Origin of the sequence: Enterococcus sp. DIV1767, from assembly GCF_050542585.1 — a bacterium.
Taxonomy (GTDB): domain Bacteria; phylum Bacillota; class Bacilli; order Lactobacillales; family Enterococcaceae; genus Enterococcus_D; species Enterococcus_D innesii.
The window spans coordinates 576,715-692,057 of record NZ_CP172936.1; the positions used below are offsets into that span (position 1 = coordinate 576,715).

The window sequence follows — 115,343 nt, forward strand, 5'->3', positions numbered from 1 at the left end:
CGCGGATCTCAAAGAATATCGATCAAGAAAGACAGCAGAGATAAAAAAAGGTGAGTACACTGATATGTACATCCTTAGATATATGGTATTAAAACCAACACTCTTTCTGCTTGCTTGGTTATTGACGCCATTCATTGGATTAATTGCTATTCCACGATTGAAAAAAATTGGATTAGAGAGTATTTTAGATGAACAATTGGAAAATGAGCGTTTGACCAACTAAAAGGAGAGAATTTATAAATGAGAAGAAGATTGAAACACTTAGTTTATATGTTCCCAATAACCATATTGATTTTAATATCGGTTACCGGATGTAAAAGTAATAGCAAGAATGAACAAAATCAAGGATCTCCAGTAGAGCCCATGGTTCAAGAGAACGTATCCTATACGTTTGCTGACTATATGAATGATAAAGGTAAAGAGACAAAACTATGGTATGTTACAAAAGATGATTTTGGAAAAAATACAGCAATTGAGTCTATTTTAGTATTTGATAAGGATAATAAAATTAGCAGATATAAGAATACTAAGTTAACTATCGGCGAAGTCTCTAAGATGACAGATGAAGAGATAGTAGAAAAAGTTAAGCAAGATGAATTTGATTATCAATCAGCTAGAATTCAAGGTGTACGAGAAGATATTGCAATGGCGGAGGAGCTGTTAGAGAAAAGCGACAGTTCCATAGTAAAATCAGGAAAAGAATTCCTATCCAAGATGAAATCAGATAATAATTTGAACCCAATTGATATCGAATCATCAGATTTTTATTTCAATATTATCACTGATTCATCAGGAAATCAGACAGAGAAGGAAGAGTTTTCATTTATTATTCATGAAGTGAGTTACCCTGATTCTAGTTATACAGGTTTATATAATGTGGAAGGAGATTTGTATGCGATTGGGGACAATTATGTAAATGATGAGACAATCAATGAGGCAATCTCCAACAAAGAATATCAAATGCGTACAGTGCAAAATGAGGTAACTTATGAAATTACGGCTCCGACTGTAGTACGAGCGCCCCAAGTTTATGAAAGTACGTATAATTATTTTCCTATTGAGCCTCTGGGATGGTCTATAGCCTTCAGAACAAAAGATTTAGTTTCACTTCAATTTGATCAACCAGATACGGATATTGAGAATATTACCATTGATGAATAGTCTTTTGCTCCTTATTTTTTATGAATGAGGAGCTTTTTTACTTTTTCTACAAGAAAACGTATTTTTAAAATTATAGAATATATTTCCGCGATTTTTAGTCGAAAAGCTGGAAAATGGACAGTGTGACTAAAAAAGTATGGTATCATAAGTGAAAACGCTCACTAAGGAGGTTGTATTATGCTTTATTTAACTGTTCCATTTGAACAAAAAGAGTTGGCTAAACAATTAGGTGCGAAGTGGGATCCAAAAGAAAAAAAGTGGTATGTTGAAAATCAAAATGACTATGTAAAGTTCAAAGAGTGGGTTGATGGATGTATTATCGTCAAAGACAACTTTTTAATTGTTGAAGGTCAACAGTCGTGTTGGAAGTGTCATAAAAATACGAAGGTTTATGCTGTAGGAGCTTTATCAGATAATATTATTGATTTAGACAGACCAACAGTCTCAGTTCAAAAAGATACTGGTTATGATCTCCAGTTATGGGCATTAAATGATGAAATTCCTAAAAAAATAAGAGAAGAACTTTCGACGAAGTTTGGATGTAAATTTAAGTACTCCTACACAGAAAAGAGAAGCTACTTTGCTAATGTTTGTTCTCATTGTGACAGCTTACAGGGGAATTTCTTTTTGTATAATGAACCAGATAGTCCGTTTGGATATATGAATGACAGCGAATTGACACTGTATAAGTATGACTTGAAGGATGATGTGGGCTCTTGGTTGGTGTTGGATAGGAGCATTTCACCAGATTACTTTTATTTGAGACGATGTAAATCTGCTAATGTGACATGATTTTTTTATTTGTATCAAAATATTTTTTTGGGGTTATTTTGAAAAAGATTATAAAAATCTGTTTCTTTCAAAACTAAGACAACTTAATAACATTTAAAAGTTATGTGCGATGATTAGTCGAAACAAGCCAGTTTACTTTTCTAAAGGCACATCTAGCTTATTCAGGTTCATCATTACAATTTAATTAGTACAATATTATTTAGTGAATCAATGATATAATAAGCATATATTATAACTCACGCTGTAATTCAGCATAAGTTTTAACGAAAGATAAATTAATAAATAGAATATAGTGAAAGGAAGGATGCATTTGGCAGAAGCAAAGTTTGAAGCAGCATTGATAAAAAAACTTGAAGCTGAAGGGTGGACTTATCGAGAAGATCTGTCTAATGTCAGCATCAAAAAAATCGAGCAGCACTGGCGAGAAGTGTTAAATGAAACAAATGCGCATAAATTGAATGGCATACCATTATCGGATATTGAGTTTGGTATAATTTTGCAGGAATTACAACGTATAAGGACACCTTATGATGCGCAATTGTTACTGGTTGGTGCAGGCGGTGTCGGATCGATTCCACTAACAAGAGATGATGGATCAAATATTGAAATTGAAATCTTTTATGAAGATGATGTTGCCGGAGGTCGTTCTCGATATGAAGTGGTTAGTCAAATCAATTTTACCGAATTGCCTAAAGGATTAACTACAAAACGTATCATTGATCTTGCACTCCTAATCAATGGCATACCTGTTGCGCATATAGAAGAAAAAGATGAACATCTGCAAAATCAGTGGAGCGCCTTTGAGCAGTTGAAAGGATACCATGGTGACGGTTTATACCATGGATTATTCGCATTTGTCCAAGTGCAGTTTATGTTGAGTCAACATTCTGCTCATTATTTTGCGAGACCGAATGCTTTTGAACATTACAATAAGACCTATGTATTTGGATGGCGAGATGAAAACAACAACGATGTAACGGATGCCTTTGTTTTCGTGCATCAAGTGATGGGGATACCAGCGTTACATCGATTGATTACTGTGAATATGATTCCCGATGCTTCGAATGATAATTTGATGGTGATGCGTAGTTATCAAATTCAAGCAACACGCCAAATTTTGCAACGGATGAAAGAAATGGAAACTAGCGGCTTGATTCAAAAAGAAGGAGGCTATATCTGGCATACAACAGGGTCGGGGAAAACAGTCACCTCTTTTAAAGTGGCGCAACTTCTGGCATCTGCCCCAAGAATCCGAAATGTGCTATTCATTGTTGACCGTGTCGATCTAATTGACCAGACATTGGAGAATTTCAAAGATTTTGCTTATATCCATTTTAAGCAACGGATTAAAAAAGTTAATGGTCGAGAACTAAAACAGGCGTTGAAGCATAAAGGGGCTTCGCAGATATTATTAATATCTGTGCAAGGATTAACCAAAGCAGTGAAGAACGGTTTAAAGAATGGGGATTGGAATGTCATCATTATGGATGAAGCTCATCGCAGTGCTAGTGGTGAGTCAGTACAATTGATCAAGCAAGCATTCAAGAAGACGACTTGGTTCGGCTTTACAGGAACACCCAATTTTTATTCCGATGAATTAAACGATATCAAAACGTCACGCGACATTTCAACCCATGATATTTTTGGCAAGCGACTGCACACATACTCGATCAAAGATGCAATTGGTGATGGAAATGTTTTGGGATTTGATATTACTTACTTCCGTCCGCATTGGGTGATTGAAAATCCAGTAGATGATTTTTCTGAGAAAGATTATGAAAAAGAGATTTATCAGAGCGCTGTATATAGACAGGAAGTTATAGAAGATATTCTCAAAAACTGGAAAAAGACTTCGAGTGGCGCTTTAATATCAGGCATAAGGGAAGAAAATGTGTTCCAAGCGATGTTAGCTGTATCAGGTAAACAAGCCGTTGTACACTATTACAATATTTTTAAAGAGAATGCGCCGCATCTCAACGTAGCGATGACGTTCTCTCGTGATGAATCCAATGAGCCAGGAACAAAAGAACTCAATGAATCATTGAAGAAGGCCATTCGAGAATATACACAGAAATTTAATGTTCCAAGTATTTTGGATGCTAAAGACCCTACTCGTGCGTATATGTTAGATATCACGAAACGTTTGGCACGAAAAAAACCGTATAATAAAGGATTAGCTGAAGACCGATTAGATTTGGTCATCGTTTCAGATCAACTTTTGACGGGCTTTGATTCTAAATTTGTCAATATGATCTACATGGATAAAATGCTTAAAGAAGGTATGTTGATTCAGGCAATGTCCAGAACGAATCGGACATACAATCGCAACAGTAAACCCCATGGAAAAGTCCGTTTCTATCGTCAAGGGGATGAGATGCAAGAATATGTTGAAAATGCGTTACGCATTTATACTAAAGGTGGAAATGATACTTTAGAAGAAGCAGAACAAGAAACAACAGAGCAAGAAATCAAAGGTTTTGAAAAAGATGATATCTTAGCAAAACCGCAAAGCCATCAAATTCTTGACTTAGAAAGTGCTGTTGTTCGCTTAAAAGAGCTATCTGATGAGCATTTTGGCAAAACACCTCGCGGAGAAAATGATTTGAAAGAATTCGTCAATCTAGGACTTGCAACGCAGAACAAAATTCAACGCTTGGTTCAACAAGGATACGAATTGGGAAGTGAAATAGAGCTATTAGACGATAAAAGAGAACCAACAGGTGAGATGGTTCGTTTGGATATCTCTAGTAATGAGGAATTTGGTGCGTTGCAGGCAAGGCTAAATGATGCTCGTGAACGGTTACCAGAAAAGGATCGTCCAGATTTAACAGAGATTAAAGTTGGGCTTGAGTTTTATAATCATCAAATTATTGATTATGACATGTTGGTTGAATTACTGAATACCTTTATGGATGACAAAAGCACAACCAACAAAGAAGCAATTGAAAAACATATTACGCCGTTGGATGATGAGAATCGCCAAGAAATTAAGGATATTGTTCAAGATATTGAAGCAGGAGAAATTACAAAACATTTTACAACAGAATCGCTGCAAAATACCCGCAAAAAATATCGAACAGAACGCCGTGAACTCAAAATACGTCGATGGGCTGCCAACCAGAATGTTAACAGTAATATGATTTTAGAGGCATACGATACCTATATGCCAGGGCATTCGTTGATAGAAAATCCAAAGCTCCATGAGATAGTTAACCGTATCGAAGATCAAGAAAATATTGGTTTCTTTGAAGCTTCAGAATTTGAAGACGCGTTAATGTCCTTTTTTGAAGAATTTAAAAATTGATGTATTTGTAGAAAGTGAGAGAAGCACAGATGGCATTATCGAAAGAACAGCAGACAAAGATGTGGGCTATGCTTAATCAAACCCGGGGACAAATTGGCTTAACAGCCTATAAAGATTATATTTTTGGTATTTTGTTTTATAAATACTTATCTGAAAAGGCGACAAAATGGTTAGAAGGGGTTTTACGGGGAAAGACGTGGGAAGAAATTTATGCCCAAGATTCGGCGAAAAGTCTAGATTATATGAAGCGAAATCTAGGTTATGCCATTCAACCTGGCAACTTCTTTTCTGATTGGAAAGCTGCGATTGATGAAGATCAGTTTAATATCGGTTTGATGACTGATACGTTTGGACACTTTAATCAACAAATAGCATTGGAAGCAAAGGGAGACTTTGAAGGGATCTTCGATGGGATGCGCTTTGATAGTGCTGATTTAGGTGCAAATGCACAAGCACGTGCAAGCGTAATGATTTCAATGATTGAATTGCTATCAGCCCATGAGTTTGATTTGTCGGGTGGCGATGATGCCATCTCAGATATTTACGAATACTTGGTGGCACAGTTTGCTACAGTATTGGCTTCCGATATGGGGCAATATTACACACCAAAAGAAATCTCAACCATTATGGCAAGAATTTTGACCCACGGTAGAGAAGAGGAGGAGAAATTTTCCATCTACGATCCAACTGTTGGTTCAGGATCATTGTTATTGACTACAGCGAGTTTTATGAAGCATTCCCATAATCGTGGAATGATTAAATACTACGGACAGGAAAAGGATGCAACGCCTTATCGTTTAGCGCGCATGAACTTGATGATGCACGGTGTGGAATATAATGATATCAGCATCAACCATGCAGATACACTAGAAAGTGACTGGCCAGATGGTGTCGTTGATGGTAGAGATAATCCTCGTATGTTTGATGCAGTCATGGCGAACCCACCCTATTCTGCCCATTGGAACAGTAAAGATCGTGAAGATGATCCCCGATGGCGTGAATATGGTGTAGCCCCGAAAACCAAGGCAGATTATGCTTTTCTATTACATTGTTTATATCATTTAGAAGATAATGGACGAATGGCAATCATTCTACCTCATGGCGTGTTGTTTAGGGGCGCAGCAGAAGGTCGCATTCGTAAAGCTTTGATTGATCGCCATCAAATTGAAGCAGTGATAGGTTTTCCTGATAAACTATTCTTAAATACACCTATTTCTGTCTGTGTCTTGATTTTAAAAAAAAATCGCGTAGCGTCGGATATTCTGTTTATTGATGCAAGCAAAGACTTTGAAAAACTGAAAAATCAAAAACGATTAAGAGTAGAAGATGTTGAAAAAATCGTCAACACAGTTGTTCAACGTAAAGAAGTCGAAAAGTATGCCCATGTTGCAAGTTTAGATGAAATAAAAGAGAATGATTATAACTTAAACATTCCTCGTTATGTAGATACTTTTGAAGAAGAAGACCCAATTGATATCGTAGCGGTGAGTCAAGAAATCGCTAAAATCAATGCAGAAATCAAACAAGCTGAGTCAGAGTTTCTTTCTATTTTAAACGAATTAGCTGTTACTCCTGAGACTAAAGATTTGATAGAAGCTGCAAAAGGAGTGTTTGAATAGTGCGAGAAAAAAATGCTCCAAAACTGAGGTTTAAAGGTTTTTTTGAAGATTGGGAACAGCGTAAGTTTAATAATTTAGTAGTTAGAGTCAATAAAATTACTAACTCCAACAGTCTTCCAAAAATTGAATTTGAAGATATCTTAGCAGGAGAAGGTAGACTTAATAAAGATGTGAGTCAGAAGTTTGACAATAGAAAAGGAGTAGAATTTCTACCAAATGATATTTTATATGGAAAGTTGCGTCCATATTTGAAAAATTGGCTCAAACCCTCTTTTACAGGGGTAGCATTGGGAGACTTTTGGGTTTTCAGAGTTATAAAAAGTGATTCCGACTTTATTTATTCTTTGATTCAATCGGATAAATACCAAAGAGTAGCTAACGATACTTCTGGTACAAAAATGCCTCGATCAGATTGGAAAAAAGTATCAGAAACAGAATTTCTTGTTCCTGATAATAGGAACGAACAACAAAAAATCGGTAACTTCTTTAAACAACTCGACGACACTATCGCTCTTCATCAGCGTAAGATAGATAGTTTAAAGCTATTAAAACATGCTTTTTTACAAAAGATGCTTGTAAATCAAGGTTTTTTTCCAGAGGTGAGATTTGCTGATTTCGACGAAAAATGGGAACAGCGTAAGTTGGGAGATCTTGGTACTGTTGCTATGAATAAGCGAATTTTTAAGAAAGAAACATCTGAAAGAGGAGATATTCCATTTTACAAGATTGGAACATTTGGGTCTGTTCCAGACTCATTTATTTCAAGAAGATTATTCGATGAGTACAAAGAAAAATATCCTTATCCTGAAAAGGGAGACCTCTTGATTTCTGCTTCAGGCAGTATTGGAAGAGTGGTTGAATATACAGGAGCTGACGAGTACTTTCAAGATTCTAATATTGTATGGCTCAAACATGATAATCAATTAGTTAATTCATTTTTAAAACAGTTTTATAATATCGTTAAATGGCATGGACTAGAAGGTAGTACAATTAAGAGACTCTACAATAAAAATATTTTGGAAACAGAAATAGGTCTGCCTAGTCGTGATGAACAACAAAAGATCGGTTACTTTTTCAAACAACTCGACGATACTATCGCTCTTCATCAAAATAAATTAGACAATTTTAAGCAATTAAAGAAATCTTTTTCACAAAAAATATTTATATAAAAAGGCGCCTAGACGCCTTTTTATTATACCAATGCAGCTAAATGACGCATAATTTTATCATTATCCTGATTTTCCAATTCTTGAATGATATGAAGATAAGTCTCTTGTGTAGTAGTCATACTTGAATGTCCTAGTCTTTTTGCCACACTGGCAATCGATACACCAGCAAATAATAGCAGTGATGCATGTGTATGTCTTAAAGAGTGAACTGTTATGACAGGAATTCCTGCGTTCATACATAAAACTTTCAAACGATTATTTATCGTGGAGTTAAATACGCGTTTATTTACAAAAATAGGTTTGTCTATATCTAATTCTTTGACCAATTGAGAAAATTGCATGGCTAATTGCCAATCCATTTGAATATTTCGCACAGAAGAAGCATTCTTAGTAGGTTGAAAATCACCAATTGAATTTCTGTAATTCCATGTTTTTGTAATAATTATCTTTTGATTAAAGAAATCAAAATCACCTGGAGTGAGTGCCAATGCCTCGGAAAACCTTAAGCCTGTTTTTGTTACCAATAAAATAAACCAATCCCAATTTAGTTCTGAACTCAAGTCTAATTCACGCAATAATAATTGAAGCTCGTGTTGATTTAAAAACTTGGGTTTCTTTTCTCTAGGCGCTTTTCCTTTGATAATGACTTTTCTGGTTGGATTTTGAGTCAATATCCCCTCATCAACCGCATCAAGGATAGCGCCTTTAATTTGATGGTGAAAATCCATTGTTGTTTGTTTTTCATGATCTTCCGCATACTTATTTAACAGTGTTTGATAGCTTCGTCTATCTAAATCACTAAGCTTGAGATCAGGTGCTAATTTAGTTATCCATTGCAAACTCATGTAATATTTTTCCAATGTAATTGAACGAATTGATCCTACTTTATATAGTTCAATCCATTCTTCAAAATACTTGTAAAACAGTTGCGCTCTCTTTTTTTTCAATATAAAAACCTCCTAATAATTTTGATGTTACTTGTTAATTATTAGGAAGTTTAAACTAATTGTGAAGAAATTTTTAAATAAACATAGATTGGAGGAATACTTTTTTTAGTTGATTTAGGTTATTTAGCTTTTTTTGATAAAGATCAATTGTGTTTTCAATTATTTGCAAAAAATGACTAATTTGTTTTTGTTCTTGATACGATGGATAAACAAACGTCATCTTTGAAATTTGTTGGAAGTTTAAACCCTCTCTACCTCCACCAGCTTGATTAAGTTCTATTTTCTTTTGTCCATTTTGAGATGAGATATTTAATTGAATAAATTTCGGATCATATTTATTTTTAGGTCGTATAATACAAACATGCTGATTTACATTAGATTTTTCAGAAAGTTGATAGACTGCACTTCTTCCAATTGATGCACCTGTAATGTTAAGTAATATATCGTTTTTCTGAACTCTACTATTTTTCATTTCCTCATCAACTTCATTCGATATGAAAACTACATCATCGAAGTGCACAAAGTTTTCAAATATATTTTGAGATCGAATTAACCTTATTCCGTGATTCAAATAAGTTGCGTTTCCTCCCCTCGGGGTCTTTCCGCTTCCAATTTTTTCCGTAATGTCTCCCAGCTTGTGCTGTGTCCATTTCTCTTCAAAATCAGCAAATCTCACCTCTGGAAAAAAACCTTGATTTACAAGCATCTTTTGTAAAAAAGCATGTTTTAATAGCTTTAAACTATCTATCTTACGCTGATGAAGAGCGATAGTGTCGTCGAGTTGTTTAAAGAAGTTACCGATTTTTTGTTGTTCTTCGAAGCTTGGCGCAGGAATTGGCATTTTTAAAAACGTATCAACATGAATTCTTTTCGCTCTCCTTGAACCATTTGCTAAGTTTCCTTGAAATTTATAAAAACGTGCTAATGATACATACTCTAATAAAAATATTGGATTCATATTTTCCTCAATATCAAAAGATGGGGAATCTAGAGTTGACTCATACCCATCTAACTCAAGTGGTATTACTCCAAATGCTTGGTTCAAAAAATCTAATTTACCATATATAAACTGTCCAGACTTTCGGATATAATACTGAGTTGCAGAACTTCCAGAATAAATTTCCACCTTTGGAATTACACCTTTTCTCCAAAGTTTTACAGTCAGTTTTTTTGCGATGCTACCATCTGACCCCTTAATTTTACTCTCTTTTAGAAAACATCCCAACTTACGCTGTTCCCAATCGTATAAAGATAAGGGGAATTTCCTACTTATATCCGATTAATTTTAATTTCAAATATTCCTTGAGGTAAAAAATTTTTCTGGAACTATTTCAATTGGGAAAGTAATAATATTATTAAGTTTAATATTCTATTTGAATTTATATGTATAAAATCATTTTTAGTGTTTCTTAACTTACCAATATTCTTAACCCTACCACCTACTGCTTAAAAGTTTATAACAACCGCTAAAAATTAGCTAATAGCAATAGAGTTGAATAATATGAAATTTAAATACTAGAAACTAAAATTTTCAACTAATAATTCATATAATTTTGCAGTTGTAAATTGATTTAGATTAGTTAACAGATATCTAACACCAAAACTAACACCAATTCAAAAAAGTCATACGATTCCCATAAAACTAACTAGATATAAAAATCTTGATTTAATAGTGGTTAGAAGTTGTTAAAATTTGTAGAAAACACTATACAGGTACTGGAAGGTAGTGTGGGGTAAACCTATTATATGAGCTAGAACCCTTGATGTATAAGGATTCTAGCTTTTTTGTTTTGTCTTGATAGTAGAAATGACCAGTTTTTTTACTGATTATCCATCATATCAGCAAAGTCTTGACCAGTTTTCTTAGGGGCGTTGTTTGTAATGTGTGCATAGATGTCTAATGTCACTTTACTATTTTCATGCCCTAATCGTTGTTGAACTACCTTAACAGATTCTCCAGCTTCTAATAGCAAACAATAGCTTCTATTGGTTATCATTGGTTAAAGAACGATGATATAATAAAAATGAGATGATTTAATGAGAGATAAGATAGCTAAAATGAAACTATACGTGATTTAGAAAAAAGTATACAAGGAGCTAAGCTTCTAAGCGGCATTTCCTCATTGTTTGGTATTCAAATTGATGAAGATTTTGATCTGCTAGAAAAAAAGATATTAGAAATTAAAGGATTAGCAGATAGGTTTAATGAAATATTTTCTTCTAGAGGATGGATTGCACATGATTCTTTAGATGTAGAAGTAATGAAAAAATCTGTGGAACAGGAATAGATGGGGAAAGTCTTATTATGAAGGAAAACTAGAATGGCTAATTAACATATTATCTTCATAGACCTATATTCCAAGAAAGAGCTTAGTTACTAAATTTGGCTAAAAAAGATTATTTTGAAGAAAGATATCATAGCTGTATCCCAATTGTGTTGACGTTGGTTGATGGAATAGTTAATGACATTAACCCAACAGGGTTATTTGCTGATGCGACAGACTTAGACGTATGGGATAGCATTGCAGGTCATTCTATAGGACTAAATTCTCTTGTAGATATTTTAAAGACAAATAGAACAAAAACTAATGTAGAACCGATTTATTTACCTTATAGAAACGGTATACTACATAGTAGGGAATTGAATTATAATAATAAGATAGTTGCTATTAAGACATTTGCTATTTTATTTTATGTGAATGACTGGATTCAGTCTTTAGAAAGTGAAAAAAGAAGAAAAGAGTATCTAGAGGAAAAAAGAAAAGTAAAGAAACAAGTTTTTTTGATATAGCTAGGAAATGCACTGATCACAAAAAGAAGTTACAAAAAATGAATAAGCTACTTGAAGAATTGCAACCAAGAAAAATTGAAAATAGTTATGAGCACTTTACTATTAAAGATTGTACACCAGAAGCCAATGCTATTAAATTTTTAGAATGCATTAAAAAAAGAAACTTTGGTACACCAGTTAGTCTGTACTTTAAAAATATATTTGGAAAAGTTTCAGTGAAAGAAAAAGCTGGACTATTTAGAAAAGAATATGAGGATATCAGATTGGATAGTTATTCTATAAATAAAATAGATGATAAAGGGGCGTCAGTGCTCATGTATATATTTCTATGGTTTATAGACTTCATGGTGTATGAAAAAATAAAGAATTAGATTGTAGGATGATATATGAATAACAGGGAGAAGTTGAAAACAGGTTGATAGAGGAAGGAGAGTGGAAAATTTTGAATATAGAAGGGATAGTAGATCAATTTTAGCTTTAAATAATTTAAAACGAACTAGTATAAAAGTATTAATGGTAACGAAAAAAATTTAAGGAGCATAAGATGGAAATTAAAGAGAGAGTCAATAAAATAATACTATCTTTAAAAAATGTAAGCACTGAAATTAGTGGAATAACTGATGAAGTACTTAAAGAAAATATAGATACCAAAAAGTTGGAAATGAGTATATTATCAATAATCGAGAAGCTTGAGAAAAGTAATATTTCAGTTGAAAGCAGTAATGTTCAATTAAGCACATTAATTGATGAAATAACGAATAATTTTTATATTCAGGTTATATCGTATGAAACTAATTATTATTCTGATTTATTAGAAAAATATAACTTTATTCAAAATATCATAAATAGCTTGTTAACTGACTTGAATCGAATTGATTATTTGTCATTGATTCGTGAAAAAAATGTTGTGTTAGTTGGTGGGAATGGTGCTGGTAAGTCAAGTTTTGCTAGTTTTTTAAAAGATAGTATGTCTAATAATATTGTTGTAATACCAGCACAGAAATTTTTGTTTTATAATAGGCAAATAAATTCATTGCATTTAACGGATAAAGAAAAAATGAGAAACATACAGCAAACTAACTTCATTGGAAAGGGCAAATTTACTACGATAATACAAGATTATGAAGTTAGAGAGTTCATGAATGATTTATCTGAGTTATTTTCTAGATTAGTAACAGTTATTTCAAATGAGCAAGTTCAAGAAGTAAATAAGATATTTGATGAAGGTGAATTATCAGAATCTAATAGAGATAATACAATCTTATTCAAAATTAATAAATTATGGCAATCACTTATCCCTGATATTGTTTTTGAATTAGATACGACTAATCGAATATTGAATCCTAAAAAAAATAATCAGATATATTCGATAAACTCATTAAGTGATGGTGAGAAAGCAATTCTTTATTATGTTTGTCAAATTTTTTTAGCAGAACCTAACAGTTTTATAGTGGTTGATGAACCGGAAACGTTTTTAAATGTATCAAATTTTAGCAGGTTATGGGATACACTAGAATCATATAGACAGGATTGCAAGTTTATTTACATATCTCATGTAATAGATTTTATAGTTAGTCGTTCTAATGTGGATATGCTCTGGTGTAAACAATTTACATATCCTGATAGTTGGAATATTGAGCGTGTAGAGTATGAAGGTGATTTAGTCAACGAATTTCCAAAAGGGTTACTTTCAGAAATATTGGGAGCAAGGATCCCTATACTTTTTTGTGAAGGAGATAAAAATTCACATGATTATTTTGTTTATAGTAATTTGTTTAGAGAAGAAGTTGTAGTGTGCCCTGTTGGTGGTCATACTAAAGTCATTGAATACACAAGAGCATATAATAATTCTCCGGTGTTGGATAACAATTGCGCTTATGGAATTATTGATTCAGACTTAATGAGTGAAGATCAGATATTAAAATATAAAAGTGATAATGTTTATACTTTACCTTTTAATGAAATAGAGATGATTTTCTTTACGAGGGAAACAATTAGTAATGTATTAGAACCTAATTTTTCTGATGTAGAGCAGAGAATAAATAATTTTGTTACAAAGTTTTTTGAAAAAGTTAACCAAGAAAAAGAAGAGATAGTTGGGCAGATAACAAAAAAATATTTAGATAACATCATTTCAAATTACAGGGTAAATAAAATCCAATCAGGAGATGAAATGATTAATGAAATTAAAGACTGGTTAACTGATTTGAAAATAGCCACTAAAGAGAAAGATATTATAACAAACATTGAAGATACAATTCTCAATAAAAATTATGAAGAACTCTTAAAAATATCTCCTCAAAAAAAAGCAATTTCTATCGAACTTGCCAATAGAGAACTAGACAGTAGGTACTTGGAAAAAGCAAAAGTACGACTAAGTAGAAACAGAGAGCTAGTAGAAACTATCAAGCAAAAGTACTTCTCTGAGTTTTTTATTAGAAGTATAGATAGTAAAACGAACTAATCATTCAGATTAGTTCGTTAATTGTTCACAATAACATATATATAATTGACCAGATTTTGACCATGTTAGTTAGATAATCATTGATAAATACTGACTCATTTAACTACTATGAATCATCTTAATTGTTTTGTTTGGCAATGAATGACACTGGTTGAGAAGTTGATTTCAATATGGAAGGGTCTGCAGAGAATATATAGACACAATCTCTAAGTATTGATATATCAATGCTTAGAGACTTTTTTATTTACATGAATAAATGGAATACGACGTCACATATTGACGTAATTAGAAAATCTTTTGCCAGATTCTTTTACTTTTTCTGCTGGAAATGAGCGTATATTCTCATCGTATTATATATATATTTGTGTCCTAATCGATCTTGAAACTCTTTGATACTAGCTCTTGATTCAAAAAGTAAACTCGTATGAATATGACGAAAAGCATGTAATGTAACTTTTTCGAAATCATTTTGTTGAAAATATTTTATAACCAATCATTAGGAGCTTGTGTAAAATAAAGTTTGTTAAACTTGTTTATAAAAAGGTATTGGTCCTCTTTAGATGTATTATACCTAATTTAGGATATCAATACTTTTGATTGATGAATAAAAAAGTTGTTGATTTGAGTAATTAATTTGAAATTATAATAATTGAAAGATGTATTTTATATGATACATCTTTTTTCTGACAAAATAGTAAATGATGTAAAAAGGCCGAGGTTTAATACAATTTATTTAAACAAAATTTTATTGTAAGAGGCAGTGAAATACCTCGTTAATTATTATTAATATTTTTTGATACATAAATAAACTAAAGGACTTTATTGATTCAATAAAATAAAAAGTGAAGGTGATCTAAATGAATATTCAGGACATGAAACCTCTAAGTAAAATAAAAAGTGAAGGCTTTTATCCAGCAACATTATCAGGGAAAATCTCTAATATAGAGGATATCGTAAAAAAATTTTCAACAGGAATTTATGTTATAGGTGGGGACAGAGGCTCTGGGAAAACATCTTTACTGAACTCAATTGAAAATCAAAGTACTAGAACATGTGCTCAAAACCATGGAATTATAGTAGCCGAAAGTGAGTATTTTCTGCACTTAAATGTTGTTAATAAGAATACAGATTTATTGCGAGAACTGATTCTTTTTTTAGAACAAATATATATAAAAAATGCTGAAAAACTGAATAAAGAAATTTTGAATAGGATAGAAAATATAAAAGAAAAAGTATTGTTTGATATTTATTTAGAAGAAGTTGAAGAAGAAATTCGTGGTGAGCGCGAAACATCTACTTCGAATTTTTTTTTAGGGATTAAAGCATTATTTTCAGAATCTATTTTTTCAAAAGTAAGTTTTGATACTAATAGTATAAAGTTAAGTAAAAATGAAATTAGGAATAGAAGGATAAAATCCCCTAGACAAAGAAGAGAAGAAACTGTAAAAGAAGTTGTAAATTTACTCTCTATTTTTTCTGATGATTTCTCAATAGTAGTTGTGTTAGATGAGTTGGATAAACTTGATGACATCAGTCTCGAATATTTTATTGAAGAAAATAAGATTGTTCTAGTTGAAAGCCCAGTTATCTTTTTTTTAGTTGTAGATAGTCAAAAATATGTCAATTTAAAATATGACAAAAAATACTCTGCTTTAGATAATTTGATTCGTGAATATATTTTTTTACCAAGGCTGAATTGGCAAGAATTCATTTTAGTAGTCCCTAAACTATTAAAAATTAGTAGTCTTAAGACACTGCAAAGTATCTACTATGAAACAAAAGGGAATTTTCGTGAGATTATCAAACTAAAAAAAGACTATAACAATTATTATAGTCTAAAGGAAAGAAGAAATAAAAATGGTAGTATAAGTAGTAAAAATGTCCATTCATTTGAAATACTGATAGAAATTATAACAAATGAGTATATTATGGATTTACCTGAAGCACTTAATGAGATAGCAATTGATTTTATTCATGAAGTACTAGAAATTGCTAACATAAATAGTTACATAACTGAGCAAGAATTATTGGAAATTCAAGAAGGATATTTTTCTTCAAATAATGTGCTAAATAGTGTGTTAAACAGAGTTAAAGAAGTGGTTGTAAATTATACGGTTTCTAACAAGGATGAACAAAGTGGAACTCTGAAAAAAGAACTAGCAAAATATTATGAGCCTAAAAAATGGGTTGCGTTTTCAAAAAAATATCAATATATAGAGCTAGAGACAACTGAAATAGGCATACTTTACCAATTGTTAGAAATTTATTATGAAAGTGTGGATGGTGTAATAATTTGTAAAGAAACTAAGGAAGATTCTTTTTACAATACCTCATATACAGCAACAATATTAATCTCAAATAATTATATGAAACCTTTGGCATTGGTAAACAAACGGGGGTTTGCTTGGAATTTTGAAGAATTTAGGAGATATGGCGAAATGCTAAAATATTTAGAAGACAGACAAATTAAATATATTGATATAGAACTTCCAGCAAAAGAAACAATAATGGATTATATAAATAATTTAGAAGTATTTTATGATAGGTTTAAAGATAAGTATAAAGATTATTAGTCAGGAAAATGATAGTTATTTTATTCAAAGTAATAAATTTTGTACTAACAATATTTTAGAAAAAACAAAAATCCTGGAGTTTGTTATGGAAAAATATTACAAAAAAGAACTTGAAGTGTTAGTAAATACGCTCGTAGTGACAATGTAGTTTTTTTATCTAGTTGTCTTTTTAAGGCCAGGAAATTCACTATCATAGGGATATCCAAAGTGGAATGGGTGATTGAAAAAATGATTCGTTTATGACAATTTAGCATACGAAGTTTTTCAGAAGTAGAGGGATAGATATCTAAACAGCTACTTTCATCATTTGATGAAATATTAAGGTCTAGCAATACAAATAAAAGAAAAATTGATTTATTACACACTATACTACGTGGTGTTTTAGGGGGGGAATTCGATGATGCAAAACTTGATTTTGAAAATATTTTTAATAATGTGTAACCAGATTATATTGAAAATAGAGTTTTTATTTGAATTGGAAAATTGATCACAAACTTCATCTCTACAAGAAGGAGCACTAAAAACGCAGTGAAATTAAAACATTACATCTAAACTAAATGCAAGTGCCTTTATAGAGTTTTTACAAGGATCCCTAAAATTAGTAGATAGTTCAACATTCTTAGAATAAATTACCACCCATACTTTTCAAAGCTATTCTTATGTCGTTCTTGGATTTCAAAGAGAAGATTTAAAAAATTTAAATATGTAAGTCAAGTGTTATCGAAAAAATTTTTACGTAGTTCGTTCAAAGCTTATGTCAATTTATTGAACTTAGCTAGAGTAACTAGATTTAAAGATGGAATTATAAAACACTTAAGTCATATCTCTATTACGATCTTTATGTTTTATTCACAAAAAAAACTACTTTTTTGTTTTGCCGTCATTGTTGTTACTATCGTTGTTCACAAAGCAAGCAGTAGAAATCTATCAACGAGAGAGGAAAGGTGCACACTTCACTTTTTGGATTTTTATCATGTTAGCCGCTTTTGTTGTACTTTATTTCTTAAATAGGACATTTGATTTAAACAATTATTTAAAACAATTCATTAATTCTTATATGAATACTGAAACAATGGAGCGAAGAGGAAGAACCTTGCTCAATGTAGTTTCTACCATATTGCCAGATATATTTAATCTGTTTTGGTTGTTGTGCTTGTTTTATTTGTGATGTTAACAGAAAGAAAATTCTCACAGAAGCCAATATTCATTGCCGGATTGATTGAAATTTTATTCTCAAATTGCGTTGGGCTTTTTTACCGATTCTTATCTCATATTAGACAATTCAACCATTTGCTGAACTTAGTGGGCGCTATCTGCATCCATTTATTATCTGCTTTTTACCCTCAGCCAGACGATATGCGCATATAGTAAGAAGTCTGCAATGATATTAGGATTTCGAGCATGCATTTGTTGACCGACAGGAGAACGGCGGCAACCATTTCTGAAAACTAACAAAAGATATAAAAAAATAAATTCACCCTTGATACCGGTTTCATAGTATGCTAAACTGTGTCCATAAGTGATAGGGTGCTACTATTAAATTAGGCACGACCGAAGAAAGGGTTCTTTCTTTGGTCGTTTTTTATTGTTTGAAAATAACTCGATAGTTTCAGAAAAATAGTTCTTCTAATTTTGAAGAACTATGCGGAAAGGGGGCCAATCAATGTTTGTGGTAAAAAAACTGAATCATAATGCCGTTTTGATTGATGATGAAGGAGTAGAAAAAATAGCAATGGGGAAAGGTCTTGGGTTTTCAGCGGTAGTCAATCAGCCATTTGATCCAGTGTTTGCAGATAAAATTTTCACATTGGATTCAAAAGAAAAAACAAAGCGATTTAGTGAGATCGCTGCACAAATCCCGATAGAATTTATTGAGTTTACTGAAGAAATGATTCAACTGATTTCCACTAGGATCAGCTCTCCATTAGATTCCAATATCTATATTACATTGACAGATCATATGTATTTTGCCGTTCAAAGAAAAAGAGAAGACAGTCATGTAACTGCCATTATGCTGCCAGAAATGAAACTTCTTTATCCAACCGAATATGATACAGCTGTCGAGGTAGTTGAACGGATCAATCGCCAGTACCAAACGGAATTGGGTGCAAATGAGGTCGGATTTATCACGATGCACATTATAAATGCGGAATTAGGTGAGCTCAATAGCTTGAACAGTTTGAAAATATTAGAAATGACGACAACGATCTTGAGCTATTTAGAAAAATCTTATTTGGAAAACTTTGATAAAGAATCACTGATGTATCATCGCTTGATGATCCATATCAAGTTCTTGGTCAAGCGTTTGATTTATAACGAAGCCTCTCCAGAAGAAAATTTTGGCTTTTTTACGAAAACTTTTAAGAGTAGCAAAGCATACCAAGCAGCTTTAAAAATCAAGGAGATCATTGAAAATCAGTTTCAGCTGGCGGTTCAAGAGAATGAAGTTATTTATTTAGCCATTCATTTAGCACGAATCTATTAAATAAGTGAATCCGGGCGTAACTAGTTGGTAGGCGCAACCGAATGAAACATAGCAAACAAGCTATGCTCATTTGGTTGCGCTTTTTTAGCGGAAAAAGAAAGGAAGAATGAAATGGGAAAAGTAATTTTTAATTCGGATGATTTTGGTTACAGCTATGGTGTTAATTATGGCATTTTAGATGCCTACCAGCGAGGGATCCTCACCTCGACAACATTGATGGCAAACATGCCTGGTTTTGAACATGCAGTGAAACTAAAAAAGGAGGTGCCGGGTCTAGGAGTAGGGGTTCATTTGACCCTAACATGCGGAAAACCACTTTTGGAAAACGTTGATAGTCTAACAGAAGGTGGCCGATTTAGACCGTTGAAGTTTTATCAGCAACCATTTGCTATTGACCAAGATCAGCTCTATCAAGAATGGAATGCTCAGATTCAAAAAGTATATCGAGCTGGGATCTTGCCTACGCACTTAGATAGTCATCACCATACGCATTCTTTTGGCAGCAATCAGGAAGTAGTGATTGCTTTAGCCCAAAAATATGATTTACCCGTCAGAGGAAACTTTGAGAGAAGTGAAGAAGTACGGCATGTCGATTATTTTGAGCCGTATTTTGACGACGTGGGAGAAAAAGAGGTGAAGAAAAGACAAATCAGTACGTCTATTGAAGACTATTTGAAGGATTTGCATAAGAAGCTTCAAAAAGACCAAACGATCGAAGTCATGTGCCACACCGCTTATTTGGATCAGGAGTTATTAGAGGGATCAAGTTTCATTTATCCTCGCATGAAGCAGGTTGAATTTTTGATTCATTCGCCGTTTACCCAGAAAGTAAAGAAAGATCCGTTGATTGAATTAACTACGTATAAAACAATTTAATATAGGAGGAATGTAATAATGACGAATTTTAAAGCAAATGTACAAAAGTTGGGGCGGGCAATGTTGTTGCCAGTTGCAGCAATGCCTCTAGCAGGATTGATCATGCGGCTATCAGCTGACGACATGTTGAATATTCCCGTTTTGGGAGCGGCCGGCAATGCAGTTTTCGGCAATTTGGATATCTTGTTTGCGATTGGGGTCGCAATTGGTTTTGCTAAAACCAAAGACAAAGGAATACCAGCACTTACTGGTTTCTTAGCAATAGCTACCTTGAAAAAAGGGTTGGAGATTATGAATCCAGCAGTAAGTATGGGTATTTTTGGGGGCATCATTTCCGGACTGATTGCCGCTTGGACTTATAACCGCTTTAAGGAACAAAAATTACCGATGGTTTTCTCTTATTTTGCGGGTGAAAAATTTCCTTTGACGATGGTCATGATTTTACAGACGATCTCAGCGGTTGTTTTCGGTTTGGTTTGGCCGATCATACAAATGGGTATCGACAATTTTGCCAAAATGCTGGTTGACATGGGGGCACTCGGTGTTGGGATTTTTATGTTTTTAAATCGATTGTTGATTCCCTTTGGCTTGCATCACGTTTTGAACACCTATGTATATTACGATTTAGGAAGCTATACTTCGCCTAGCGGGGAAGTTTTCCGAGGGGAAATGACACGCTTTATTAATGGCGATCCGCAGGCAGGATTGTTTTTATCAGGTTTTTTTGTGGTGATGATGTTTGGAATACCAGCTATCTGCTTAGCGATTTACAAAGCAGCGTATAAAGAAAACAAAGAGATGGTTAAAGGAATCATGGGAAGCGGTGCTGCCACCTCGTTTATTGCCAATATTACAGAGCCTGTTGAGTTCAGCTTTATGTTTCTCTCCCCCATGCTGTATGTGATCCATGCCTTTTTCGCTGGGCTAGCAGGGATCGTCTGTTATTTGTTTAATATACGAATTGGTTTCACTTTCGGAGCATGTATTGTAGATTATCTTATTAATTTCCGAATCGCGACAAATGCTATTCTGATCCTTCCAATCGGGCTCGTCTTTTTCGCCTTGTATTACTTTACCTTTTATTATTTGATTAAAGCGAGAAATATCCAGACATTGGGTCGAGAAACTGCGACAAAATTTGGGGAAGAAATATCCCCAGAGGAAACAGAGTTGGGATTGGCGAGCAAAAATTATGAATACATGGCAAAAAAAATGCTCCAAGCGTTTGGCGGAAAAACCAATATTTTGGATGCATATAGCTGCAACACACGCTTGCGTGTTGAAGTTGCTGATTCTTCAATGGTAGAGGAACAAAGAATCAAGCAATTAGGCGTGAGCGGGATTATCAAGCCAACTGAAAAAAACTATCAAGTGATCATTGGGTTAGAAGTGACATATGTAATGGCTGAATTTGATAAATTATTGGAACAATAGAAAGGAAGAAAATAGGATGAAAAAACAAATCATTACCATCGCTGGAGGCGGAAGTACTTATACACCAGGAATTGTTCAGGCAATTTTAAATAATGCACAACGTTTACCGTTAGCTGAAATCCGTTTATATGATATTGATGCAGAACGAAATGCAGATATGTACTTGATTATTCAGTTTATGCTGAAAAATGAGGGCTTTTCAGATGTTCAGATCACTTCAACAGAAGATCCTAAGCATGCGTTTACTGGCTGTGACTTTGTATTCTCACAGATTCGTGTTGGCGGAATGAAAATGAGAGAAAAAGACGAAAAAATCCCCTTGAATCATGGGCTAGTTGGACAAGAAACTTGTGGATTAGGCGGTTTTGCGTACGGCATGCGTTCAATGAAAGGATTGCTAGAGATCGTCGGTTATGTGCAAGACTATGCACCTGAAGCATGGATCTTGAATTATACAAATCCAGAATCGATCGTCTCTGAAGCGGTTCGCAGAACGTACCCAAATGCGAAAATGATCAATGCATGCGACATGACCATCTCGATCGAAGAAACGATTGCCGTCAACTATGGCTACAACCGTGAAAATTGGATACCGACATATTATGGGTTAAATCATTTTGGTTGGTATACCTCTATCTATGATAAAGAGCTAAAACGAGAAATCATGCCGGAAATTATTGAAAAGCTGACAACACAAGAAATGCAGGTTGCTGACTTTAATGCGGGGGATAAAACTTGGCAAGAAGCGTTTCAAATGATGTCAGTCATCACGAGAAATTTTCCAAACAATATCCCTAACAATTACTTAGAGTATTATTTGTATCCAGATATGGTTGTAGAGCACACAGACAAAAAATACACGCGAGCAAATATGGTGATGGATGGCCGTGAGAAAAATACCAAAGAAATGGCAGATAAAATCCGACGCGGAGAGAAAGAAGATGTCTTAAATTTTAACTTTGGTGAGCATGGACAATACATTGTGGATATGGCGACATCTTTATTAAATGATGAACGGCGCCGATTTATGCTGATCGTGCCCAATCAAGGAGCGATTCCTAATCTGCGTTCGGATGCCGTAGTTGAGGTGCCTGCTTACGTGGGAGCAACGGGAGTGGAGCCGATTGCACTGAGAGAACCGATTTGTGATTTTCACAAGGGATTAATGGAGGCGCAAGTGGCTGCTGAAAAGCTCCTTGTTGATGCTTACTTTGAAGGGTCTTATCAAAAAGCATTACAGGCATTCACATTGAATCAGACGGTTCCGAATGCGCGAGTGGCTAAAAAAATCTTAGATGAAATGATTGAGGCAAATAAAGAATATTGGCCTGAATTAAAGTAGAGGTGATAGAACGTGCTCTTTTTTAAAGAAAAAAAAGTGTTGAGAGCTGTGGCAAAAGGTCAAATTATTCCTTTGGCAGCTGTAAAAGACCAAGTGTTTTCCTCGAAAATGATGGGGGAGGGCTATGCAATCATCGGTCATGACGGTCATGTCCATTCTCCCGTTGAAGGAATGATCGAAAATATTTTTCCAACGTATCATGCAATAACAATTGGCAGTAAATCAGGAGAGAAAGTTTTGATCCATATGGGGATTGATACGGTTGAACTAAAAGGGGCACCTTTTTCTATTCACGTCACCACCGGTCAGAAAGTGCATTGTGGTACTTTATTAGCTGAGATGGATTTGCAACAACTGGTTGAAGCAAAAAAAGATGCAACTATCATCGTTGTTTCACCTGATCTTTCGAAAGGAAAACTGCTGAAAACAAATCAACAAGTATCGATACAAGACGATTGCTATCAATTTTAAAAACGCAAGAAAAGGCTGAGTTTTTCGCTCAGTCTTTTCTTAAGCGTATATTATAGGAGAAATGATGATATTCTTTTATTTTTTACCAGCGATAGGCTGGGGTGTCATGCCGCTTATTGCGAAGCTGACTCGAGCCAAACCAATTAATCAGTTAGTTGGAACGACAACTGCTGCTGTGTCAGTCAGCTTGTTATTTACTTTTCTTATAAAACCAGAATTTACGAATATTTCCGTCATGATCGCATTTATTTCTGGATGTTTTTGGGCGATTGGACAATACTTCCAATTTTACTCGTTTCAATTTTTACCGGTATCAGAAGCGATGCCTATTTCTAATGGTACTCAACTAATAGGGACAACCTTTGTTGCCGCCTTCTTTTTCCAAGAGTGGACAAATGTTTCCATGTGGCTGATTGGCAGCGGAGGAATATCTCTGATTGTACTTGGTATATGGCTGACGTCATGGAAAGAGAAACAAACATTAGAGAATCAAAAGCGGACAAACCGAAAAGCAGTTGCTTTTTTGTTGCTTTCCTCTGCGGCTTTAACCGTATATGTAGTTTTGCCGCAGGCATTTCAAGTAAGCGGCTCAGATATATTATTTCCGCAAGCAATAGGTATGTGGAGTGCATCAGCTGTTTTTGCTTTTTCTAAACAAAGAGAAATTGATTGGCAGCAAATCAGAAAAAATATTAGTACGGGCATTGCATGGAGTATGGCGAACATTAGTCTATTTTTAATGATTCCAATGCTAGGGGTAGCGAAGAGTTTCACTTTTTCACAATTTGCTGTTTTGATTTCCATGTATGGCGGATTGTTGGTTTTCAAGCAGAAGAAAAAGCGTAAAGAATTTCTTTTATTGAGTTTGGGGGGAGCTTGCATACTTGGAGGAATATTGCTGATTGGTTTCATCAAGTGATTTTGAAAAAGGATTGGCGAACAAGATTTTTCAGTGCTCTTCATCCGTCAAATGCTTTAAGAACAAAGATCACAATGCTATACTAGAATCAATAGTATTCGATTCCTTTGTATTGTAAACATGTATTTTATGTGAAAGCATTTTTCAATACAACAACATACAAAAACAAGTGAGCCACGGAGAAATAACTCTATAACCAACCACTTACAAGACTATATGAAATCAGAGTTCGTATTAAAAGGGATGGATAACTATTCGCCAACCATTCAGAGATGATAAAAACCAATCATCCAAAAACTCTTAACCCTACAAAACGAAAGGAGCCAGGCCTACCATGCAAAACCAACCCTCTTCAATGGAACGGATCAATAAATTCCGAGATGATCGCAATTGGCGACAATTTCATAATGAAAAAGATCTAGCTATTTCTATCTCCATCGAAGCCGCCGAATTGTTGGAGATTTTTCAATGGAAAACATCTGAAGAAGCCACTCAAGATTTTGAACATCTAAAAGAAGAAATTGCGGATGTTCTGATTTATTCCTATATGCTGGCAGACAATTTGGGTCTTGATATTGATGAGATCATCAAAGAAAAGCTGGAAAAAAACAACATGAAGTATCCGGTGAAAGAAAGTAAAGATTCGAAAAAGAAGTATAATGAATTGTAATAAAAAGAAGCAAGGACGTTGCAAGTTCTTGCTTCTTTTTTTGATGGAATAGGAGCAGCAACGGCTTTCTGAATTCATCTCGATTGGTTACGAACGCCAAAAATCTGTCATAATTGAGAAAGTTGAAGATAACTTCAAATTGGTTACAATTTTTCGGAAATTTGAAGTTAACTTCAAATAAGCGCAATTTTTGATAAAAAATGAAGTTAGACCTAGTATCTGCTAGAGCAAAAACAAGATTATCCTATCCGAAAATGAAGACAAGATCATCGGTAAAAAATCGGCAACAATGAAGGCCGTTTTCTATCAAAAAGATTTCTCCCCAAAAACCTAAAAAACCTATTGCCCCCCAAGCCCACTTACTGTATAGTAAACAAGAATATTTCATGAAAATAACCAAAAATAACTAATTAAAAAGACTTTTTTATTGAAAATTGCGATTAAACGATGCTGTAAACGGAATGTAAGAAGGAGAAAACAATGACGTATTTAACAAACAATTTTGTGAATTGCATGATCACTTTAGGGTTTATCTTCATCCATCTATTTTCAAATGTTATCTCATCCAGAAAACTAAACGTGCAATACATGAGCTCCTTTGCCGCTGGGGTAGGAATCTCCTATGCGATCGTTCATCTATTGCCCCATTTGGCGTATTTTCAAACGGTGTTGATCGATGAATTTGGTTGGGATTCGGGGATTTTTTATAGTCATGGGGTCTATGGCATCGTTTTGTTTGGCTTAGTCTTCAGTTACGTGATCTACAAAATCGATGAGCGGACGTTTATGGTGTTAGAAAAGAAAGACATCACCAGTGCCAAAAACGCCTTTTTTTGGTCGGATATCGCTTTTCATGTGATCTACAATATTATGATCGGCTATATCGTGATTGCCAATACGCTATCAGAGCGTTTTTACATTTTGACCTACTTTATTGCCTTTGGTTTGCATTTTCTTATGAACGATTGGCTGCTCTATCACCATCATGGTGCCCTTTATAACAAATATGGGCGCTTTGTGCTTTCCTTCAGTATTTTCGCGGGAGCGGCGTTCTCCCTCTTTGTCTCATTGCCCTACTATTTGGTAGTCATCATTGAAGCCTTGATCACCGGCGCTTTGCTGGTGAATATCATCAAATTTGAGTTACCCAATGAAGGGGAAGGCAGTATTCGTGGGCTATTGGTAGGCACGATCTGTTCTGGAATTTTGTTTGTATTTGTCTAGCGCGAAAAGGAGGACTGAATCATGGATGATTCGGTCCTCCTTTTTTGATAAATACGCAATCTAATCAATATTTTCTGTTTAAATCCAATGAATTGCAACGTTTTTTTTTATATTTTATGATCATTATTTGCAATTTTGTTGTCATGTTCGCTTGCTTTTCTGGAAAACATTCTATAGAATGTAAGCGAATAGAAACCAAAAAAATAGGCACCCCGTAATTCTGTTGGCGCAGACTTACGAGGCCCTGATCAGTCACTTCTCTAAACAGGATGACCAATCAAGTTGCCATAGTTGATCCCTAAAGGCTCAACGTGTTTATTGTACCGAAAATCTCGCGGTTTTTCTAGTGATTACAGCGATTTTATCGGAAAAAAACGCGGGAAGCTGGAGGTTTATTTTGCTGTGTCAAGTCATTGGACATTTCCTGTCTGATGACTTTTTTTGCGTGTGTTTCGTTTCTTATTGGCGCCGATAAGAAAGAACCTACGCCTTTCTAGTGACGATTAGAAAGAAGTCGATTACACCTGACGAGGTGAGACAGACAGTGATGTCCACGGTATAGAAGAGGAGATAGCAATGATGAAATCTCACTTCGTGTTGTCCCTCAGTCTATAAGGAACAAGTGTGACAGCAGACGAACTAGGATCAGCTTTATCCACTAGAAGTGCGTAACTTGCCTAGGTTTCTATTCGCTAAAGAGAGGGCCGCTTTCTTTACCATGGCAAGCGGGTTCATTCCTTTGAATCCGCTTACCTTCCAGAAGTAAAATATTAAATAGAAAAGAAGGTCTTTTTATGAAAAAAATGCACCATTATCTTTTATTGATTATCGCAATGCTCGTATTGGGCGGATGCACGGAGATGAACCAAACGAAAACCTCCGATACAACAGTCAATACAAGTGAACAAAAAGAACAGAGTATAGCATCAGCAACTGCAGAAGAACAAACGGAAGATGGGTTTAGCACTTTAGAAAACAATAACCCAACACAAGAACGAATCGATTATTTGTTAGATAAGGCAATGTATTATTATTGGCACGGGGGAAACCTCAAGGAAAATGAACGTGAGGTTTTTGCTGGATTGACCCTTAAAGGGGATCAAGAAGTACGTGAGGAACTGCTGAAGCAAGTGATACGTCTAGATCCAGTCACCACCGATTATCGACGCTCATTAGCTAGCACAAAAGTGATCAATAATAAACTTGATGAAGCAGTGGCGATTTTTAAAAGTGTGGTGGAGCAAGAATCGGAAAACTATCAAGCACTTGTTCAGTATTACGTATATGCAGGTTTATTAGAAGGCTCCTTTGATGAAACAGTATATAAGAAAATGGAAACCTTAAATAAAGCCCAAACAGAAAAATTCAAAGACGGATTTGAACGCATAGAAGCGGTACGCAAACAAGAAGTACCGATTGCGATCAAAGAATATGAAGACAATCACTTATTTATTTTACTTGGTTATGCTTTGGACGATGAAGGGCAAATGCAGGAAACATTGATCAATCGCTTAGAGCATGCATTGAAACTTTTGGAGAAAAATCCTACAGCGAAAATCATTGTTACAGGAGGCGTTCCGAAGAAAGAGAATACGGAAGCAAAACTGATGCACCAATGGTTGATTGAAAATGGCATTGACGAGAAGCGAATTATTCAAGAAGCATTGGCAACAGATACGATTGAAAATGCCTTATTTTCAATTGATTTAGCAAATGAGCTTGATTTCAGTAATAAAATCACAGTGATTAGTTCTGCGAGTCATGTCCGCCGCGGAAAAGTTTTGTTTGAAACTGCGGATCGTATTATCAATGGTCAGCTGCATCCACAAGGAAAGCCCAAATACGAAATCGATATCATTGGCGAACCAGATAATGAAGAGCTGATCAAAACCTCAACGGAACAAGAGCGCCTTGTTTTGTACCGTGATTTGCTGCGGATCGAAGGCATCTGGCAATACCCAAACTTGCAACGATGAGAAACGTATTCGATTCAAAAACACAACACACAAATGACAGAGTTGGAGGAATCAAGAGATGAAAGGATATATGCAACGAATCGGGCGTTCATTGATGCTGCCAGTGGCTACATTACCAATTGCTGCACTTTTTATGGGGATTGGCTATTGGATCGATCCTAGTGGTTGGGGAGGCAACAATTTACTTGCTGCCTTTTTACTGATGACTGGGAGTACGATTTTAGATAATTTAGGTATTTTGTTTGCTGTCGGGCTGGCATATGGTATGGCTAAAGATAAGGATGGTGCTGCCGCTGTTTCTGGACTAGTCGCTTTTTTAACACCGATCACGTTGCTAACACCGAGCGTAGTAGCTATGTTTCAGGGTATAGATGCTGAAGCGGTCAATATTGCTTTTTCTGCCATCAATAACAAAAATGTTTTTATCGGTATTTTGGCAGGGATCGTTGCTGCTGAGACTTATAACCGGTTTGGGCAAGTCAAGTTACCAATGGCATTTTCATTTTTTAGTGGCAAGCGACTAGTTCCGATTTTGACAACAGCGGTTATGGCCATCGCATCGGCGGTTTTAATTTTCCTTTGGCCAACGGTATACAATGGATTAGTGTCATTTGGTGGTTGGATCTCCAGCTTGGGAGCCATCGGTGCTGGTTTATATGGGTTCTTTAATCGGCTGTTGATCCCGACTGGCTTGCATCACGCCTTAAACAATGTTTTTTGGTTCAATATTGCAGGGATTGATGATATTGGCAAGTTCTGGGCGAGTGAAGGAGTCAAAGGTGTGACTGGAATGTATCAGGCGGGGTTCTTTCCAGTGATGATGTTTGGCCTACCTGCTGGTGCTTACGCAATTTATCAATGTGCGAGACCAGAGAAGAAAAAACAAATTGGCTCATTAATGGTTGCGGCAGCCTTTGCTTCTTTCTTTACTGGTGTGACTGAACCCTTAGAGTTTTCTTTCATGTTTGTTGCTTGGCCGCTATACATCATCCATGCTGGATTGACTGGTTTATCATTGATGATTGCGGCAACTTTCCAATGGACGGCTGGTTTCAATTTCAGTGCAGGTTTTATTGATTTTCTTTTGAGTTTGAGGGTTCCTATTGCCAATAAGCCTTATATGTTGCTTGGTTTAGGAGCGGCGATGGCAGTTGTTTATTACTTTACTTTCTATTTTGCTATCAAAAAATTCAATCTAATGACACCTGGCAGAGAGAAAGATGATGTTCCTTTTTCCAAAATGAAGGCAAAAGAAGGCCAAGATAATCACCATGCGCTAGCCCGAAAAATTCTTGTCGCATTAGGAGATACCAAAAACATTCAAAGTATCGATCACTGTGCCACGCGCTTACGAATTGCCGTAAAAAAGGTAAGTATCGTTGATCAAAAGGCACTTAAACAACCACCAATTGCAGGACTTGTCGTTATTGATGAACAGCATTTACAGTTGATTATTGGAACGGATGTAGGGTTCGTTGCTGAGGCATTGGACCAAATGATGAGATAGGTTGTCATTGCTCATGAAATGACAGATGGATAGAATGGTCGGGTATCTTTGCACACAAAGTACAAAGATAACACCATTGTGAAGCGCTTTATTCTATGATACCCTGATAACAGATAGGAGGAGATAAGGATGTTGCGTTTCCAAATATGAAAAGGGTAGGCTGGTGTTGACGACAAGTTGTCCTTGTACGAAACATTCGGAGGAAGAGAAAATGAATACCCAATTAATTGATAAGAGATTAGAACAAAAGCAAAAAGAGTACGCTTTTTATGGCAATATTCGTGTGGTCAAAGCTGACAAGGTTTTGGTGGATCGCACTTTTGGCTATGCAAACGATGCAGACAAATTGCCAAATCGTGCCCATACCCGTTTTGGCATTGCCTCAGGTTGCAAGCTTTTTACAGCACTAGCCATTTGCCAATTAGTTGAAGCAGGCAAACTGAGCTTTGACACGACACTGCAGGAGTGTGTTCCAGATGTATTGCCAAACTTTGATCCAGCTGTGACTGTTCATCATTTGCTTACACATACCTCTGGTATCCCTGACTATTTTGATGAAGAAGTATCCGATGATTTTGAAGCACTTTGGCAAGATTTGCCGACCTATCGAGTGCGAACCCCCCGTGATTTTTTGCCGCTTTTTCAAAAAAAAGCAATGGCTGATCCAGTGGGAAGCAAGGTCAAGTACAACAATGCAGGGTACATCCTCTTAGGAGTGATTGTAGAAGCAGTTAGCGGCTTGCACTTTACCGACTATATTGGAAAGAATATTTTTGAAAAAGCAGAAATGACAGATGCTGGTTACTTTGCCCAAGACATGTTGCCTCGCAATACGGCATTAGGATATATTGAAACGGAATCAGGACTTAAGACCAATATATTTTCCATCCCAGCCAAGGGCGGACCGGATGGCGGTGCTTATGTATCAGTTGAAGACTTAGAAAAATTCTGGCATGCATTGATCAGCGGGCAATTACTGAGTAAAACAATGACCGAGATATTTTTGACACCACAAGTCCATGAGGAAGATGAATTTTTTTATGGCTATGGCGGTTTGATGAAAGTGGTAGAACAAAAAGTGGTGAAGTACATCCAGATGGGCTATGATCCAGGGGTCAACTACCATTCCGTCTACTACCCAGATCAGCAGTTGTTGATCGCGGTATGTTCAAACAAATCGGCACATGCCTATGAAATGCAAGAAGTGTTAGAAGAATTTTTCGTAGACTAATGAAGTAAGACCGAAACAGAGAGGAAGTCTGCTGTTTCGGTTTTGTTTATGTATGTAACCTACATAGTAAGTCTTTGAAAAATGAAAGAAAGCAATTGGTTTTTTGTTTTCCTAAACGAAATCTATATTTAATAAACGAATTGGCGAGCAGTTGTTTTCTAAAGTACCTTTGATTAAAATAAGCACAGCAGCTATCATATACTAACTAAGCAAAGGAGTGTGCTACATGCTAACAGGCAACAAAGTCACTTTAACCCCTGCGGAAATCAAAGATAAAGAAGCGGTCTATCAATGGTGTTTTCACTCTGAAACCACAAAATATCATTCCGGACCACCTTCTTATCCTAATGCACCGATCGCCACCGAAACAGAGTTTTTTGAGGACTATCAAGAGTATTATTTTACTGGTGCTCAACCGCAAAATGGCAGAGGCTTTTTGATTCTACATGCTGGTGAACCGATTGGCTTTATTAGTTACTCCTCGTTTCATCTAAAAGACGGCATAGCAGAACTGGATATCTGGTTGAATCGGGAAGCTCATTGCGGCAAAGGATTTAGTACCGATGCGATCGTCACCCTCGGTGATCATTTACATGAAACATTCGGCATTCAAAAATTGATGATGCGGCCGTCGAGAAAAAATATCCCTGCAGTCAGATCTTACGAAAAGGCTGGTTTTACGCAATCTACCCAAGGCCTTGCTGACTATTTGTTGGAAGAGTATCTTGCTTTATATGCCGAAGGGGATTACGGGGCAGAAGAAACGGTGACATTAATCAAAACGTTTCCGTCAACTGCATTGAGTTGATCTATAATAGTCGGCTTTAAACGGTTAAAGGTTATTTCATGAAAACAGTCCATTTCACTTTGCAAGCAAGGGGAAATGGACTGTTTTTTTACCTTTTAGCAATTTAAGGTCATTCAAAATACTCCTTCTTCGCTCTATCTTCTAACTTCGTTCGCACGCTAAATTCCTTCCTATACAATAGTTATCGAAAAATTGCATAAGCCCTCTATCCTTGCTATTCCAACATTGAGAACAAAACATAAAATAAACATAGTTTTTTTGCAAAATTCCGAGAAACAGCGAGAATGTTTGTGCTATAATGGTCGCTCACTGTAAAAATTCAATAGAATCTGGGAGGGTATAGCATGCAGGAATACATTACGATCCACAACGCCAGGCAGAACAATTTGAAGGGCTTTGACTTGAAGATTCCCAAAAGAAAAATCACGATTTTCACGGGTGTCTCTGGTTCTGGCAAGTCATCGATCGTCTTTGACACGATCGCGCAAGAAGCTGGTCGACAGCTGAATGAGAATTTTTCGAAATTTGTCCGCAACTTTTTGCCAAAATATAGCCAGCCAGATGCCGATGCCATCGACAATCTTTCGATGGCGGTAGTAGTTGATCAAAGCCGTTTAGGCGGCAATTCCCGCTCCACATTAGGGACGATCACAGATATCAATCCTTTGATCCGCTTGCTTTTTTCTCGTCTTGGTCAACCGTATTTAGGTCCTGCATGGAATTTCTCCTTCAATGACCCTCATGGGATGTGTCCCACTTGTGAAGGGATTGGGCGCATCGTTGGCTTAGATTTAGAAAAGGCACTGGATCTTGAAAAGTCCTTAAACGAAGGGGCGATCTTGCTTCCTGGCTACAAAGTCGGCTCTTGGCTGCTGAAGTCTTTCACCAATACGGGCTTTTTTGACAATGACAAGCCGTTGAAAGAATATAGCGAAGAAGAAATGAACCGCTTTTTGTATGCCCAAGGAGAAAAAATCGATTCCTTGTATATGGAAGGCATGAGTTCCACCTATGAAGGCTTAGTCGCTCGTTTTAATCGCTCCAATATCAAGGGCGGCAATGAAAGCTCCGCTACTACGCAGAAGAAAATCGCTTCTTTCATGAATGAGCAGAAGTGTCCTGACTGTCAGGGAAAACGATTCAATCCACAAGTACTCGCGTGTAAAATCGCGGGCTATTCGATTGCGGACGTTTTGGCGATGCAAGTGGATGAACTATTGACGGTTCTTCAAGAAATCTCGGAGGAGAGTGTCCAACCGCTGCTTCAAAACATCCAAGCGAGAATCACTGATCTAATCAATATCGGGTTGGATTATGTTTCCTTAGACCGTGAAACGACGACCCTTTCTGGTGGGGAAAGCCAGCGGGTAAAAATGGTCAAACACTTGTCTTCTAGCTTGAACGATGTGATCTACATTTTTGATGAGCCGAGTATTGGGCTGCATCCAAGGGATGTCCATCGATTGAATGAATTGTTAGTCAAACTACGGGACAAAGGAAACACCGTTATCGTTGTGGAGCATGATCCGGATGTCATTAAAGCAGCCGATCACATTATCGATGTTGGTCCTAAAGCTGGAAAAAATGGCGGCTATATTACTTACGAAGGAACCTTTGAAGGTTTGCTGCGCTCAGATACACTGACTGGCAAAGCATTTGGACAGATGGTGGATTTCAAAGAAGCCCCTCGCAGAAGCCAACAGTTTATCGAAACGAAAAAATCAACGCTGCATAACTTGAAAAATACAGCACTGGGGGTGCCATTAGGGGTATTTACGGTGGTGACCGGTGTCGCTGGTTCTGGAAAGAGCAGTTTGGTAAATGGTGTTTTTGCCAAAGAATACCCTGAAGCCATTACGATCGATCAATCAGCGGTGGCGGGAAATATTCGTTCCAATCCTGCAACCTATTCAGGAATCATGAATGACATTCGCAAGTTGTTTTCCCAAGAAAACAAGGTTTCAGCAGGTCTTTTTTCCTACAATTCCGAAGGTGCCTGTGAAACGTGTAAGGGTCATGGTACTATCAAGATGGAGCTGTCCTTTATGGATTCCGTCGAGGTTTTGTGTCAGGCCTGCGGCGGCAAACGGTTTAAAGAAGAAGTCTACCAGTATCGTTTGAAAGGCAAATCGATCGATGAAGTCCTGGCCATGAGTATCACGGAAGCGGTGGAATTTTTTGAGGAAAAAGCCATCCAAAGAAAATTAAAACATATTTTGGCTGTGGGTCTAGGATACATGACCCTCGGACAGCCATTAAATACCTTGTCTGGCGGTGAATGCCAACGACTGAAGTTAGCAAAAGAATTAAGCAAAAAAGGCAATATCTACATTATGGATGAACCAACGACCGGATTGCACATGGCAGACATCAAAAGCATCTTGGCGATCATCGAACGACTAGTGGAAAAAGGCAACACGGTGATCGTGATCGAACACAACCTTGAGGTCATGAAAGCAGCGGATTGGCTGATCGATGTCGGCATTGATGGTGGGATTCGTGGTGGTGAAATCTTGTACGAAGGAACCCCAGAACAACTGATTGATTGTCAATCGTCGATTACTGCGCAGTATTTATTTGAAAAATAAAACCTATCAACCACACTTGACTCTTAGAGAGAAAGGTGTGGTTTTTTTGATGGGATTAAAAAAACTGTTGGTCTCTGAGCGAGTAACTGTGGTCAAAGCCCACCGACCATTTTATTGCAGAGGACGGTACATAGCCATAATATAGAGTGCTGCTTTCATACCAGAAGTTATCAATTTTGGATTTGAAAATAACTTACAATTTATATCAGTTTTCGTACATAATTTTAAGAAAAATGATTAAAAAACGCGTAAATGTTTCGCTTTTTCTCTTGTTTGTGTAATAGTAAAGAAAAGAAAACACCAAAAAAGGAGAAAAAATATGCGAGATTTACAGATGGCTTTTATTAGTAATCGAACGACAAGCCGCTTATTTCGAATTTTGAGTACGATAGAGCGTGACCGTATTTTCACTATTGGTGATTTAGCAGAGCGAAACCAAGTGACTCAGCGTACGATTGCCAGTGACATTAAATATATCAAAGAATATTTTGCTGAGAGTATTTCCTTGCTTTCGGGAAATAGCGGCTTTATTTTCGAAGAAAAACAAGCCGAAATTTACAAGAAACGAAAACAGAACCTACTAAAAAATGAATGCTTATTTGAGATCATTGGCGATATTTTCCATGGAAAGCTGGCCAAAGTTGATGAATTGGCCCATCACTATCATTTCTCAGAAAGTACGTTTCGCCGTTTGCTTAACCAGCGTAACCCCATATTAAAAAGTTATGGTTTGCAATGGACGTCCAATCCTTTAACAATTGAAGGAAGCGAAGCAAATCTGCGGAAGTTTTTCAAAGATTTTTATTATGAAGGTGCTGAAACGATCTATACGATGATTCCAGATCCTGAGTTACACGAGTTGATCCTTGAGAAATTGCAAGGACAAACAGGCGATTATGATTTAGGTTCGGGGGTAACGCCTGCGGCTTTTAACTATACGTTTTACATCGCCATCAAGCGTGCCAGTCTTGGTTGCTCGATCGATCTTCCAGAAGAGTTAGCGGAACTTGCCTATAAGTGTAGTGGTTTTTCTGCGTTTTGTACCTTAAAAGAAGACATTGAAAGTATTTACGATTTGCATTTGTCAAAAGAAGAATTTGCTTGGATCTATCTAGTAACGCTTTGTAAGCGAACATTCAATCAAGAGGAACAAGAACAGAAATTTTATCAGCATTTTAATCGGGGATCAGAAATTGCAGAAATGACAGCACTCTTTTTGAGGGGACGAGACGTACCACAAGAAAAGCAAGCGACTATCCAAACCTTCTTGCGGTCCTTTTTCCTATCAAGAAAGCTCAACCATCAAATCACCCCTGTCTTGAACAAAGAAATGAGTGATATCAAAGAAGCAATCATGCGCTCGAATTGCGAGCTTTACCAGAAAAATTTGCATTTTCTTGAAGAACATCGCGACAAGCTCGCTCTAAACACAAGTTATCTTGAGGATGTATGTGTGAGTCTCACGCTATATAGTGAATTGATTTTCGATTTTTACGCTTCAAAAAAAACAGTCTATTTTCTTTTAGAAGGAGATCATTTTGTTTGTCAGCATATCCAGATACGCGCGCTCCGTCAATTTGGAAACCGGCATTCTTTGACCTTTATTCCACTACAATACTTGACCAAAGAAGCCTTAAATGAGACCCATATCGATATGGTTGTCACAAATTATCCACGTTACCTCTCTGACTATCATATCGAAACAGAGTATTTCTTACTAAAACCACTTCCAGATGAGCAAGATTGGGACTATTTGGAAAGAAAATTAAGCTCAGCCCAATCACCTCTTTTTTAGTACAAAGCTTGTGATAGGAAGCTTTAGAAAGGACAACGATTGTTATTTTCATCTATTTCAGGCGTTGATGAAAATAATGATTTTCTTTTGTTTTGAGACCACGGTATCCTAGGTGTTAGTAAGGCACACGTGTGAAACACTTACAGCTATTCTGTCTCATAAACCTTCGTTTTTGAGAATCGACAAAAAAAGACATTTGAATTTATCAAATGTCTTTAAAAAGTTGTTAAGTTAGGGTTTTGTCAAATAACAACTACATAAGAAAGTTATCCTCTTAAAAACGAAGATTTATGGGACGATTCTATGGGAAAAGGGGGCGAGTAGCCTAGGCATAAGGACTTCATATTACTGAATAATACTTGAAGAAAGGAGGACATGATGAAATTAATTACGTTGTTTTCTGCTTTACTACTAATAAGTACTTCTGGAATCAACACGATAGTGACTTTCCAACAAGTAGTTGAGGCAGATGCTGTTTCGCTTACAGAAGCGAGCGCGTCATCTGACCTTGAGCCAACGAGTAGCTCGGATGAGTTAGCTGATTTTCCGGCAATAACGGAGCAAAGCAGTGAAGAACCCCCAGCGCCCTCTGAATCTCCCGAAGATTCGTCCCCAGCTAGTCAAGAAGACCAAGAGCTAGTAGAAGAATCATTGCCAGAAGAAAGCACGAACGAGGCAGATTTGGCAAACGAGGTTGATGATGAGGCAGATGTGGAAGAACCACAAGTCGAAGCCTTGGACACAGAAGCAGAAATCCTGGCACTTTCAGTTGAAGGTGAGGAGCAACTGCGGGCGATTTTATTAGGAGAATCCTATACGGATAGTCAAGACACTTTGTATGACTATGGACAAATCGCCAATGACCAAGCCATCCTTCTGACTCTTTCTGGCACTTTCACTTTGACTGCACCAATTAACGAGATTCAGCGGACAAATGTTACGTTTACTGGGCAACAAGCAGTCATTTCTCAAGCAACAGCGAATGATTTGATGCAATTTGCCAATCCAGTGCAACTAACTTGGCAAGGTCTTCAGCTGCAAGGGATCATTTCGGCCCAAGGTTTGGCTCAAACAACTGGGCAATCCACGATCGTTTTTGAAAATACTCAACTAGAGCTAACAACGTCTACTGGACGATTGGTGAATAATGATCAAGCGCACCTGCATTTCAAAGGCAGCAATCGGCTAACGACCGCAGCCGCATCCATTCCGACACTATTTACTGCAAACCGCATGACCGTCGAAGGGGAATTTACGATCGATCATCGTTCCACAAATACCACTCCGATTTTTGAGTTAAATCAAGGAGCGATTGCGGAACAAGCAGTATTTTCCGTCACACGGGCAGCAAATACCAATGCTGGGACCGTCTTTCATTTGACTGGAGCAGCAGCCACACTTGTATTTGGGCAAGAAAGTGTGACGACGATCCGTCAGTCTGGGGCAGTGGTTTCTGTACCAAATGCCAACCAAGATAGCCGCTTGACGGTCGCTGCGGGAGCGACACTTGACGTTGGAACTGGTCAAGGATTATCAGGCAATACGACGAGTACCCTTGGGGAAGTGGTGATCCAAGCAGGAAGTCAAGTGCAGTTTTCTGAATTTGGAACAGTTAGCGCCACACCAGCGATCAATGCCGGACGCAGATTGATCGTCGAAAATAGTTCTGCTGAACGGCCAACGGTGATTACTGGGACACGCACAGGAACGACAACTGGTGCCTTTATCCATTTGCGCAGTGCAGAAGCAGAGGTCCACATCGGTGCCTTTACTAAGATGACTGTCAATCAGACCGGTCCAGTCCTGACCGCTTCTTTAGCGGATGTCGTTGTGGGGGAAAATGCTCGGATAGATGCAACCACCGGTAATGGTTTTACTGCCGATACGATGATCAAAACGTTTCGCATGGAGGACCGTAGCCATATTGAGCTAGAAGAGCGTGCGAATAATAATTCAAATGTGCGCCGTTTTTCTGTTCGTGATTCCTTCATTACGGGTGATAATGTTATTTTGAATTCTAAGCGCCAAGTCACTGTCGGTAGTGCGGCATTCTTGCAATTGCAAGCGGCAAATGCTCGCTTTGTTTCTGGCAATAACAATCATATGACGATTACCCAACAAGGAGCGATTTTTCATGGGATCGCTACAACAAGTGAACTGCATTTCGGTGAGGAAAATGTCATCAATCTGACATCCGGTCAAGGTTTGACCGGAAACAACGGTTCCACTCGAAGAATGATCGTAGGGAAAGAAACGAAGCTCTTTTTATCTGAACACGGAACCAATGACAACCAAAACTTTATTCGTTTGCGGGATGAGCTAAAACTAGAGGCTGGTGCAGAATTGCATATCAATCGAACATCTACTCGAGCGGCAGAAGCGATTCGTCTGACCCGTGCTAGCTCTCAATTTACGATGGAAGAAGGCAGTAAGCTATTCGTCGAAGTACGGGGGATCGCCTTTTATGGAACCACGACAACGAATGTTTATGTAGGCGATAGAGCGGAGATTCACTCAAAAGCCAGTTACGGCTTCACCGGACGGCGTACGATTCGTTCGTTTGTCACAGGTAGCAAAGCAAAAATCTATCATACGGAAGCAACCAGTGGGAACTTGACTGTTTCGGAAACCTTATCTGATTCACCATTTCGAGTAAGTCATATTTTTACTTTAGGTGAAGAAGCAGAACTTACCGTTGTCCGTGAGCGCAACCGAAATGATGCTGGGGCGATTCGGGTCAATAATACGAACGGCGTTGTCACCTTGGGCAAAGGGGCGAAAATGTCGATAGAGCAAATAGGACCTGCTTTTTACGCCCCGCGAGGAGCTAGCTTTGTCATGGAAGAAGGTGCTTCCTTTTATGCCAATACTTCCAATGGCTTTAACTCAAGCACACGGCGTTTCAGTGAAATGACGATTGGTAAAAATGCTAATTTTCATGTGACAGATGCTGGTAGAACGAGGAATCGTTCAACCAGTCGACCGATGATCGACATTGCCAATACTATAACGGTGGATGAAGAAGCGGTGTTTCTAGTCGAAACCGAAGTAAACCGTAATGAGATGATTTATTTTAGAAACGCCCGTGCGAGCTTAAATCTTCAAGGGGTTCAACGATTTGAGTTGATCCATCCTACGACACGTGCAGGAACAAGTCGAACGACATTACAGCAATTGATTCGTTCGAATAATAACACCGCGGCGAATGGATTATCGATCAATTTTGAAAATCAAAAAGTTTCCCTTTGGACAGGAACTGGTGAGCAACCCAATGAAGAATTTATCAATGTTTCAGGTAGATTGCGGATCAATCGAAACAATGGGGTCAACCCGTCATGGGGAACATTCAACGCAAATGCGCGTTCTCGTTATATCAGTGTGGAAAATGCGGAAGGATCCATCTCCTCATTAAATGATGTGGATTTTGTTGCCGCAATCAGCGCCAATAACTATCGTCGTATCGCTTTTTCTGAACCAGAAGGGTTGGTGGCACGAATTGATGCCTTGAGTGATCAGTCCACTGAGATCACTGGTTCAATGTATGAAGATACAGATGTCACAGTCGTGACATACACGAATACGGCGGGTGAGGTCGTTGAGTTGACCAAGGATTCTGAACGTATCGAATGGGAAGGATACCGTGATGAAAGTGAACTCTATCGGTATTTCCGCATCCAACTGAGAGAAAATGAACGCTTGGAAACGGAGACTGAAGTTTCAATCTTCTTATCAAAACCTTCTGTTGAGACACTAATTGATACCACAGCCCGTCGCACAGTCATCAAAGGGGTGGATTTTGAAGCCTACAATATCACATTGGACCGCTTCAAAGTCAATGAACTAGCTAATGAAGCAGCACTCCATGCTTTGATTCTGGAAGAAAGTCGAGCACAAGCCGAAAATGTCTTAACTCATGCCGATATGACGACTGATTTTCGTGTCATTGATACGGATGTCACCTTGGATGTTGACGAAGATGGCAGCTATTATGCGGTGCTTGAAGTGGGGAATAAAGCCTATCAACAGGTGATCGGTATTGATGTGACTTCCAAACTTGAGCATATGCGGGTGACGATCCCGACGAAAATGGTTTTCGAATCTTTATACAATGCGGCGGAGTCTAATCGTAATTTTGAGAGTCAAACGTATGAGATCCGTAATCACTCTTCCTTGGCAGTAGCTACCTACATCAATCAAGTAGCTATTGATGATAGTGCCGGCATCGTGCTTTTAGAAGCTGGCGAAGATCCGCTTGATTATGCGGAAAGTGAAAGCGAAGAGGAAGACCCTATCCTGACCTATGACGACATCTCGGTACCGTTGTTACGTTTGAATCTAAAAACGGAAGAAACGGAAATCCAGCTCTATGAAGCAATGGAAGAACAACCCCTGATGCGCTTAGAAGAAAGGAGCCGGGCACCGATTTCATTGACTGGTGATTTTTACGGTGATTATCCTCGGTGGGTCGTAGATGCAGAAGAGGACCAAGGGGGCTATTACGAAGATTCATTGGTACCGAACTATCGCATCATCTTGCGATTCGTACCCAGAGATTAAGCAACATGATCGTACCTAACACTAAGGAGGTGAATCCATTGGAGCAAACGAGTCAAACCGAAAACAAGGAACAACGCAAATGGGTCTTGTGGTTGTTGCTACTGGCAGTACTTGCTGGAGGGATCGGGTACTATTTCTATCCATCAAAAGAAGCCGTTCCTTTGATCAGTGCTGACCTGTTGCCTGAAGCCGGTGATGCCACCGACCAGCGATTGGCTGAGCGGGCGCAGGAAATCGCAGATGCCAATTATTTTACCCTGCAAATCAATCCAACCGCTCTTTTTGAAGACGGCCACAGTGCCGGCTCGATCGAGATCGTCAACCCTGGAACGAACGTTTATCCAATTGCCGTGGATATCTCTTTACTGTCTAGCGGAGAAGTGATCTACTCTTCCGGTGCGATCTATCCAAACCAATTTGTGGAAAATGTCAATTTGACAACACCATTGGCTAAAGGCGAATATCCTGCCAAAGCCACGATCAACATCTACGACCCTGAGACCAAAGAAAAGCAAGGGGTCACTGAAGCAGAATTAACGATTATCGTTAAAAATTAAAAAAGAAAAGTGAGGAAATAAGAATGAAAAAATTAGTAGCAGCTATTTTGAGTACCGCAACGATCGCAGGAGTAGTAGCAAGTGGCGTAACAGCCTTTGCGACACAAACCATTGATGGACGTGAGGGTGACACTTCAGGAGAAATCCAAGTAAACGGGATCATCGGGGAATTTGATAACACCACCCCTGGACCAGATCCAGTTGATCCAAACGCATGGATCAATGTAACGATTCCGACGACAGCATTGTTTTATACTACTGAAGCATCTAACCATGCGGAGATTGTTTCACCTAACTATAAAGTAATCAATAACTCAGCTGTTGGCGTGATCGTTTCAGTTACTGGAGTTGATACGCCATCGAATATGGGCGAGGTTGATTTGTTAAACGTAAATGATATCGAGTTGTTTGCCAATGGAGTAGCAACCGTTGTGGAAACTGAGTTATTCACTTTAACGGGTAATACAGGTGCCAATGCTGATGGCGATTTTGGCTTTAATGGAGAAGCAACTCCAGTGGATTCAAGTAAAGAATCCAATCCAAGCTTCAACTTAGTCTTAAGCTTTGCGCCTGATTTGGCTGATGAGGAATAATTAACATCCCAATAAAGAAGGGATCAATCGCATGAAAAAACGAAGCAAATTGTTTTTTGTAGTTATCGGATGCTTAGCTATCCTTGGTTGGGGATTTCCGGTTATTGCGTCAGCTGATCCGACAGTAGGACAAATCACGGTAAATGGGCGGATTGGAGAAGCTACCAGTGAGTCGAAAGAGAAACCGAAGTGCGACAATGATTATAAGATAACGATCGTGGCAGATGCTTCTCAAATTGGACAAGGGAAATTACCGCAAACTGGCTCTTCAAATCAACAGTTCTTGCTATCTTTGGGGTATCTACTCTTAGCATTGGTGCTGTTCATTCTGATCAGAAGAAAAAGATCCTTCAGCAAACGATTTGTTCCGTAAAGCATCAACTACAAAGTCGAACGTTAAAAAGAGAAACTGTGCGCAATCCCACAGTTTCTCTTTTTTCTTAGTTTCTATGAAAGCACGAAAAGCAAAGACAAGCTTGCTGCTGCCTATTCTACTGTTCAACGAGCAATGAATCGGGAAATACCATCTGTTGTGACTGTACCGGAAAACAGAAGTAAGAAATTTTTTACAATAATGAAGCAGGTGAAAAATTTGTCAACGATGAATAGTATACAGCAAGCCATAAGGACGCATTCGTCATAATGGTTGGTTTACTTGATCGTTTGAACGTAAGAAAAAATATTTTTTAGCCTGCCTACTAAAAGGGTTGAATAGGGTGTTTGATGAAAACTAGCCAACATTGATAATGGTTGTGAAAGAAACAAGCACCTTAGTAAGAAAGAGGATACCTACGATAAAAGAAATGACTGTAAAGGAGCGGAGCATAGAATGACTGTTTTTACATCAAAAAAAGAATATATAGAGAAATTCCAAGAAAAGTTAGCAGGGTCACTCAGAGCAAATGGTGCATTAGCACATTATGTTGCCAAACAATTGGATCAGCTCAATTGTTTGGTTCAAGACATCTCGCAAGACACGTTTTGGGAAAGAATTCCTGTCATTTTAGGCATTGATGCAAAACTTGTCTTGATCACTGATTTGATGAGGTTTGATGATTTTACAGATGAAGAGATCATCCGAATTGTTGAACAGGATTATCATTATTACTTCAAAGAGCTTTGCGGGTATACTCTTGGGATGGAAGCGAAGCACTCGCTAATATTCAATATTAAGTAAACCACTCACAGCTAAATTTTCCCATAGTAAAGCAATGAGAGGAGACTTTGCTCATTTGCTTTTGATTCCTATCGGCACGCAGGCTGGAGGAGTGATATATTTTGGGAAAGCCATCAACAGTCAAGCATAAAAAATGAATCTTTTGGCTAAAGAAATGGATCGTTACTATATACGATGTAATTGGAAGATGGAAGTGCAAAAAGACATGAAATAGAGAGAAACACTACCAAAAAGCCGACTTTGTGGTAATGTTTCTCTCTATTTCGCTTCCTCGTTACTGCGTTAGTCATGCTGGGAATAGTCTTTTCTTTTGTTTCTAAGTTCTTTCGTGTAAAATGCCTGATTGAAGAAGTGACCTACACGGTTTTTGTAAATAAGGGCAAAAAATGATCGCAACCAGCAAAAATTCTGCAAATAAAATTATTTGTGTTATATTTGAAAGGCATCTGTTTGCTTTTTAACGATCGTTTGTGTTTATTGTTAATTAGTGTTAGAAAGCAACTGCTCTAGCCTATCTTTTTTTCAATTGATCCGCAGGGGCAGGTTTATCCAAGTAAAACCCTTGTTGAAGAAAAATCTCTTCTTCAAGCAAATACTCGTGAATATCGGAGGTTTCCACTCCTTCAACGATAAATTGGATCTGGCGGTTACTGGCAATATTGCGCCAGAAGTCGATCAAAAAGAAAATCTCTTTTTGGGGCAGCACGCGCAATGAGATAGGAGAGAATTTGATCACGTCGATTTTGTCCAGCATTGGCGCAATATTCGTCAGTGAATGAATGCCCGTCCCTACATCATCCAATGCGACAGAAAAGTGCATCTGTTTTATTTGGTTGATTTTGTTCATAAGAAAGGATTTGGGATCACAGGCGATGGAAGGTTCCGTATCGTCTTCGGTGATCTCAATCAAAATACGATTATGGTAAGGGGCTAAGTCTGCTAACATCAGAAAGGTTTCTGGGTAACTAAGTTGTTGCGGGTGGATATTGAGACTAATTTTTGTATTTTCGTTGGGATGAAGCAAGCTGAAAATTTCATTTCGATACCATTGTAGTAAGCGAGTGTGTAGTTTTTTGTATTTGATCACTTGCTGGAAGAAAGAAAGGGGAAACCTATTTCTTTCGGTACTTCGCAATAATAACTCGTAGCCAATCACTTTCTGACTATCTTGTTTCATTTGAAAGATAGGCTGGGCATCAAAGTATAATTGGGGAAATATCGATAAGAGTTCTTGTTCAATTTTTTCAGCCATTGGTTTCTGCTCCTTTCTGGAGTGGCTTTAATTTTGGTTTCATGAAGGGAGAATGTTCCTGATCCTTTCCATGAATCGCTCGCATGCTCGTCTATGATCTGCTAGAAAGAAGCGTTACCTTCAATAAATAGGCGAGATATTCTTAAGAAGAATAAGCAAAGAAAGAAGGAGTCGTATGATTATCCATCTGATTTATACTGCGATGTATGCTATTTTAGTCGTGAGCTTGCTTATATCGTATGATCTGTTTATCAAAAATTTTAAAGAATTAAACTTGCGTCTTTCGTTTAAAATTCTGATCGGCATTGTTCTGTTTATTTCGCAAGTCTATTTTATTATATCATTTTCTTTAAATAGTATTGGTTATGTTGCGTATGAATATACGATTCCGATCTTTATTTATTATTTTGGCGTCCTCAAAGAAAAAATCTATTTAGTTGGGCTGGTCCCTGTTATTTTGCTAACTTTTTTTGCATTGATCAATAAATTTGATTGGCAAGCTATGTTCTTTATTATCGGTTTAAATTATGTCATTTTAATCGTGACCTACTTATTAAAGAAAACATTTTTCGGTAAAGCAAATCACACCTTTTTTTATCTATTTTCAATTCTTGTGACTGTTGGTTCGCCAATGGTCGACTCAGGACTTTTTTATCGCCGAGAAATTGGCTTTGGCGATGTTGTATTTCTAGGGATTGGCTCAGGGATCATTCTCTTTTTGTGGAAGTATTATCTTCATAACCAAAAAAACTTTCTCGAAAAAATCAACACAAAAATCATTGAACGCAATTATGATGAGTTGACAAAGATAAAGAATTTCCGCAGTCTAAACGAGGACATCTCTAAGCTAACATTAATTGAAAAGAATCAACTAATTGTAGGGATGTTGGATTTGGATCATTTCAAACAGATCAATGATCACTATGGACATCAAATCGGTAACCAAGCCTTGACGTTTTTCGCTGAAAAACTGACGACTTTTCTTGACCAAAAAATCGAAGATCCGTCTTTAGTGGAGGTCTATCGATACGGGGGCGAAGAGTTCTTAGTCTTGTTTAGAGGACATACTTTAAGTGAAGTAAAAAATATCATTGAAGAGTTCCATTCATTCTTAAGGAAGGAACAGTTGAATTTAGATGCAGCTCAACTGACTCTTTATTTTTCAGCAGGAATTTCAGAAGCCGAGCCAGCCTTAGACATTTCAGAAACCTTTTACCAAGCCGATCAAGCTTTGTATGAAGCGAAAAGGAAAGGCAGAAATCGCACGATTATTTTTTCTTGAGACGTTTGCTTTTCAGAAGAAATTTTAATAGAGAGACAAGGATCATAGGTTTCTTTTTCCAAAGTCATATCTTTTTCAAAAGGAAGAGAGGGAGCAATTTGGCAAGTATAACGGTTTACCAAATGGTTTACCGATTATCTTTAGAGGTTAAGTGAAGAGAAAAAATAAGTAGAGTACTTTTTAAGAAGTGGAGAGAAACCACTTCTTTTTTTGCACCTAGCATTGGGCAGCCGCACTTGGCAGCATCGACATGGTTTTCTGGCGTGTTTACACCCTTTGAAAGTAATGGTATATTTATTTGATAAGTAAATAAAATTATTTTGTGATGTGTGTAATGATGACTACTAAGGAGACTTCCCTATGAAACCAATTCGGCGAACACTGTACCAAAGTGCTTTGTACGTAGCTATTCCTTTGATCGCGAGTCTGCTGATTGGTTACCTAGCCAAATGCTCACTCCTGATTCCGGCATCCATTATTTATGGCGTTCTTTTGGTGTTTATGATCCCTTCCGACAGCTTTTTATCAAGCAGTGTGGACTACCAAACGAAAAGCATGAATCCAACTTTTCGTCCTCCACCACTAAAGAGAAGAATTGAAGGTGCGCCAGAAACGATCAATTTCCTATTCGTTTTAACGGCACTGGTTTTGTGTTTGCTGCTCTTGTTGGCTGGGTAAAGGGAATTCATAGAAATCATGTACTAAGAAATATGTCGAAAATAAAAAGGAGAACAGCGATGAAATTACTCAAACAAATTAATTTGATGGATGATCAAAAAACAATAAAGAGATTGAATCTCGCAGCAATCCCTGCCTTGATTTTTTTCTATGTCTTTTTTACATTTTTAACAGTAGCTGGTCACGGAGCAACTAATGAACCCCCTTTTTTCATCGGACTTTTGATCTTAATGGGTACGTATATTGTTCTCATCATCATTCATGAATTGATCCACGGTGCCTTCTTCAAGCTTTTTGACCCCAAAGGGAAGGTAAAGTTTGGGTTCAAAAATGGGGTAGCATATGCCACGAGTCCCCATTCCTTTTATTCAAAAGGAAAATTTGCCATCGTTTTATTGGCACCATTCATTGGCATTTCTGTGGGTCTTTTTCTTTTTTACTTTTTTGGTTGGTTGACCGTGTCTCTTTTTACTTGGATCGCTTCCGTACATGCCGCTAGTTGCGTGGGAGACTTTTACTTTCTTTATCTTATTGCTAAAGCACCAGCGAACAGTTGTGTGGAAGATACTGAAGTAGGGTTGAATATTTATCACGAAGAATAAGATGTTTTTCAGTGGCTACTCGTAAGAATAGAAAACGAAGGAAAATAGGTCTAGAATATTTAGTGTTGGTGGAAAATCTAGGGATTTTCTACTAACATTTTTTTGTAAAAAAAGAGATAACCTAATCGGTAGAATTTAGTCGACGAAATTCCACCAGTTAGGCTATCTCCATGGATTATTGTAAATGAAAATTGTTAGGCTATCAGATGAACAGTGCTTTTGTAAAGAAGAACTGTCAGAAACAAAAGGAAATTTTAGACGGCTGCCTTTTCACTAGCGATTTCACCGATACAACGGCAAACTACCAGCAACTTTATTAATAAGCTTTTTCTTGCCTTTTAGACAAATACCAAAATAAGCCAGCTTTTCTGGAGCAATCGACTCGAGGGTTTGGCGGTATTGCTCATAGGAATTAGTAATTTGGGCGACATCGGAAAAGTCAATGATAGTGACATCTTGTTCTGACTGTTGGCTAATCGATTCGCGAATGGTCTGCAATTGTTCTTTGTTTGTTTTCAAGATAGGAATCGGAAAATTGACGATTCCTAAGTGTTTGTTACCAGTCGAATCATAGATGTCTTCTCCGATTCCTTCTGGATACAGTTTTCCCAAAGTAACACCTAAGATCGCCGCAGTGTTCGCGACTAATCCAATCGGTAATTGTTCATCGATAATCATGACGCATTTTTCTTGGTTATTCATTCATATTCACTCCATCTTCTTGATAAATTGTTTGATAAGCTTTCGGGGTGACCCCAATCAAGCTTTTAAAGATACGGGTAAAATGGCTTTGATCGCTAAAACCGGTCAGAAAAGCGACTTCTGCAATTGCCTCTTGAGCCTCCAGTTTTTTCTTAGCAGCACTGATGCGCACAGTACTTAAATATTGAAAAGGGGACAGGCCATACGCTTTCGTGAACTGCCGAATCAAGACGTACTGATTCATTCCAAGAACGTCACTTAATTCACTCAGTGATAATTTTTCGGCATAGTGCTGATCAATATAGGCTTTCGCTACAGCAGCTTTATTTGTAGTCGTCTCTGTCTGTTTTTGGGTGAAATCCGCATACTGAACAAGCAGGTCGTGAAGGAGACAAGTAAAGCGTTCTTGTTTCTCAAATTCATCGCCCTGATCTGACAGCAATAGTTGGTGCACCGCATGGAATTCCTCTTTTTCTTTTACTTGACGAATGACTGGTTCAGGAAAGTGGGGTGTCAATCGAGTGTTGAAAATTTTTTGCACCTGCGCCGTCATATTCTCTGGTGTTAAGTGGATGTTGCGGTAAACCAGTTTCTCTTCCGTGAGTTGCTGGCAGCTATGGGCAGCTTTTGGTGGAATCAAAATCAAATCGCCCGCTTCAACGATATAGCAAGTATTCTGACAGGTGAATTTGCGCGTGCCAGCTTCCATTAAGCCAATCACGTAATATTCATGCCAATGGTTAGGAAACTCTTGCTGGATACCGTTAAACAATAAGGCCTCTACACCAAGGGTGCTATCTTGAATAATTTGTCGTTCGTTTCTCATCTGAAACCTCCTTTTTGTAACTATAACAAAAGTGTTTTTTGGCGAATAGAACGATATTGACTTTTTGACTATTTTTCTTGATGGGAGGCCCTTAGTTGGGACTGAGAAAAGGGGCTGGAGAAGGTCGGGAAAGAGCGGATCAGGCTTGAAGAGAGAACAGCGGTATATTTTGATGATTCTATGGAATGAATCACAGCAAATGAACCATGCCCCGTGAAAAAAATAATGATAAATCCTTGTCATTTGGAAGTTTCTTTGATGGAAGTATGTACCATTTGACTGCAGTAAAGTTTGTGACGGTGGCTAGCTTTGAAAGGTGGTGGTGCTTATGAATGTAAGTACTAACTCTTCAGAAAGGAGAAGCCTTTTTGTCCACAGCGGAAGCAATCGGGCTAATGATCAGTTTTGGTACATTTACCGCCATGCTGATCTTTGGTATCCTAGTTGAAGTGAAAAATGACAAAAAAAATAACCGTCGACTTTAACAGGGAAACGGTTATCTTCTAAGTTTAAAAACCTGTCGCCGTCTTAAATGGCGCTGCAGGGGAGTTGTGGCAACAACTCCTCTTTACACGAGTATTATAACAAATAAATAGGCACTGTTCAACGGATTGCTGATTTTTTAGACAGCTACTGGTAGGTCTTTAAGGAGTCCTTTACAATGCACAGTCCTTTTTCTAACACCTCTAAGTGATTCGATGACAGGGACAATCGAATAAACGGGTCACTTTGCTTTTGGGTCGTGAAACGATTGGAATGATAGATGCGCACGCCTTTTGCCAAATAGTCTTGTTCGATGTCCAATTGAGAAACATCTGAGCGAATCGATAAATGACGATAATAGGGATAGACTGCTGGTTTTGATTGACAGTCAAAGACCGCATCAAAAAGTGCATTTGCTTGTTTCGTAAGAGCAAATTTTTGTTGAAGGATGGTTTGCGCCACTTCACTGTTCAAAACCTCGGTAACGATCTCTGCCTCCAAGGGAGAGGTTTTTACATTGATCGTGAAAATGGCTTGTTCGATTTTTCCTCGGACCGCTTCTGGAAAAACAAGATAAGCGACCCGCAGCCCCGAACAGATAAATTTAGTCATTCCAGCAAGATAAATGACTTGTTGAGGGAGCAGCGCTTGAAAGGGAGCAATCACTTTATTTTGTTGATACGTCGTTAAAAAAGAATGAATATCATCTTCGATCACCCACAAGGATTCTTCTTCGATAATTGTTGCGAGCGCTTTTCGTCTGGATTCGGTGATTTGAAAACCAATCGGATTGTTGCAAGAGGGCATCACAAAGAGTCCGTGTATTTTTTTCTTGCGACATTCTTGTGCAAGTACTTCCGGACGCATTCCTTCCTGATCGTAATCAATAGGAACAATTTCTAAATGGAAGAGGTGTGCCAATTCAATAAAATTTGAGTACGTGTAACGATCAACTGCGATCCGATCTCCCGGAGAAAATAAGGCTGCCAAGGCAATCGCTAAGCCGTTTTGTACACCAGAAACAATCGCAGTCGTGTCTTTGTCTGCGATGACCCCTTGCGTCTTTAACCAGTTGCTGGCGGTCGTCAATTGATAATCGGATCCTTGAGGTTCTCGATAATTCATGATCCCAACAATATTTGAATGATTGACGACTTTTTGAATCGTGGGCAGTATCAAGGAATTGCATTCTTCAAAGGAACTGACGAGTCCCAGATCAATGATGTGCGTAGCCACATTGCTGGTAGAAATAGAGATCGAGTCGAATGCATTGGCAGAAACATAAGTGCCGCTGCCAATCTGGCTATAGAGAATTCCTTTCTCGACACCATATCTATAGGCTTGACCAATCGTAGTGAAATTAAGATCTAAGAAATCTGCTAACTCTCTTTGAGAGGGTAAGCGGGTATTTTTGGCGAGCTTGCCAGAGAGGATATCTTCTTCTAAGCGCTTGATCAAGGAACGATAAAAGGGACGGGTAAGCTGCGTTTTGTCTGGGCGCCAACTAAGGGCATACTCTTCATAAGAATTGATGGGCATAAGAACACCTCCTAAATTGTATTCCATACAATTATATCATTGATTGTATGAATTGCTGAGGGTAGGATAATGAAAAAAGGAGGAATTTTTATGGAGATTATAACAGAGCAAGAGATTTTACGTGAACTGACATTTCCTGAAGCCATTACAGCTATGACAAATTGCTTTCGTGATTTTGAGCAGCAAACTGTTTCTCAATGGCAAAGAGCGGTATTGCCGTTGCCAGATCAAAAGCAAGGAAATCTCTTTGCTTTAATGCCCGCTTACTTAGGTCCAAACCGGGTGTATGGCGCAAAAATCATGTCCTTTTTCCCAGAGAACGGAACGTTACAGCTGCCGACTCATTTAGGACAAATTCTTTTGCTTGATAGCCAAAATGGGGCGCCACTTACGTTAATGGATGCAAATAGTATTACTTGGATTCGCACGGCAGCAGTATCAGCAGTAGCGACGAATTATTTAGCAAAGAAAGAAGCGACCAAATTGTCACTAATTGGTGCCGGACATCAAGCTTCCTCCCATCTACAAGCGATGCTGGCGATTCGTCCGATCCACACTGTATTTGTTTATGATCTAGATAAAAGAAAACTAGCGAACTTTGTTGAAGCAGTCCAAACAACTTATCCGCAATTGGAGGTTATTGCCTGTAACCATCTAATAGAAGCGACACGTGAGACCGACATTCTTTGTACCTTAACACCTAGTAAGCAGGCATTTTTGGATAAAGAAATGGTTTCACCTGGCACCCATATCAATGCAATCGGAACCTTTACCCCAGAAACACGTGAACTCACCAGTGATCTAGTGGCTGCGGCCAGTGTGTATGTAGATGATTATCAAGCAGTATTGCAAGAAAGTGGCGATCTTCTGATTCCAATCGCAGAACACTCCTTTCATCCTTCTGCTATCAAAGGTTCGTTAGGGGAATTGGTTACTCAGAAATGTCACGGACGAGAAACGGAACAAGAATACACGATTTTTGATGCGGTGGGGCTCGCAGTAGAAGATCTCTATTGCGCAGAGTACGTATACAATAAACGAAAGGGAGTAGAAAAATGAACTTAGAGTATTATGTAGTAGATGCTTTTGCCACAAAGGTTTTTGAAGGAAATCCAGCGGCCGTTTTTATTTTACCAGAATGGCTACCAGAAGAGCTGATGCAAAAAATCGCGATCGAAAACAATTTATCGGAAACGGCCTTCGCCGTAAAAGAAGCAGACTCTTATAGCCTTCGCTGGTTTACGCCAGATCGTGAAATTGATCTTTGCGGACATGCAACGTTGGCAACAGCGTTTGTGCTGTTTCATTATTATGAACCTCAACGAACTTCTATCGTTTTCCAAACAAAATATAGCGGACAGCTGCGTGTGACGAAGGATGATGAAATTTTATCACTGGATTTTCCAGCGATTCTTCCAGAGAAAACGGCGATATTGCCCATATACGAAGAAGCGATCGGTGCCAAAATCAACGAGGCTTACTTGGCAAGAGATCTTTTCTTTGTATTGGATAATGAAACCCAGATTCAACAGTTAACACCTAATTTTTCTTTAATAAAAACCTTTGAGCAAGGGATTGGCGTGATCGTGACAGCTCCTGGGGAAACGGTCGATTTTGTTTCTCGAACCTTCTTTCCTAAGTTGACGATTGATGAAGATCCTGTTTGCGGATCGGCTCATTCGAACCTGATTCCCTATTGGAGCAGCCGATTGAATAAGACCAAAATGACGGCTCAGCAACTCTCTGCACGAGGAGGATTTCTTGAGTGTACCTTAGCAGATGAGCGAGTAATCATTGGTGGAAAAGGTGTACTTTATGCGAAGGGCACCTGTTTTTTATAAGCAATCTAGATTGGATTTTCCTAGCGATTAGCCCATTTTTGCCATCTGTTTCTATTACTTATCACTTTTGAAAGGCGAGTCATCAAGCTGATTCGCTTTTTTTGCGTTAAAAAACAAATACTGGTCATCGCATATCCTCTTTTTATGTGAAAATGGTATGGTAATCCTTGAAATCTCCTCTTCGGTCCATCGTTTAAAAAAAACGGAGTTTCAGTTGTGCCGAGAAATGATGGCGATTTCATTTTGTGCAAGCTATAGTTTAGGTGGGGGTAGCAAATATGATTCATTTCAAATTGACGTATCTGTTTTCAGAACCAAATATTGAGGCGTTTCTTCAGTTGACGAAGTGGAGGGATGAGGAATTTCTGGCGGAGATTGCCAAGATCAATCAAATCACTGAACAGCGGTTGAATCAACGAATCACGATGCATGAGGGAGAAGTTTTGATTCCTTCGCTGATTCAACGAAAATGGCCGGAAATTCTTTTCGATGTCCAGAAGAACACGTTGTTTTTTTCGGAAGAAGAGCGGCGGTCCATGATTTATCTTCTGACTTTTTCAGCAGTGAAAGACTTATCTGTCTATCAGTTTCAAGAGCTGTTCTATGTCAGTAAAAATACGATTTTGAAGGATGTAAAGGGGATCAGAGAGGAACTTGCGGCGTTCAAGATTCAACTATTGTACTCTCGAAAATATGGCTTTTATCTAGAGGGAGAGGAATATCAGATTCGCGCTCTTGCTTTTCGAAAAGTCAGTGCGTTATCCAATACGAAAAACGGGAATTTGCTTTTATTTGAGGGAATCTATGCGCAGGATAAAACGATTTATGTTCGGATCAGAGATCATTTGTCCGCAACACTGACTGCCTTCAATCTGGTGATCGTGCCGAGCCGCTTCGAAGAAATGCTTTATTTTCTTAATTATTTATCCTTTCGGATGGCAGAAACGGCTGTTTCTTTAGCGGAGACAGAAACATCGCTGCTACAGTCGCTGCATGTCCATCAAGTCAGTCAGCAGTTTTTAGCAGAATTTCCTGCCATCAAAGATCGGGAAACAGAAGCGCTTTATGTAACGATTCTGCTAAAAACGATTCTGCAAGGAGATATCGAAGATACTTCATTAGAGTTTTTATTGGAATGTGCCAGTAAGATCATTCATGAAATGGAACGACTGGCAGCTATCGAGTTTGTGGACTATCGCACCCTTTTGATGAACACATTCTATCATCTTGTCCCGGCGTATTTTCGAATCCGCTACGGTTTTCCACTGGAGAATGTACTGATTGAAGAAATCAAGCTGCAATACAATGAGTTGTTTGAACTGACGAGACGAGCACTGGGTTCCTTAGAAGACCTAGTCGGTACGATCCCTGATGAAGAAATCGGTTATTTTACGATTTTGTTTGGTGGGGAAGTCAGTAAACAAAAGGCCAAACGTGATTACTTCCAACTGAATGCATTAGTCGTTTGTCCCAGTGGCATCAGTTCATCCTTGATTTTGGAATCAGAATTAAAGGAACTGTTTCCCCAGATCCATTTTATGCCGGCTCGTTCGATCGAAGAGTATGAAAATGTTCGCTTCAATGAAGAGATTGATCTGATTTTTTCCAGTGCGCCGATCAAAACCAAACGGCCATGTTATGTGATCAATCCGATTATGACGCCCATTGAGAAGGATGAATTGGTTAAAAACGTACAAGCGGCATTCTTTCCTTCAAAAACTGGTTTGCATTCCATTGACGATGTGTTAGAAGTGATTTTGCCCTATATTGATTTAAAAGCAGGCATCAGTAAGCAAAAGCTGAGAAAAATTTTGCAAAGAAAAATCAATCGAGAATTGAATAGAAGGGAAGACCAACGTCCGATGTTATCAGATTTATTAACAGCAGAAACCATCCAATTTACCGAGGTGCCGCTGACTTGGCAAGAAGCCATTCGAGCTGCAGCTGCGCCATTAAAAAAGACCAATAAAATTGAGGAACAGTATATAACCGCCATGATCAATAAAGTGGTGGATCACGGTCCCTTTATCCATATTGGAAAAGGCATCGCTTTGCCTCATGCGCGTCCAGAAGATGGGGTCAATGCGATCGGGATGTCGTTATTAAAAGTCAAAGAACCAGTGCTTTTGAATGATGATCCGCAACACCCCATTCACGTGTTTATATGTTTGGCGGCGGTTGACAATGAGCTCCATCTAAAAGCGTTAGCGAGTTTGACTAAAATTTTGTCGAATAATGAAAAACTAACTGCGTTACTTTCCGCAACCAATGCGGATCAAATAATTGAAGTGATCAGAGAAGGAGAAGATGAAAAATGAAATTTGCAGCAGTGTGTGGGTCAGGATTAGGATCAAGTTTTATGGTGGAGATGAATATCAATTCTGTTTTAAATGAACTGGGTGTCTCAGGTGTGGAAGTGTCCCATTATGATTTAGGAAGTGCCGCACCCGATATGGCGGATGTTTTCTTTGTTGGTGGCGATTTAGCCGATAGTGCGCAGCATCTAGGTGAGATCGTGGTGTTAGACAGTATTATCGATCTCGATGAATTGAAGCAAAAGGTTCAAGCCGTTTGTCAGGAAAAAGGATTACTATAAAAAGGAGTAGACAGTCATGAACGAATTTTTAGATATTCTTATTGATATCGCGAGTACCCCAGCGATCCTAGTTGCACTGATCGCCGTTTTGGGGAATGTGCTGCAGAAAAAAGACATTGCCACGATCGTCAAAGGGGGCATCAAAACCTTTGTTGGGTTTCTCGTGGTCACTGCCGGGGCTGGGGTGATCGAAAGCTCTCTGGCGCCATTTGGGGAGATGTTCCAAGCAGCCTTTAACATGCAAGGGGTCGTCCCTAATAACGAAGCGATCGTTGCGCTGGCTTTGACGACTTACGGCACCTATACCGCACTTATTATGTTAGCCGGCATGGCCTTCAATATTTTGATTGCCCGTATCACTCGCTTTAAATACATTTATTTGACTGGGCATGCCACGTTGTATATGGCGTGCATGATTGCGGTGATTTTGAGCGTTACTGGAATGAATACTTTTAATCTAGTTTTATTTGGCGGCTTAGCGTTAGGGATCTGTAACACGATTTTCCCAGCGATCGCACAGCCGTTTACCCGAGAAATTACCAAAAATGATTCCGTCGCATTAGGGCATACGGGGAACTTCGGCTATGCATTGAGCGGATTGATCGGGAAATACGTCGGCAATAAGGAAAAATCTACAGAAGACATCAATTTTCCGAAAGGCCTGTCTTTCTTGCGGGATTCTACTGTTAGTATCACGATTACGATGGCTGTTGTATACGTGATCGTAGCAATTTTTGCTGGGAGTGAATTTATTACAGAAAATCTTAGCAATGGCACGAACTCGATCATTTATTCGTTGCAGCAAGCCGGTTCGTTTGCCGCTGGTGTCTTTGTGATTTTAGCTGGTGTCCGTCTGATTTTGGCAGAAATCGTACCAGCCTTTAAAGGAATTTCCGAAAAGCTTGTTCCTAATGCGATTCCTGCATTGGATTGTCCGATTGTCTTTCCTTATGCGCCAAATGCTGTTCTGATTGGTTTTCTAACCAGCTTTGTCGGTGGAATCGTTAGTTTGATCATCATGGTCTTCACAGGAACAACCGTTATTATTCCAGGTGTCGTGCCCCATTTCTTCTGTGGCGCAACGGCAGGTGTTTACGGCAATGCAACGGGTGGTGTGCGAGGCGCCGTCATTGGTTCCTTTATTCATGGGATCATTATCAGCTTCATGCCGATCTTGTTGATGCCAGTCATGGGGGATCTTGGGTTCCAAGGCTCAACTTTCTCTGATACCGACTATGGAGTTGCAGGGATCTTCCTAGGAAACTTAGCCAATATGGGCGGTCAAATCGCCATCTTCTCAGGGATAATTGCGGTAGTCGCGGTCTTGATCGGATTGACGATTTTCAAGAAAAACAGCCGGGCAAAATCTGTTTCTGAATAAATAGAGGATGGAGGGATAAATAGTGGCAATCAGTGAACAAGAATACCACGAACTCGAAAGATTAGCGGCAAAGATTCGTTTAGATACCCTTTGCAGCATCAAGAAAATGGGGCAAGGCCATCTGGGCGGTTCCTTTTCAATTGTTGAATTATTAGCCGTTTTGTACGGCAAACAGCTGCGGGTCAATCCACAAGATCCACAGTGGGCGGATCGTGACCGACTCGTTTTATCAAAAGGACATGCTGGCGCCGCACTGTACAGTGCATTAGCAAATACGGGCTATTTTGATCGGTCGTGGTTATGGACGATCAATGAGGGCGGCACGAGACTGCCTTCCCATCCGGATCGCTGGAAAACGCCGGGGGTTGATGCCACCACAGGTTCACTGGGGCAGGGGACTTCCATGGCTGCCGGGATCGCGACGGGTCTGCGCTTGGCAGGGAAGGACAATTTTGTTTATTTGATCGTCGGGGACGGCGAACTAAATGAAGGACAGTGCTGGGAAGCCTTCCAATACATTGCCCACTTCAAACTGAATCAATGTATCGTCATTATTGATGACAATAAAAAACAGCTAGATGGGCCAACCAAAGACATTCTTGATCCCTTTGACATCCAGCAGAAGATGACTGCATTTGGCTTTTATACAGAAAAAGTTCCAGGAGCAGACATGCAAGCCATTGATGAGGCAATCGAGCGCTGCAAAGCGATCGAAGACCAAGCGGTTTGCATTGTCTTGGACAGCGTGAAAGGACAAGGCGTTCCTTTCTTTGAAGAACTAGATGCCAATCACTCCGTGAAGTTTACCACGGATGAAATCAATCAAGCGGCAGAAGCGGCAATCAAAGAATTGACGATAAAAATCGAAGGAGGACGCTAAGGCATGTTTACATTAAGCAAAACCACTGCTGCTGGTAAAGAGCTGCGAACATGTGTCGTTGACACATTGGTGGAACTCATGGATGAAAATAACCAGCTAGTTGCGTTGGATGCCGACCTTGGCTCTGCCAGTGGCTGGACAGCGATTGCCAACAAACATCCTCAACGCTTTGTCAACATGGGGATCGCGGAAGCCAATATGGTTGGCGTTGCGGCTGGCTTGAGTTTAACTGGCTATACACCTTTTATCCACACCTTTGGGCCATTTGCGACGCGTCGGGTATTCGATCAGTTGTTTATTTCTGGCGGCTATGGCGGCAATACGATCAATATTTACGGTTCTGATCCAGGGTTTGCAGTCGGGCACAACGGCGGCACCCATACGACATGGGAAGATGTGGCTTTGATGCGAATGATTCCCCAATCGATCGTCTGCGATGCAGCGGATGCAGTCCAAATGGCGTGGATCATAAAAACCTTTAGCCAATTATCCGGCATTCATTACGTACGAGGCAATCGGAAAGCTGTTCCAACGATTTATGAAAAAGGCTCGACCTTTGAACTAGGGAAAGGCAATATTTTAAGACCAGGCGATGAACTGTTGTTGATTGCCAGTGGCCAACTGGTTTCTGAAACACTGCAAGTGGCAGAAGAATTAGCAGAAATAGGAATCAGCTGCGAAGTGATCGATATGTTTACCATCAAACCGATCGATAAAGAATTGATCATCCGCGAAGTTCAGGGAAAACGGCAAGTCATCACCATCGAAAATCATTCTATCACCGGTGGACTAGGGAGTGCCGTCGCCGAAGTGCTTGCTGAAACTGGCAGTGCTGTCCCTTTAAAACGCATTGGTGTCAATGAACGATTTGGCCAAGTCGGCACACCCGACTTCCTGCAAAAAGAATATGGCTTAGATGCTGCTTCAATCAAGCAGCAAATCGTCGAGGGTAAGGACAGGGGATAGAAAAAGGAAGCATCAACGAATCAATGGTTGATGCTTCCTTTTCATTCCTTTCAGGTCTTGTGAAAAAACGTCAAACAGCGCGTCAGTCCTGCTGTTTGACGCTTTTTTTGTGTGAACTAAGACAAAAACCAGCGCCGTAACTTTTCTGCTTCAGTTAATGGAAAGTAGAACAGCTTACTTTCGGTGAGAGTATCTTCGGTTTTGATGGTCAGCTGTGACTTGCCAAGCCCTTTTTTGTGCTGCCAATACGTCGTGGTGACGGTGAAATCTTGGATTTTATTTTTCTTCAGATAAGCGGTCACCTTTGTTAAGCCGCGAATCGTTTGACACAACAATACGTGGTTGTCTAAAAATTGATAGCCTTGTATTTTGCCCCGCCAGATGCTTGATAACACGAAGGAACCAAAGAACACGAAGAAAATCAGCGCTAACCACCAGAAAAAGAAGGCGGAGATTCCTACAGCAAGCAGCCCGATCAGCAGCGGCCAACGGCAGAAGTACCAAAAGTTGGGTTGCGGATTTTTCACTAGAGCGGTTTGTTGAAACGACCATTCGGGTAAAAAGCGGGCCAATGTTTCGGTCAGCTGCGCCTCTTTCAAAATGGGGAACAGATAGACCGTATCATCGCTTTCTGAAGAACTGCCAGCAGCCAGCAGTAACTTGACGGAGCTTAGATGAAAGATTCGGCGATAAAGGTTTTGTTCGACACTCAGCCCTTGGATCCTAGCGAGGGGAATCGTTTGGTGTCGTTTAGAAAACAAGCCTTGCGTGATCAGCAGCTGTTGTTGGTTCGTTTTCACCGTAAAGCCATAATAACGGAAAAGATTCCTGGCGATCGCAAGGAAGAAAAACAAAATCAGCAGCCCGAGTAAAAGTGCAGCACCTAGTAAAAGGCCAAGTTGCTGCAATTCCGATGCATAGGCAAAGAGATTGGGAATGTTGTCGATCACGTTGTAGCCGATGACTAGAACCAAGGTGAAAACAGAAAAATCAGTGAGAGAAAACAAGAAAATCTCCTTGAATTTCAAAGTGAATGTTTCTAGCGACGGCTTGGCTGACTTCTCAGCTGAAAACGCAGCGTAATCGTCGGTTGGTTCTTCTCTACTAGTTGTTTGGGCAGTCGGCTGTTGTGGTGTCGCAGCCGCCTTTTTTGACGCTTCGATGGAGGCAATGAGAGCCAGCGGCAATGCAGGGAAAAGAATTTCGGCTTCACCACTCGAACTTGCGGCGCTTTCCAACTTCACTTCAGCTAATTTAAATGGACGTAAATAAAAGTAATGATTCTCTTGAATGGTTTGGATGCGTTCAAATGGCAAAATCGTTTGTTTTTGGATAAAGAGTCCTTTGTTGACTAGTACACTCGTTTGATCGATTTGAAAGGTAAAGCGGGCGTAAGACAGTACCGCAAAAATCAGACAGATCAGTAAAAATAGCAGGATGCCGCCCAGAATCATCGGCAAAGAAGGGGCGTCGTTGAATAATTTGAATACAAGCAGAAATGCTAGTACCAGAAAATTTTTGCAATTTTTGAACCAGTAAAGGCCAATGCACAGCAACGGCAGTCGTTGTTTTTCATAGATCATCTTTGACCACCTCAACTAAAGTCATAATGGTTTCTCGCAAGCGTTCGGCTTGCGCCACTGGTAGGCCTTCAATGGTGTGGTTGGTGGCAGCCGTATGGATCTGTAAGGAGACTAAAGCGTATTTTCGCAAAAAGATCCCTTGGTCTGTTTCGATGTGCTGGATTCGACGGATCGGAATATACGTGGTGCTGCGAAATAGATAGCCACGTTGAATAGCGATATCATTTTCTTGGATCTCGTAGCGATGGAATTTGTAACGGTAGCTCATCAGCACAAAAGAAAGCAGATGACTGATCAAAGCCAGTGCCAATAGGCTTGACCAAAGGGCGAACACCCAGAAATGCAGCCAGTTTTGCATGGCTAGAAACCAAAAAGAAGCAGCGAAAATCAGGCTGAAAATAATCAGTGACGTAATCCTTCGCAACCGCCAAACACGAATGATGGTCTGAGGCATTTGTTCATTTAATAAGGGATAATTCAAGGGAAACATCCTCTCTACATAGAAATAAATAGGGTTACCCACAAATATAGTGGAGATAGAAGAAAAAAACAAGGTCAGGAATTAAAAATAGTTAATTGTGATTTAAATGCAGATAGAAGAAGTACCAGAGGCAGTTTGCACGGTCCATAAAGGAGCCTACACTGAGTTTCCGAAAGCCTATGCTGCAGTGATCCAGTTTGCTGAAAATAACGGTTATCGAATCACAGGGCCTTTTCGTGAAAGCTATATTGATGGTATTTGGAATAAAGAAAGTGAAGAGGAATGGCTGACTGAGATCCAGCTTCCTGTTGAAAAAATCAGCAGGCGACAGTAAGCAGAGACGTAGTTTGATGCAATTTTTTTGTTAGGCAAGGTGTGAATTGCAGTAAGAACTTCTTTTATCGAAGGAAAGCAGGCGAATCTCATTGACAAATCGGCTGGCTCCTTCTAAACTAAAAGCAGAAAAACAAGAGAAAAAGGTGATGGCTCCGGCCTATCTGCTGTTATTCCTTCGTTAACAGGGGTAGGACTGGAAAAGAGTAAATAAAATCAATTTCATAGGCAAAAAATTGACTGCATGCAGTTTTATTTGAAGTGCCTATCATTGATTTTATTTTACTCTTCGCTTTTTGATCTTCATCGTTTGAAGGTTGACCGCAGAGTGAAATCTGCGGTCTTTTTTGTTTTTCAATTATTTTGAAAGGGGAAAAGAAGATGTACCAAGAATTGAGAAAAGCAATCGAGCGGCCACCGCTCTATAAAAAAATGGCAGAGGCGTTTTGGGACGATGCGTATATTTCCAAGCAAATGTTAAAGGCTCATTTGGATCCTGATTTTGAGGGAGCGAGTAGAAAGGTTGACTTTATCGACGAATCCGTTCGATGGATCAGTCGCCTTGTTCCGCCAGAAAAACAGACGCAACTTCTTGATATCGGCTGCGGACCAGGGATCTATGCGGAAAAATTTGCAGCGCTGGGCTATGAAGTGACAGGGGTTGATTACTCCAGAAGGTCCATCGCCTATGCGAGAGATTCCGCGAGTAAGCAGCAATTAAATATTACCTATCTATTTGATAATTATTTGGAGATGGCGTTACCTCAGCAATTTGATTTTATTACCTTGATTTATTGCGACTATGGTGCCTTAAATCCAGAGGAACGCAAACTACTGCTAAAAAATGTGCTGGCGCATCTAAAACCGGGGGGCAAATTTTTGTTCGATGTATTTACGATTGCACAGTTTTTAACGCTTAATGAAGAGCAGACCTGGGAAAGTCACGAATCAGAAGGGTTTTGGCGGGGGGAGCCCCATCTTGTGCTGAATCAACGATGGAAATATCCTGATCACGTCTTGCTGGAGCAAACAACGATTTTAGCAGAAGATGAGGTCACAAATTATTATTTATGGACGACCTATTTTTCAAAAGATGCATTGATAAAAGAAGCTAGGACTGCCGGTTTTGATATTTGTGAGATATTCGGCGATGTCAAAGGTAGTCCTTATAGCGAAGAAGGCTCGACAATGGCGATGCTACTGAAAAAACCATTCCCTATCTGAAAGAGTGGTTTTCTGTAAATAGAAAAAAGAAACGACGATTTTCTGTCGTTTCTTTTTGTTTGGCTCCGGCACTGATCAATCAATTTTTTTGTTCTAATGATCGGGCATATTCAACACCACTCATTCAGCGAAACGTCGAACCATCGTAATATCTGTTTCCAAATAGCCCATTTTTTTGTATAGCTGATACGCAGATTGATTATGGGCAAAAACGTGCAAGCCGATCTCAGTGATGCCTTGCTGGACCGCCCACTTTTCCAAAGCCTGTAAGGCTTTGGTACCATAGCCTTTTCCTCGCTGGTCTTCCTCGATAATAAAGTCATAGATGAAGGCTTTCTGGGCAGCTGTGTTGACCCAAATCACTCCGATCGGTTCACTAAAATCAGCTGGTAATAAGGAAAACAAGTGATTGTTCTCGGTAGCAGGTCCTTGAGGAAGCAAAGAAGCAAAACTCTCTTTGGCTAGGGTGAGGGCCTCGTCTTTGGCCCATGTGCCTGCTTGGACTTTGTCATTGGCGTATTCGAAAACAGCGTTGGCTAAGTAGGCAGCATAGTCGCTGTCTTTCATTGGGATTAAGTTCATCTGTTTCTCCTTTCGTCCTTTTGGGTCCTCCCTATCCTGCAGAATGATTGTAGTAAGGGGAATTTGGGACGTTTGATTGGTAACTATTTGTTTCCCCTTCAGATGAAGGTCTCTGACAACGGGTCTCGTCGTTGAAACAAAAACAGGTCATCCGGGGAAAATTGGTGGTGTGCATCGCAAGTATAGCCTCGCAACCAGTCAGCTCCATCGATGCGGCGAATGTAGAATCCTTTGGGGAAATCGTCGGCTTTTTCCAAAGGCATAGAAGCAATCGTGATTGCAGCAGCTGGCGCTTTTCCGTGGGATTTCAGTCCGGTACTATTTGCCAGTTGACGATAGCTGAGGCGAAAGTGTAAGGCCATTTCCAAGGTACAATCGCTCAATCCGTAAGAAAATGCAGCTGCAAAAATCTCCGTCAAAGCCCCACCTTGTGTGAGTCCCAGTTCTTTAAGGGAAACAATCACACAAGTAGCACGCTGTTTATCGGCACTGAGGGAGAGATGGGGATGGCGCAAGAGCTGGTTGCCATACGCGTTTAAGTGAATCTGCTGTTCTTCCAACTGCTGGCAAAGGCGGGCTAGCGAAACCCCGCCATAGTCTACGATCACTTCTTTCAAATCAAACACTCCTTTCAATAGGGATCCATTTCTTGAAAAATCAGTTCGCACCCTCGTTCTCAGACAAGTTGGCATAAATCGCAGCAACTTCTTCTTGGTAACGATTCTTTAATCGAGGGGGACTTAAAATGCGTAGGCTTTTCCCAAAGGATAACAAATAGGGCACTACCCAGCTTTCCTCGGGTAAATCAACGGTTACCACAGCAGTGCCTTCCTCCGTCAAAGTAATATCCTGATGATCGAACTCATCATATACCCGATAAAGAACGTCGGCTTGAAAGAATAGACGAGCAGGATAGGTGGTAACAGTCAATTCAATGGCAGAATCAGGCGCAGTGACCGGAAAAAAATGCTGGTCAGTGAGGTGGACCTGACTCATGCGGCTGATTTTAAATGTCCGAAAGGCATTCTTTTGCTGGTCGAAGGCTTGCAGATACCATGCTTGCGAACGAAAAAGCAGTTTGTAAGGCTGACAGACGCGTTTTTGCGGTCCCTGTTTACTGATATAGTCAAAGGTGATCACGTGGTTCGTTAAAATACTCTTTTTTAATAAATCAAACGTGTCGTTGCCGTTTTCTCGCCGATGCCAAGTGGAAAAATCCACTTCTAGCCAATCAGCATCGGGCTGCTTAAACAAGGATTGCAGTTTTGCCAGCGATTGCCCACTGATCTGTGGCGTTAGCTGGCGAATCCCTTTCAACGCCAAAAGTAGGTTTTTTCGTTCTTCCTCTGATAATAACACTTTATCCAACACAAAACTGCTTAACAGATAAACGCCGCCATTTCGACCCGTTTCGGTATAAATGGGCACGCCAATACTGCTTAGGGTATTGATATCTCTGGTGATGGTGCGAGTCGAGACTTCAAATTGTTTGGCTAATTCAGAAGTGGTTGCTTTTTCATGATTCAACAGGTGGTAGATAAGGCCGAACAGGCGTGTCGTGCTCACTGGTGTTACTCCTTTTATAAAAAGATGATAAAACACTGACAGAAGGTGTCTAGGTTTCTATCGTATCATAAAGACAAAGAAGGAGGAACTCTAATGAAATTTTCGATAATGGCAACGGAAAGAACCAATAATTTTACTGATCCAGCGATTCAAGCAAAAATCACTGGCTTATGGGAGAAAAACAGCGAGGCGGTCAAGAAAGCCGCAGAAAAAGGAACGGTCATCGCTTGCGTTTACCACGAGTATGAGTCAAACTATCAAGGAGACTATGCCGTTTCTCTTTGTTGCGAAGGAACGGAGCAAGCAGACTTTGATACAGAAAAATATACTTGGAAAAAGTATCCGATCGATCGACGCGATGCGCAGGGCATTTTGACTACTTGGCGTCAAATCTGGTCTGAGGAAGAAAACCAGCAGCTGCAGCGCAGGTATTCCTTTGATTTTGAGCAATATGCGCCAGACGGCGAAGTAACGATTTTTATCGCCATTGCTGAAAGCGACAAAGAGCAGCTATTTTCCTGAATAGGAGGACAAACAATGAGACAGTATGAAAGCAAAGTAGCGCTGATCCAAGAGATCACAGAACGTTACCAAAAATTTCGCCAAGAATTTGATGAAATTCCTGAAGCCTTGCGAAATCAACGGATAGCAAGTGTCGACAAGACCCCTTCAGAAAACTTGTCTTACCAAATTGGCTGGGTCAGTTTGTTATTGTCATGGGAAGCACAGGAACAGCAAGGGATGAGCGTTCACACACCTGCTGAAGGGTACAAATGGAACAACCTTGGCGGATTGTATCAATCTTTTTATCAGACATACGGCAGTTTGACCTTAGCACAGCAGCAAGAGCTCTTAGACCAAAAAGTGACGGCCCTTTGCCAGTGGATCGAAGGCTTATCCGATCAGGAATTGTTTGAAGCAGGGCAGCGGGATTGGGCAACCACCAAAGCACAGTGGCCAGTCTATAAATGGATCCATATCAATACAGTAGCACCCTTTACCAATTTCCGAACGAAAATCCGAAAATGGAAAAAGGAAGCGCTGCATTGATCAATAAAAGAAGCAAGCTGGTTGAGCGTTTTTTAGCAACTGAGGGAACAGCTAACTTAAAGAATTGTTAAACAGTTGATCTGTGAAGATCAGCTGTTTTTTTTGTTTTGTGTCATCGCAAGAAACCACCTGGAAAGCCTATGATAGCTTATTGTCTAGTCGGTTCAGGTTAAGGAATAAACTGTTATTTTAATTCCTAAAGTGACGCGAAGGTGACAAAAATGAAACGCCAATTCGTAAAAGGGTATGCTATATTTTAAACAGTACTTGTTTTTTTACAGAAAAAAAGCGGGGAGTCGATGGCGTATCTTACGCAATCGACGCCAATTGGTTTTATAGAAAAAACACAAAACCATTCCCAAGTCTGATGCAAGTTTGCTGAATATTCAGCAAAATAAAAGTAAATGACTAAGAATAGAAAGGGTGAGGATCATCGAAAACAACCAAACCATTGGCTTGACGTCAGGAGAAGTCAAGGTGCGGGTGCAGCGCGGTCAAGTCAATAAGACAAAAAAGGATACGACGAATACGTACCCGAAAATCCTTTTTACCAATATCTTTACCTTTTTCAATTTGATCAACTGTGTCCTATTCTTTCTCGTCTGTTTGACGGGTTCTTATCAAAACGGTTTGTTCGTCTTTGTTGTCTTCAGCAATGTGATCATCAATCTCTTTCAAGAAGTTCGTTCCAAACGAACGCTGGATAAGCTGGCATTGCTAAAAGTTGCCAAAGCGGATGTCTATCGAGATGGCAAGCTGGAGAACTTGCCGATCTACAAACTCGTAATGGATGATGTGTTACGACTGAAAAGCGGGGATCAAGTGCCGACGGATGCCAAAGTCATTCAAGGATCTTTAGAAGTCAATGAATCCTTGCTGACTGGTGAAATGGATACGATCTACAAGCAGCCAGCAGACGAGTTGTTTTCTGGCAGTTTTATCACTGCTGGCGAAGCGTTATGCCAAGTGATCCACGTAGGCGCTGACAACTATATCGCAAAAATCAACAAAGAAGCCAAAACCATCAAACGACAAAAATACTTGATCCAAGGTAGTTTGAATAAAATCATTCGTTGGATCAGCTTGATTTTGGTGCCGTTATGTACCCTCTTATTCGTCAAGCAGTTCTATTTCTCTCATGCAACTTTCAACACCGCCATCTTACGGACGGTGGCGGCAGCTGTGGGAATGTTCCCCGAAGGTTTGTTTTTATTGACGAGTGTCACGTTGACCATCAGTGCCGTCTATCTGGCGCGCAAAAAAGTGATGGTGCAGGAATTGAACTGCATTGATGCCTTGGCACGGGTCGATGTTCTTTGCCTAGATAAAACGGGCACGATCACCGAAGGCAAGATGACGGTGGAAAAGACGATTTCCTTTCAATCGGAAACACCGTTGGCAGAAATCACTGGTAACTTAATGGCGCAGCTACCCGATCAGAACCCAACGGCAATGGCGCTGCGAACCTTTTTCCCAGAAAAAACGACGTACCAGATGCAGCAAGTCGTCCCTTTTTCATCAGATCGTAAATTCAGTTGCGTCACGTTTGAAGGACAAGGCACTTATTTCATCGGAGCTGCGTCGATTTTACTGGGAACCAACCATGAAGCTGTCTTAAAACAGGAAAGGCAGCTGGCAGAAGAAGGCTACCGAGTGATCGTTTTGGCTCACAGTACGCAAGGCTATGAGGAGGCAGGACTGCCGACGGATATTGAACCGCTGGGCTTTTATTTACTGTCAGACACGATTCGTGAAGATGCCAAGGAAACCTTGGAGTATTTTCGTTCACAGGCAATCCAATGCAAGATCATCTCTGGCGATGATCCAGTGACAGTCAGTCAAATCGCGAAAAAAGTCAATCTACCAGGGGCTGCTGATTTTATCGATGTGTCAAAATTAACTGCGACCGAATTAAAAGAAGCTGTCAGCAACTATCAGATTTTTGGTCGAGTGACGCCGCAACAAAAGAAAGAAATGGTGCTCTACTTGAAAGAACAAGGGCATACCGTCGCAATGACTGGCGATGGCGTCAACGATGTTTTGGCGCTAAAAGAAGCCGACTGCTCCATCGCAATGGCTTCTGGTGTTGATGCTGCGCGTCAAGTGTCAAATCTGGTTCTTTTGGAAAATCAATTTGATGCTTTGCCATCGGTCATGGATGAAGGCCGCCGAGTGATCAATAACATTACCCGCTCAGGTTCATTGGTGCTAGTGCAAGTCTTATTCTCCATCATGATCACCATGGGGACGTTGTTATCAGGAACGACCTATCCTTTTGAGCCGATCCAATTAACGATCATCAATGCCTGCTTTGTCGGCATTCCGACCTTCTTTTTAAACTTTGAACCAGACTTCAATCGGATCAAAGGGGACTTTATGACGACGATTTTCAAAAATGCTTTTCCAACAGCCTTGTCGATTACGGTAGGAACTTTGCTGATCATCAACTTTGGCTATTGGTTCAACAGCAGCAGTAAAGCTCTATCGATCATGAGCATTATTTTTACTGCTTGGAACTATCGCTTGATCCAGAAAAAAGTCTATCCAGCGATCAACAGCTATCGAACGATGATTTTTTTCAGCACTCAGATCTTGTACTTTGCTGCTTTGATCGTCGGTCGCGACCTCTTTAACCTAGGCAATACTAGCTATCTCAACCTCATTCTCTTGATTGCCTTGTTGAATTTTTCCGCCTACATGCAACGCTTTGCGGATAAGGGCATCGAGCTACTTATGCGAAGATATACGAAGAAACGAGCGCTGCAGAAAGTGCAAAACTAATAGAATAAGCCTGAAATGATTGTTATCCATCATTTCAGGCTTATTTTTTTGCAAAGAGGAGCTTTAGAAAATCATCTTATTAAGACTGTACTTGTGAAAGAGAATCCTTGTCTAGGGGAGCTTGATTCAATGCGCGTTTGCCGATATTGGTTACTAAGACGATCAGACTGAGGATCACGCAAGCAATTCCACCGAATAAAAAGGCTTGTTCACCCGGATTAATCGTTAACCAACTCAGGATGATAGGCGAGAAAATACCGCCCAGTGAGTTCAAAAATTGGAACACTGACATAGCAATTGCAATCTCAAAAGGCCGTGCCTTCAATGAGATATAGTAAGGAATGGTAGCCATAACCATAGCCATAGCAAATCCTGAGAGAATAGCACCGATAGACATGGTCAGTACCGTTGAAGAAAAACGGCTGATCAGAAACGTTAAAGCTAACGATAGAAATCCTAATGCAAGTGTTTTGTCTTTTGTCACGCGATTGATGTACTTCAAACTGAAGCCGGCAATGAACCCACCGACCGTTCCAATTGCATTGACTAATCCAGTCGTACTTGTACCACCAATTTCTTTATGGTTGATCAAAATAGAGAGATTACTTGGATAAATTGTGTAAATAAATGACATGAAAAATGAGAGTCCTGCAATAACAAAAATCAGTTTACTCATTGATTTTAAGACATCAATGGGGACTGAGGTTGACTGGTTCTTTTTGTCAGTTGCAGTTTGTATGGGAATTTTATCCATAGGAAGATTCACTAGTAATAATAAGAAAATCAGGATGGTTATTAGAAAAATGTAGTAGGTATTCTGCCAATTTGAGGCACCTAACAACCCGCCACCCAGCATCATTACAACGGAGCCTAACGAAGTAATTGCTGTTCCGATACCCATTAAGCCGGCTCGTTCTTCTCCTTCAAAGTATTCTGAGAGTAACATGGGACTGAGTGTATTCATAAACCCAATCCCAATGCCCAAAATAAGCGCAAACGCCAATAGGAGATTGATGCTTGAATGAAAGAAGATAGGGACTAATCCTCCAATAGCTGTTAAAAGGATTCCGAAGAGAGCTAAGATTTTTTTGGGACATTTCATCGCTAATACTCCTACGAATAGGGTGGTAATCAAAGACCCTAAACTAGGGATCGTACCGATCATTTGAATCTTCGCAATCGGTTCATTAGGAAAATCAGCAATAATGGCACTGTAAGCATTAGTCACAACTAGGGCACTCATACTCATAAAACTCAGACTAATGATGCCGATTTTTAACCTCAATTTACTCATATATTTTCTCTCCTTTAAACGTTAAATGGTGTTCGCCAGATGTTAAAACTTTTGAGTTCTCTCCATATTGGAAGGTTGCTTTCGTATTTTGTGGCACTCTTAAATGGAATTGGTCATTGCTCCGTTCGATTTCAATGTCACCGTATGCCGTTGTATAGTTCAAGTGATAACTTGAGATCGTGGTTTGCTCAAGCGGTGAAACCGTAAAAGAAGTGAAACCGGGTTCTGTTACTTGTAATCCTGCCAAACGTCTCACTAGCCAATCCCCAACACAACCAAATGCATAGTGGTTGAAAGAAAAATCACAGACTGTACCATCAGGTTGAATCGATGCCCATGACTCCCAAATCGTTGTTGCCCCATGATTGACTTCGTAAAGCCAAGAAGGGCATTCTTCTTGTAGTAAGAGCTTCAGTGCCAATTCTTGATAGCCATAATCACAAAGAACGTCAAGGAGATAAGGGATGGATAAAAAGCCAGTGTCTAGGCAATAATTGTTTGCAATAATCAGTTCGGTTAGTCTTGCTGCTGCAGCTTTTGACGCTGTTTCATCTAAAAGACCAAACGCGAGTGCGATCACATAGCTTCCTTGAAAATCAGCGGTAAGGTGATCATCGTGCCAGTAATATTTCTGAAAAGCAGCTTTTACCTTATGACTAAAATCATTCCAATCTTCTTCCTCTTCACCCAGTAGCTGGCTGATTTGAGCAAAAAGTTGAGACGAGTGTGCTAGAAAAGCCGTACCGAAAAGGTCTTTCGTGGCGAGTGCCGTTTCCATCGGACCTTTCGCATTTTCTCCGATCATAAAGCTAGGAAACATCCAGTCACCAAAATGAAACTTTGTATCCCATAAATATTGTTTGTCATCCGTCTTGTCCCCAGCGGCGCTTTTTCGACTAAAGGAGAGCCAACGCTTCATTGCTTGATAATTCTCGGCTAAAATTTCTAACTTGCCATACCGTTGATACAATGTCCAAGGAAGTAAGACGATTGCGTCGCCCCAACCAGCAGAAGACAAAGAACCAGTAAGCGACTCTCCTTCAAAATAATCTCGTGGGGCAGGGGTATAGTCGACGATTTGTCCATCTGCTTGTTGCTCCAATCGAACGTTGTCTAGCCAGCGCCCTAAGAAGTCATAAACATTCATAAAGAATGTTGCTGTTGGTCCGAACACTTGAATATCACCTGTCCAGCCGACCCGTTCCCGTTGCGGACAATCTGTTGGAATCGATAGCATATTCCCTTTTTGACTCCATTGAATATTCTCAATCAGCTGATTTACTTTTTGATTGGATGTAGTAAAAGAGCCGGTTGCTTTCATATCAGAATAAATTGCGTATGCCCAGACAGACTGTTTATCAGGCAGGACGTCAAGCCCATCAATTTTGATGTAGCGAAATCCGTGAAAGGTAAAATCAGGTTCTAGGCAGGCTTCGCGGCCATTGCCAATAAATACATCTTTTTGGTCTTTGTTTCTACCAACGATATTATTGAAAAAATGTCCCTCCCGATCGAGCACTTCGCTATGCTCAATGGTGATTTCCTGTCCATCAGCTAATGGAATCTCTAACTGGACGCGACCTGCGATCACTTGGCCGAAGTCTACGATCACAGCGTCCTTTTCCCACCAAACACTCTTTGCTGCAAGCTTTTCTTGGCGTTTGACTTGCGGTCCTCTTTGAGGAGTCAAATGATCGAAGCCATAATCTGCTTTTGACACTTTCGTAAATCCAGTTAAGTCAAAATCGGTTTCCCAGTTTTCCTTTTCTAAACGCAAATCTTGTTTTTCACCAATAAAAAGATCACTGTAGACATATTTGCCATGGCTGCTAACAAAATCTTCGTCTGTCACAATGATTTCATACGTACCGTCGGTATAGTAGATTTCGATTTCTCCTAAAATACCTAGTCGATCACCGAATTGAGCACTGCCGCCACTGACACTGACCCTGCCGGCGTACCAGCCGTCAGCTAACGTTACCGACCAAACATTTTTTTCTTTTAACATGTGGGTCACATCATATGTCTGGTATTGAAGATACTGCGTGTAAGAGGTATAATCTGGCGCAAATAAGGCTTCTGATACCGCTTGTCCATTGATTTTTGCTTGGTAGATGCCGTGTGCCGTCATCGTAAGGGATGCTTGTTTGATAGACTTGTTTTCAACAGTGAATATCTTTTTCAAATAATGTGGTGGGAGTAACCTTTCTTCGGGAGGATCCTGCACAACTTTTTTTCCTGAAAACATATCCGCCAAACTGAATGGTGGTTCTTTTCGAGTTGGCTCTTGCTGCGGTTCGATCCAAGTCGCTTGCCATTTTTTTGTCATAAACTGTCCTTCTTTCTTTCAACATTTGCCCTAAATGAAGCTTGCAATTCTTTTAATGGCTTGTTAGTATTACTACTAAGTTTTTGATACCTAAATTGTAAGCGCTATTCTTTTTTGTGTCTTAGCTATTATTGCCAACCCGATTAGTAAAAAAAGACATTGGAGGATTTCACAATGGCGACACTAACGATTCTTGAAAAAGCATTAAAAGAAGTTTATTTGGCTTGCCCAGAATTAGAACTCCAGGTACCGTTTCATGACAAAGTAATTCCCAAAAATTTAGCCTCAAGCAAACGGTTGATCCTAGAACAAATTTTCTCGGAATTCAGACCAGAACTCTCGGAGCACTACTTGATCGAAGAAGATGCTGACATTCAAGTGATTAGACACATTCGCTATTTACCGGCAAATTACCATGCACATGAATTTTTTGAAATGATTTATGTATTAAATGGTAGCTGTTATAATTTTTTTGAAAATCAGACCTATGAATTGAAAAAAGGGGATGTTGTGATTATTGCACCAAGGACTACCCATGCTATTAGTGGATTTACCGATGATTTAGAAGCTTTCAATATTTTGATTCGTAAAAGTACATTCAATGCTTCTTTTTTCGGTTTATTAGAGGATAAGGATATTTTATCGCACTTCTTTTTAAATGCACTTTACGAAAACAGCAAGCGATTTCTTTATTTCCATACGAAGCCAGCTGCTGATTTATCAGAAGGAATTTTATTAATGACAGAAGAAATCAATAAAACAGATGGTTATTCTCAAAGAATGTTGAAGAATATTCTTGATACTTTTTTTATCAGGCTTTTAAGGGGATTACAAACCAATCAAGTCAGCCTAGATACTGAAGCGGGAGAGGAGTCAGAAATAATCGATATGCTTCAATATTTGCAGAATCATTTTGCAGAAGTATCAATTGCCGACTTATCTAAGAAGTTCAACTATAGCCAGCGACAAATTGCACGTATTCTAAAAAATAAAACTGGTAAAACTTTTTCACAATTGATATTGGAAATGAAAATCAGCAAAGCCAAAGTCTATTTAAAACAAACCAACTTACCCATCCAAGAAATTGCTGAACTCGTCGGTTATGGCGATTTGAGTAATTTTTATCGCTATTTTTTTAAAGTAACGGGTTGTTCGCCAAAGCAGTTTAGAGAAATGAATTGAGCGCTTATCAAAGAGAACTGCTCTTCTAGAGATGTTGAGCAGTTTTTTCGTATGCTAGGTAGAAGTTAAAGAAAAATAATGTGGGCAATAGGCTTGCTATGAAACTCGTTTCATACCGTACAATCAACCAAGAGACCTTTTCAGAAAATTTGTCGAAAGTGGAACAACTAATTTTCTATGGTAGACTTAGGTCACTAGCAAAACAATCAGATAGGAATGAAAGAAATGGCAACGATTCGCGATATAGCAAAAATTACTGGTTTTTCGATCACGACAGTTTCTCGTGTGATCAATGGCCATCCTTATGTTGATGAGCAAAAGCGAGCAGCGATTTTGGCGGTGATGGAAGAGCTGGATTACAAACCGAATAAAATCGCCCAAAAACTTAGCTCGGGGAAAACCTATAATATTGGAGTCATCGTACCGTTTGTCAATCACGCCTTCTTTGATGGGATCTTAAATGGCATTATGGAAGAAGCCTTTGCCCAAAAATACAAAGTGACGTTATTACCGACCAATTTTGATCGGAAATTGGAATTAGAGTATCTAGAAGAATTCGCTGCAAAGGGATTTGATGGCTTGATCGTCATCACTCGGGCAAATCATATCGAGACGTTTTATCCCTACATGGAAAAAGGACCGATTGTTTTTTGTGAAAATTCGACCGGTACTGCCGTTCCTTTCGTTGCGATCGACTTGGTCGGCTCTGTGACAGCCAGTATCAATTATTTGAAGGAACAAGGCGTAAAGCGCTTGGGGTTGACGTTAGGGCGCAGCAAACGCCTCAGCTGTAATTCAGTCAACACTATCGCAAAAGCCAAGGAGCTGTTTCCTAATTTTTCTGAAGCAGATATTTATTGGGATTGCATCAAAGCACAAGATGGGATTTCCGCAGCAGCCTTTTTTAAGGAACGAGGAATCGATGGGGTGATCACAAATGGGGACGAGATCGCAGCGATGATCTTAAATCAATACCCTCACGGGACAGCTCCCATCGTGATTGGGCAAGAAAACCTCCTCATCAGTCAAATGCTACACTTTCCTTCCGTTGAATTTCATTTGGATCGGTGTGGGAAAGAGGCGTTTCGCTTATTTCGAGAAAGAAAACAAGAGCAGATCATTCTGCCATATGAACTTATCATTCGTGAATAATCATTGTTATAAAAAGAACACACCATTTCGCCGCGAGGTGTGTTTTTGCCTGCTTTTTAAAGGGAATTTGAGGAAGGTAAATAAAAAAATAAAGAAAAAATCAATTTTGAATGCTTGCTTTTCACAGAGTAAAGGGCTACCATTGGTCTGTGGCTTTTTCGCCACAAAAATAGGAAACGTATCAGACAAGAGTACTTGGGGAAGATTCTCTTGGGGGAAGCCTGATACGTTTCCTTTTGTTCATTCTAACACTATTTATATATAAAGTAGAGAGATATTGAGTAGATAAATAAAAATACTACTGTAATTGATGAATAGGAAAAAGCCAATCATTCAAAAGGCGACTTTTAGATCGTTTTCCTATAACATGTTGGAGGGCAAATGGCTCCCCATGCTTTGGTTAATAAAAGAGCATCAACTAACTAATTGTGTTGTACCAACAAGAAAATTACATAGCTTGGCAACACCAGTTTCAGCTGTTTCTTTGATTAGAACAGTTGCAGTATTTTCGTAAACATGAATCACACTAACTTCTTGTAAACCGGTAAAGCCAATAACATTTGCCTGATAGTTTTGACCAGGGAACACTTGGTATTTTTCCATGTTTTTATCTCCTTCATTAATCTTATTTCAAAAGAATAATAATTAAAATTTAAGAAAAAGTAAAGTGAAACGATTTTTCATTCAAAAACACAGTCCTTTGGCGTTAGTTTCGAGCAGATTCAAGCTTTTTCTGCAATTTTCCATTATTTTTTCAATAAATATGCGGTGAATTGTTGAACATTATTCAAGAAAATATGCCTCTTACTTAAGGGAGTGTTCACAGATTTTAGCTAAACGACAGGGCGAGAGCAGCAACTGAATTGTTTGTTTTGTGTCGGCTTGGGGCTTATAATAAAGGTAGGAAGAAGGATCGGCGTCACCACTTCCTAATTCAATTGAAAAGGGCGTGCAAGTTATGGAAAACGTATACCGAAATAACTTTGTCAAAAGAACGGTTCAACTGATGTTTGCACCAAAAAAAATCAGAAAACGTCCACCCGAACAATGGATCAAAATGCCTACCGACCGAGGTATTCGGAGAAAGGACGCGTGATCCAGCATCTCGCAGCTATGCGTGAAATAGTCTTTAAAGAGAAAAGAAACGCAGGAAGTTCCGAAGACGGGACTTCCTTTTTTATGTCATTGAAATAGGGTGCTTATCGAAAAAGCAGTTGTCAACACGTTCTCTTGTGGAGGACCACTTTCGGAAGAGGATACAAAAGGAAGCTTGCGAGAGCCCAATAGACGAACGAAAGAAATCAATAGATGTGTTAGTGGATAAAGAATCAAGATGGTTCTTCCTAACTGTTTTTCCAAAAAGAATGATATTCGAAAAGACGTTAGTCTATCTGTATGAGCAGAATTGATGATTGATGTAAGAAGAGGGAATCCAAAAGCCACTTTTTTCATACTTGAATTCTGTTAAAATACATATAGAGGTTCAAACCTGAAAAATAATCTGATAATTTTTAAAGAAGGTGAAAGCATGGACTACCAAGAAATCGCGCGTCATTTCCAGACAACATCCTTTGATCCCCAACCGTTTGTGCAAACGGCGATCGATGATCGAAAGGTGAGGGAGAAACTAGTGGAGAATGTCGTTGATGGTCAAAACCATATCAATGAGTATTTTAATAGTTATTTGATCATTAAAGAAGTAGCCATTAAAAACCCTGAGTTGATTTATGATGAGTGGGAACGGATCTGGGCGTTGCATACCCATAAAAACTCCTATCATCGGTGGATCGCCCACGATTTGATTACGCAACTTTTGGTGATCGATCATGAAGACAAGTTTGAAGCAATCAAGCGAGAATATGTACTGCTGCCTAAAGAAGAAAAAATTAGCAATTTTTTGAAGATGATTGAAAATATCAAGGAAGCCAGTCGACACAAAGACCTTCAGCATGAAAAGAAACGCTTGCTTACGGATCAAGTATGGCTTTCAAACTTCAATGAAAAACAAATGAAGCGTATTGATAAAGTCCTCCAAACTCTTTTGACCGAATGAATCAAGAAAAGCAATTGAACTTGTTTCAGAAGGGGGGGCTTGCTGTTTTCCCCCACTATTTTTTCTTGATTACTGGGAATAGTCGGGAGGAATGAGGAGCATGCTACAATGATAGTTACCAATTAGTTGCATGTATCGCATGCAAAATCTCCCTTAAGTCCTTGTAAGAAGCCAAGTGAAACTTTATACTAGAATGTAATACTTATTCAAAAAAAGGACAAATAAAATGAGGACATGAGCTTTTATGAAGAAATATTGTAAGGAAGATGTGCTGGAAGCGGCGATGAATCGTCTGGAATATATTTTTGATACGTTTCCCCATGTGTACTTTTCGTTCAGTGGCGGAAAAGACAGTGGTGCTATGATCCAGTTGGCCGATCAAGTCGCCCGACAAAAAAAGAAAACCTTCGATCTGCTGATTTTAGATATAGAGGCAAATTATGATGCTACACGAGTATTCATGGAAAAAATCAAAGCGTTACCAAGTATCAATCAAACTTACCATTTTTGCTTACCCTTTTACGAGGACAACAATACCAGCGTATTTCAGCCACAATGGCTGATGTGGGATGAACAAGAACGGGAGAAGTGGGTACAGCCAATGCCAAAAGATGTGATTTCACTTGGTGATTTAGATGAATCATTGATGGAGATTTATCAGAGTGCAAATATGAATCCTGATAAGTTCTTGCGAAACTTTGCTCATTGGTACGCAAGTCACCATGGCTTTGTGCCCGTTGCTTGCGGTGTAGGTATTCGGACACAAGAAAGTCTGTATCGGTATCGATCAATCACATCGCCAAAGTATAACTTTCGGAAGCAATGCTGGATCAAACGGCAAGTATCAGATTCAATGGTTGTCAATTTTTACCCCATCTATGATTGGAAAACCGAAGATGTCTGGGGAGCCTATGCTCGTTTTGACTGGCCGATCAATGGCTTTTATGAAAAGTTGTATGATCATGGCGTTCCGATCCATCAAATGCGGATCTGTCAGCCTTACGGCATGCAGCAACGAAAAGGCTTGTACCAATATGCTTTGGTGGAACCGGAAACGTGGGAGCGCGTCGTAAATCGTGTGTCAGGAGCCAATTTTGGTCGCTTGTATGCCCAGACAGGATTGCTGGCGCATTACAATACGAGAAAACCCAGTCATATGACTTGGCAAGAGTATGCGGTCTTTTTACTGGAATCAATTGGACTTTATTCAAAGAAATTACAGGATCATTATTACCGCAAAATCACGATTTTGATTGATCATTATCGAGAAAAGCACGGAATCGAAGTGGAAGACATTCCCGATGTGACCAAACGTAAGGAGTGGCTAAAAAACGAAGTACTCTGGCATGACTGGAAAGGGATCGCTCGTGCGTTAGAAAAAAATGATTTTTCCTTGAGCACGCGACAATACAGTTTGACGAAAAAAGATGAGTCTGAATTGTATGAGTTGGCGGTGGATTTTGGGGCGGCGTTGGGGATCGAGCATTTACCAAAGTATCAGTTGAAAAAATTGAATGCCAAATACGAGTATCTAACGAAAAAAATCACCTAACGATGGACGAATGGGTCCGTAGAGAGGAAGGGTTTTGTGAACGAACGATTGGTTTTATTTTTCCCACCGTATAAGAAAAGCCAATTCTATCAATTGATGGGAGCTTTCTTTGCAGAGCGAGTGTATCAGCAACAATTTCCGTACTTAGTCAATGATGAGAATTGTTACTGGTACGTGATTCTTGATGATGAAAAACGAGTGACCGCTTTTTCTTATTATGAAAAAGGCGCCAACAAAGTGGAGCTAGGGGAATTTTATGAAAAAGATCCAGCTGCTCAATTTAAAAAGTTTCTTTTACGGAAAATGTTGGTGGATATCACCCGCAACTACCCAGAAGCAGAGATTCTCGCTTCTACTAACCAGCCCAGTGAAATTGCCCTTTTGGAGTCAAAAGGGTTTGCGGTCTATCGACAAACAAAAAATTATTCATTTCTAAAAAGGAGTGTAGTCCCTCATGAGCGATATCGATTTTCCAGTGTTAGCGGCGAAGCTGATCCCAGTCAACAAGATTCACGCGAATACGTATAATCCCAACACCGTGGCTGCTCCAGAAATGGATTTGTTGGAACTGTCGATTCGAGAAGATGGCTTTACGCAACCATTGGTTTGCTACCACGATAAAGAGCAAGACCAGTATATTTTGATTGACGGGTTTCATCGGTATATCGTAGCAAAAGAGCGCTTGGCGTTGCCAAGCGTTCCGGTCACGGTGATCGACAAACCCTTTGAGAATCGCATCGCTTCAACGATTCGTCACAATCGGGCCCGCGGTACCCATGGCATCGAGAAGATGGGAAATATCGTGCAGCAATTGGTCGCTAATGACTGGACGGATGAACGAATTGCCAAGGAATTAGGGATGGATCGCGAAGAAGTTTTCCGCTTTAAACAACGCTCAGGATTAAAAAGCGCCTTTTCCAACCATGAATTCAGCAAGTCTTGGATTGAGTTTGAAAAAAGATATTACAAAGGAAAAAAAGAAACCTAGAAGATCAAAAAAGCTATCTATGGAAGATAGCAATTGATCAATAATTTTTTTTGAATTTTGTATAGGTGTTTTTTACAACGATCACGATCAGATTGACCACCATCGACAAACAAAGTGTCCCTAAGAAAATGGCTAGGATCACACCTAATGTGTCTCTTAGAAAGCTGAAGATCGCTTCAACGATAAACATGGTTTTCTCCTCCTTTTCTCAGCGTCTATCTTTTCAGACAATTGCAAAAATAGGCTCGTTGTGCAATAGCTACCTGCTACTGAAAAATACAGTCGAGCGGTTTACACGTCCAGCGTTTTTGTTCATTGTGTCTTTCCAAAGTAGAGTTTCTGTTTTTTACAATCGGTGAAAAATTCTGAAATTTAAGAGTAGCCTTTCTTTTCAGATTCTTATCAATGGTATGAATAATCGTATCAATTTGTATAAAAAAAGTAAAATGATAACACAGATTAAAATTGAGAAAAAGCTATGATTTCATCATTTTATGAGAGTCAGAAATATCCAAAACCTTGCTGTACAACGTCTTTGATTCCATTAGACATTGTACAGCTTGTTTCTTTTCTACAGTGTTGATCCTTTCAAAATAACTACACTTGATTCAAGAAAAAGCAAACGTGCATAAAAAGTCAATGATACATAATCGCCTTTAGATAACTAGAGCAAACGTTTTTTTAATTCAAAGACAAATTCTTTTGTAATACTGGGAGAATGTATTAGGGATTTTTTTGAAAGCAATCCGATCGACATACGTGTATTTGCTAAAGGATTCGCTAAGATTTTTATTCCAGCGTGGGTCTGATCAACGATAGAGCGAGGCACTAAACTGCAATAACCAGTTTGTTCGATCAAGTAAGGAATCGTACTGATATTGTTGACATATTCCCAATGGATCGATGGCACGCAACTGGCAAGATAGCTTTCAACTTTTTTATGTGCTAGGCTGTCATCGTTAAAACGATAGAAGTGACAGCCTTCGAAATCAGCTGGTTTATTGATTGTTAACGGATTGTGGATCGATGTGATGCAGCAAAGCTCTTCTTGGAACAATTCTTCGTAAACAAAATTTCCCTCGTGAGGAAGTGAGCATAGTGCGACATCAATACGATTTTCTTTTACTGCCTTGGCTAATTCCATTGTGGGTCCCACAAGAATCTCGAATTTCACTTTTGGGTATTGCTGAGCAAACATATGGAGCAGTTCTGGCAAAATGGAAATGTCATAGGGCTGAACGATCCCCATCCGTATAGATGAGTCGATCGTACTTGAAGCGTTGTGCAACTGTTCTTTTACCTGCTCCCATTGGGCGATCAGTCCAGGGACTTCCTGCTTCAGCAATTCGCCTTCCAATGTTAGTACATTGCTTTTCCCTTCTAAAAATAACGCCACTTCTAACTCTGTTTCTAACTTTTTGATATGATTGGTAACCGTTGATTGGGCATAGTTTAGTTTGGCAGCAGCCTTCGTAAAAGTCCCTTCTTCGACGATCGTTTTAAAGGATTGCAGCTCTTTGATAAAATCCACATTTGTTCCCCTTTCTTTTCTCAAATTATACAAAAAAAGGAAAGTGAAATAATTTCTTTTTTTTATCGTAAATCAAAAAAATAGATATAAAAGTTCTTTCAAATATGTGTAGTATTCAGGGGTAAGTCTTTTTATTTTTGGTGACCGTTACTATAACGAATCCTAGAAATAAGTGAGAGGTTGTTTCCATTAAAAAAGGCAGGCGATGGAACCAGCGACTACTTAGATGGCTTCTAGTGATGAGATACCAGGAGCAACACATCGTTAAGTTACTGATAAAAAGGAATGTGAGGAACCGGGTTTTTGCTTTTCCTGTAGGCAAAACGCAAGCGAAGAGGGGGCAGCAGCACTTGCTTCTTGAACTTCCAAATGAAAGAAGGAAACTGGCGGCTGGCTTTAGTAAAGAGCCGTCAGTTTCCTTACGGAAAATAATCGGGGATGATCTTTGGCTGAACCAATTGTTCAATCGTTTTATGAACGATCATCCAGTCAGATAGACTTGGTACATTCGAAATTCGCAATTGCTGAAAGTGGGGATTACTTTTCAAGTGTAAGTCAAAATTGCTGACAATCAAATCAATTTCCTGATGGATCAATTCATGGGTATCAGGAGTCACTTCGAAAAAGTAACTGACTTCAGTCTGATCATTTTTGAATAGCTCCGCTGATGCGGCTAAGAAAGCATCTAATCCAGCGCCACCTTGAAAAGCAAAGGCCACTTTACGTTGCTTTTTTTGCGGAGTACTAGGTGCCAGTTCGCTTAATAAGGTCAATGTAACTGCGATATGCCCCAAGTGAGTAAAGGAGAAGAAGGCGCTTTGGTCATTGAATTGTTTCAACCACTTATTCCAAGCGAGGTACTCTGTCTTAAAGGTCGATTCAACAAAGGTTTTGATTTGTGGATCAGCAAATTCATAGTTGGCAGAAATCATCGATAACAAGCGGAGGTTCACTAGATAAGAGATGATTTTCTGAGAGACTGCAGAGGAAATAGGCTGTTGGCCTTTTTTTAAAAACAGACCAATTTCCGCAATGATTTCCGGTTTTTCTGTATGGTGAAAAATATATTTGGCTGCATCTTCTTCAGTAACATCCAATGTACTATAAGACAGACAGTGGAGTGTAGTGAGGAAGAGCCAAAGTAGTTCTTGTTTTGGTAAGTGAATGATCCGGTATTTTTTTAAATAATACTCGATCAATACTTGCGAGAAAAAGCTAAAGCGTTCTTTTTCCAATAGGTTACGCTCTAAAGAAGGCGGCAAGTTCAAAAAGTAAGAATAGCGCCATCTGCGTTTGGCGATACTTAACCACAGGGCCAGTCGATAATGACTGTAATGTAACTCTTTCTTGTTGGCTTCCTTGGCTTTTTGGACCAGAAGACGTGCATCCGCCGGGCTATCTTTATCTAAAATCGTGCTGTCACCATAAGCGGAGAAAAAGACAAACAGACAAAAACGAATATCGGCTTCAGTACCAATAAAGTCAAGTTGATTCGTAGCGATCGTCACAGAATAGGTTTGTAAAGACTTGTTCATGTAGCTGATGGTTCGCAACAAGTGACTACGAGAATAGCCAAATTCGATCGTTGCTCGATGAATGGAGTATTTTTTGTTATCAATGATACTCGACATGATTTTAAACTCGAGTGTTTCCATACTTAAAAGCTGAATCGCTAAATTGATTGAGGCATTTGGTGCATACTTGATTGAAACGATGTTACTTTCAGAAAAGTTGATTTTAATCAGTTCTTCTGGCAAGCTATCGCTTAAAACATTGAGTTCTTTCGTGATTGTCGGCATAGATAGACCCAGCAAGGTTGCCAATTCTTGTGGATGATAACCGGTTGGTGCTGCATTTAGCATCTGTAAAATTTTTACTTGACGGGAAAATGACTTGTCTCGATGCAAATTGATTGATAAATTTTCTAACAATGATATCACCACCTCTTTTAAAATCTTATGGAAGCAATCAGTGCTGAATGTAAATTACGTTGGTTTTAAGTAGATTATATAATACTCTACGTCAATCAAGAAGCTTTATCCTTTGAAACTTAATAGAACCAGATGTAACAAGCGCTACTTATACGTAAATCACCCTTCAATTAACGAATAAATGCCCTTCGAAAAGAACGGTGCCTGTTTCGGTGCATCTTAGCTTAGGTTCGGGAGAGGACAAATAATCGGAAGTTCCTCTAGAAAAGAGAGCAAAAGAAAAAGCAATGAAGAAGAATAAAGGAAACAATCTGCTAGACGAAAAAAGCACCGGACGAAGAACTGTGAGTGTCCCTCAAAGCTAACTTAAGAAGTTATCTTTGAAGGATCAAACAAATCAGCAAGATCTGTCTTGTGCTTTTTGTTACGGGGAATCTAGGGTCATTAGCAAAATCAGAGCACCTATTCATGAAAGGTGGTTGTTGTTTTCTAAACGAAGATAGCGATAGAAAGTCGATCGTTTTATTCCAGTTTGGGCACAAATATCAACGACAGTTCGACCTTCCTTCTGATAAAGATTCAGGGCGTACTGAATCAGTTTAGGGTCGATTCGTGGACGCCCACCAATATTTCCTCTGGCTCTAGCAGAATCTAGCCCTTCTTTGGTTCGCTCCACAATAATGTCTCGTTCAAATTGACTGAAGGCTTGGAAAACCGTCATCATCAGTTTTCCTTGAGGGGTCTGTGTATCAAAATTTTCTTTGATACTAATCACTTTTACTCCTTTTCTTTCGAAAAAATAGACGAGATCAATCAAGTCTTTTGTGCTCCGACCAAGCCGTGAAAAGCTCTCAATAATAATTTTGTCATTTTCTTTCACTCGCTTTTTTAGTTTGTTTAATTCCGGTCGATTTGTGCGAATGCCGCTAATTTTTTCAGTATAAATTTTGTGGCATTCATATCGTTCAAGCAAGTCTAGTTGACGAGAAAGATCCTGCTGTCTTGTAGATACGCGAGCGTATCCATAAACCATATTTGACATACAATTTCCTCCATTTAAAAATAAGTCTACCTAGAGAATACCTCGTTTGTTCACTTAAGTATACAACCTAAAACCAACGTATTATGAATAAAAGAAAAAGGGTAGTTTTTTTCTGTAAGCAAATAATGTACTATAGAGAGGAAACCTGCGGCGTTGAACGAGGCAGTTCTCAGTCGCTATGGAAACAACGCTTGAGATGTTAGGAAACACAGTGATTCAGGAAATCATCTGAATGAGGTAGATAAACCTATAAGAGCTCCGTTTGACTCCTTTCGATGCAACAGATTCTGAAAGTTACACACTGGTGCAACACCTTTTTCGAGGCATGTGTTAGCCAATCATTTTTAGAGTTAAGACATTTTGAAAGAAAATCGTTAGACAAACTATCGCTTACAAGGAGGGGAACATGAGAGAATTGCAGTTAAGTTTTATGCTGAACAAAACGACCGTTCGCTGGCTTCAAATTTTAAATGCGTTTGAGCGTGAACGTACTTGTTCAATCGCAAGCTTTGCGAACAAACTTGATGTAACTCAACGGACGATCAGCTCTGATATCAAGGAACTGAAAGCCTATTTGCAGGATGCAGCCAAGTTTGTGCATGTGGCTAATGGTTATCATTTTATGGAAACGAATCCGAAAGTATACTTGACCAAAAAAAGAGCGCTGGTTGCAAAAGAAGGTATGTATCAAATTTTAGAAGCAATCTTTCATGGTGAACTTTGTTCTGTTGAAGAGTGGGCACAGCGCTTGTATGTATCAGAAAGCACGATGCGGCGTTATTTGAATAGTGCTTCACTCACGTTGAGAAAGTATGGTTTAGAGTTGGTGCTACAACCAGTTAATTTGAGTGGAGTAGAAGCGAATATTCGTAAATTTTTCAAAGATTTTTATTATGAATCAGATGTTACTCCTCATACTCTGCTTCCACCTAAAGAGCTGATTGAGGTAGTCAGTGAGACGTTTTCAGAAGTGCCAACTGATGTGGTGAACACGGGTGTTGCTCCTAGTGATTTTTATTATAGTTTGTATATTACAATCAAGCGTTATCAGTCTGGAAAGACCATCCAACTTCCTACTCATTTGGCTGAGATAGTCAAAGACCACACGGCATTTACCGTAATGAAAGACTTAGCACCTAAAATCGAAGCCCTTTACCAGGTGAGACTACCACAAGAAGAATTGGTGTGGCTTTATCTAGTCACGGTGATGAAGCGTACATTGACTGAGCCCGTAAAAGAACAGCAGTTCATTGCATTGTTTGCACTTTATCCTGAACTACAGGCGCTAAGTCAACACTTTGTTCAAGAATGGGGCATCCCATTTAATGATCCCCAACTAATCGAGACGATGATTCACGCCTTTTTGTTATCTAAGAAAATCAATGATCAACTAGCGCCCATTTTGAATCGCTTGCTGACGGAAGTAAAAAATGAGCCCCTAAAGCATAGCTACGTCGCCTATCAAAAAAATCTTGTATTTTTGAAGCAGAATCAAGCAATTCTTGGGGTCAGTAAGGAGTACCTGTCTGATATCTGTGCAGCGCTTACCTTGTATAGTGAGGCGCTCAAGGAACTCTATTATCAAAAGGTCAACCGAATCGCATTGACATTAGAAGGCGACCTTTACACCTGTCACGCTATCCGCGCACGCTTTTTGCGCTATGTTGGCAATGATCATTACGTGTTTTTCCCAAAAATCAATGAATTGACGACTGCCTATTTGAAGGAAAATGCTATCGATCTCGTGGTAACGAATTATAGTGAATACCTATCAGAGTTCATCTTATCCACGGACTATCTCTTACTTAAAACAATCCCGGATCATCAAGATTGGCTAAGAGTGATTGAAAAAATCGATCCTCAGTTGGGGCAAGCATTAAGTGCAACCCCAAGTTAAGTCAAGTGTATACTTTGAATGCAATCAGTGAAGCTATTGCTAGCAGAAATGCTCATGAAAGCAGAATACCTATTAAGCTAAAAAGCCACAACCGTTGAGAAAAATGGTTGTGGCTTTTTTCTCTTAATAAGCAAGGAAGAAATTTCCTTCACTCCTCTTAAAAAAGAGATGGACGCTTCTGAGATGAAGTAGCTTGATCCACGAAAACTCTTACTGTTCATTTGCCAGTTTAGCAAAAATCGCTTCAAAGGATTTGAATGTGTCATTATCTAGTTGGCAAAGCCACAAAAGGTAGCTTTTTTCTTTAAAAGTCCACTCTATTGAAGGGTAAGAGGCAATTAAGGCATGGTATTTCTCCCGTTGTTCACTGGTAGCTAATAGCCACCGCTTCTCAAAAATTTGCTTATCTTCCATATAGCTATCCCCCAAAAAGAAACGTTGCCTGAAACTTCACTAACGGGCAACGTAAATCTAATGATACGCAGATCTCTAATTATTATACCAAGGAAAAATGAATTTTTTTAGAAGATGTGTAAAATTACAACGAATTTCTTTTATTTTGCTTTTTTTGGGACATTTTTTATAGAAAAGAAGCATTCTGTTGAAGAGAACTGTTGTTAACAATGTTTCTGGTACTAAGAAGAATTTGTAGGCAGAAACCTTGTATCCATCTTAATGAGTCAAGTGGTTTCAGGTAATAACAAAAATGGACGATCCTTTTTAAAGAATAAGGAATCGTCTTTTTTTATAACGCTTTTTTTTGCACAAACTTTCAAAATGCCTTATTTGAAAAGAAAATGAAAATCAATTTATTCATACAGGTTTGCAAATCTTGATTTATCTATTGATGTTCAACCATGTTAAATTTAACCTCGTCAAAAGCAATAAACTTTCGTCAAAAAAACATCATATTTTAGTTCTTATTTAGGTATTTAGAGAGTTTGCTTCGAATAGGTTGTTCCAATAAGGACTAAGACTGATATTTTTCGAGGGAGTAAGAAAGGGTGACTGGTAAAAACGTGAAATGAATCTTTAAAGTACAAGAGAAAGAATAGAGAAAAAGGAGTTACTTATGAATAACAAATTTAGTAAAAAAGTCACAGGTTTATTGTTGATCAGTCATTTAACATTATCGGCGCTGCCAATAAATGCGATGGCGACAGAAAAAGCTTCCGATTCCTTAGAAGCTTCTCAAGAGAGAGTAGAAGCACCCAATCTATTATCGGATGGTGAAACGACGCAAGACTTAGGCAATGAGATTACCGCGACCAATGATCAAGAAAATCAGGAAACCGATAGTTCTTCTATTGAAAGTGAAGAAGCTCAAACAGAAGCATCTACTGAGAACTCTTCAGAAAATAATGAAGCTGCAGAAAATGAGGAACAAACAGACACATCAAATGGAGAAAATTCCGAAAATAGTTCTGATGACTCATCGGAAAACGCTGCTGAAACCCGTTCAACAAGGGCAAGTGTCCAAGTAACTTCTGATGCTGAATTACGGACAGCATTAGCCAATGCGACCGTTACACAAATCAGCTTAGCCAATAACATCACGATGACTAGTAGTGTGACATGGACAGGGACGACCAAAACGATTGAAGGGAATGGTCATACGTTAACCTTCGGGAATAATGTTCGGTTGTATGGAAATACGGTGAATCAAGGATTAAGTATCAGAAATGTGAGAATCGTAGCCCATGCAACAAATACGATCTATCAAAATAGAACGTCCAGTGTTTCCTTTACAAACGTTACTCATGAAAATAGTCATGCAACAGGGCGTTTACTCTATTTAGCCGCTAGCAATTCTTCAGCTAATTTCTTTGGCGAAAACCGATTAAATGCAGGTTCCTTGATTTGGGCTACTTCGAATGTCCGGATGAATATCGGCAGTGGTGCTTCTGTAGTTGCAAATAACAACGGAACAGCTCGTGCGATTTATCTTGCAAGTGGTGGTCGAATTGATTTAGGTGAAGGCAGCTTATTAGATGTTACTCAAAACAATCCTTCAAATACAGCAAAAGCAGTCTTGATCGAAGGAAGTGCCTCAAGCGTAGTAGTTAATTCGAATGCAACGTTTAAGATCACAAGTGCACCAAATACGCAAAAAACACAAGAAGCCTTGGGATTACGAGGTGCTTTGACCGTATTATCTGGGGGAACACTGGATGTCGTGGGAAGAAGCACGTATTCAACGGTAAACGTTGGACAATCAAGCACTTTCCATGAAGGATCAAATGTACGAATCCAAAACAATCATACCAATGGAACCGCAATTGGGTCCTATCCAGGAACAACGAACTACACGATTTACTCATCGACAGGAATGCAAACTTGGAGAAGATCAGCTGATTTTTCAGGAGAGCCCAGCTTTAATTATCCAGAGTTTAGACAAGGTTCTTTCTCACTAAATACTTATACGAACAAACAAGTTACTTCGCGAATTGAATCCAATGACTCAATCTTCAACGCAACATTCAATAGTTCTCAAATCGGAAAAATCGCTTTTGGTGACTTTGTGGATACCGCAACGATTCAACAAACGACCATTGACGACTTAACCACAAGCTCAACGCACATTACGGGACGAGCTGAGCCAAATGCCGATTTAGCAGTCACTATTGAAGGACAAGGAAGTTTGACGGGACGCGTTGCAAGTGATGGAACTTATCAATTTGCGATTCCGAACGCACCGTTAGCAGTTGGAACAAAAGTGACTGTTACCGCAACGGCCAATGGTATCCAATCGGTTGCAGAAACAGTTGTAGAAGATAGTGAAAAAGAAACGATTGCCGAAACAACGATTTCCGATCTAAATACTGACTCCACAAGTGTGACGGGAACGGCTGAGCCGAATGCTGAGATTACGATCAAAGCCGGTGACACGATCATTGCGAATGGACGAGTGGGTAGTGATGGTATCTATGCATTGACGATTGAGAAACAACAAGCTGGTACGGTAGTCACCGCCCAAGCAACCTTAAATGGCATTTCATCAAATATTGCGGAAACCATGGTTGAGCGCGCAACGATCGCCGAAACAACGTTGAATCAAGTGACAACCACAGACACGACTGTTAGTGGAACAGCCGAACCAGATGCACATGTGGAAATTACTATAGGCGATTCTGAAACGAAAAATGCCACTGTTGACAGTGAGGGCAATTTTGAAGTAGAGATTGATCAACAAGCAGCGGGAACAATTATTACTGCTCAAGCAAGCATTGACGGATTGCAATCAAATATTGCTTCAACGATCGTTGTCACTGATCCAGCAAACACCGAAGGCACGATCACACCAGATACCTACAATGTTTCTTCTGGCGATCAATTCCTGAGAGGAACGTATACCGGTGATGTTGCTTCTGCCCGTGTGTATGTAAATGGGTCATCCGTTCGTGGTGGGAATTTTGCTGATGGTTCGTTCGAATTCTTTATCGGCAATCGCATCCAATCCGTAGATGATGTCGTAGAAATCGAAGCCTTGGATCAATATGGCAAAGTACTTGATCGGACAACTGTTGAATTGACTAGAGATTTGGCTGGTACGATCACACCGGATCAATACCGAGTTGGTGAAACGATGATTACAGGGACCTTTACGGGTGATGTCAACTTTGCACGTTTAGTGATCAATGGCACGCCTTCTAATGCATGGGGTGGTACCTTCAATGCCGATGGCACCTTCTCGTTTTATGTAGCGAACCTTGGGATCAAAGCGGGCGACAAAGTTGAGATCCAAGCGTTGAATCGTCAAATCAATGGCAACACGGAAGCCATCGAAGTGCTAGAAACCAAAGAAGTAACAGTGATTGATCAAATTCAAGGAACGATCACACCAGATAAATACAGTTACACTGATACCACGATTACGGGAACCTTTACGGGGGATATCAATTTTGCCAACTTGGTGATTGATGGACAATCGGTAGGTAACTGGGGTGGTACCTTCAATAAAGAGACGGGACGCTTTGAATTCTTTGTTCACGCACAATTTAGAGACCAGATCAGAACAGCAGCGAAAGTTGAATTACAAACTTACCATCGTGAAACAGTCGATGGACAAACGATTGATCATAAGCTGGTGTTGCAGCCGGTAGAAATCGTCAAAGCAACAGGTTCGATTCAACCAGCAGCCTTCAAAGTGACAGAGAGTGAAATTACCGGAACCTTTACTGGTAATGTGAATTTCGCCAACTTGATCGTTGATGGGCGTTCAGTTTCATGGGGTGGTACCTTTAACGCAACAGACCAAACCTTTACTTACTTTGTCAATCAAGATACACGTAATTTAATTCGCGATGCGGAAAAAGTTGAATTGGTTGCTTACCATCGGGAGGTTGTTAATGGTCGTCCAGTGGACACCGAATTGGATCGCAGTGTAGTCACTATCGATAAAGAATTTATTGGTACGATTACACCAGACCCATACAAGCTGGGTGACAGAACCATTACGGGAACCTATACAGGAGATGACATCAACTTTGGACGACTTGAAATTGATGGCATGATTCTGTGGGTAAGTGGTTTTGCGGATGGCACGTTTACCGCTTATTTGAACCAAGAACAAGCCAACAGCGTGACGAAAGACAGCAAGATGACGATCCATGCATTGCATCGCTTTGCTGACTTAAGCACACGAGAAATCGCACAAGCAACCGTTTCGATCACAGAATAAGAAACAAAAACTACGAGAGACCCTTGTACCTTGCCTGTTGCAAGGGTCTCTTCATTGATAGAAAGAGAGAAAGCAAATGAACATGAAGAAAAAAATCGTTACCTTCTTTAGCCTTGCCCTTATGGGGAGTTTTTTAGCGGCTTGCTCGACGGATGACCAAGCAAAGACGGATACTACCCAAGGCAGCGAACCGATCGAACAAATCACGGACCAAAGCAATGCCGAGCCGCAATCGATCATTGGTGGATTAAAGATCATCATCGACAAACAAGAAATCAATCAAAAGAAAACAGAAGATGGGGAACAAGTTTTACATACATTTACCATCACAGCAGAAAATATGGGGTCAGTTGCCGCAGGGTTAGGTTCAATTGATTTCCTGCTAGAAACCGAGGATGGGGAACTTCTTGAACTTGATCATACTATGGCGATGTTTGGCAATGAGATCGCTGTAGGTGAAACCATCACTGGACAAGTTTCCTTTGCTTTAGAAGAAGGGCAAGTGGCGAAAAAATTGATTTATAAGCCTGGAGAAGAACAATTGGCAGAATGGGATGTTAAGAGCGAATGAAGGTAAACGTTATCGGATTGGGGTATATCGGGCTACCCACAGCACTTACTTTTGCAAATCATGGGATTGAAGTCGTTGGGGTTGATGTGTCAGAAACAGTCGTTCAATCACTTCAAGCAGGTCTGGCACCAATCGAAGAACCCAACATTGATCGCTATCTAGCACAAGCTTTAGCGAAAAAGACATTCAAGGCACAATTGGTACCAGAAAAAGCGGATGCTTTCATCATTGCCGTGCCAACGCCAAACCGCGCTGATCAATTTGGTAGTTGCGACTTGTCCTACGTCAAAGCGGCGATGGCTGCTATCCTACCCTATCTTGAACAAGGCAATACTGTCATTGTTGAATCGACCATTCAACCTCGCACGATGGAGGACATCGTTGGACCGTTTTTTGAAGCAGCAGGCTATACCATTGGAGAAGAACTCTATTTGTTGCATTGCCCAGAACGAGTTTTGCCAGGGAAAATCTTTGAAGAGCTGGTGATGAACAACCGAATCATTGGTGGCATGACGAGCGCTTGTACCCAACAAGGCAAACGCATTTATCAGACCTTCGTCAAAGGAAACGTGCTGGAGACTTCTGCAAGTATCGCTGAGCTATCGAAATTGATGGAGAACACCTATCGGGACCTGAACATTGCACTAGCCAATGAATTGGTCCAAATTGGGGATCGTCTAAACATTGATGCACTCCAAGTGATTGCGTTAGCCAATCAGCATCCACGGGTCAATATCCATCAGCCAGGACCTGGTGTCGGAGGCCATTGCTTAGCGGTTGATCCATATTTTGTGGTTGCGGCAGCACCTGAAGACGCAAAGTTGATTCAGTTGGGGCGGATGATCAATACAGAGATGCCTGAATTCATTATTAAAAAAGTCGAAGAGATTTTAGCGATTCATGGCGGAAACAAGATCGCGGTCTTAGGGTTGGCTTATAAAGGCAATATTGACGATGCCAGAGAAAGTCCGGCAATTGAGATCGCCAAAAGACTGAAACAAAAGAAAGCACTGCAAGTCACCACTTATGACCCCTATGTCGCCACTTCTGATGTTGCACATCTCGAAGTAGCACTAACAGACAGTGATCTGGCATTGATCCTCTGTGACCATGATGCTTTTAAAGACATAGCGCCAGCCGCCATTCAAGCGATGAAACAAAAAATCGTTTTTGACACGAAAAATATTGTGACAGATAAAACGAGGTTCGATGCTGCCTATTCTCTTGGGGCATTACCAAGCGCCCAGTAAATGGTTTGATTGCTATTTATGTTATTGAAAGGGAAAACCAATGAATAAAGAAATAAACACAAAAAAATTGAAGCAAGTTTTTCAGCAAAGAATAGGCTGGATCCTCATGATCATTAGTGTTCCCTTACTAGCGATGTTGCTTTATCTAACCCTGTTTGCTGAACCCATTTATCAAAAAAGTGCACAGTTGCTGATTAGTCAGTCAGAAATGACAGCTGGCAATCGTCTGGAAAACCAGACGATTCAGGCAGACCTTCAACTCGTCAGTACCTATAGCACCATCATCATGAGTCCTCGCATCTTAAATGAAGTCAGTGAGGCGCTAGAGGGAAGCTATGATGTGGCTGAACTGTCAGAGATTTTGAGTGTATCGAATGCCACTAACTCGCAGATCATTGAAATCAATGCCTACCATCAAAGTCCGAAGATCGCAGCGAAGATCGCCAATACGACCGCAAATGTTTTTAGTGAAGAGATCCCTAAGATCATGAACATTGATAATGTCACGATTTTGGCAGAAGGAGCCGTTTTGCCGCAAGAAACGCCAGCTCGTCCAAACAAATTTTTGTTGTACAGTTTGACCGCTTTTTTAAGTCTTCTTTTCGCTTTTACGTATGTGTTCCTCCTGTTGGTTTTTGAGCGCAGTTTTGCTTCAAATACTGAAATCGAAGAGGTCTTAGGGGTAAAAGTCATCGGTGAGATAAGCAAAGAAAAACGAGTTGCCTCGTTTAAAACCATCCAGTCTAGAAGCCTTAGAGGAAGGAAGCGTGTGTGATGCGTAGCATGAAGGAAAATTACTCCATCATCAGCGAACAAGTAAAATTGATTCGCGAAAATGTCGACTATTTATGCCAACAACAAGATGCCCAAACGATTTTGATTACTTCAGGAGAAAGCGGTACGGGAAAATCCACGGTCTCAGCAAATTTGGCGGTTGCCTATGCCCAAAAAGGCAACCGAACCTTATTGATTGATGCGGATCTGCGTAAGCCCACTCAACATCATTTGTTTTCACAAGAAATGCATGTGGGTTTGTCCAATTATATTCGACGGGCTGTCTCCATCGAAAGCTGTGTCCAACAAGTGATTTTAGAAGATTGCGAATTTTCAATCATTACTAGTGGAGCTATCATGTCAAATCCCAATGATCTGCTCGCTTCTTCGAAAATGACCGCAGCTTTGCAAGAGGTCAAACAACTATACGATGTGGTCATTATTGATACACCGCCAGTCAATGTCGTTTCTGATGCCTTGATCTTAGCCAAGAAAGTTGATGGTGTACTTTTAGTTGTTCATGCGGATAAAACGAACAAGCAATCCGCAAAAAATGCCGTCAAAAAACTGCGCCTTGTCAACGCAAACATCTTAGGTGTCGTCGTGAATGGCACGGATACAGCCGAAAATTACTATTATTAAGGAGGGGAACTTTGTGGAAAGACCCGCTTTAGACAAACAGCCAACAGTTCGGGTTACTGGCTATGTACGTTGGAAACGATCAATAGAAACCATCTTTAGCTTGGGCTTATTAGTCATCCTTAGCCCGCTGTTACTGCTGATTTGTATAGGGATCAAATTTTCTAACTGGCACGCACCGATCATTTTTAAGCAAGTCCGTGTTGGGAAAAATGAGTCCACGTTTGTGATGTACAAATTTCGAACGATGGTACCTGATGCCGATCAATTATTAGGACAGTATCTTGATAAAAACGAAATTGAAGGGGCCATGTTTAAACTAAAAAAAGATCCACGAGTGACGCGGCTAGGCCGTTTGTTGAGAAAAACGAGTCTTGATGAATTGCCCCAACTGATCAATGTCTTGAAAGGGGAGATGGCACTGATTGGTCCCCGTCCTCCTTTAGAAAGAGAAGTCATCAGCTATTCAGAAAAAGACAAGCAACGATTGTCTGTCACACCCGGTTGCACAGGGTTGTGGCAAGTCAGTGGACGAAACGAATTAAGCTTTCAGGAGATGGTCGCATTGGATCTTTATTACATCAATAACCTAAGCTGGTTATTGGACTTGAAAATTATTATGAAAACGATTGGCGTTGTTTTCTTACCCAAAGGAGCATTCTAATGGAGCAACAAACACGTGTGTCACTTTTAGGAAGCAATCTAGATTCTCTAAGTTTTCAAGAAACCATTTCTAAAATCGAGGCAATGATCGAACAAGGGGGCCCCGCACAACATGTTTCAATTAACGCGGGAAAAATAAACTTGATGCGCAATGATCCCTCGTTGCGATCGATCGTCAATCGGGCAGCTTTGATCACGGCTGATGGCCAGTCGATTGTCTGGGCAGCGAAATATTTAGGTTGTCCTGTACCAGAAAGGGTAACGGGCATCGATCTTTTTCGCGAACTCGTCAAGCTAGCAGCAGAAAAAGGCTGGCGGCCTTATTACTTAGGAGCAACTGCGGAAGTCGTAGAAGCCGTCGTCAAACATGACCAACAGCTTTATCCCGACCTCAACATAGCGGGTTTTCACCATGGTTATTTTTCCGAAGACGAATCATTGTACGTGGCAAAAGAGATTGCACGGACGAAACCAGACTTGCTGTTTGTCGCTTTTTCTAGTCCGCAAAAAGAGATTTGGCTCGATACATTCAGCGAAGTATTGCAAGTGCCCTTTGCGATGGGGGTTGGCGGCAGCTTTGATATCGTCGCAGGCAAAACCAAACGGGCACCTTTGTGGATGCAGCGGGCAGGGTTGGAATGGTTTTATCGCTTTGCTCAAGAGCCAGTTAGGATGTTTGATCGCTATATCATAGGAAATTTGCGCTTTTTACAGTATGTGTGGGGAGAAAAAAGAAGAAACGCATGAAATCAAAACAGCAAAGCCATCACCGCTTCTTTCTGGGGATTGTGGCCATTTTTCCGATAATCGACGTCTTAAACGGTTTATTTCTAAGTCTGGGCATTCCTTTTCCCGTTGGCGTGTTCTACCGTCTGCTGTTCTTTTTGTTCTTAGTGATTATGATCGTGACAGAAAAGATTCCCCTTAGCTACTATACGTATTTAACGTATGGGTTTATCGCTGTGACACTTACGCTTTTTCTGTTACAAGCGCTTTTTTTGGAGTACAGCTGGCAATGGGTGATTGAGGATCTATCGGTGTATATCAAATACCTCTTATGGGTACTGATTCCTTATTATGTCTATCAACGAAAAAACGACTTCTCCAAACTGCACTATGACAGCTTGTTTATTTTTATTAGTGTCTGCTTCACCTTGGGGCTACTGATTCCCTATTTTTTAGGGTTAGGCTACCAAACTTATGACAATTCTGATGCTGGGTATAAAGGCTATTTCTTTGCCAATAATGATACGAGCTTTGCCTTTATTGTTTCCATCACCTTTACAGTCCAGGCACTAATTGTTTCGATCAAAGAACAGACCCATAAGTTTTCGTTGTTTTTGGCTAGTTTATTCGCTGGAAATTTCGTCTGTTTGGTCTTGGTCGGTACGAAAACCGGCGTGTTTTATGGTGTCGGTGTCTTGTTCTATCTTTTAATCCGATTGGTGCTAGGTATTGATCGTAAAGCATTCCTGCAACAACTGTTTATCTGGTTTATGAGTTTTATGACGATTGCTTGGCTGCTTATTCAAGGACTACCATTGCTGATCCAAGCCGTCGAAGGAACCTATCTACGCATGGTGTATTTTTATCATCTTTTCGATGGAGACTTGATCCGCTTATTTTCTAGTTCAAGAAGTGATTTTTTGATTGGTGGGATGAACGCCTTCTTAAATGATGAGGCTCGTCACTTTACCATGATCTTTGGCCAAGGCTTTGAATACCGGTTGGCCCACTTTGGTCGTCTTGGCTTAATTGAAATGGACTTCTTCGACACCCTTTTCGGGCAAGGCCTACTAGGAATAGCGTTATTGCTGCTGATGCTCGCCTATTTTGTTTACTTAGCCTTTCAGCCGAAAAAGCGATCGGTTTATAGCTTTGCCTTGATCGTGGTGCTTTTTTATAGTTTTTTTGCTGGGCATGTTTTGTATTCGGCATTGTCTTCCACCTTTTTAGGATTGATTTGTGGAGGCATTATTTTAACAGAGAAAGAGTGAACAACTGATTGAAAAAATTACTTTTGAGGCTGGGCTTCTTCTCCCTCGGTTCGTTAGGTTCGGCGGTTTTAAACCTGGTGCTTTTGCCCGTAACGACCAGCTTTTTGACACCCGAAGAATATGGGAAGACCAGTATGTTTTTCCTGGCACAGACCTTTTTGATATACGTGATCTATCTCGGCTTCGACCAAGCCTTCACGAGGGAATACCATGACCACGAAAACAAACGCGAGTTGCTGCAACAAGCGATGCTCGTCCCGTTGCTCGGATCGCTGATCTTCCAGCTGATCCTAGTGGTTTTTGCCGCACCGTTTTCGCAGCTTTTGTTTGAATCTCCACAGTACACCCGTGCGATTTATTTATTTGCTCTCTCGTCGGGACTACTGATTTTTGAGCGGTTTCTTTTATTAACGATTCGAATGCAAAACAAAGCGATCCAGTTCTCCGTGTACAGTATTTTGTTGAAGTTCATGGTCTTGCTCATCACATTGCTGTTTCTCTTTTTTGGTCCGCCGACGTTCATTACGGTGGTCTATGGCATGCTTCTAGGACAAATCATCGGTGATTGTCTTTTGGTTCTGGCAAACCTGGCGCTTTTTAGGCCGCTCATTCGCCAAATCGATCGCAACCTGATCAAGAAGCTAAGTCGTTTTGGCTTGCCAACCGTGGTCGGTACGTTTCTCTATAGCCTATTAATGATTATCGACAAAATGATGTTACGCTATTTTGCTGATTTTGCCGCACTGGGGATCTACACGGCTGCATTTAAAGTAGCAAGTGCTTTGATGATTCTACAAGTTAGTTTTGCCAATTTTTGGATTCCCACCTCCTATGAATGGTTCAAAAAAGGCAAACCATTGATTTATTACGAGCGAGTCAGTCACTTTATCATGTTCGTCTTGGCGATTTTCTTTTTACTGATGGTCTTTTTCAAAGAAACGATCGTCATCTTATTGTCGCAAGACTACTTAGAGGCCCAGTACTTGTTTCCCTTGTTATGTTTTTATCCCTTGATGATGACGATCAGTGAAACGACCAATCTCGGGATCGTTTTTTATAAGAAAAGTCACTTGAATATTGCTGCCTCCTTGCTGGCGGTCTTAGCCGCCTCCTTTTGTCATCTTCTGCTCGTACCGACAATTGGCGCCACAGGAGCGGCTTGTGCCACGGGATTAGGGTACTTGGTCTTCTTTTTTGCACGTACATATTTTTCAATGACTTATTGGCAGGGATTCTCAGTTAAACGGCAAGTCAGCCTTTCGATCGTGCTGTATTGCTTTGCGCTGTTTACGGCATTCAATCGCATTCTTTGGCTGGAAAAGAGCCTCGTTTTGCTGCTGCTGCTCTTCGTCGTTGTTCTTTATCGCAAGGAGCTAAAGCAGGTAACTAGATTTGTACAAGAAAGGAAAATCAACAAAGTATGAATATCTTACTTATCGGTCCAGATCCAGCAGCAAAAGGGGGGATCGCAACGGTCATTCATAATTTCCAAAAAGCACAAGCGCCAGAGGACGTGCGTTTCATCATTCATACGACCTGGTCGGAAAAAGGAAAATATTGGACGCAGTTCAAAGCGTTTCTTACGTTTCGTCGGCATATCAAAAAAGAAAGGTGCCAGATCCTTCATTTCCACGTTGCGCAAAAGGGCAGTTTCTATCGCAAGAGTTTGCTGTTGCTGCTAGCACCAAAACATTGCAAGACGATTTTTCATATGCATGCTTCGCAATTTGATCAGTTTTATCAAAACAGTCCTTCATGGGCAAAGTGGTGGATCCGTTTTACGTTATCACGGGTGAATCAGCTTGTAGTACTAAGTAGCAGCTGGGCAGCATTCTACCAAACAATTACGGATACCTCGATCGAGGTCTTGCCAAATGCCGTAGAGGTGCCGGAGGAATCCGTTTATGACCCCACCGCAAAATGGGTCATTACTCTTGGCAGGATCGGGCAAAGAAAAGGCAGTTTTGATCTGTTGGCAGTTGCCAAAGCAATGGCTATTTCCTTCCCTGAGGTTCGCTTTATGTTGTTTGGGGATCAAGAAAATCAACAAGTTGCCCAGCAGCTCCAAGAAGAAGCCCTGACCAATGTGTTCTTAAATGAGTGGGTAGCAACCGATGCGTTACCAGCTGTTTTTCGCAAGGCTGCCGTCCATTTTCTCCCTTCTTATCACGAAGGCTTGCCGATGGCGATTTTAGAAACCATGGCAGCAGGCATCCCCAATGTAGCGACCAATGTCGGGGGAATCCCGGAGTTGATCCTCTCAGGTGAAAATGGCTACCTAGTAGCTGCCGGTGATACTCAAGCAATGATCGAGACATTGAGTGAACTGTTACAAAACAAGGAACGACGAACGAATCTCAGTCAACAGGCCAGAGAAACGATCAAAAAAAACTATGCGTTAACGCCGTATATGAAGCGCTGGCAGAAGATCTACAAAAAGCAACTTGATTAATGCACAAATTGCTGAAAAAAGGAGAAGTAAGATGCAAAAAATAAAGGTATTATCTATTTTTGGTACACGACCCGAAGCAATCAAAATGGCACCGGTCATCAAGAAACTAGCAAATGATCCACGATTTCTATCGAAGATCATCGTGACAGGGCAACATCGAGAAATGCTTGAGCAAACATTAGCGGCGTTTCAACTGACTCCTGATTACGACTTGGCTATCATGCGAGAAAATCAAACCTTGACCAGTATCACCAGTCGTATTCTAGAAGGTCTCGAAGGTATTTTTCAATCAGAAGAACCAGACGTGGTGTTGGTTCATGGCGATACGACGACGGCAGTCGCAGCTGCGCTGGCCGCTTTTTATCAGCAGATCTTGATTGGTCATGTGGAGGCGGGGCTGCGAACAGGTAACAAGAATGATCCGTTTCCGGAAGAAATGAATCGCCGGTTGATTGATCAACTAGCGGATTTTCTCTTTGCACCGACGGATCAAAGCCGTGCCAATCTCTTAAAAGAAAACCACCCACAAGACCGTATTGTAGTCACAGGCAATACGTCCATCGACGCTTTATACCACACCTTGGCACAAAAAAAAGAGCGAAAACTAATTAGTGAGAAAAAAATCCTTTTAGTTACGATGCATCGACGAGAAAACATTGGGCAACCCATGGAACAAGTCTTTCGTGCACTAAAACGCATCGCTGTTGCTTATCCAGATCTGACGATCGTCTTTCCCATGCATAAAAATCCCCGCGTCCGTACACTTGCCCAGCACTATTTAGAAGGGCAGCAAAACATTCAACTGATTGAACCATTGGATGCCCCTGCATTCTATCAGTTACTGGCAGGCAGCTACCTTGTTTTGACTGATTCAGGAGGGATTCAAGAAGAAGCACCCTCCTTGGGTATCCCCGTCTTGATCGTACGTGAAACGACGGAACGCCCAGAAGGGGTGGTAGCAGGGACTTTGAAACTGATTGGTACCCATGAGGAGCATGTGTATTCAGAAATCGTTCATTTATTGTCAGATGAGGCAGCGTACAAACAAATGGCACAAGCCAAGAATCCCTATGGAGACGGGCAAGCGAGCGAGCGGATCGTGGCTGAATTAAAAAGTTATTTCGAGTAGAGGAAGGCGAATCTATGAGACAATTCCAATCATCTTTTGTCATTAGTAAAACGACGCTAAGGTGGCTACATCTGCTAGAACACATGGAGCATGCCTCTCACGTACCAATTCGTGGGTTGTCAAAAGTGATCAAAAGCTCTAGTCGAACCATTATTGAAGATCTACAAAATATAAAAGATTACTTCGAAGCCTCGATTGAAATGGAAACGACAAATAGTGGGTATCAGTTACAAATTATTGATGCAGAGAGCTACTTAGAAAAAAAGCGGAATTTAATCAGTAATGAACCGTTGTTTCGCATCTTTGAGAGCATTTTCTTAGGTGAAATATTGACAATCAATGAATGGTCAGACATTTTGTTTATTTCTCCTGCCACACTGATGCGTTATTTCAGAAAGATTGATCCCATTTTAGCGCAATATCAATTGACGTTGAACAAAACTACCGTCGATCTCGTGGGAGCAGAAGTCAATATCCGGCACTTTTTTCTGAATTTTTTTTATGAATCCGACAGTACTCCTCATACCGTATTTCCACCGTTGATTATTCATGAGATCGGTCTAAATTTAAAAAAAGAAGAATTCGACAGCAATTTCTCTAATCTCGCCTTTGAGGAAATCAGTTACATGCTATATATCATTTTAGAAAGAACCTCTCATGGGCATTACGTCACGATCGATCCAGCCATCGTAAAACAGTTTCGCAAAGAGTATTATCTCGAGCTGAAAAATTTAAAGACGATGCTGTCGCATCATTTACAAACAACGATCGCCGAAAAAGAAATCATCTACTTTTATGCTTTATCTATGGGGAAGCGGACGGTGTTTGATATTGAGATGGAAAGAAATTTTTGCAACAAGCTAGGCAGAGATTCTCAGATCCTGCAATTAACCCAACGCTATCTAAAGGAAGTAGTGGTACCGCCCTATGCGTTTGAATACAGCACGGTTTTGATTCATTCCTTTTTTGCTACAGTCTTACTAAAGAACAAACTTTCCCCGGTCTTGAATAAAGTGATTCCAGATTTGATTTCATTTGTTAAAAAACAATTTCCCGAAGAGATGGCACAAAACACCACGTTTTTACAAAAGCAATTCAAGCATCTAAAAGGCTTGTCTTTAGAAATGATCGTGGATATCAGCGCAGTCTTAACGATTCACATGGACTGTGTCAAAGAATTGTACTGGGGAAAGCCCAAAAAAATCGCATTTCTATTGGAAGGAAATCAATTTATTTCTCAACGGATTCAAGTCACAGCACGTAAGTATCTTGGCAGCTACCAACAACTCTATTTTCCTAATGTGTTAGATATTAATCCTGGCTATTTTGAAGCGAACCAATTTGATATTATCGTTACCAATTATAACGAGCATATGTCGAATTTTTCTTGTTCAGGAGTCTATTTATTATTCAATAAAATCCCGAACTCAACTGATTGGCGCAGACTCATGTCACTGATCGATTTTAAACTTTAGCCCTTGTCTATGTGCAAAAATATATTCAGATGAAAGATAGGAATGATGCAATCATGATGAAAAAAGGACATGTGACACCAGAAGCCTATTTGAAAAATTATAGTGAGCTTTGTTACTTACAGGAATATCCTTTGATCAAACAGGTGTGCACCGAGTTGCAGACACGATTCAAAGAAATTTGTTATACAAAATACGAGAATGTTCTCCAACAAATCGCTGATTTGTTAGAGATCGATGCTCAGTTACAAATGTTTTTAGATTTTTTTCGACATGATTTTTTTAAGGAAATCGAATTAGCCGAAGAAGAGATCGTCGAAATGATCAAAAAAGACAAAAATGTTTATTACAGACAAATGGCAGGGATTGGGACGAATCAAAAAGCGCCACATGGCTTGATTTATCTCAGCGAAAAATAGTAAAGATAGACTCTGATCGATCAAGACGGTCAGAGTTTAAATAATATATATCATCGTGTTTGATTGATTTGGAAAAAAGTTAGCATCGTTTGGTATAACTGATTATCTGAAGAGCGTTATGTTGTATACGTATATAGGAAGAAAAATCTAGCGATCTGACTTACACATTGTCTAATACAACCAAACGCAAGATTCGTGGATTGATTTGCTTAAGTAGTCGATTCCAATCGGTAGCGTCAGGAAATGACTTCAACAACACGCATTCCACTTCAAGCAAAAACTCTGTGGTGTATTCGGAATAGTTGGTGACCAGTAGATCGATGTTCTTTTCTTGGAGATATTCTGGCGATAATTCGCCGGCGTCAGGATAATAAAGCGTATGAAAAGGTGCCAAGTATTTTCGGATGATACTTTCCGCATATTCACAAGCATACTCATTTCCTTCGAAAATGATCGCGATCGTTCGTTGCCGCCCCCAATTTTCTTCTTTGATCGCTTCCATATGCAGCGTCAGACTGACGCAAATATCATCTAGGTAAGTCGGATCGTAGAATCGTTTGACAAGTTCATGATGGCTTAAAAAAAATTGGTTTTTTTGGTATTCATCAGTGAATTTTTCCTTGACGAATTGCGTTAAATCATCGATGGCGACATTCATTGTTGGAGAGAGTAGCTCTCTTAATTTCAGTCGGATGAAAAAGCTCTCTAACCATACTAAGTCCTTACTTTCATCAAATGATGAGCCACGAGTTTCTTTATAAAAGTCATGGGCTAGTTGTTTGATTTCAGGCCATTGTTCGCAAACAAGCTCACTTGTTAGTAGGGCAGGTTGGTTGATTTTTTGCCGACAAATCAGACAGATAAATAAAAAGATGACTTCTTCTTCAGGAAACGTACAATCAAAGAAACGTTCAATAATGGCATGTAAAGATTCTAATTGAAAAAATGGCTTGCTTTGGTCGTAAAAGTTTTTCAGCTCTGCAGAAAGATGGACCTGTAAGCCATTTTTGTTGCGTTCAATAGCGATATAGAGAATATAAGAGAAATAGGAAAAGGCGGAAGCCAGTTGGGTTTTATCCTGCCAGCATCGAGTTATTTCTATCACAGAATTTTGCACGTCAATCGAGGGGAACAGTGTGTTTACGTTAATCGCTGATTCATAATAAAAAACAAAAAAGAACTGGCGAACGTTGATTTCCGAACCAATCAATACGACGGGATTTGTGGCGATTTGCAAGTGAAAAGGTGCTAAGTAAGTATTGATTTTTTTAAAGTAATTCAACAGTGCTTGCTCGGATAAGTTTAATGCGAGACTCCAATCAAGTAAAGAATACTTTTCGTTGAAAAAAAAGCTTTCTAGCAGTTGAAAAATGGGTTCGTCTTTGACAAGAAGCTGTTTTTGCTTTAAATAACCGTCGGTATCAATTTCTTCAATGGAATAACCAAATTTTGTTGAGTGAATCGCAAGAGAATCTTTGAAGAACTCGCGGAGCGATTGAATATCAGTGATTAGGGTTCGCTTGCTGCTTTGGGTGATCGTTGCTAGGCCTTTTAAGCTATAAGTATCATTTTTTTCAAGTTCACTCAGTAACTGTATTTTTCGAATCAATGATCGATTTCTGAAAAACTTTAATTGAAATTTTTTCATGAAAACCTCTCCTCTAAAAATAGGTGGTAGGTGAAAAAGGGCTTTTTTTGTTGCTTTACATATGAAATTTCGTCTCTTTCTCTGACTGAATAAAAGATGAAGGAACATTATTCTAGTGAAAAATTTCACCGGCTGGTGAAATTTATTATTTTTTTTCACGGACATTTGACGCTATAGTAATCATATAAATCGTTTCTTGAGCCAATCGCTAGTAAAAAAGGCAGGATTTTTATCGAAACTAAGAGCCAGCGCATGTTAACCAAGTTTTTTGCTTTAGAAGTTAGTTATAGAATGTTCGCTCTAAAGGTAAATACGTAAAATGGAATGCAATGGTTGAAAATAGAGGAAACTTAGTAAAAATGTTTTCTATGAAAGCAGGAACAAAGGAGAAGAAGGTATGCAGGCGAGAAAAATATACAATGCAACAGACTATTTGGCATATTTCCAAAAAGAACTCAATCAAAGAGAGGTGTTTCAACACTTTCCTAAAATATATGGATATTACCAAGAGCTTTCGGAAACGTTTCTAGCTGTGTTTAATAAAAAGTACGAGAATCTTTTTGTTCAGTGGGCCAAACTATTAGCGATCGATGCGCAACTTCAAATTTTATTGGAGCTTTGCAATCATGGGAAAGATGACTTAGTCACTGATCTAGGCCTAACTGAAGAAGAGATCATTGCCATGATTCGGAAAGAGCATCGCTTTTTCTATCGTGAAATCACAGGACTGAAAGTCACTCAAAAACCCAAAGTCGGTTTGATTTATATGAGTGAAGAATAATCGTCTTTCAGTTCGTCAAGAACTTCATTTTTTTGTATTCACGAAATAAATTTCGAGAAAAAACTAACGGCTAAGTAGCTTTTGAGGAAGCTACTTAGCCGTTTTTGGGCTGATTTTAGGAAGTATCCAATCCTGGGCTATTTTCGCAATACGCCCTCGATGGCTTGGTGGATCGCTAATAGGTCTGGCAAGGTGATCTGTGCATTGATCAATATTACCGGTATTTCTGCCGATGTTGCGGTCAATGGTGATGTACTGATACAAAGATCATAATCATCGTCTTCAAAGTGATCCCGCAGATCAAGGTTATAGAAACCTTGAAAAGGGGTTTGGATCAACTCCTTAATTGCTAAAGAAAGTGCGAAAGGCAGGTCCGTTTCTAACTTGATTCGAATGACTTGCTGAAAGCGAGCTGGAGGTAAAATCAGCGTCCAGGCTGTTGCTACATACAAAGCCAGTCCTTTGCGTTTTTCCAAATCCTCGTGATAGACTTTTAGATAAGCTAGCAATTGTTCGGAATGCAGTTGCAAATTCGGAAAATGTTCGGTAAGGAACTGAGCTGTGTTATAGCCCGCTAGCGTATGAACAGTTTCGCCAAACAGTTCGACGGATAATATCCCATTCAGGATCGTATTCAAAATGACTTGTTTACGTGGTTGGGAAATGACCATCTTTTCAGCTGGCGAAGTCATTGAAGCCAGTGCTTTTTGAATCGTAGTAAATTGCTGGTCACTCGTTTTTTTCGAAGGAAAATAACAATTCAGTTGCTCCTCTGGAAACGTTCGCTCTAGATTGGACATCAGCCACAAAAAGCAAAACTGACATTCTTTTTCATTCAGAAAAAAGTGAGTCATTAACTCCTGTGACAGTTGGGTAAAAATCGGTGTTTCTGGATTCGTTGATTGTTGAAATAAGGTCAAGTCTAAGCCCTTTAATGGTGGTTGGAGCTGTAACTTTTCTTCGGCAATCGTTTGACCTTGGCGGAAACGCAAACAGATTACGGCTAGTATATAGGTCGTCTGTTTCAATTCAATCGTGTTAAAAGGTATGTGATTGTTGCGATAGAAAGCTCGAGCGATTTCCTCACATTTGCTTTGAGAGAGATGATTGAAAGGCCAATCAACACCTGAAAAAGTACGCCAAAAGAAGGCGACCATAAAATAGCGAATGCGCGCTTCATCACCATTCAGCTGTACATTTCCTTTGGTTTTTTTTAATGTAAAGCCTAAAGGTGCCAAGAGATTCTCCAGCTCATAGACTCTTTTGCGCACAGTAGACTCCGAGAAAAAATAATCGTTAGCAAATTGAACCACATTAATCTCATTATGCAGGAGCAATGTTTCTAATAATTGAAAAAAAGGATTCTTTGCTAGTAGTTGTCGTAACAGATGTTTATAGTCTGTTTTGTTTCCGTTAAATTTATATCCAGCTCCGTGTTTGGCCAGTAAGATGGGGTGTTTTTCCTCGGCATTTTGCTCAAGCTGTTTTGTTAACGCTATGAAACTTTTTTGGATTGAGCGGCGATCAAGAGCAAGGGTGGCACTGATTTCTTCAATTGGGACAAAACGTTTTTGTAAATACAAGAAACGCAATAAATCGAGGTCTTTTTTCAGACTACTCCCAAAAAAAGTGTAGAATCGTTCCATCAAAGGACCTCCTATCTCCTTAAACTATTGATGATTCATCTTCATCATAGCATAAAAAAGGATATTTTTTTGTATAGGAAATTGACATTTTTTTGTCTCTTTTCAGGGCTGGGATGCTCTATACTGTGGTCTGGTAAAAGAATAAGCTTTTGCGCTAGCAAACAGGAAGAAATGATTGGAAATAAGAGGAGTGATAGAAATGGAAGAAAAAAAAGGTTGGTTCCAACAAAACAGTCGCTTATTACTGATCCTATGTACTTTTATATTGAGTATGATCAGTGTCAGCGCGAAAGCGGCGACCTATGATTTTGACTATCAGGAGAACCAAGCGGGGCAATACCTTACCCACGGTACGGCTGCTGGAGATACCTACAATTATGATTATGGAAATGCACCTGGAGTCGAGTTTGATAGTGAGAATTATGTCAATTATGATGATCAGGCGTATTTAAAGAAAAGTGTGCAAGAAGTTGCAGGAAATCAAGGATTGTTTGACGTCACCCTTGATGTTAAAGGAAACCAAACGAACAATGCGGTTGATTTAGTATTAGTAGTCGATTTTTCTTCTTCTATGACTGGAGAAAAATTGAATAATGCGTTGTTAGGCTTACAACAATTTGGCACGGAATTGGCAGACTCATTAGCAAATGGCTCTATTCGAATCGGGATCGTGGCCTATAATCGCTATGTTTACTCCACGAATGGTTTTTCAACAGATATCGATTACTTAGAACAGTTTCTACGTCAAACCGCAGAGTCCCATTCCGGAACATTCATGCAAAAAGGGTTATTAGAAGGTGAGCGGCTCTTGCTGGAGGAAAGTCGTCCAGAAGCTGAAAAACTTTTTATCCATATTGGTGATAATAGTGCCAATCGTAGCTATCTTCCTGTAGAGGGAGCGACTACCTATCCTAACACGGGGGAGATCACAGACTATAACGGTTATCACACCCAAAGCTATGTCAAAGATTTTCAAACTGATAATTCTGCGTATCATACGACAAGTTCATCTTCTTCGGATCCTCTTGCAATCCCTGTCAGTACTTCGGTAGTGACAGACGCGACTTTAGGCACGATCGTCGCGATCAAGGAAGCGGGCTTTCCAATGTATTCGGTAGCTACTGCTCCGTCTTCTCGCGGGGAATACATTGGTCGAAACTTAGCTACATCATCAGGGAATTATTTAACGATAGATGAAAATCTGGTTGGCTTAGGTTCAGCGTTGACGGAAATCGCAAATAAAATCGATAAGACAATCTCCAGTGGTACGATCACTGACCCAATGGGTGCAGGAATCTTGCTACAAGGTGCAGGTAGTTTTGATTCCGATAACTATCAACTGGTTGGGTGGCGAAAAGATGAACAAGGAACTTGGGTCGAAGCACCTGACCTAGTGGCAAATGTGCAAGTAGCAGAAGCCGATCAAACCATCACTGTCAGCAATCTTGCTTTGGGTGAGAACGAGCGAGTTACATTGACCTATCAAATCCGCCTTGATACTGAAGACTCTTCATTCCAAGGAGAAACATGGGTTCTATGTAACGGTCGTACCACATTAGTGCCGGAAGTAGACGGAGAAGCAGTAGATTTTCCAATCCCATCGATTAAAGCGCCAGTGGTTTCGATAAATGTCCTTAAGAGGTGGGTCAATGTTTCTGCCGCCGAGATTCCAGAGCAGATCGAATACCAAGTGCAACGAATGACCACTACCTCGGAACAAGGTTGGCAAATTTCCGATCCACTGACCTTGAGCAAGGAAGACGATTTCCAAGTCACCCTCAGTGAGGTTCCTGTTAATGGTCAACAACTCGTGTTACCCAAATACAATAATCAGGGAGAAGACTTCAGTTATACAGTGACGGAAATCAATGTTCCTGAAGACTTTGAAAGTACGGTTACTAACGATGGTGAAACGATTATTCTAACTAATACCAAGAAAGAGACCGAACCAAGCACAACGGAACCAAGCACAACAGAACCAAGCACAACAGAACCAAGCACAACGGAACCAAGCACAACAGAACCAAGCACAACAGAACCAAGTACAACGGAACCAAGTACGACGGAACCGAGCACGACGGAGCCGAGCACGACGGAGCCGAGCACGACGGAGCCAAGTACAACGGAGCCAAGCACAACGGAACCAAGTACAACGGAACCAAGTACAACAGAACCAAGCACAACAGAACCAAGCACAACAGAACCAAGCACAACAGAACCAAGTACGACGGAACCAAGTACAACGGAACCAAGCACAACGGAACCAAGCACAACAGAACCAAGTACAACGGAACCGAGCACGACGGAGCCGAGCACGACGGAGCCAAGTACAACGGAACCAAGCACAACCGAACCAAGTACGACGGAACCAAGCACAACAGAACCAAGCACAACAGAACCAAGTACGACGGAACCAAGTACAACGGAACCAAGCACAACGGAGCCAAGCACAACAGAACCAAGTACCACCGAATCAAATAATGATCATTCATCAACGAGCCAAACGAGTCAATCCAGTGATCAGGTCGGTGGTTCAGTGACTACCACCACTTCTAGTCAAAATAATGGGGGTGTGCTTCCGCAAACGAATGAAAAACGTGCTGCCTGGTTAGTAGTTTTAGGAACGATTATTGTAAGTGGCGTAGCTGTAAGTATTTTCAAAAAGCAATAGAACGTAGTGCTAACTTATAATTCTAGATAAACAGCTAGACGAGTGTCTAGCTGTTTTTTTGCGTAAAAAAACCACCACTGAATGCAACTATTTAAAAGGAATATTCTTGCTAGACATACAGTCAGAAAAAAAGATTAGTCACGCATTAAATGAGTTGCTAGAAGTCACATATAAAATAACTAATAGTATTTAAATGTAAGAGACAAGAATCGAAGGGAATTTAAAGAGAAGTCAATCTTTTTGCACCCTTGTGTGCAAATGCTGGTTAAAAAATAGGTGGTAATTTTGTTAGAATCAAACAAGAAACATTGCAATGATTCGAAGGTAGAGCAAAGGAGGGAGACTCAATTTGATTATCAATGGATAGGAAACTTACTAAAGGAGATTTAGCACGTGAACAGTCTTACATTCCAATTAGTAACGAGCTCAGTCAATCGAAGAAGTCTCATTCTTTTGGCACACATGGAAAATGAACACGTTTTAAGTGTCAAGCAGCTTTCAGAAAAAGCAAGTATTTCCCGTCGAACCGTTTTGACCGATCTAAAAGCAATTCGTGCATTTTTTGGAGACACGATCTCTCTTAATGGGACACATCAAGGAATGAAGTTAGTGATCAACGATCATGATGAGTATGATAAAAAACGACGTTCCTATTATGAAAAAGAACCACTTATTTTATTGGTACAGGCTTTTTATGCAGGCCAGACGTTTCCTTTTCTAGCTTGGATTCGTGCCATGCACATTTCGGAATCTACGGCAAATCGACTTTTAAAAAAATTGCAAATGATTCTTGATGACTACGAACTGGTAGTAACAAAGTCTTCGATTGGTTTAGTAGGAGAAGAAATCAATCAGCGGAAATTTTTCTGGGATTTTTATTGTGAAACGCATTATTTTGACTTGCCACCAATCGATCACCAACTTCAAGAAGCTCTTATATTACGAATTGAGCAAGAAGTGGACATCATATCAAAGAAAAAAGTCATTAGTATTATCCGTTTATCTTTTCAGCGATCGACTTATGGCACATTGACTTTTGATAGCGAAATTAAGGCACTGGCGCAACAAGATCCACTTTTTTTAGCGATCAACGAGACGATCCAAGAAAGTGGTAGTCTGCAAACGATAGCAAGAAAACGTATTTCTGAAGAGGCTTGCTTTATTTATTTAATGCTATACGCTCAATGGACACTTCGTGGTAAAACAAGGATTCCCCTGAGCAGTATTTTGACAAAGAGTACTCACTTTAACCAATTATTTGTTCATTTTTTGGAGCTGCACCATTCTTATCTTGAAAAACCTTGTTCTAACCAACAAATCGTTGAAGATTTTTTAGTACGTCAGTATGCAAAAGTTGGCTTAGCACCTACTTTTTTAAAGAATTCGGATAGTACAAATCATTTCGTGTGTTCTTTGCCATTCAATCTGTATGAGCCGTTGATCGCATTTATGGAAGTAAATGCGATTCCACATTATTTCGAAAATCGATTTTTCTCTGACTTTTGTTGTTCCTTCGTTCTGTACCTTTTTGGCAATCAATTGATCCGGATTTCTCGAAAAATCGTGGTGTTGCTTGCCAATAATTATGTGATTGATGAATGGATTTGTAGTATCTTTGAGCATCATTTTAGTGGTCGAATGGAAGTCCTGTATGAAGAACAGTTGTCGTTCAAACAAATCAATCAGCTTGATTGCGATACTTTGATCACTAACATCGTTCCGTTTGAATACACCATTGAAAAGCAGCCACAAATCTTTTTTCTACCTAAATACATTGGTTATAAGGAAACGATTAAGATAGTCGTTTCAATCTTGAATGAAGAACTACAGGATTTTTTCTGTGTCTAGCGAAAGTTCTTTTAAAAGGAAGCGTGGCAGGGAAAGGGGGAGTAATGAAGCTTTATAGACTCAGTTATCTTGTTGTATTGTCACTGATAGTATGTTGTTTGTTTCGTGTTGATCCGGTGTATGCCAAAGAAATTGTTACTAGCCGAACAGAAGGGGTCATCCGCTTTATTGGGGATAATAACAAAGAGTCCAATCCAAAGCCGCCGGCAGGTGAATGGCTACCACCTGGAGAAGAAGAAGGTGGTGGAAAAATCGAGGATCTTCCGCAATTAAATAGTCAACAAAGGGAAGTTTATTGGATCGGGGTGCTATTCGTTAGTGTTAGTGTAGGAATTTACGTGAAAAAACAAAGACTCTCCATTTGAAGACAAGAAAATAAGCTGTACTAGAGAATGAAGTCATTCTGAAATTTAAAGTAGGCACAATGGGGTTTAGTCACTCAAATGCATTTCCTATTGGGATGAAAAGAAATCCGGACCACGCATCAATTAGAAAAAAGAAGAGGAGTATTAGTATGAAACGTATGAATTTAGTAACAATCGGCGTTATGAGTATCACCGTTCTATCTGGAGGAGTGACAGCTTTAGCAACATCAGTCATCCAAGGGATTACGGAAAATGAAGTAGAGTTCATTGCAGGGGACGATGAAGAGATCGATGTTGAATTACCTGAAAAAGAACCGGAAGTAGAAATCGATCCGATTGATCCAGATGTAAAAGGACCCTTTACTCTTGTTCATGTGCCAAAGCGTTTTGATTTTGGTACACAAGCAATCAGCACAGAACATGGGGCAGCGGCGATGCTTGCAGAGATGGAACGTTTGTCTGATGGTACAGGAACCGTTCCATATGTTTCTTTTGCTCAAGTATTGGACACTCGTGGGGAGCATAATGGCTGGACATTAAATGTTGATTTGGATCAATTCATGAGTACAGATGCTAATTCTAGCCATCTATTACGGGGAGCCTATATTGAATTACGAGATCCGCAGATTCGCTCAAATGCGCTAGATCCTGAGACTTTTCCAAGCGCACCGATCGATCAGTTAAATCGTCAAATCATTGATGCTGGAAGTGAAGACAACACATTGATGACTGCTGCGGAGGGACAAGGAGCTGGAGTTTCGACAGTTCAGTGGGGAAACCAAACACTTCTGAATCAGAAGCATGAGGCTGGAGAAAGTGACATTCTGAATGAAGCAATTTGGCTTCATGTGCCAAAGGGAGCAAACCCTCAAGCGACTACTTATAAGGCGACTTTGACGTGGAATTTAAGTGCTACGCCAGAAAATTAATCGGTTCTGCTAAAAAGCAGTGCATCGAAGCTTCGTTTCGAAGAAAAAACTCAGAAAATCACAATAGGTTTCTCTATTAAAACATTCTTGAACGGGAAATAGGAAAGTGGTTCAGGTAATAGGCAGGAGGCACGTATTTCCTGCCTATTATGGAAGGAGCGGTTCAGTTATGAAAGGATATAACAAAAAATCAAGAATATCTAAGCAAGTGATGGGGATTGCTTTCCTGTTGTTTTTATTCATTGGCGCGCCCGGTATGAGTGGAGCAACAACACAATCGGAACTACCATTTCATGTAGTCCCAAATTTGCCACAAAGCCAACTAGCTGACGGAAACAGTGGTTACTTTGATCTGGAAATGGCACCAGGTACGAGTGATCTATTAGGTTTGACGATCCAAAACCATTCGACAGATGACATTGTGATTGAAGTTTCTGCACATACAGCTTTTACTAACGGAAATGGAGTTGTTGAATATGGCAAAGATGCGACTGAGCCAGATCCAACTTTGCTTCATTCACTAGCTGATCTGATCGATTCACCAGGTGAAATCACACTGTCAGCCAATGAAAAAAAGACGATCGAGTTACCAATACATATGCCAGAAGCAGCCTTTGCTGGGAGTTTAGTTGGCGGTTTACGTATCCGTGAGGTGATAGCAGAAAACACCGATTCAGAGGTGGAGGGTGTTGCGATTCAAAATCGGTTTGCCTATATCTTAGGAGTCGTAGTGCGGAATGAGTCTTCCCTCATTGAACCAGAGCTTGCCTTGCTAGACGTCTTTCCTGGTCAAGTGAATTACCGAAATGCATTTCGGGCGACGTTACAAAATCCACAGCCGCGTTTCCTGAATCAGTTAGAGGTAGTGGCGACAGTGCGGCGAGCAGATCAGGAAGAAATTTTGTACGAGGCACAGCGAGAAGGAATGCAAATGGCACCAAACTCGCATTTTCATTTCCCCGTTTCCTTAGCTGGAGATCGCTTTTATAGTGGAGAATATGTAATGTCTTTGACGGCACGATCAGAGGGTGAGGAGTGGTCATGGGAGTATCCCTTTACGGTTGAAGCAGATGTTGCAAAGCATTTGAATCGTGAGGATGTTACCCTTGATCCTGAGGCAAATTGGTGGCTAATCAGCACATTTGGTTTAGTAATGGTCCTTCTTGGAACGATCATTTGGCTGTTATGGAAAAACAAAAAGCCGAGAACGGATACGTAAGAAGCGAAAAAGGAGAGCTAGGAATGAAAAAGAAAAGCTTGGAACACTTGCTTCAATGGAGCCTTATTTTGATGTTGATTTGCTTGCCGAATGAGCCTTTCCTCATTGCTTTTGCTGAGACAGGAGAATCCGAGTTGGTGCAAACATTGGAGGAAAGCTCGCTGCTTGAGGAAATTGGCACACGCTCATTGCTCCCACAAGCGACTTTTGAGTTCAAGCAACCAAGATTTTCTGGTACTTTGGGCAACCCCCTCTTACTTGAATTGGTCAGTGATCTAGCGGTGGAAGAAGTGGTCCTAGAATTACCTCCAGAGCTTGAGGTGCTAACAGAGGAGCAACCATCAGAAAAAACAGTAATAAAAAAGGATACTAATCATTGGCAAATCAAGACAAGTCAAAGGCAGCAATCATTTGCTGTTCCGATCATTGCCAAACAGACGGGATGTTTTGTCGTAACAAGTGGAGGAGCAGAAGCCCTGGTCGAAATAAAGGCAGCAAATGATTCGAAAGAAGATACCCAAGAAGATACCCAAAAAGAGGTCGTGGAAACTGGCACTCTTGCATCTCAAGGGACAGATACCGGTGTTTCCGAGCAATCTGGAAGTAGTATAGAAAGCCCTCAAGATTTTTTAGAAGAAGCCGCAAGTGATGCCAGATCAAGTTCTTTTGACGGATCGGTTGTTGAAGTTGCTAGCATGGCCGAGTTCATGAGTGCCTTACAAAATCCAACTGTTTCGATTATTTCTTTGCAAGCGGATCTTACTCAATCTGCTAACAATGTGATGGATATCAATCGCTCCATCATGATTCAAGGAAACGGCCACACGCTGACATTCAATAATAATAATGCTTATTTTCGCCTAACAACTGTAAACGAAGAAACGACTTTCCGTTTAGAAAATCTGAGCTATCATAAAACAGGAAATACTGCTTTGATCCAAACGACCAATATTTTAAGCCGCGATTGGGTCGTTGAGGTAGCGAATGTTGAAGAAGTCGCTACGAACCGTTCTCCGTTTATTTTGGCTCGAGAAGCAAAAGTTCATTTTACCGGTGGGATCAATCGTTTTGAAGCAATGACTATGGATTCAGATACTTTATTTAATCTCAAAGAAGTGGAAGCAAGCAACCAAGCACAAGTAATCATCAATAAGCCGAATATGTGGATTTTTTATACTGCACCAGATATTTCAGATCCTAGATTGTTGATTGATGAGGGAGCTCAAGTAACTATTGTGACGCAACAAGGGGCCGCGAATACTATCGACCTTCGCGGAGACAACGGAAAAGTCATACTCGACCACAACGCACACTTAGACATTCAAAGCCCCGGTGCCGCTACGAATGCCACGAATGAAGCAAATAATGCCCTTATTCTTTCTGGGAAAAATCCAACTTTTATTGCGGCAGAAAACGCTGTTTTTTCGATCAATGTTACGGAAAGAAAACGAGGACTTGCGCTTACTGGCGATCAGCCAGAATTGAGCATCCAGTCTCGTGCGGATGTATCGATCAAAACAGTGAATGCGAATGCCATACTTTTGAATGGAGGCACGCCATCCATGACGATCACTGGTGATAGAACGTTCCTCCGTGTCACGAATGAGTTTGCTGCAGAGGCTAATGCGATCGACATACGTGGAGATAATGGCGCCTTTTCCATTAGTGAAGAAGGATCGCTTTTCATACAAAGTCAAGGTGCAACGATCGAAGCTTCTAATAATCAAAATAATGCGATTATGATGAGTGGTGCCAATCCAAAGATGATTGTTAGTGAGGCTGCCTTCGTACAGATTGAAGCAACACAAAGGAGACGTGGGCTATTTTTGACAGGGGATAATCCTCACCTGGTGATTCAGTCTGGTTCAAAAGCAAACCTAACGGCAGGAAATGCTAATGCATTGCGAGTCGACGGAAAAAATGCCGATGTCACCATCACTGGACAAGATACTCATGTGTCGATTTCCAGCAAAATTACCGCAGCAGAAGGAGCAGCCTCTTTTGTTTTAACGACTCCAGCGAATGCCTCAGAATCAGGGGTGCTTATGGTCAGTGATTCAGCAGTATTGGAAGTCGAGAGTATTGACTCAAGCGCCATCAATGTCACTAGTCTGGGCTTTACCTTTGAGGTTCAAAGCAATGGGAAATTAATAACTAGCAGTCAATATGCTAATGGGGATCACGCGACGATCCGATTTTTATATTATGGTTTGGTAACTTTTCATGTGACCGATGGTGGTACGGTGAATGTTTTTAAAACAGGTGGCAGCGCTCCTTTGATTCGAATTCCTAGTGGAGGAAATTCGTTTGAAATATCGGATGGAGGCATCGTCGATCTTTATAATCCAGGTACAGGTACTCCTAGTGACGGCAATGTTGCTGGGGGAAACCAAGGAATTTTCTATGCAAGGGGTATCTATGAAAATGGCTCGGAAAATAATTTTTCGATCGTGGGTGTTAATAGTAAGTTTATGTGTGTAGCTAAGAGTGGTCCTGGGATTGATATGCACACTTATTTCAATTCAACGATTTATGTTGAACAAGGGTATTTTCAAGTGGAAGGACACACAAGTACGCCGAATGGAGGTGTCTTTCGTTCAGGAAATCTTTCTGTCATCTTGAACGATCCAGTCTTTTTTGATTTCCGTAACGAGCGCTTCGATGGTGGAAACATCTTCAGTGTCTCCAATCTATCAACATTAACTGCCACTAATAGTGATTTAGCTGTCTGGAAAAATGGTTCGAATCTTTCCGGTGATCCAGATTTAAACTTTCCAACCCTTGATTTTGCTTTTTCAGGTACTGATTTTGGTACATTGGGAGTGACGAATCAGCCAGATATACTGAATCTGGAGACTTTTGGAGACAAAGGATTGACAAACTATTCTCGAGTCAGTTCGAATAATGCACGCTGGGCGATTGCAGATGTTTTACGAGTTCCGACAAATGCCGATAAAAAAATCCATGGTAGAGTTAGTATCCCGGTTGGTTTTGATGGCACTCGCCCAGCGTGGGACAATGAAGCGAAAGTGACTGTAGAAATTGAAACTACTGCTGGTCACAAAGAGCGAGTCACGGCTAGTACGGTTGGACACACAGAGGAAAACCCCGGAATCAGTATTTATGGGGAAGAAGCGCAAGGAGGCGTTTTTGAAATTTCTTTAGCGGCGCCTTTGGAAGCAGGAACGACGGTTCGAATTGTAGCAGTCGAACTAACAAGTGGAGAGTTGACAGAAGGTGCGCTGAATCTAATTTTAGTCGGTCCTGTTGAAGTCTTTCCGATTATTCCCCCAACGCCCGCGGTTGTTTCTTCTTTGACACTTCTTGAAGAATCGACAGAACTACATGGCTATACAGAGGATAGAGCGGTTCAAATAAGCGCAACGCATAATGGCGTGTGGTTCAATACAGAGATGGCTGATATCGATGAAAATGGCCGATTTATCATTGACTTAAGTAGTCGTCAGCTAAAAGATGGAGATGAGATCCAAGTATTTCTGAAAGATTCTGTCGGTTCGGCAAAAGCAGCTGGTGTTCAGCATCCACCTGTCACAAATGATCAGACTGGCAATCAGAATCC

94 protein-coding genes and 4 pseudogenes (2 of these 98 only partly in view) are annotated in these 115,343 nt (G+C 39.8%); 74 read left to right on the plus strand and 24 right to left on the minus strand.

The window, feature by feature from the left end; translation table 11 throughout:
• The 6 genes from IGI78_RS02745 to IGI78_RS02770 all read left to right on the plus strand — a co-directional run.
• Window positions 1–223, plus strand: the final stretch of a protein-coding gene (locus IGI78_RS02745; RefSeq protein ID WP_430618346.1) for a hypothetical protein. 401 nt of this gene lie to the left of the window's left edge; the window shows 223 of its 624 coding nt (coding positions 402–624); the start codon falls outside the window, past its left edge; it ends in the stop codon at window positions 221–223.
• Between the two features lie 17 nt (window positions 224–240).
• Window positions 241–1,161 carry a hypothetical protein gene (locus tag IGI78_RS02750; RefSeq protein ID WP_430618347.1) on the plus strand — a complete coding sequence of 307 codons (921 nt, stop codon included), beginning with the start codon at window positions 241–243 and terminating at the stop codon, window positions 1,159–1,161.
• A 177-nt stretch (window positions 1,162–1,338) separates the two neighbouring features.
• Window positions 1,339–1,953 (plus strand): DUF5710 domain-containing protein, encoded by a 615-nt coding sequence (locus IGI78_RS02755; RefSeq protein WP_430618349.1) that lies wholly within the window; start codon window positions 1,339–1,341, stop codon window positions 1,951–1,953.
• Window positions 1,954–2,263: 310 nt separating this feature from the next.
• Window positions 2,264–5,257 carry a DEAD/DEAH box helicase family protein gene (locus IGI78_RS02760; protein ID WP_430618351.1) on the plus strand — a complete coding sequence of 998 codons (2,994 nt, stop codon included), beginning with the start codon at window positions 2,264–2,266 and terminating at the stop codon, window positions 5,255–5,257.
• Window positions 5,258–5,286: 29 nt separating this feature from the next.
• The gene (locus tag IGI78_RS02765; protein WP_430618353.1) at window positions 5,287–6,876 is read left to right on the plus strand and encodes a type I restriction-modification system subunit M; all 1,590 of its coding nucleotides are present in this window, start codon (window positions 5,287–5,289) and stop codon (window positions 6,874–6,876) included.
• Window positions 6,876–8,045: a restriction endonuclease subunit S gene (locus IGI78_RS02770; protein WP_430618355.1), complete on the plus strand. Its 1,170-nt coding sequence runs from the start codon at window positions 6,876–6,878 to the stop codon at window positions 8,043–8,045. The genes IGI78_RS02765 and IGI78_RS02770 overlap by 1 nt, the downstream gene beginning before the upstream one ends.
• Window positions 8,046–8,068: 23 nt before the next feature.
• On the opposite strand, the gene IGI78_RS02775 is transcribed toward IGI78_RS02770, so the two are convergent.
• From IGI78_RS02775 to IGI78_RS02785, 3 genes and pseudogenes are all read right to left on the minus strand, one after another.
• Window positions 8,069–8,992: a site-specific integrase gene (locus tag IGI78_RS02775; RefSeq protein WP_430618357.1), complete on the minus strand. Its 924-nt coding sequence runs from the start codon at window positions 8,990–8,992 to the stop codon at window positions 8,069–8,071.
• A 73-nt stretch (window positions 8,993–9,065) separates the two neighbouring features.
• The gene (locus tag IGI78_RS02780; protein ID WP_430618359.1) at window positions 9,066–10,217 is read right to left on the minus strand and encodes a restriction endonuclease subunit S; all 1,152 of its coding nucleotides are present in this window, start codon (window positions 10,215–10,217) and stop codon (window positions 9,066–9,068) included.
• Between the two features lie 595 nt (window positions 10,218–10,812).
• Window positions 10,813–10,965 (minus strand): annotated as a pseudogene (locus tag IGI78_RS02785) (site-specific integrase); the annotation flags it as partial.
• Window positions 10,966–11,115: 150 nt separating this feature from the next.
• On the opposite strand from IGI78_RS02785, the gene IGI78_RS02790 reads away from it, so the two are divergent.
• The 4 genes from IGI78_RS02790 to IGI78_RS02805 all read left to right on the plus strand — a co-directional run bounded on the left by IGI78_RS02790 (window position 11,116) and on the right by IGI78_RS02805 (window position 14,247).
• Window positions 11,116–11,280: a hypothetical protein gene (locus IGI78_RS02790; RefSeq protein WP_195265289.1), complete on the plus strand. Its 165-nt coding sequence runs from the start codon at window positions 11,116–11,118 to the stop codon at window positions 11,278–11,280.
• A 95-nt stretch (window positions 11,281–11,375) separates the two neighbouring features.
• Window positions 11,376–11,783, plus strand: coding sequence for a hypothetical protein (locus IGI78_RS02795; RefSeq protein ID WP_195265287.1), 408 nt, complete (start codon window positions 11,376–11,378; stop codon window positions 11,781–11,783).
• A 38-nt stretch (window positions 11,784–11,821) separates the two neighbouring features.
• Complete coding sequence (locus IGI78_RS02800) at window positions 11,822–12,154, plus strand: hypothetical protein (RefSeq protein ID WP_195265285.1); 333 nt, start codon at window positions 11,822–11,824, stop codon at window positions 12,152–12,154.
• Between the two features lie 173 nt (window positions 12,155–12,327).
• Window positions 12,328–14,247: a DUF4435 domain-containing protein gene (locus IGI78_RS02805; RefSeq protein ID WP_195265283.1), complete on the plus strand. Its 1,920-nt coding sequence runs from the start codon at window positions 12,328–12,330 to the stop codon at window positions 14,245–14,247.
• A gap of 310 nt (window positions 14,248–14,557) precedes the next feature.
• Here the strand turns inward: IGI78_RS02805 and IGI78_RS02810 are convergent, their stop codons facing one another.
• Window positions 14,558–14,740, minus strand: a complete 183-nt coding sequence (locus IGI78_RS02810) for a tyrosine-type recombinase/integrase (RefSeq protein WP_229045556.1) — start codon at window positions 14,738–14,740, stop codon at window positions 14,558–14,560.
• Window positions 14,741–15,104: 364 nt separating this feature from the next.
• Here IGI78_RS02810 and IGI78_RS02815 point away from each other — a divergent pair, with 364 nt between their 5' ends.
• The 20 genes and pseudogenes from IGI78_RS02815 to IGI78_RS02910 all read left to right on the plus strand — a co-directional run bounded on the left by IGI78_RS02815 (window position 15,105) and on the right by IGI78_RS02910 (window position 43,030).
• Complete coding sequence (locus tag IGI78_RS02815) at window positions 15,105–16,820, plus strand: P-loop NTPase fold protein (RefSeq protein ID WP_430618362.1); 1,716 nt, start codon at window positions 15,105–15,107, stop codon at window positions 16,818–16,820.
• 1,663 nt (window positions 16,821–18,483) lie between these two features.
• Window positions 18,484–19,305 (plus strand): PRD domain-containing protein, encoded by an 822-nt coding sequence (locus IGI78_RS02820; RefSeq protein ID WP_034868804.1) that lies wholly within the window; start codon window positions 18,484–18,486, stop codon window positions 19,303–19,305.
• Between the two features lie 111 nt (window positions 19,306–19,416).
• Entirely contained in the window at window positions 19,417–20,181 is a 765-nt protein-coding gene (locus tag IGI78_RS02825) for a carbohydrate deacetylase (RefSeq protein WP_195265279.1), read from the plus strand.
• Between the two features lie 18 nt (window positions 20,182–20,199).
• Window positions 20,200–21,615 (plus strand): PTS transporter subunit EIIC, encoded by a 1,416-nt coding sequence (locus IGI78_RS02830; protein ID WP_167822133.1) that lies wholly within the window; start codon window positions 20,200–20,202, stop codon window positions 21,613–21,615.
• Window positions 21,616–21,631: 16 nt separating this feature from the next.
• Complete coding sequence (locus tag IGI78_RS02835; RefSeq protein ID WP_195265277.1) at window positions 21,632–22,957, plus strand: maltose-6'-phosphate glucosidase; 1,326 nt, start codon at window positions 21,632–21,634, stop codon at window positions 22,955–22,957.
• A 12-nt stretch (window positions 22,958–22,969) separates the two neighbouring features.
• Window positions 22,970–23,428 (plus strand): PTS glucose transporter subunit IIA, encoded by a 459-nt coding sequence (locus tag IGI78_RS02840; protein ID WP_015508942.1) that lies wholly within the window; start codon window positions 22,970–22,972, stop codon window positions 23,426–23,428.
• Between the two features lie 61 nt (window positions 23,429–23,489).
• The gene (locus IGI78_RS02845; protein WP_086293965.1) at window positions 23,490–24,347 is read left to right on the plus strand and encodes a GRP family sugar transporter; all 858 of its coding nucleotides are present in this window, start codon (window positions 23,490–23,492) and stop codon (window positions 24,345–24,347) included.
• 334 nt (window positions 24,348–24,681) lie between these two features.
• Window positions 24,682–25,017, plus strand: a complete 336-nt coding sequence (locus IGI78_RS02850) for a nucleotide pyrophosphohydrolase (RefSeq protein ID WP_195265275.1) — start codon at window positions 24,682–24,684, stop codon at window positions 25,015–25,017.
• Window positions 25,018–25,497: 480 nt separating this feature from the next.
• On the plus strand, window positions 25,498–26,241 hold the full coding sequence (locus tag IGI78_RS02855) for a hypothetical protein (RefSeq protein ID WP_008377866.1): 744 nt from the start codon (window positions 25,498–25,500) through the stop codon (window positions 26,239–26,241).
• A gap of 794 nt (window positions 26,242–27,035) precedes the next feature.
• Entirely contained in the window at window positions 27,036–28,217 is a 1,182-nt protein-coding gene (locus tag IGI78_RS02860; protein ID WP_430618366.1) for an ElyC/SanA/YdcF family protein, read from the plus strand.
• A gap of 58 nt (window positions 28,218–28,275) precedes the next feature.
• Window positions 28,276–29,721: pseudogene (nagE, locus tag IGI78_RS02865) on the plus strand (N-acetylglucosamine-specific PTS transporter subunit IIBC); the annotation flags it as partial.
• A 214-nt stretch (window positions 29,722–29,935) separates the two neighbouring features.
• Complete coding sequence (locus tag IGI78_RS02870; RefSeq protein WP_016609672.1) at window positions 29,936–30,955, plus strand: serine hydrolase domain-containing protein; 1,020 nt, start codon at window positions 29,936–29,938, stop codon at window positions 30,953–30,955.
• 226 nt (window positions 30,956–31,181) lie between these two features.
• Window positions 31,182–31,763 carry a GNAT family N-acetyltransferase gene (locus IGI78_RS02875; protein ID WP_430618368.1) on the plus strand — a complete coding sequence of 194 codons (582 nt, stop codon included), beginning with the start codon at window positions 31,182–31,184 and terminating at the stop codon, window positions 31,761–31,763.
• Window positions 31,764–32,107: 344 nt separating this feature from the next.
• Complete coding sequence (locus tag IGI78_RS02880; protein ID WP_430618370.1) at window positions 32,108–34,351, plus strand: ATP-binding cassette domain-containing protein; 2,244 nt, start codon at window positions 32,108–32,110, stop codon at window positions 34,349–34,351.
• 319 nt (window positions 34,352–34,670) lie between these two features.
• Window positions 34,671–36,146 (plus strand): helix-turn-helix domain-containing protein, encoded by a 1,476-nt coding sequence (locus tag IGI78_RS02885; protein WP_195265267.1) that lies wholly within the window; start codon window positions 34,671–34,673, stop codon window positions 36,144–36,146.
• Window positions 36,147–36,524: 378 nt separating this feature from the next.
• Window positions 36,525–40,703: a hypothetical protein gene (locus tag IGI78_RS02890; RefSeq protein ID WP_430618371.1), complete on the plus strand. Its 4,179-nt coding sequence runs from the start codon at window positions 36,525–36,527 to the stop codon at window positions 40,701–40,703.
• A gap of 38 nt (window positions 40,704–40,741) precedes the next feature.
• Window positions 40,742–41,260: a hypothetical protein gene (locus IGI78_RS02895; protein WP_428219073.1), complete on the plus strand. Its 519-nt coding sequence runs from the start codon at window positions 40,742–40,744 to the stop codon at window positions 41,258–41,260.
• 23 nt (window positions 41,261–41,283) lie between these two features.
• Window positions 41,284–41,853, plus strand: coding sequence for a hypothetical protein (locus IGI78_RS02900; RefSeq protein WP_430618374.1), 570 nt, complete (start codon window positions 41,284–41,286; stop codon window positions 41,851–41,853).
• 31 nt (window positions 41,854–41,884) lie between these two features.
• Window positions 41,885–42,226 (plus strand): LPXTG cell wall anchor domain-containing protein, encoded by a 342-nt coding sequence (locus tag IGI78_RS02905; RefSeq protein ID WP_086293976.1) that lies wholly within the window; start codon window positions 41,885–41,887, stop codon window positions 42,224–42,226.
• A gap of 456 nt (window positions 42,227–42,682) precedes the next feature.
• Window positions 42,683–43,030 carry a DUF7006 family protein gene (locus tag IGI78_RS02910; protein WP_077453673.1) on the plus strand — a complete coding sequence of 116 codons (348 nt, stop codon included), beginning with the start codon at window positions 42,683–42,685 and terminating at the stop codon, window positions 43,028–43,030.
• 511 nt (window positions 43,031–43,541) lie between these two features.
• Here the strand turns inward: IGI78_RS02910 and IGI78_RS02915 are convergent.
• A complete protein-coding gene (locus tag IGI78_RS02915) occupies window positions 43,542–44,282 on the minus strand; it encodes an EAL domain-containing protein (protein WP_430618375.1) in 741 nt (246 codons plus the stop codon).
• A gap of 175 nt (window positions 44,283–44,457) precedes the next feature.
• Between IGI78_RS02915 and IGI78_RS02920 the strand changes: the two genes are divergently transcribed.
• The 3 genes from IGI78_RS02920 to IGI78_RS02930 all read left to right on the plus strand — a co-directional run bounded on the left by IGI78_RS02920 (window position 44,458) and on the right by IGI78_RS02930 (window position 46,844).
• A complete protein-coding gene (locus IGI78_RS02920; protein ID WP_142963223.1) occupies window positions 44,458–45,564 on the plus strand; it encodes a GGDEF domain-containing protein in 1,107 nt (368 codons plus the stop codon).
• A 360-nt stretch (window positions 45,565–45,924) separates the two neighbouring features.
• The gene (locus IGI78_RS02925) at window positions 45,925–46,242 is read left to right on the plus strand and encodes a hypothetical protein (RefSeq protein WP_086293978.1); all 318 of its coding nucleotides are present in this window, start codon (window positions 45,925–45,927) and stop codon (window positions 46,240–46,242) included.
• Between the two features lie 59 nt (window positions 46,243–46,301).
• Complete coding sequence (locus IGI78_RS02930) at window positions 46,302–46,844, plus strand: DUF3267 domain-containing protein (RefSeq protein ID WP_216682253.1); 543 nt, start codon at window positions 46,302–46,304, stop codon at window positions 46,842–46,844.
• 282 nt (window positions 46,845–47,126) lie between these two features.
• Here the strand turns inward: IGI78_RS02930 and IGI78_RS02935 are convergent, their stop codons facing one another.
• Window positions 47,127–47,546 (minus strand): DUF2000 domain-containing protein, encoded by a 420-nt coding sequence (locus IGI78_RS02935; protein ID WP_216682254.1) that lies wholly within the window; start codon window positions 47,544–47,546, stop codon window positions 47,127–47,129.
• Window positions 47,539–48,372: a helix-turn-helix domain-containing protein gene (locus IGI78_RS02940; protein ID WP_077453667.1), complete on the minus strand. Its 834-nt coding sequence runs from the start codon at window positions 48,370–48,372 to the stop codon at window positions 47,539–47,541. The genes IGI78_RS02935 and IGI78_RS02940 overlap by 8 nt, the downstream gene beginning before the upstream one ends.
• Window positions 48,373–48,740: 368 nt before the next feature.
• Here IGI78_RS02940 and IGI78_RS02945 point away from each other — a divergent pair, with 368 nt between their 5' ends.
• Window positions 48,741–48,857 carry a putative holin-like toxin gene (locus IGI78_RS02945; RefSeq protein WP_232844550.1) on the plus strand — a complete coding sequence of 39 codons (117 nt, stop codon included), beginning with the start codon at window positions 48,741–48,743 and terminating at the stop codon, window positions 48,855–48,857.
• Between the two features lie 145 nt (window positions 48,858–49,002).
• On the opposite strand, the gene IGI78_RS02950 is transcribed toward IGI78_RS02945, so the two are convergent.
• Complete coding sequence (locus tag IGI78_RS02950) at window positions 49,003–50,394, minus strand: PLP-dependent aminotransferase family protein (protein ID WP_216697735.1); 1,392 nt, start codon at window positions 50,392–50,394, stop codon at window positions 49,003–49,005.
• 90 nt (window positions 50,395–50,484) lie between these two features.
• On the opposite strand from IGI78_RS02950, the gene IGI78_RS02955 reads away from it, so the two are divergent.
• From IGI78_RS02955 to IGI78_RS02985, 7 genes are all read left to right on the plus strand, one after another.
• Window positions 50,485–51,453 carry an ornithine cyclodeaminase family protein gene (locus IGI78_RS02955; protein ID WP_430618377.1) on the plus strand — a complete coding sequence of 323 codons (969 nt, stop codon included), beginning with the start codon at window positions 50,485–50,487 and terminating at the stop codon, window positions 51,451–51,453.
• Window positions 51,450–52,235: a PhzF family phenazine biosynthesis protein gene (locus tag IGI78_RS02960; RefSeq protein ID WP_216682257.1), complete on the plus strand. Its 786-nt coding sequence runs from the start codon at window positions 51,450–51,452 to the stop codon at window positions 52,233–52,235. Before IGI78_RS02955 ends, IGI78_RS02960 begins: the two co-directional genes overlap by 4 nt.
• A gap of 278 nt (window positions 52,236–52,513) precedes the next feature.
• A complete protein-coding gene (locus IGI78_RS02965; protein WP_430618378.1) occupies window positions 52,514–54,553 on the plus strand; it encodes a BglG family transcription antiterminator in 2,040 nt (679 codons plus the stop codon).
• A complete protein-coding gene (locus IGI78_RS02970) occupies window positions 54,550–54,831 on the plus strand; it encodes a PTS sugar transporter subunit IIB (protein WP_005227537.1) in 282 nt (93 codons plus the stop codon). The genes IGI78_RS02965 and IGI78_RS02970 overlap by 4 nt, the downstream gene beginning before the upstream one ends.
• Window positions 54,832–54,847: 16 nt before the next feature.
• On the plus strand, window positions 54,848–56,212 hold the full coding sequence (locus IGI78_RS02975; RefSeq protein ID WP_430618380.1) for a PTS ascorbate transporter subunit IIC: 1,365 nt from the start codon (window positions 54,848–54,850) through the stop codon (window positions 56,210–56,212).
• Between the two features lie 22 nt (window positions 56,213–56,234).
• Entirely contained in the window at window positions 56,235–57,092 is an 858-nt protein-coding gene (locus tag IGI78_RS02980) for a transketolase (protein ID WP_430618381.1), read from the plus strand.
• A 3-nt stretch (window positions 57,093–57,095) separates the two neighbouring features.
• Window positions 57,096–58,058, plus strand: a complete 963-nt coding sequence (locus IGI78_RS02985) for a transketolase family protein (protein WP_430618383.1) — start codon at window positions 57,096–57,098, stop codon at window positions 58,056–58,058.
• 116 nt (window positions 58,059–58,174) lie between these two features.
• On the opposite strand, the gene IGI78_RS02990 is transcribed toward IGI78_RS02985, so the two are convergent.
• Together IGI78_RS02990 and IGI78_RS02995 are read right to left on the minus strand one after the other, a co-directional pair.
• The gene (locus IGI78_RS02990; protein WP_430618384.1) at window positions 58,175–59,641 is read right to left on the minus strand and encodes a PH domain-containing protein; all 1,467 of its coding nucleotides are present in this window, start codon (window positions 59,639–59,641) and stop codon (window positions 58,175–58,177) included.
• The gene (locus tag IGI78_RS02995; RefSeq protein WP_430618385.1) at window positions 59,631–60,131 is read right to left on the minus strand and encodes a PH domain-containing protein; all 501 of its coding nucleotides are present in this window, start codon (window positions 60,129–60,131) and stop codon (window positions 59,631–59,633) included. The genes IGI78_RS02990 and IGI78_RS02995 overlap by 11 nt, the downstream gene beginning before the upstream one ends.
• A gap of 97 nt (window positions 60,132–60,228) precedes the next feature.
• On the opposite strand from IGI78_RS02995, the gene IGI78_RS03000 reads away from it, so the two are divergent.
• Together IGI78_RS03000 and IGI78_RS03005 are read left to right on the plus strand one after the other, a co-directional pair.
• Window positions 60,229–60,456, plus strand: coding sequence for a GyrI-like domain-containing protein (locus IGI78_RS03000; protein ID WP_430618387.1), 228 nt, complete (start codon window positions 60,229–60,231; stop codon window positions 60,454–60,456).
• Between the two features lie 380 nt (window positions 60,457–60,836).
• Window positions 60,837–61,679 (plus strand): class I SAM-dependent methyltransferase, encoded by an 843-nt coding sequence (locus IGI78_RS03005; protein WP_430618389.1) that lies wholly within the window; start codon window positions 60,837–60,839, stop codon window positions 61,677–61,679.
• Between the two features lie 120 nt (window positions 61,680–61,799).
• On the opposite strand, the gene IGI78_RS03010 is transcribed toward IGI78_RS03005, so the two are convergent.
• From IGI78_RS03010 to IGI78_RS03020, 3 genes are all read right to left on the minus strand, one after another.
• Window positions 61,800–62,261: a GNAT family N-acetyltransferase gene (locus tag IGI78_RS03010; protein ID WP_430618391.1), complete on the minus strand. Its 462-nt coding sequence runs from the start codon at window positions 62,259–62,261 to the stop codon at window positions 61,800–61,802.
• Window positions 62,262–62,359: 98 nt separating this feature from the next.
• Complete coding sequence (locus IGI78_RS03015; RefSeq protein WP_430618393.1) at window positions 62,360–62,929, minus strand: helicase; 570 nt, start codon at window positions 62,927–62,929, stop codon at window positions 62,360–62,362.
• On the minus strand, window positions 62,919–63,827 hold the full coding sequence (locus IGI78_RS03020) for a helix-turn-helix transcriptional regulator (protein ID WP_430618394.1): 909 nt from the start codon (window positions 63,825–63,827) through the stop codon (window positions 62,919–62,921). The genes IGI78_RS03015 and IGI78_RS03020 overlap by 11 nt, the downstream gene beginning before the upstream one ends.
• Window positions 63,828–63,920: 93 nt before the next feature.
• Between IGI78_RS03020 and IGI78_RS03025 the strand changes: the two genes are divergently transcribed.
• The 3 genes from IGI78_RS03025 to IGI78_RS03035 all read left to right on the plus strand — a co-directional run bounded on the left by IGI78_RS03025 (window position 63,921) and on the right by IGI78_RS03035 (window position 67,658).
• Window positions 63,921–64,349 (plus strand): effector binding domain-containing protein, encoded by a 429-nt coding sequence (locus IGI78_RS03025; RefSeq protein WP_430618395.1) that lies wholly within the window; start codon window positions 63,921–63,923, stop codon window positions 64,347–64,349.
• Window positions 64,350–64,364: 15 nt separating this feature from the next.
• On the plus strand, window positions 64,365–64,877 hold the full coding sequence (locus tag IGI78_RS03030) for a ClbS/DfsB family four-helix bundle protein (protein WP_121260015.1): 513 nt from the start codon (window positions 64,365–64,367) through the stop codon (window positions 64,875–64,877).
• A gap of 423 nt (window positions 64,878–65,300) precedes the next feature.
• Window positions 65,301–67,658, plus strand: a complete 2,358-nt coding sequence (locus tag IGI78_RS03035) for an HAD-IC family P-type ATPase (protein WP_430618397.1) — start codon at window positions 65,301–65,303, stop codon at window positions 67,656–67,658.
• Between the two features lie 79 nt (window positions 67,659–67,737).
• On the opposite strand, the gene IGI78_RS03040 is transcribed toward IGI78_RS03035, so the two are convergent.
• Together IGI78_RS03040 and IGI78_RS03045 are read right to left on the minus strand one after the other, a co-directional pair.
• A complete protein-coding gene (locus tag IGI78_RS03040) occupies window positions 67,738–68,952 on the minus strand; it encodes an MFS transporter (RefSeq protein WP_430618398.1) in 1,215 nt (404 codons plus the stop codon).
• A complete protein-coding gene (locus IGI78_RS03045; RefSeq protein WP_430618400.1) occupies window positions 68,945–71,281 on the minus strand; it encodes a family 78 glycoside hydrolase catalytic domain in 2,337 nt (778 codons plus the stop codon). Before IGI78_RS03045 ends, IGI78_RS03040 begins: the two co-directional genes overlap by 8 nt.
• A 174-nt stretch (window positions 71,282–71,455) precedes the next feature.
• Between IGI78_RS03045 and IGI78_RS03050 the strand changes: the two genes are divergently transcribed.
• Entirely contained in the window at window positions 71,456–72,463 is a 1,008-nt protein-coding gene (locus IGI78_RS03050) for an AraC family transcriptional regulator (RefSeq protein ID WP_016609719.1), read from the plus strand.
• Window positions 72,464–72,688: 225 nt separating this feature from the next.
• Window positions 72,689–73,615 carry a LacI family DNA-binding transcriptional regulator gene (locus IGI78_RS03055; protein WP_430618402.1) on the plus strand — a complete coding sequence of 309 codons (927 nt, stop codon included), beginning with the start codon at window positions 72,689–72,691 and terminating at the stop codon, window positions 73,613–73,615.
• 414 nt (window positions 73,616–74,029) lie between these two features.
• Here IGI78_RS03055 and IGI78_RS03060 read toward each other — a convergent pair whose 3' ends face one another.
• On the minus strand, window positions 74,030–74,218 hold the full coding sequence (locus tag IGI78_RS03060; RefSeq protein ID WP_081119023.1) for a hypothetical protein: 189 nt from the start codon (window positions 74,216–74,218) through the stop codon (window positions 74,030–74,032).
• A gap of 925 nt (window positions 74,219–75,143) precedes the next feature.
• Here IGI78_RS03060 and IGI78_RS03065 point away from each other — a divergent pair.
• The 4 genes from IGI78_RS03065 to IGI78_RS03080 all read left to right on the plus strand — a co-directional run bounded on the left by IGI78_RS03065 (window position 75,144) and on the right by IGI78_RS03080 (window position 78,208).
• On the plus strand, window positions 75,144–75,668 hold the full coding sequence (locus IGI78_RS03065) for a hypothetical protein (RefSeq protein WP_194194865.1): 525 nt from the start codon (window positions 75,144–75,146) through the stop codon (window positions 75,666–75,668).
• Between the two features lie 244 nt (window positions 75,669–75,912).
• Window positions 75,913–77,220 carry a DUF3440 domain-containing protein gene (locus tag IGI78_RS03070; RefSeq protein ID WP_430618404.1) on the plus strand — a complete coding sequence of 436 codons (1,308 nt, stop codon included), beginning with the start codon at window positions 75,913–75,915 and terminating at the stop codon, window positions 77,218–77,220.
• Between the two features lie 36 nt (window positions 77,221–77,256).
• Window positions 77,257–77,748: a hypothetical protein gene (locus tag IGI78_RS03075; RefSeq protein WP_077453647.1), complete on the plus strand. Its 492-nt coding sequence runs from the start codon at window positions 77,257–77,259 to the stop codon at window positions 77,746–77,748.
• A complete protein-coding gene (locus IGI78_RS03080; RefSeq protein WP_077453646.1) occupies window positions 77,675–78,208 on the plus strand; it encodes an IbrB-like domain-containing protein in 534 nt (177 codons plus the stop codon). The genes IGI78_RS03075 and IGI78_RS03080 overlap by 74 nt, the downstream gene beginning before the upstream one ends.
• A 37-nt stretch (window positions 78,209–78,245) precedes the next feature.
• Here IGI78_RS03080 and IGI78_RS03085 read toward each other — a convergent pair whose 3' ends face one another.
• From IGI78_RS03085 to IGI78_RS03100, 4 genes are all read right to left on the minus strand, one after another.
• Window positions 78,246–78,398, minus strand: a complete 153-nt coding sequence (locus IGI78_RS03085; protein ID WP_430618406.1) for a hypothetical protein — start codon at window positions 78,396–78,398, stop codon at window positions 78,246–78,248.
• 474 nt (window positions 78,399–78,872) lie between these two features.
• On the minus strand, window positions 78,873–79,763 hold the full coding sequence (locus IGI78_RS03090; RefSeq protein ID WP_430618407.1) for a LysR family transcriptional regulator: 891 nt from the start codon (window positions 79,761–79,763) through the stop codon (window positions 78,873–78,875).
• A gap of 395 nt (window positions 79,764–80,158) precedes the next feature.
• Window positions 80,159–81,670 carry a helix-turn-helix domain-containing protein gene (locus IGI78_RS03095; RefSeq protein ID WP_430618409.1) on the minus strand — a complete coding sequence of 504 codons (1,512 nt, stop codon included), beginning with the start codon at window positions 81,668–81,670 and terminating at the stop codon, window positions 80,159–80,161.
• Between the two features lie 466 nt (window positions 81,671–82,136).
• On the minus strand, window positions 82,137–82,712 hold the full coding sequence (locus tag IGI78_RS03100; protein WP_081119030.1) for a recombinase family protein: 576 nt from the start codon (window positions 82,710–82,712) through the stop codon (window positions 82,137–82,139).
• Window positions 82,713–83,118: 406 nt separating this feature from the next.
• On the opposite strand from IGI78_RS03100, the gene IGI78_RS03105 reads away from it, so the two are divergent.
• The gene (locus IGI78_RS03105; protein WP_430618411.1) at window positions 83,119–84,609 is read left to right on the plus strand and encodes a helix-turn-helix domain-containing protein; all 1,491 of its coding nucleotides are present in this window, start codon (window positions 83,119–83,121) and stop codon (window positions 84,607–84,609) included.
• Window positions 84,610–84,819: 210 nt separating this feature from the next.
• On the opposite strand, the gene IGI78_RS03110 is transcribed toward IGI78_RS03105, so the two are convergent.
• Entirely contained in the window at window positions 84,820–85,023 is a 204-nt protein-coding gene (locus tag IGI78_RS03110) for a hypothetical protein (protein ID WP_077453641.1), read from the minus strand.
• Window positions 85,024–85,681: 658 nt separating this feature from the next.
• Between IGI78_RS03110 and IGI78_RS03115 the strand changes: the two genes are divergently transcribed.
• From IGI78_RS03115 to IGI78_RS03175, 13 genes are all read left to right on the plus strand, one after another.
• The gene (locus IGI78_RS03115; protein WP_430618413.1) at window positions 85,682–89,290 is read left to right on the plus strand and encodes an immunoglobulin-like domain-containing protein; all 3,609 of its coding nucleotides are present in this window, start codon (window positions 85,682–85,684) and stop codon (window positions 89,288–89,290) included.
• 76 nt (window positions 89,291–89,366) lie between these two features.
• Window positions 89,367–89,861, plus strand: coding sequence for a DUF4352 domain-containing protein (locus tag IGI78_RS03120; RefSeq protein ID WP_074932533.1), 495 nt, complete (start codon window positions 89,367–89,369; stop codon window positions 89,859–89,861).
• On the plus strand, window positions 89,858–91,111 hold the full coding sequence (locus tag IGI78_RS03125) for a nucleotide sugar dehydrogenase (protein ID WP_430618415.1): 1,254 nt from the start codon (window positions 89,858–89,860) through the stop codon (window positions 91,109–91,111). The genes IGI78_RS03120 and IGI78_RS03125 overlap by 4 nt, the downstream gene beginning before the upstream one ends.
• Window positions 91,112–91,151: 40 nt before the next feature.
• Window positions 91,152–91,886 (plus strand): YveK family protein, encoded by a 735-nt coding sequence (locus IGI78_RS03130; protein WP_430618417.1) that lies wholly within the window; start codon window positions 91,152–91,154, stop codon window positions 91,884–91,886.
• Window positions 91,886–92,527 (plus strand): CpsD/CapB family tyrosine-protein kinase, encoded by a 642-nt coding sequence (locus IGI78_RS03135; RefSeq protein ID WP_081119035.1) that lies wholly within the window; start codon window positions 91,886–91,888, stop codon window positions 92,525–92,527. The genes IGI78_RS03130 and IGI78_RS03135 overlap by 1 nt, the downstream gene beginning before the upstream one ends.
• Before the next feature lie 13 nt (window positions 92,528–92,540).
• Window positions 92,541–93,188, plus strand: coding sequence for a sugar transferase (locus IGI78_RS03140; protein WP_140966643.1), 648 nt, complete (start codon window positions 92,541–92,543; stop codon window positions 93,186–93,188).
• Window positions 93,188–93,934 (plus strand): WecB/TagA/CpsF family glycosyltransferase, encoded by a 747-nt coding sequence (locus IGI78_RS03145; RefSeq protein WP_156237224.1) that lies wholly within the window; start codon window positions 93,188–93,190, stop codon window positions 93,932–93,934. Before IGI78_RS03140 ends, IGI78_RS03145 begins: the two co-directional genes overlap by 1 nt.
• Window positions 93,931–95,184, plus strand: coding sequence for an O-antigen ligase family protein (locus IGI78_RS03150; protein ID WP_200126077.1), 1,254 nt, complete (start codon window positions 93,931–93,933; stop codon window positions 95,182–95,184). The genes IGI78_RS03145 and IGI78_RS03150 overlap by 4 nt, the downstream gene beginning before the upstream one ends.
• A gap of 8 nt (window positions 95,185–95,192) precedes the next feature.
• Entirely contained in the window at window positions 95,193–96,608 is a 1,416-nt protein-coding gene (locus tag IGI78_RS03155; RefSeq protein ID WP_430618419.1) for a lipopolysaccharide biosynthesis protein, read from the plus strand.
• Window positions 96,605–97,636 (plus strand): glycosyltransferase family 4 protein, encoded by a 1,032-nt coding sequence (locus IGI78_RS03160; RefSeq protein WP_430618420.1) that lies wholly within the window; start codon window positions 96,605–96,607, stop codon window positions 97,634–97,636. The genes IGI78_RS03155 and IGI78_RS03160 overlap by 4 nt, the downstream gene beginning before the upstream one ends.
• Before the next feature lie 31 nt (window positions 97,637–97,667).
• Entirely contained in the window at window positions 97,668–98,765 is a 1,098-nt protein-coding gene (wecB, locus tag IGI78_RS03165) for a non-hydrolyzing UDP-N-acetylglucosamine 2-epimerase (RefSeq protein WP_430618421.1), read from the plus strand.
• Window positions 98,766–98,779: 14 nt separating this feature from the next.
• Window positions 98,780–100,240 carry a helix-turn-helix domain-containing protein gene (locus IGI78_RS03170; RefSeq protein ID WP_195265214.1) on the plus strand — a complete coding sequence of 487 codons (1,461 nt, stop codon included), beginning with the start codon at window positions 98,780–98,782 and terminating at the stop codon, window positions 100,238–100,240.
• A gap of 29 nt (window positions 100,241–100,269) precedes the next feature.
• Window positions 100,270–100,656 (plus strand): DUF7006 family protein, encoded by a 387-nt coding sequence (locus tag IGI78_RS03175; RefSeq protein WP_233619219.1) that lies wholly within the window; start codon window positions 100,270–100,272, stop codon window positions 100,654–100,656.
• A gap of 160 nt (window positions 100,657–100,816) precedes the next feature.
• Here the strand turns inward: IGI78_RS03175 and IGI78_RS03180 are convergent, their stop codons facing one another.
• Entirely contained in the window at window positions 100,817–102,304 is a 1,488-nt protein-coding gene (locus IGI78_RS03180; protein WP_430618424.1) for a helix-turn-helix domain-containing protein, read from the minus strand.
• A 397-nt stretch (window positions 102,305–102,701) separates the two neighbouring features.
• On the opposite strand from IGI78_RS03180, the gene IGI78_RS03185 reads away from it, so the two are divergent.
• Entirely contained in the window at window positions 102,702–103,085 is a 384-nt protein-coding gene (locus IGI78_RS03185; protein WP_430618426.1) for a DUF7006 family protein, read from the plus strand.
• A gap of 137 nt (window positions 103,086–103,222) precedes the next feature.
• Here IGI78_RS03185 and IGI78_RS03190 read toward each other — a convergent pair whose 3' ends face one another.
• Window positions 103,223–104,731, minus strand: coding sequence for a helix-turn-helix domain-containing protein (locus IGI78_RS03190; RefSeq protein WP_430618427.1), 1,509 nt, complete (start codon window positions 104,729–104,731; stop codon window positions 103,223–103,225).
• A 271-nt stretch (window positions 104,732–105,002) separates the two neighbouring features.
• Between IGI78_RS03190 and IGI78_RS03195 the strand changes: the two are divergent.
• Window positions 105,003–106,652, plus strand: a pseudogene (locus tag IGI78_RS03195) (VWA domain-containing protein); the annotation flags it as partial.
• Here the strand turns inward: IGI78_RS03195 and IGI78_RS03200 are convergent.
• Window positions 106,653–106,817 (minus strand): annotated as a pseudogene (locus IGI78_RS03200) (hypothetical protein); the annotation flags it as partial.
• Window positions 106,818–107,303: 486 nt separating this feature from the next.
• Between IGI78_RS03200 and IGI78_RS03205 the strand changes: the two are divergent.
• The 6 genes from IGI78_RS03205 to IGI78_RS03230 form a co-directional block, all read left to right on the plus strand.
• Complete coding sequence (locus tag IGI78_RS03205) at window positions 107,304–107,402, plus strand: LPXTG cell wall anchor domain-containing protein (protein ID WP_430618576.1); 99 nt, start codon at window positions 107,304–107,306, stop codon at window positions 107,400–107,402.
• Between the two features lie 462 nt (window positions 107,403–107,864).
• Complete coding sequence (locus IGI78_RS03210; RefSeq protein WP_430618428.1) at window positions 107,865–109,250, plus strand: helix-turn-helix domain-containing protein; 1,386 nt, start codon at window positions 107,865–107,867, stop codon at window positions 109,248–109,250.
• Window positions 109,251–109,294: 44 nt separating this feature from the next.
• Window positions 109,295–109,615 (plus strand): cell wall protein, encoded by a 321-nt coding sequence (locus IGI78_RS03215; RefSeq protein WP_216682276.1) that lies wholly within the window; start codon window positions 109,295–109,297, stop codon window positions 109,613–109,615.
• A 149-nt stretch (window positions 109,616–109,764) separates the two neighbouring features.
• Window positions 109,765–110,544, plus strand: a complete 780-nt coding sequence (locus IGI78_RS03220) for a WxL domain-containing protein (RefSeq protein ID WP_430618429.1) — start codon at window positions 109,765–109,767, stop codon at window positions 110,542–110,544.
• 169 nt (window positions 110,545–110,713) lie between these two features.
• Window positions 110,714–111,763, plus strand: coding sequence for a DUF916 and DUF3324 domain-containing protein (locus IGI78_RS03225; RefSeq protein WP_244351321.1), 1,050 nt, complete (start codon window positions 110,714–110,716; stop codon window positions 111,761–111,763).
• Window positions 111,764–111,786: 23 nt separating this feature from the next.
• A protein-coding gene (locus tag IGI78_RS03230) for a WxL domain-containing protein (protein WP_430618430.1) crosses the window boundary here: on the plus strand, window positions 111,787–115,343 show its 5' portion. The gene runs 682 nt beyond the window's last position; 3,557 of the gene's 4,239 nt are visible here — the first part of the coding sequence; its start codon is at window positions 111,787–111,789; the stop codon falls past the right edge of the window.

Coding starts and splice junctions, on each gene's coding strand:
- IGI78_RS02950 (WP_216697735.1), bottom strand. CDS start 50,394: ATGCCCATCAATTCTTATGAAGAGTATGCCCTTAGTTGGCGCCCAGAC.
- IGI78_RS02975 (WP_430618380.1), top strand. CDS start 54,848: ATGAACGAATTTTTAGATATTCTTATTGATATCGCGAGTACCCCAGCG.
- IGI78_RS03040 (WP_430618398.1), bottom strand. CDS start 68,952: ATGAGTAAATTGAGGTTAAAAATCGGCATCATTAGTCTGAGTTTTATG.
- IGI78_RS03225 (WP_244351321.1), top strand. CDS start 110,714: ATGAAAGGATATAACAAAAAATCAAGAATATCTAAGCAAGTGATGGGG.
- IGI78_RS02900 (WP_430618374.1), top strand. CDS start 41,284: ATGAAAAAATTAGTAGCAGCTATTTTGAGTACCGCAACGATCGCAGGA.
- IGI78_RS02885 (WP_195265267.1), top strand. CDS start 34,671: ATGCGAGATTTACAGATGGCTTTTATTAGTAATCGAACGACAAGCCGC.
- IGI78_RS02890 (WP_430618371.1), top strand. CDS start 36,525: ATGAAATTAATTACGTTGTTTTCTGCTTTACTACTAATAAGTACTTCT.
- IGI78_RS03135 (WP_081119035.1), top strand. CDS start 91,886: ATGCGTAGCATGAAGGAAAATTACTCCATCATCAGCGAACAAGTAAAA.
- IGI78_RS03025 (WP_430618395.1), top strand. CDS start 63,921: ATGAAATTTTCGATAATGGCAACGGAAAGAACCAATAATTTTACTGAT.
- IGI78_RS03130 (WP_430618417.1), top strand. CDS start 91,152: ATGAATAAAGAAATAAACACAAAAAAATTGAAGCAAGTTTTTCAGCAA.
- IGI78_RS02960 (WP_216682257.1), top strand. CDS start 51,450: ATGAACTTAGAGTATTATGTAGTAGATGCTTTTGCCACAAAGGTTTTT.
- IGI78_RS03005 (WP_430618389.1), top strand. CDS start 60,837: ATGTACCAAGAATTGAGAAAAGCAATCGAGCGGCCACCGCTCTATAAA.
- IGI78_RS03175 (WP_233619219.1), top strand. CDS start 100,270: ATGAAAGATAGGAATGATGCAATCATGATGAAAAAAGGACATGTGACA.
- IGI78_RS03060 (WP_081119023.1), bottom strand. CDS start 74,218: ATGGAAAAATACCAAGTGTTCCCTGGTCAAAACTATCAGGCAAATGTT.
- IGI78_RS02955 (WP_430618377.1), top strand. CDS start 50,485: ATGGAGATTATAACAGAGCAAGAGATTTTACGTGAACTGACATTTCCT.
- IGI78_RS02925 (WP_086293978.1), top strand. CDS start 45,925: ATGAAACCAATTCGGCGAACACTGTACCAAAGTGCTTTGTACGTAGCT.
- IGI78_RS03150 (WP_200126077.1), top strand. CDS start 93,931: ATGAAATCAAAACAGCAAAGCCATCACCGCTTCTTTCTGGGGATTGTG.
- IGI78_RS03160 (WP_430618420.1), top strand. CDS start 96,605: ATGAATATCTTACTTATCGGTCCAGATCCAGCAGCAAAAGGGGGGATC.
- IGI78_RS02755 (WP_430618349.1), top strand. CDS start 1,339: ATGCTTTATTTAACTGTTCCATTTGAACAAAAAGAGTTGGCTAAACAA.
- IGI78_RS02940 (WP_077453667.1), bottom strand. CDS start 48,372: ATGAGAAACGAACGACAAATTATTCAAGATAGCACCCTTGGTGTAGAG.
- IGI78_RS02765 (WP_430618353.1), top strand. CDS start 5,287: ATGGCATTATCGAAAGAACAGCAGACAAAGATGTGGGCTATGCTTAAT.
- IGI78_RS02855 (WP_008377866.1), top strand. CDS start 25,498: ATGACGTATTTAACAAACAATTTTGTGAATTGCATGATCACTTTAGGG.
- IGI78_RS02870 (WP_016609672.1), top strand. CDS start 29,936: ATGAATACCCAATTAATTGATAAGAGATTAGAACAAAAGCAAAAAGAG.
- IGI78_RS03080 (WP_077453646.1), top strand. CDS start 77,675: ATGAGCGATATCGATTTTCCAGTGTTAGCGGCGAAGCTGATCCCAGTC.
- IGI78_RS03055 (WP_430618402.1), top strand. CDS start 72,689: ATGGCAACGATTCGCGATATAGCAAAAATTACTGGTTTTTCGATCACG.
- IGI78_RS03010 (WP_430618391.1), bottom strand. CDS start 62,261: ATGAACTTAATCCCAATGAAAGACAGCGACTATGCTGCCTACTTAGCC.
- IGI78_RS02910 (WP_077453673.1), top strand. CDS start 42,683: ATGACTGTTTTTACATCAAAAAAAGAATATATAGAGAAATTCCAAGAA.
- IGI78_RS03125 (WP_430618415.1), top strand. CDS start 89,858: ATGAAGGTAAACGTTATCGGATTGGGGTATATCGGGCTACCCACAGCA.
- IGI78_RS03045 (WP_430618400.1), bottom strand. CDS start 71,281: ATGACAAAAAAATGGCAAGCGACTTGGATCGAACCGCAGCAAGAGCCA.
- IGI78_RS02820 (WP_034868804.1), top strand. CDS start 18,484: ATGTTTGTGGTAAAAAAACTGAATCATAATGCCGTTTTGATTGATGAT.
- IGI78_RS02985 (WP_430618383.1), top strand. CDS start 57,096: ATGTTTACATTAAGCAAAACCACTGCTGCTGGTAAAGAGCTGCGAACA.
- wecB (WP_430618421.1), top strand. CDS start 97,668: ATGCAAAAAATAAAGGTATTATCTATTTTTGGTACACGACCCGAAGCA.
- IGI78_RS03185 (WP_430618426.1), top strand. CDS start 102,702: ATGCAGGCGAGAAAAATATACAATGCAACAGACTATTTGGCATATTTC.
- IGI78_RS02990 (WP_430618384.1), bottom strand. CDS start 59,641: ATGATCTATGAAAAACAACGACTGCCGTTGCTGTGCATTGGCCTTTAC.
- IGI78_RS02850 (WP_195265275.1), top strand. CDS start 24,682: ATGCAAAACCAACCCTCTTCAATGGAACGGATCAATAAATTCCGAGAT.
- IGI78_RS03050 (WP_016609719.1), top strand. CDS start 71,456: ATGGCGACACTAACGATTCTTGAAAAAGCATTAAAAGAAGTTTATTTG.
- IGI78_RS02930 (WP_216682253.1), top strand. CDS start 46,302: ATGAAATTACTCAAACAAATTAATTTGATGGATGATCAAAAAACAATA.
- IGI78_RS03105 (WP_430618411.1), top strand. CDS start 83,119: ATGAGAGAATTGCAGTTAAGTTTTATGCTGAACAAAACGACCGTTCGC.
- IGI78_RS03220 (WP_430618429.1), top strand. CDS start 109,765: ATGAAACGTATGAATTTAGTAACAATCGGCGTTATGAGTATCACCGTT.
- IGI78_RS02905 (WP_086293976.1), top strand. CDS start 41,885: ATGAAAAAACGAAGCAAATTGTTTTTTGTAGTTATCGGATGCTTAGCT.
- IGI78_RS02805 (WP_195265283.1), top strand. CDS start 12,328: ATGGAAATTAAAGAGAGAGTCAATAAAATAATACTATCTTTAAAAAAT.
- IGI78_RS02880 (WP_430618370.1), top strand. CDS start 32,108: ATGCAGGAATACATTACGATCCACAACGCCAGGCAGAACAATTTGAAG.
- IGI78_RS02920 (WP_142963223.1), top strand. CDS start 44,458: ATGATTATCCATCTGATTTATACTGCGATGTATGCTATTTTAGTCGTG.
- IGI78_RS02875 (WP_430618368.1), top strand. CDS start 31,182: ATGCTAACAGGCAACAAAGTCACTTTAACCCCTGCGGAAATCAAAGAT.
- IGI78_RS03110 (WP_077453641.1), bottom strand. CDS start 85,023: ATGGAAGATAAGCAAATTTTTGAGAAGCGGTGGCTATTAGCTACCAGT.
- IGI78_RS03115 (WP_430618413.1), top strand. CDS start 85,682: ATGAATAACAAATTTAGTAAAAAAGTCACAGGTTTATTGTTGATCAGT.
- IGI78_RS02830 (WP_167822133.1), top strand. CDS start 20,200: ATGACGAATTTTAAAGCAAATGTACAAAAGTTGGGGCGGGCAATGTTG.
- IGI78_RS03070 (WP_430618404.1), top strand. CDS start 75,913: ATGAAGAAATATTGTAAGGAAGATGTGCTGGAAGCGGCGATGAATCGT.
- IGI78_RS03170 (WP_195265214.1), top strand. CDS start 98,780: ATGAGACAATTCCAATCATCTTTTGTCATTAGTAAAACGACGCTAAGG.
- IGI78_RS02815 (WP_430618362.1), top strand. CDS start 15,105: ATGAATATTCAGGACATGAAACCTCTAAGTAAAATAAAAAGTGAAGGC.
- IGI78_RS02800 (WP_195265285.1), top strand. CDS start 11,822: ATGAATAAGCTACTTGAAGAATTGCAACCAAGAAAAATTGAAAATAGT.
- IGI78_RS02970 (WP_005227537.1), top strand. CDS start 54,550: ATGAAATTTGCAGCAGTGTGTGGGTCAGGATTAGGATCAAGTTTTATG.
- IGI78_RS03145 (WP_156237224.1), top strand. CDS start 93,188: ATGGAGCAACAAACACGTGTGTCACTTTTAGGAAGCAATCTAGATTCT.
- IGI78_RS03065 (WP_194194865.1), top strand. CDS start 75,144: ATGGACTACCAAGAAATCGCGCGTCATTTCCAGACAACATCCTTTGAT.
- IGI78_RS02825 (WP_195265279.1), top strand. CDS start 19,417: ATGGGAAAAGTAATTTTTAATTCGGATGATTTTGGTTACAGCTATGGT.
- IGI78_RS03120 (WP_074932533.1), top strand. CDS start 89,367: ATGAACATGAAGAAAAAAATCGTTACCTTCTTTAGCCTTGCCCTTATG.
- IGI78_RS03030 (WP_121260015.1), top strand. CDS start 64,365: ATGAGACAGTATGAAAGCAAAGTAGCGCTGATCCAAGAGATCACAGAA.
- IGI78_RS02845 (WP_086293965.1), top strand. CDS start 23,490: ATGATGATATTCTTTTATTTTTTACCAGCGATAGGCTGGGGTGTCATG.
- IGI78_RS03085 (WP_430618406.1), bottom strand. CDS start 78,398: ATGTTTATCGTTGAAGCGATCTTCAGCTTTCTAAGAGACACATTAGGT.
- IGI78_RS02750 (WP_430618347.1), top strand. CDS start 241: ATGAGAAGAAGATTGAAACACTTAGTTTATATGTTCCCAATAACCATA.
- IGI78_RS03215 (WP_216682276.1), top strand. CDS start 109,295: ATGAAGCTTTATAGACTCAGTTATCTTGTTGTATTGTCACTGATAGTA.
- IGI78_RS02860 (WP_430618366.1), top strand. CDS start 27,036: ATGAAAAAAATGCACCATTATCTTTTATTGATTATCGCAATGCTCGTA.
- IGI78_RS03190 (WP_430618427.1), bottom strand. CDS start 104,731: ATGGAACGATTCTACACTTTTTTTGGGAGTAGTCTGAAAAAAGACCTC.
- IGI78_RS03180 (WP_430618424.1), bottom strand. CDS start 102,304: ATGAAAAAATTTCAATTAAAGTTTTTCAGAAATCGATCATTGATTCGA.
- IGI78_RS02935 (WP_216682254.1), bottom strand. CDS start 47,546: ATGAATAACCAAGAAAAATGCGTCATGATTATCGATGAACAATTACCG.
- IGI78_RS02835 (WP_195265277.1), top strand. CDS start 21,632: ATGAAAAAACAAATCATTACCATCGCTGGAGGCGGAAGTACTTATACA.
- IGI78_RS02915 (WP_430618375.1), bottom strand. CDS start 44,282: ATGGCTGAAAAAATTGAACAAGAACTCTTATCGATATTTCCCCAATTA.
- IGI78_RS03210 (WP_430618428.1), top strand. CDS start 107,865: ATGGAAAATGAACACGTTTTAAGTGTCAAGCAGCTTTCAGAAAAAGCA.
- IGI78_RS03100 (WP_081119030.1), bottom strand. CDS start 82,712: ATGTCAAATATGGTTTATGGATACGCTCGCGTATCTACAAGACAGCAG.
- IGI78_RS03000 (WP_430618387.1), top strand. CDS start 60,229: ATGCAGATAGAAGAAGTACCAGAGGCAGTTTGCACGGTCCATAAAGGA.
- IGI78_RS02995 (WP_430618385.1), bottom strand. CDS start 60,131: ATGTTTCCCTTGAATTATCCCTTATTAAATGAACAAATGCCTCAGACC.
- IGI78_RS02965 (WP_430618378.1), top strand. CDS start 52,514: ATGATTCATTTCAAATTGACGTATCTGTTTTCAGAACCAAATATTGAG.